The organism is Cupriavidus sp. SW-Y-13, assembly GCF_009793345.1.
GTDB lineage: Bacteria > Pseudomonadota > Gammaproteobacteria > Burkholderiales > Burkholderiaceae > Cupriavidus.
Map to the genome: position 1 here is coordinate 2,300,340 of NZ_WHLX01000002.1, position 115,343 is coordinate 2,415,682.

Here is a 115,343-nt window from a genome sequence, read left to right on the forward strand (position 1 = left end):
GCTTCGGCCTTGTATCCGAACTGTCACAAAAGATGACAGAAATGACATCTGTCAATGCCCCTCGGGGGGGGGGGCGACGCAAGACCTGCACGCGACACTCCCACGCCGCCTGCCATTGGCCCTCGAGCCGATGACAGAAACGCGCGCGCCAGCAGAAGAAAAGGGGCCAGGGGGCGGTCACCCGGCGCGCGCCACGCAAATCCAACTTTAGAAGAGACAACAGGGATGAAATCGAAGCTTCTTTTGACGGGCCTGATAGCCGCTGTGCTGTCGGCCTGCGGCGGTGGTGGGGATGGTGGGTCGACAACGGGTGCGGCAACGGGCGGAACTGGTGGCAATGGTGGCACGGTGCAAACGACGAAAATTACTGGTACCGCTGCCATTGGGGCCGCTATTCCGAACGCGTTGGTCGAGGTCAAGTGCAAGGCCGGCAGTGCCAAAGCCACGACCAACATCAACGGATTCTTCACTGCCGATATTGCTAACCTGCAGACGCCTTGCGTACTGAGTGCCCCGGCGCCGGACGGCACGACGCTGCACTCCTTGGTGGAGACGGGAGCATCTGGCAGCATTCTGACGGCCAATATTTCACCGCTGACCGAACTGGTCCTGGCCGCGCTGGCGCAAGGTGAAACCACGAAGTTTTTCCAGCAATTCGATGCCAATGCGCAGTTGCGGCTGAGCCCGGCGCAACTGACTGCCGCAATCGCCGCAATTCGTCAGGTCTTCGATCAAAGGATTGATTTGACGGGCATTGACCCGGTGAAGGGCCAACTGCTGGCTGCTATAGGTGGCGTCGGCGGCAATGCGATGGATAAGATGCTTGACCAACTGGCGGCACTGCTGACCGCAGCCAACATCAAGTTGGCGGATCTTAGCGGTGCTATGGCTGCCAACGCGGGAGCGGCGGCAATCCAGACCGTACTCAAGCCGGCATCCGCAACCTGCAACGGTCTGCGCCACGGTGTGTACTTTCTTGCCGGTCAAGGCGGTTCGGGCTATGCCAACTTTGATTCCACGGGGAACACCTACGCGCAACTGGACGGCCAGGCAGACTGGTTGGCACTGCCGACATGACGCCCATTTCTGGCGACCCTTGCTCGTTCGTGACATCTGTGGGGGGTGGCAAGATTATTCTAGTCTCCAGGTCCGGTGTAGCGCTCGTCTACGACACGCCTACCTTGACGAGCCTTCCCACGCTGATGGTGCCACGGCAGGAATTGGCGCTGGCCGATCTAACCGGCGATTGGAATGCGCTGGGCTTCGAACGCGACGATGCCACGGTTCCCTTTGTACCCACCCGAATCAAGTTCACGCTCGGCGCTGATGGCAAGTTCCAGGCCGGTGCCGACTGCACGGGCGTAGACAACTGCGAAGCGTGGCAGCCCAACGAACTGCCGGTTCTGACCGTCAACCCGCGGGGCGGCTTCACGCTGACGGATTCGAACGGTACATCAGCGCTGGTGGCATTCAAGGATATCGACGGAACTGTCATGGCCGTGATCACGCACGGCAATGGCCTGATTGTCGCTACCAAGCAGGTGGTACGGCCATTGCCAGCAGTGGGAAAGAAGAACGCCTTCTGGGATATTGCGGTCTTCGGCGCACTGAACTATGTGTACGCCAAGGACGAGACCGAGATCAAGTCCGTTGACAATTCGACCAACATCTACACGCGCGAGCGGGCCAGTGATAAGCGAATTGACACGTATGTACAGAATCAGCCAAACGCTGGCCTCCGCTATCGTCCCAAGGACAGCGGGAGCAATGCTCGCGAGGCTGTTTCTATGGTCGTGGGCAACACCGGGTTGAGTTTTCTGATCAGCCTCGATCAGACCTCGCTGTTCTATGACATCGCGGTCGATCGCCCATGAGCCCGTAACAGACGGCGTATGCCGCCTCGCCAAAGAAAAAGCCTGCTGAAAAGCAGGCTTTTTCTTCTCTGATGACCAGGAACTAATTTCGTCATCCGACGATTTCTGATAAGTACTCTCGCTGCCCGTTCTCCAATCACCCCCTCAAAACCCCACCCGCATCCCCGGCTCCATCACCACTACCGCCGTGCCTGACGCCGTCCCCAGCGCAGCCTTCAACTCGTCCGGCGTCCCTTTCAGCATCGGCGACGTCCCGTAGTGCATCGGAATCGCATACTTCGGTTTGACGAAGTCGCGGATGGCGATGGCGGCGTCTTGTGGTCCCATCGTGAAATGGCCGCCGATGGGGATCAGGACGAGGTCGGGCTTGTAGCGGTCGCCGATGAGCTTCATGTCACCGAACAGGCCGGTGTCGCCCATGTGCCAGACCTTGAAGCCGTTTTCCATCTCGATGATGTAGCCGACGGGTTCGCCGCCGTAGTGGGCTTCATCCTTTCCCGTGGCCGGGTTCTTGTAGATCAGTTCCGAAGAGTGTTCGGCGTGGACGGCCGTAATCTTGGGGCCGGTGGGGCCAAAGGGCGTGACCGTGCCGCTCTTGCCAAAGCGTTGCGACAGGTTGGCGGGCACCAGTCCAAGTTGCACGAGTTGATTTCCCATGCCGCCGCCGGTGTAGATCGGCGCGTTGTTGAGTTTGGCGAGTTCGGGGGCGTCGCCCAGATGATCGCCGTGGGCGTGGGTGACAAGGATCAGATCGACCTTGCCGAGTGCCGCCAGTTGCTTGAAGCCCGCTGGCGTCTTGGGATTGCTGGTCAGCCACGGGTCGATGACGATGACCTTGCCACCGGGGGTGGTGATCCGCATGGCGGCCTGGCCGAGCCAGAGGACGTCGGTCTTGCCGGCGGTGGCCGGTGCCGAGGCGGCGGTCGGCTGGACTGGAACGGGCGCGTTGCCAACGTTCGAGGCGCAGGCGCCGAGGGTTGCAGCGGAGCAGGCGAGCAGCAGTGCGGAAAGGCGGCGTGTGGTCATGGTCGTCCCGGATGGAGATTGTCTCGACATTGGCTTTCGCACCGCTCCGGCGGACATCGCACTGCAACTGCTGAAGCGTTGCGAGAGCGAGTATTTGCACGGCCGGCGCCGCTGTCAATCCGCATCGCCCCATGCAAGGCGCCGGGTGATTTGTAACGCAGGATTTATCGTGTGGCGTGGAAATCGCGGCGCGGCATCGCAAATCAGCCACTTTCAGAGCTTTGATGACCGGGAGCAGGTCCCGCGCATTTACATCTGCTCACCAGTGCGTAACCCACTGTAATGGATCGACGTCCATGATGGAGTCCGTAAAAGGGGGCCAAGGTTGGCCCGCCAAGGAGCCTGTCATGCGCAAGTCGATTCGTTACGCCGGTATTGCTGTCCTGAGTGCCACCATGCTCGTCGCCGGGACGGCTTCGGCGCGCGATCGTTATCACCACGGCGGTGGCGGCGGATCTGCCGGTGCCGCGATTGCCGTGGCCGCAGTGGCTGGCCTGGCGCTGGGCGCGCTGGTGGCAAGCAGCCAACCGGTGATGGCCGCACCCGCGCCGGTCTATGCGCCGCCGCAGCCGGTCTACGCGCCGCAACCCGTGGCCTACGCCGCGCCGGCAGTACCGCCGGGATACTGCTACGACAACTATCAGGGCGCCTATGTGCCGTGCGGCCGTCCGGCGCCGGTCCGGTACGCGCCGCAGCCTTACTACGGCTATTGAGCTGAGGTGGAGGGGGTGGCGCGAGTCTCCACCTCGATCCCCCAATCCCCATGCTCGTACCAGTCATCACCCAGTAATTCCGCGGGATGCTGGGTGCGGCTCGATCCGTTGCCGCAGCCCATGGCGTTGACGGCGCAGTACTTGTCGCAGCCCCAGCAGATGCGCTCGGGGTGCTTGGGGTGGAGGGGGAATGGTTTGCGCATGGAGTGCGTGGGCGCCGCGGATGGCGCACCACGCGTTCGATAGTAGTCCTTCGGGGTCCGCATTTTTGGCGAAAAGCCGATGCTGTTTGCGTTCGGTCAAACGCAAGTTCGCAGTGTGGAAGTGCGCGACCTTCTGGTCATCCCACCCTGCGTCGCATCACCAGATGCAGCCCCGCTGCAGCCAGTGCCATGCCGGCCCATGCCATCGGCGGCAGTGCCTCGTCGAGTAGCACGAACGCAATGACGGCCGTGGTGGGCGGCACGAGAAAGAACAAGGCCGAGACGCGCGAGGCTTCTCCGTGGCGGACCATCGCCAATAGCAGTGATATCGCCACGAGCGAGTTGCCGAATACGAGGTAGGCCAGCGAGCCGAACAGGCCGGGAGTCCATTCGATGTGCATCGGCTCCAGCCACCACGCGAGCGGTGCGGTCACTGCCAGGGCGACGGCGCATTGCACGGTGTTGGCCAGGACCGGATGGACTGACGTGCCGAAGCGTTTCTCGTAGAGCGTGCCGCCTGTCATGGCAAGTAGCGCGAGGATCGCGAACATCAGCGCCAGCAGCGAGCCGACCTCGACAGAAGAACGCGACCCGATAACGATGGCGGCGCCCGATACACCGAGCGCCAGCCCGATCCAGTGGACGCGATCCACGCGCTCGCCCGCTACCGCTGGCGCCAGCAGTCCGATCAATATCGGCTGCTGTGACGTAACCAGTGCCACCGCGCCTGCGGTCATCCCAAGCTTGAGACTCAGATACGTGAATGCGAAGTAGCCGGCCTGAATCAGCAGGCCGATCACGCCCAGGTGCAGCCACGGCGCCGCACCGGGTGGCAGTCGCGGGCGCAGCAGCAGACAGGGCAGGATGAGCAGTCCGGTCACGCATGCGTAGCGCAGGGCGAGGAATGTCAGCGGATCGGCGTATTGCAGGCCGAGCTTGAGAAAGACGAAGCCCGAGGACCAGAGCAGCAGGAACAGCGCGGGGGCGATACGCAGCCACAAGGGCGTTGCCGATGTCTGTGCTGTCTGCTCGGGCATGGGATGGGTAGGCGGGGCGGAAACAGTCGAACCATAGCACTGCATGCCGCGCCCGTCCCCCGGGTCTTTCATCAGGCATCCATGCCGGGCACCAGCAGCAGTTTGCCCGTCGTGGCACGGCTTTCCATATCGGCGTGAGCGCGCGCCGCCTTGTCAAGCGGATAGCGCTGGCCGATGGTGGGGCGCACCTTGCCGTCGAGAATCCACTGGAACAACTGGGCGGCGTGCCTGCGCAACCGTTCGGGCGTCCGCACATGGTCGGCAAAGACCGCATAGCCGATCTTGATGCTGCGGGGCAGGGCCATGATGTCGATGGCGCCCGGCCCGCCGAGAATCGGACCATACCAGCACAACGTGCCAGCCACCTTCAATGCATCGATCGAGCCCTGGAAGGTGGCCGGCCCCGAGCCGTCATACACCACGTCCACGCCCTCCCCGCCCGACAACTGGATCGCTTCCCCGGCAAACCGGCCTGTGGCATCGACGATGATGTGATCGGCCCCCGCCGCCCATGCCACGGCCGCCTTGCTCTCGGAGGAGACGCGGCCAATGACGCGGCCGCCGCGGAGCTTGACGATCTGGGTCAGGAGCAGGCCAACGCCTCCGGCCGCCGCGTGGATCAATGCGGTATCGCCGGGTCGCACGGGATAGAACTCGGTCGCGAAATGGCTGGCGGTCAGCCCTTGCATCATGATCGAGGCAGCGGTCTCGTCGTCGATGCCGTCCGGCACGGGCACCAGCGACGTGGCGGGCACCACGACCTGTTCCGCATAGCTGCCCGGCGCGTAGGCCCAGGCCACGCGCTGCCCGGGATGGAAGTCAGTCACCCCTTCACCGACTTCCAGAACCTCGCCGGCTCCCTCGACACCGGGCACGCGGGGATAGGGAATCTCGTTCCAGAACTGCCCGCGCCGCACGCCCATGTCCATGAAGTTCACCCCGGCTGCGGCTACCTTCACCCGGACTTCGCCCTTGCCGGCTGTTGGCGCCTTCCACTCGACTGCCTCCAGGACTTCCGGACCGCCCGCTGTTGCCATGATCACCGCTTTCATCTCAATGCTCCTTAATGGAACGATCGTTCCAAAATTGGTAAAAAAATTATCGCAGCGCGCGCAATGCCAACTGGCTCAGGCCCTGCAGTTCCGCAAGGTCCGCACCGCCGCGTGCCGATAGCCGCAGCGCGGAGACACTGGCCAGCAGGAATGCGGCCAGCAGTTTGGCGTCGGCCTCGTTGAGCACGTCGCCATCGCGCTGTGCTTCTGCAATCCGGGCGATCAGCGGCACGGACAGCACGTGACCGAGTTCCGCGCGGATGGCGTTCAATTGCTGCTGGCTATCGCCGAACTCGCTCACGGACCCCACGCCCAGGCACGGTGTATGGGCACTTTGCACGACACGCGCCATCATCCGGTGAATGCCGTCGATGGCACGCGGCCCGCCCTGCAGCGCCGCAATATGCACCTGGATTTCGGTCTCGCCATAGCGGCGCAATGCCGCGCAGTAGAGCTGCCACTTGTCCACGAACGTGTCGTAGAGGCTTTGGCGGCCGATCTTCATCGCGCTGGTGAGCATGGTCGTGGATGTGCCCGCATATCCGTGCTCGCAGAAGACGCCGATCGCCGCGTCGAGGGCTTCGCCCTGGTCGAATTCTTTTGGTCTGGCCATGGACCGCATTCTAGGAATATTGGAATGAGCAGTCAAGAATTAATTTTTGCGTCGGGGATTCAGCTTGCGAAACGCGGCAGCGTGATGGTGGCGCGTGTCCCGCCCTGGGGCCGGTGCGTCAGGACGAGTTCGCCATGGTGGGCTTCGACGATGGACCGGCTGATGGCGAGTCCCATCCCCATGCCTTCAGGTTTGGTCGTGAACAGCGGTTCGAACAGGCGGCCGGCCAGTTCCGGATCGAAGCCTTCACCACGGTCGTCGATATGCAGGCGCAACTGGTCCGGTGCGGCTTCGCATGACAGCACCAGCTGGCGCTCGCCTTCCGGCACTGCCTGCATGGCCTCGGCGCCGTTCATCAGCAGGTTGATGAGTGCCTGCTGCAGCAGCACGCGCTCGCCCTGCACGGACGTCGATGACAGTTGCCCCTCCACGCGGAAGTCTATCTTCATCGCCTCCAGCGTGGATGTCACCATGTCCGCCACTTCCATCACGGCTTTGTCGGCGTCGAAAATGGCGACATTGGGCGTGTCCTGCCGCGCCTTGGCGCGCAAACCGTCGATGATGGCGCGGGCGCGCGTGGCGCATGCCGAGATATGCGCCAGCGTCTGGCGGGCGCGTTCGATGTCTGGCGCGCTGCGGTCCAGCCAACGCAGTCCGGCGCGTGCGGAGGAGTCCAACGCCGTCACCGGCTGTACCACCTCGTGGACGATGGACGCGATCATCTCGCCGTAGACCTGGAACCGGCTCGCGCGTGCCAGCTCGGAGAGGGTATTGCGCATTTTCTCTTCGGCATGGGTCAGCAATGCCACCTGTTCGGACAGCGCATCATGCAGGCGGGCGTTCTCCAGTGCGAATCCGGCTTGCAGCGCAATGATTTCGACCACGGCGCTGCGCGCCGATGTGAACATGCCGAAGAGGTGGCGGTGCTCCAGGTACAGCGCACCGACAAGCATGCCGTTGCAGCGCATCGGTACGCAGATCACGGAACGTGGCCGATAGCGCTGAACGTATTCATCGTCGCGCCAACTGGCGGCAGAGCAGGCGTCATCGAGCACCAGTCCGTTGCGCAGGCGAATGGCGGTGGCGAGGATCGACACCGGAAGCCGATCGCCTTTCAGCACTGCCGAAGGGGTGTGCGGGTCCGCGAAACGGGCGCGTCCGTTCGATGCCGTGGCGCTCGCCGCAGACTCCCAACTACCGTCGCGGATGGCAGCCACGCATCCGAAGGTGGCGCCAGTGCTTTGCAGGGCGGCCCGCAGCAAGGTCTCGACCCGCTGCCCCGGCGACACTTCGGCAGCCAGTGTCTGGGAGATGTGGCGCAGCGTCTGAACGTCAGGCGCGTGCTGCATCATCGCCGACCACCCGGCCTGCCGGTCTGCGGCGGTCTCGTGCAGGTCCGCGTCCATCGGCCAGACCGATGGCGTGAGGAAGGTGCAGCGGTAGTAGTCGAGTTCGTTGGTCATGTTCTTGCCGTCCTGCATCAACTTCATGTAGTGAACGCTCCATAAATGAACCTTAGCACAACATTTTCTGGAATGACAGACGGTGTGGGTCGCGGAACGGCGTACTGGAGGCGGGTTCGGCGTCGATCTAATGCCGCAATCTATTGAATTTAAAGAGATTTATTTCTTTCTGTTGAAACTCGTCCGGGCGCCTTGTATCATCGCTCACTCATGTAGTGTTCCCTGTACGAAATGCAGGGAAACGCCAGCGGATGACTCCGCTGCCATAGGAGCGATATGACTCAAGCAGTAAAAAAGGCTGTGCGTGGCACCGGTGTCCGGGAGGCTGCGGCGCAGACCACCCGCGACAACATCCTGCGCGCCGCTACCAAGGTGTTTGCGCGCTATGGCTATGAGGGCGGCAGCGTGGAGAAGATCTCGAAGCTGGCGAAGTCCTATGACCGGATGATTTACTACTACTACGGCAGCAAGGAAGCGCTGTTCGTGGCGGTGCTCGAAGGTATCTACCGGCGGATGGACGAGGCCGAGTCGAAGGTGGCGCCGGACCCGTCAGACCCCGTGGAGGCGCTCAAGACCATCATCCGCTTCAAGCTGGACTACTACCGGCGCAACCCCGATTTCGTCAACCTGCTCAACACCGAGAACCTGCACAAGGGCCGGCATGTGTCCAGGCTGGAGCGCAAGGGCGATTACTCGACGCTGGCCGTGGACATCATCGGCGGGATTCTCGCCAGCGGCGCGGATCAAGGCATATTCCGCCGGGACCTGAATGCGCGCGATGTTTTCCTGTTGATTGCCTCGACGGCGTATTTCTATACTTCGAACCGCTACACGCTGACGGTCTTTCTCGGCGTTGAGCTGGACACCCCAGAGGCCGTGCAGCACTGGGAGTCCTTTGTCATAGATAGCGTGCTGCGCGTGGTGAGAGTGGAGGCTGCCACCAGTGAGCTGCCCGCTACCCCCGACAAGCCGCCCCGACGCCGACAGCAGGACGCCAGCCTCTCGTCATGAACTACCTTCGCGCCCGATCCCTCGATGCAGCAGTGGCCCAACTTGCGGCGCGCCCGGCGCGTGTCGTGTGCGGCGCAACCGACTGCCTTGCGGACCCGGCACTCGCGCCGGGGAGTGTCGAGTGGATCGACATCGCGGGCATCGACGCCTTGCGGGGCCTGACATGCCGCGATGGCGTGGCGCGCATCGGCGCGGCCAGCACCTGGCAGACCATCGCGCAAACCGCCTGGATGCCCGTGGCGCTGCGCGATGCCGCGGCCGGCGTGGGCTCGCGGCAGATTCGCGTGCAGGGTACGCTGGGCGGGAACCTGTGCCATGCCTCGCCGCTGGCGGATGGTGTGCCGCCGCTGCTCGTGCTGGATGCCGAAGTGGAACTGGCGAGCGTGCGCGGTTTGCGTCGCTTGCCGTTGCGGGAATTCCTGCTCGGTCGCCGGCGCACGGCGCTTGCGTCCGATGAACTGCTGGTCGATATCGTGTTCGATCTGCCGGGTGCGCGTGACCGCACGGCCTTCGTGAAATGCACCAATCGCGACGGCATGGCGCTGGCCGTGGTGTCGGCCGCGGTGCATCTGCGCATGGGGCAGGGCACCACGCTCGAATCGGCTGCGGTCTGCGTGGGCGGTGCGTCGGATGTTCCTCTGCGCCTGCATGGGTTGGAATTGGCACTGATGGGGCGACACAGCCACGAACTTGCTGGCATCATCGGGGGCGCCGCGCTGGCCGAGTTGTCCCCCATTGATGATGTCCGCGCGACGGCAGCCCATCGCTTGGACCTCTCCCGGCTTGCGATCCAGCGGGCTGTCCGGTTCTGCCTGGAGGAATTCGCCGATGACGCCCCCGCCTACTGAGTCCTCAACCTGCGCCGATGACGTAGCGGAAACGCGCGGCCATTCCATGTCGGCGGACGCTGCATGGTTCGACCTCAACGGCGCGCGTGTGCCGTTGCCTGCAGACCAGTCGCGGCGCCTGCTCGACCATCTGCGCACGGACTTGCGGCAGTTCGGCACGAAGGAAGGGTGCCGCCAGGGCGATTGCGGAAGCTGCACGGTGCTGATCGATGGCGAGGCGCGATATGCCTGCCTCGTGCCGATGGGCCAGGTTGCCGGACGCCGCGTCGTGACGGTCGAAGGTGTGGCCGAGAGCACGCAGAGCGGCGCGCGCCTGCAGCAGGCATTCCTCGCGCACCAGGCCGTGCAATGTGGCTTCTGCACGCCGGGCATGCTGCTGGCCTCGGCTGCCGCCGTCGACGCGGGGCGGGTCACGGATCGCGCCAGTGCACGGTCGGCCATCGACGGGGTGCTGTGCCGCTGCACGGGTTACCAGAAGATCGTCGATGCCGTGGCTGAAGTCGGTTGCGGCGCCCCCGCGCGCCCCTGCACGGCACCACCCGCCACGGGACCGGTCGTCGGCATACCGATCACGCGACTCGATGGTCCGGAGAAGATCGACGGACGCCAACCGTTTGGCGCCGATGCGCACCCGGCGGATAGCCTCGTGCTGCGCGCCGTGCGTAGTCCCCATCATCGCGCACGCTTTGCCTTCGGCGATCTGCACGCATTTGTTGCCGCGCACCCGGGCGTGGTGCGCGTACTGACTCATGCCGATGTGCCGGGCATGAACCTGCACGGCGTAGCCGGGCCGTATGCCGATCAACCCGTCCTGCCAGTCTCCGAGACGCGCCACTACCTGGAAGCGATTGCGCTGGTGGCAGGCGAGCGTGACGCGATGGAAGCGCTCGACCTCCATGGCTTCCCCGTGACATGGGAGGCATTGCCACCCGTGCTCACCGTCGGCGATGCCATCCGCGACGACAGCACGCCACTGCATGCGAATCGTCCCGGCAATCTGCTGATCGAAGGGGTGGTGCGTCGGGGCGATGTGGAGACGGCGCTGAAGGATGCTCCGTACGTGGTGAGCGCCACGTTCGAATCGAGTTTTGTCGAACACGCGTACCTGGAACCGGAAGCAGGCTGGGCGCGCAGGGTGGGCGATGTCGTGGAGATCCACTCGTCCACGCAGGCGCCGCATCCGCATCGCGCCGATCTCGCGCGCATCCTTGGCGTGGCACCCGAACAGGTAAGGGTGGTCGCCACGGCGGTGGGTGGCGGGTTTGGCGGCAAGCTGGACATGACCGTGCAGCCGTGGCTGGCCATCGCGGCGTGGCATCTGGATCGGCCCGTATCGATGGTGTTTTCGCGCGAAGAGTCGATGGCGACATCGACCAAGCGCCATCCCGCCAGCATCGTTTCGTCGATGGCCGCCGATGCGGACGGCCGGATCGGCGCGGTATCGTTCGAAGGCGAATACAACACAGGCGCCTTCGCATCGTGGGGCACCGCCGTGGCGAATCGCGTGCCCGTGCATGCCGGTGGTCCCTATGTCGTGCCGCATTACTCGGCGCGTGCGCGTGCGATTCACACGCACATCACGCCGGCCGGCGCGTTCCGGGGTTTTGGCGTGCCGCAGACCACGATGTCGCAGGAGCAACTGATCGACGAACTGGCGCGCCGCGTTGGCATCGATGCGCTCGAATTCCGCGTGAGAAACGCGATGCACCCAGGGGATTCGCTGCCGACCGGGCAGGTACTCGACAAGAGCGTGGGCCTCATCGCCTGCCTCGATGCGCTGCGTCCCGTGTGGCACGAAGCGCAGGCCCGCGTGGCCACGCTCAACGCGTCGTCGCCCGCCACCATCCGCCATGGTGTGGGCCTGGCCGCGTTCTTCTACGGCTGCGGCAATACCGCACTGCCGAATCCCTCGACGGTTCGCTTCGGTGTGCGTCCCGACGGCGTCGTCGTGCTCCACCAGGGTGCGGTCGATGCGGGACAGGGCGCCAATACCGTGATTCCGCAGATCGCCGCCGATGCGTTGGGCGTGCCGGTGGGCACGCTGCACATCGTCGGACCCGATACGCATGTCACGCCCGACTGCGGGCGCACCTCGGCCTCGCGGCAAACGTTCGTGACGGGCCGCGCGGCCTATCTCGCGGGAACCACACTGCGCCGCCGCTTGCTCGAGCTGGCGAACGCACCGGCAGAGGCGATCATCGCGGTGGATCGGCAAGGCATTCATGTCGATGAGCGTGTGCTCGATCTCAGTGCCTTGCCTGTCGATGTACATGGCTATGTCGTTGCTGCCGAAGAGAGCTTCGACCCGCCCGTGACCACGCTCGATACGGATGGACAGGGCCGCCCTTATGCAACGTACGCATTTGGCGCGCAGATCGCCGAGGTGGTGGTCGATTGCGAGAGCGGCCGTGTCCGCGTGCTGAAGGTCGTTGCCGCGCATGACGTCGGTCGCATGGTGAATCCGACGCTGCTCGAAGGGCAGGTAGAAGGGGCCGTGGCGCAGGGCGTTGGCCTGGCGTTGATGGAGAAATATCATCCGGGCCGCCACAACAACCTGCATGACTATCTGATTCCCACGGTGCGCGACATGCCCGAGGTCCGCGCGATCTTCGTGGAGGCGCCGACCGACCTCGGCCCGTATGGCGCCAAGGGCATCGGCGAACCGGCGCTGGTACCCACGGCGGCGGCCATCCTGAACGGCATTTTCGACGCGACTGGCGCGCGCATACGCCAGGCACCCGCCACGCCGGATGTGGTACGCAGGGCGCTGGCGGCCCTCACCGATACGGCAGGCGGATCGCAGTAGGACAGCGTTTCACCGAAGGTAAAAGAAAAATGACAACAAAAGCAGGCAGGGAAGACGTGGCGTGGGGGAGTTTGCGCCCGTCGTGGTACGCAGAACTCGGCCCGGCGGGGCAGCGGACCTTCAAGGCATCGTTTGCCGGCTGGGCCACGGACGCGTTCGATTTCATGGTGTTCAGCTTCGTGCTGGCATCGCTGATCGATCTGTGGAGCCTCGATCGCGCACAGGCCGGGCTGCTTGGCACCGTCACGCTGATTGCCTCGGCAATTGGCGGATGGGTGGCAGGCATGCTGGCCGACCGCTACGGTCGCGTGAAGGTGTTGCAGGGCACGATCCTGTGGTTCTCGGTGTGCACGCTGGGCATCGGCTTTGCGCAGAACTTCGAGCAGGTGTTCGTATTGCGCGCGCTGCAGGGGCTGGGCTTCGGCGGCGAGTGGGCCGTGGGCGCCGTGCTGATCGGCGAGATCGTCGCACCCAAGCATCGCGGCAAGGTGGTGGGATTCGTGCAGAGCGGCTGGGCAGTGGGTTGGGGCGCGGCGGCGATCCTGTACAGCATCGCGTACTCGGTGCTGCCTGAATCGATAGCGTGGCGCAGCCTGTTCTGGGTGGGCATCCTGCCCGCGCTGCTGGTGATCTACGTGCGCAACAACGTGCCGGAGCCCGAGGTCTTCAAGAGAGCCGACACCGCGCGCAAGCAGGGCAAGTCGACCTCGATCTGGGTCATCTTCTCGCCTGCGCTGCTGCGTACGACGATTCCCGCCGCATTGCTCTGCACCGGTATCCAGGGCGGCTTCTACGCGATGTCCACTTGGCTGCCCACCTACCTGAAGCTGGAGCGCAACCTGTCCGTGCTCGATACGGGCGGCTACCTGATGGTGATCATCGTCGGGTCGTTCTGTGGCTACATGGTGGGTGCGTTCCTGGCCGACTACTGGGGACGGCGGCGCAACTTCATCCTGTTCTCGGCGCTGTCGCTGGTTTCGGTGTCGATGTACCTGACACTGCCGCTGACCAACAGCGAGATGCTCTGGCTCGGGTTTCCGCTGGGCTTTGCCTCGTGCGGCATTTTCAGTGGACTGGGGGCTTACCTGACCGAGTTGTATCCGTCGGACGTGCGCGCCAACGGCCAGAGCTTCACCTACAACTTTGGCCGGGGCATCGGCGCGCTGTTTCCCGGACTGGTCGGTTTGCTCAGCCATTCCAGCAGCCTTGCCACCGCCATTGCCACATTCTCCGGTGCCGCGTATGGCGTGGTGCTCCTGATGGTTCTGATGCTGCCTGAGACCAAGGGCCGCTCGCTTGACAACGTGGAGGTGCCGCAATGACTGCCTCGATGACTCCCCCGATGATTGCTTCCGAACAACGTACCGTCCATATCGTGGACGACGACGACCTGGTGCGTGAGGCGCTCGCCAGCCTGCTGGAATCCCTCGACCTGAACGTCCGCGCGTTTGCATCGATTGCAGAATTCCTGGAATGCCCGCCGGTGGATGGTCCCTGCTGCCTGGTGCTCGATGTGCGCCTGCGCGGGCAAAGCGGCCTGGCGTTCCAGCGATCCATCGTGGACAAGGGCCAACCGCATATGCCGATCATCTTCATGAGCGGCCACGCCGATATTCCGATGACCGTGAGGGCGATGAAGGCCGGTGCGGTCGACTTCCTGGCCAAGCCGTTCCGCGAGCAGGACATGATCGACGCGGTGATCGCAGCGCTGGAGCATGACGCCAGGCGCCTGGAGAACGAGCAGTCGCTGCGCGGCCTGCGCTCGAACTGGGAAACGCTGACCGTACGGGAGCGTGAGGTACTGCGCCACCTGGCCTCCGGTCTGGTGAACAAGCAGATTGCCGCGGCGATGGGCGTGGCCGAAATCACGGCCAAGATTCATCGCGGTAGTGCGATGCGCAAGATGAACGCCCGCACCGTGGTGGAAGTGGTCTACAAGCTGCAGGCGCTGGGAGGCATCGCCGCGTAACCATTGCAGCGTCATCCGTGGACGCCCTGATTACCGCTGCCGCACGTGCCCTGGCGGCAGGCGATCCGCTGGGCGCCCTGAACCGCGTGGCCCTGCGCGATGATCCGCCCGCGCTGGCACTTCGCGGTATCGCCATGGCCCAGCTTGGCGATTTGCCGCGTGCCCGCGCACTGGTGCGCGCCGCGGCGCGGGGCTTTGGGCCGAGGGAAGCCGTGGCTCGTGCCCGCTGCGCAGTGGCCGAGGCCGAGATCGCACTGGTCTCCCGCGACCTTGGATGGCCCGAACGCTCTCTCGATGCAGCGCGAATGGTGCTCCAGACCCATGGCGACCTCGCCAATGCCGCGCATGCGCAGTACCTGATCGCGCGGCACCAGTTGCTCGTCGGGCAGATCGTTGCCGCCGAATCGACGATTGCCGATATCGATCCTGCCCAGCTTCCATCGCCCCTGCGCGCAGCGCATGAACTTGTCGTGGCCGGGATTGCAGTGCGGCGCCTGCATGGCGCGGCAGCGCAGGCGGCCATGACTCGTGCTGCCGAAGCCGCAGCGCAGGCCGGTATTCCTGCGCTGCGGGCTGAGGTGGAACATGCGGCGCTGGCCTTGCGGACTCCGGTGGCGCGTCTGCTGGTGGAAGGTGCCTCGCAGCCGATGATGCTGCAAGACGTGGAGCAACTGTTCGCATCCGATGTGCTGGTGATTGACGCCTGCCGCATGAGCGTGCGCCAGCGTGAGACCGTGGTGCAGTTGGCGCGGCGCCCCGTGCTGTTCTCGCTGGCGCGCGCACTGGCCGAGCCGTGGCCGGACAATGCGCCGCGCGATACGTTGATCGCTCAGGCTTTCCGGACTCGTCATGCCGATGAGACGCATCGCGCCCGGCTACGTGTGGAGATCGGTCGATTGCGCGCGGTCCTCGCATCGTTGGCCGATATCAGCGCCACGCCGCGTGGGTTTGCACTGATGCCGCGTGACACAACGCGCGTGGCTGTGCTGACGCATCCGGTAGAGGAACCCTATGTTTTCTCCCCTCTCCCACTGCGCGGGAGAGGGGAGCGCATAGCGGGTGGCGTTGGCCTTTACGACGCGCGCGGTGTGCTCCCTGCGGCGGTGCTGGCCTGCCTTTCCGATGGCGAGTCATGGTCCAGTTCCGCCCTCGCCCTGGCCCTCGGCACAAGCCAGCGCGCGGTTCAGCGCGCACTCGAAACATTGGCCGAGGCAGGCAAGGTCGAACCCGTGGGGCGTGGCCGCGCGCGGCGCTGGATGACGCCGGTGCCACCCGGTTTCGCGACGGCGTTGTTACTCCCTGTGCCGCTGCCGGGCGCGTAGCATGGTTTGCACACCCCACACGGCAACAAGCCGAAGGAGACCACCATGAAGCGATCCAATGCCGAAATCCTGCGGGAATACGGCCCCTTCCCGGGCCACGACACCGTGCATGGCCTGACCTACGATGGCCGGCAGGTCTGGTTCGCCGTGGGCGACAAGCTGCTCGCGCTCGATCCGGCCAGCGGCAAGACCGGGCGTGCCATCGACGTGCAGGCCGATGCCGGCACCGCGTTCGATGGGCGCTTCCTGTACCAGATTGCCGAGCGTCATATCCAGAAGATCGATCCGGCAACCGGCAAGGTGGTGTCCACCATCCCGGCGCCTGGCAATGGCAATGATTCGGGCCTGACCTGGGCGGAGGGTTCGCTCTGGGTGGGCCAGTACCGGGCGCGCCAGATCGTCCAGGTCGATCCGGAAACGGGCAACGTGCTGCGTACCATCGAATCGAACCGCTTCGTCACGGGTGTGACGTGGGTCGATGGGCAACTGTGGCACGGCACCTGGGAGGGCGAGCAGAGCGATCTGCGCGGCCTGGACCCGAAGACGGGCAAGGTGCTGGAGACCATCGACATGCCGCAGGGCGTGGGCGTATCGGGACTCGAATACGATGGACGCGACCGCTTTTACTGTGGCGGCGGTGAAAGCGGCAAGGTTCGCGCGGTCAAGCGCTCGGCTGGATGATGGCGCTCAGGTCTGAATGAATCCGTTCGGTGCCGGCGCGGCGGTCCGTGGCAGCTCGCCAACCATCTCCAATACCGTGGATTCAATCATGTAAGACATGGCCGAGAGCGCGAGATCGTTGGCTTCCTCACCGAACGGTTCCTCGATCTCCGCGCTCAATGCTTCCAGCGCAAAGAAGGTATAGGCGATGAAGCAGACGATGACCGGCGTCATCAGCCCGATGCTGTCGAGCAGTCCGAACGGCAGCAGCGTGCAGTACAGATAGATGCAGCGGTGGATGATCACCGAGTAGGTGAACGGGATGGGTGTGCCGGCCAGCCGCTCGCAGCCGCCCAGCGCAGTGCTCAACTGGCTCAGCGATGTTTCCATCGGCAGCGCCAGCGATGGGGCCAGTTGCCCGCGACGGATCTGCTCGCCCACCCATTCGCCGGCCATCAGCAGCGCGATAGCGGGCTTATATTTCGCGGCCTGCAGACGCGCTGCGCTGGTCTCATCGAGGAACTTGCCGATATCGGCGGCGGCATCGGTGCCACGCAGTTGATGGCGCAGCGCATGGACAAACGCGCAGAGCCGATAGGCGAGGACTTGTGCCGCCGCACGGTCGCCGACGAGCGTCAGCGCCTGCCGCGTCAGCGAGCGCGATTCGTTGAGCACGCTGCCCCACAGCGTGCGGCCTTCCCAGAAGCGGGCGTAGCTCGTGCTGTTGCGAAAGCCCAGGAAGATTGCCAGCGTCAGGCCGATCAGCGAGAACGGTACGAAGTTCAGGGATACCTTCCAGTCACCGATCCGACCATGCGCCAGCGTGATCAGCGCGGCGAACAGCGTGACGCCGACCAGCTGCGAGGTGATCCGTGGCAGGACCGAACCTCGCAGCACAAACAGCATGCGGAGCCAGTGAAGCGGCGGGCGAACGATCATCGTGTGGGGGCGAGCTTTTTTGCGGAACGCCTATGTTCGCACGTTCGCCCTTTCGATGGGTTGAGGCCCTGATGCCTCCGCTCAGCGGTCGCTGCGGATCGGGCCGTACTCCACCGGCACCCAGGCGTAGCCGTTGTGCTCGCGCCGCACATGGCCCAGACCCGGGAAGGGCAGGTGCGCACCGCCCACCCAAAGCTGATTCTTGGCCGCATCCGCCATCATGCGTTTGCGCGTTTGCACGGCCTGATGGCTGTCCACGTCGAATTCGATGGCGATGTTCGGGCGACGGAACTGCGTGGCATGGCTGTGCACGATATCGCCCCACAGCAGCAGGCTTTCCTTGCCCGAGGTGAACAGGTAGCCGGTATGGCCCGGCGTATGGCCGCGCGCGACAACGGGGCGCACGCCCGGCACCGGCTGCTCGCCTGCGGCGGCATCGAAGGTCTTGAAGTGCTGCGCGGCGATGTACGGGGCAATCGCCTTCTGGGCCATCTCGAAGAACGGCTTGCCGCCCTCGGGCGCGGCGGCCGTGTTGGATTCGCTGAGCCAGTAGTCGGCATCGGCCTTGTCGGCGCGTACCGTGGCGTTCGGGAACACCATCTTGCCGTCGGCCGTGGTCAGGCCGCAGGCATGGTCGCCGTGCATGTGGGTCAGCAACACCGTATCGACCTGTTCCGGCGTGTAGCCAGCGGCGCGCAGATTGTTCAGGATGCCGCCCAACGTGGGGCCGAAGCAGGCCGCCGCGCCGGTATCCACCAGCACAAGGTGCGTGCCGGTGTTGACGAGGTAGGCGTTGACGGCGGTCTGCACGCCGGGCGTCGATTTCACGAACATGCGCGCCAGCAGGCTTTGCACTTCACGCGCGCTGGTGTACTTCAGCAGCTTGGTGTCGATGTCGATGTAGCCATCGTAGAGCGCCGTGACTTCCAGCTGGCCCACCATCATGCGGTAGTAGCCGGGAACCTGTGTCTTGAGCTGCGCGGGCGGCGCCGCGTGGGCCACGCCGGTGGTCAGTGGCAGGGTGGCGGCCCCCATGGCAACGGTAGCTGCGGTCAGGAACATGGCGGACAGGCGCCGTGGCAAGCTCGACTTTATCGACATCATTGGTGACTACCCCCTGGATTCTTGGTGATGTTTCATGGTTCGCACGGTAAATGCGCGAAACGTCACCCTACGCTCGTTGGCGTCAGCGAACAAGTTGGGCCTTGGCATGACAGGGACATACACAGGGCGGACGGTCGTTGCAGGCATCACCGGGTGGATTTTGTAAAAAACGCACGCCGTGATGCGGAGCGCCACGGAATTACCAAGGCTGGCGCCGTGGCATCGATATTGCCTGCGGGGTAAAAGTCCGCCGCCTACGCTGCATCGCGCGGAACCATTCGAACGATTACGAAGGAGTCCCCATGTCTGATAACCAACCGTTCCTGACCGACATCAAGACGCTGCGCGAGCGCGCCCGCAAGCACATCGACGACGGCGCGGTGACCGCCGGGTACGACGCCGACCGTGCCACGGTAATCAAGCTGCTGAATGACGCACTGGCCACGGAAATCGTTTGCGTGCTGCGGTATCGCCGGCACTACTTCATGGCGAAGGGTCCGAACTCCAAGGGTGTGGCCGACGAGTTCCTGGCGCACTCCAACGAGGAGCAGGGCCATGCCGACCAGATTTCCGAACGCATCGTGCAACTCGGCGGCGAGCCGGACCTGTCTCCTGACAGCCTGGTCTCCCGCAGCCACGCGGAGTATGTGGAGGGGTCCTCGCTCTCCGACATGATCAAGGAAAACCTCATCGCCGAACGCATCGCGATCGACACCTATCGCGAGATCGTGCATTACATCGGGGAAAAAGACCCGACGTCACGCCGGCTGATGGAAAGCATCCTGGCCGTTGAGGAAGAACACGCGGATGAAATGCTGGACTTGCTGGCGGCGAACCCGGATGAGAAGTCGCACTAAAGTTTGAATCACTGATTGTTTTCTCCCCTCTCCCTCCGGGAGAGGGGCGGGGGAGAGGGCAAGCGGTGCAAATTACGATGTAATCGGCAAGCAGGACCTCCAGCCCTCTCCCCTAACCCCTCTCCCAGAGGGAGAGGGGAACACGTCATCGATATTCGACCGCTCACTTCACCGCCACCGCCTCCGGAAACACAAACTTCCCGTTCAATACTTCCTTCTTCGGCTGGTACAGCCGCACTGTGTAGTTCCATCCTTCCATGATGGGCAGGCAGTTGAACGTCTGCGCATCGCAGTTGCCGAACTGGATCTTGATGCTGCCATCGGTCTCGCGCCGGGCCGTCACATTGTTCAACGTATAGGCATTGGCTTCGTTCTTCTCGAAGTAGCCCTTTGCGTTGTAGACGCTGACCGACCAGAAGCCGTCCACGGGCACTTGACCCACTTTCAGCCGGTACACGGTCTTGCCGTCGTTCTGCTTGGGCGTGACGTTGAGGTACTGGGCATCGCGATCCGGATTGCCGCCCCAGCCTGCGGCCGTACCGATGATGTGCTTCAGCGAATCGACTTCGCCCTTCTTGCCGAAGGACTGGTGGAAGTCAGGCATCACCGAGGCCAGCACCAGTAGCGCATCGCGGATCTTCTTCTGGCCTGCGGGGTCCCAGTTGGGCAGATCGAGCTTGCCGGGCGATGCCTGGCTGACCTGGATGGCATCCTGCAATGCATGCACGCGCTTGGCGTCTGCGGGATCGTCGGGATCGATCAGCGTGCGGATGCCAACCACCGCGTAACGCGTGCCCACGTTCGCGCGGGTCAGCACACGCTTGCCGGCACCGTAGTACACCGCCTGGGTGTAGTGATCCTCGTTGATGACCTGCATCGAGAAGAACCGCTTGCCCGGATCAGGCATCGTGATGGTCACGGGGCCGGCATCGAGGTCGAACACACCGGACGAGTAGAGCGTGTCGCGGTTGAGTCGGACCACGGTCTGGTGGTCGATCGACGCGGGCTCGCGACGATGCAGGAGTTTGCCAACGCCCCCTTGCTTCGCCAGTCCGGCGAAATACATGTCCGATTCGGCGCGCACGAAGTTGTCGAGCGTGACCGGCACGGTGGCAGGTGCAGGTGCTTGCTGGGCATGCGCCACGCCTGTCGCGGCAAGCGCGGCTGCGACGATGAATGGGCTAACGATTTTCGCGATCTGTGTGGATTTCACTGGCTCACCTCTCCTCGGGATGGAAGACTCCATGGCCGGGGCAGTATGCCGTACGCCTTCACACACGCGAACGCGCGACGAAAGGTGTCAGATCGCGCCTTGAAATAATTGAATGCGATGTCCGGATTCGACTCGAAACCGTCGATTCTGGACGATCAGAAACGTCTTACCGCACTGCCGTGCCGGGCTTGCAGTCCCTGACGTAGCCGGTCACGCGGCCCTGGCTCAGCAGCGGCCGGAAATCGCCGGCGGTGCTGATTTCCACGTTCGTACCCTGCTGTGCGGCGCGCAGGCGGATCAGGTAGGAATAGCCTGCATCGGCGCGGCTGCCATAGCCCACGCGGACATCGACCTTGCCGGGTTCGGGATAGGCCATGACGTTGGCATCGTCACCAAGCTTGCGCTTCAGGCAGAGCACCAGATCGCCCACGCTGGCATCCGAGTGCAGGTCCTTGCCGTCCTGGGCTTCCAGATACTCCACGTTTGTCCCGCTGGCGCAGGCGCCCAGCAAGGGGGGGATGATCGCTGCAAGCAGCATGGCACGAATCCGGGTCATCGATGCTCCTGTTCCTGAAAAGGCATGAGCCGCGATGCTGCCACGGGCGGGCGCGGCGGTCAAAGACCCGCCGCGCCGCTCAACCGAACGTGAACGCGTAAGCCTGCGCGCCCGGGTCCAGGAAACGGATTTCGAAGGTGTGCTCGCCCACTTCGCCCGCTTGCCGCACCAGTTGATAGAGCCGGGTCTGCGTGATGGCACCGTTGCCGTTGGCGTCGATATCGGCGCCGTGGCTCGCGCCGGGCGGCTTGCCGTCGATGGTTACCAGGAACCGCACGGCACGGCCATCGGGGGCCGGCCCCAGCACCAGATGAAGATCGCGCGCCTGGAAGCGGTAGCGGATGCTGCCATCGGCGCGCTCGAGCGCGGCGTGGTCCGGACGCACGGTCCACTGGCCGTTCAGTCCCCACTGGTTCAGGCGCAGGTCGCCCACGGTGTAGTTGCGCGGGGCATCCTGGCGGATGCCGCCCGGCGATGCGAAGTTCGTCGCCTGCTCATAGCCCACGTAGGTTTCGCCGGAACGCAGATCCTTGAGATCGGGGGCGGCCTGCGCACCGGGCGCGTCGGGCGTCACCAGGTCACGCGAGGCGGACGGCTGGCCGGCCTCGGCGAGCAGAGTCTGGATGACGCGCTCCGACTTGCCATAATCCCCCTCGCCAAACTGGTGATGACGGATATTGCCCTGTGCGTCGACGAAATACGCAGCCGGCCAGTAGTTGTTGCCCCAGGCGCGCCAGATGTGGTAATCGCTGTCCACCGCCACCGGGAACTTGATCTTGAAATCGGCAATGGCGCGGCGCACGTTTTCGGGATTCTTCTCGAAAGCGAACTCGGGCGTATGCACGCCGACGACCGTCAGGTTCGGATACTTCTCGGCCCAGGCGCGCAGGTACGGCAGCGTGCGGATGCAGTTGATGCACGAGTACGTCCAGAAATAGACCAGCGTGACCTTGCCCTGCAACTGCTCGCGCGTGAGCGGTGGCGAGTTGAACCACTGCACGGCGCCGTCGAACGATTGCATCTTTCCCTCGATGGGCAGGCGGCTGCCAAAGCCGGGGCTGGTGTCGTTGGCGGCCAGCAGCATGCCGGAGTCGGCGGGCACGCTGGCCTGGGCCGATGCCTGGCGGCCGGCGTGGAACTTGTCGATCAGCGTCTGTTCGAGTCCGGCCGTACTGCCCGTGGAGAGACGCGCCAGCAGGCCCGTATCGGCGCCAAAGGCGATGGCGGTCACACCGGCCAGCACACCGACGCCCAGCCCCCGGCGCAGCCATTCGCCAGTGCCCATCGAGCGCTTCATGGCCGCGAACAGGCGTCCGCCGAGACCGAGTGCCGCCGCCAGCGAGGTGGCCGCACCCGCCGCGTAGGCCACGAGCAGCAGCGAGCTTTGCACGCTGGCGCCTTGCAGGGCCGCCGTGGTCAGCACGATGCCGAGGATCGGGCCGGCGCAGGGCGCCCAGAGCATGCCCGTGGCCACGCCGAGCAGCAGCGATGCCCAGGGCGAGGGGCCACCGTCGGCGTGAACCCCCTGCCTGTTCGTCAGCCGGTTGCCTAGGGCCACCACGGGCCGAGCCAGCCATCCGGCCAGTTGCGGCACCAGCAGCGACACCCCGAACACGGCCAGCAGCGCCAGCGCGGCATAACGGCCGTACTGGTTGGCTTCCACGGCCCAGGCACCGCCGATCGAGGCCAGCGTGGCCACCCCGGCGAAGGTCAGCGCCATGCCGGCCAGCATCGGCAGCCGTCCGCGCAGGAACGGCTGGGTGCCCCGGCTCAGCACGAACGGCAGCACGGGCAGGATGCATGGGCTCAGGATGGTCAGTGCGCCACCCAGGTAGGCAAGGATCAGCAGGGTCATGGTCGTGTCTCTCTCGGTGGTCTTCTTCGGGTCTGCAGGGCAGGCCAAACGCTGGCATGCCGCCATGAGACGCCTGCCATCTTCCGCAGATGTGTCGTGGAAGCGCCGAGTTGTACCGGATTGTGGGACCCGCGCTGCCAGATACACTGCGATACACGTTGCCTGCGCACCCCCCATACAATGGCGGCCAGCAAGGCAGATCGCCCCCCAGTTCCAGAAAGAAAAAGGTGAATACGCATGGAAACGCACGTGGACCACATCCTGATCGTCGATGACGACCGCGAGATCCGGGAGCTGGTCTCCACCTACCTGACCAAGAATGGCCTGCGCGTGACCATGGCGCCCGATGGCCGCCACATGCGCCAGTTCCTGGATGCCAACGCGGTGGACCTGATCGTGCTGGACGTGATGCTGCCCGGCGATGACGGCCTGGTGCTGTGCCGCGAGCTGCGTGCTGGCAAGCACAAGACCACGCCCATCCTGATGCTGACCGCGCGAGACGACGAGACCGACCGCATCATCGGCCTGGAAATGGGGGCCGACGACTACCTGACCAAGCCCTTTGCCGCGCGCGAATTGCTGGCGCGCATCAAGGCCGTGCTGCGCCGCACACGGATGCTGCCGCCCAACCTGCAGATCACCGAGGCGGGCCAGATCCTGGCGTTCGGTGACTGGCAGCTCGACACCACCGCACGGCACCTGATCGACCAGGAGGGCACCATCGTGGCCCTGAGCGGCGCGGAATACCGGCTGCTGCGCGTCTTCGTGGATCATCCGCAGCGCGTGCTGAACCGTGATCAGTTACTGAACCTGACGCAGGGGCGTGAAGCGGAAATGTTCGAACGGTCGATCGACCTGCTGGTCAGCCGCCTGCGCCAGCGGCTCAATGACGATGCGCGCGAGCCCGCCTACATCAAGACCGTGCGCAGCGAAGGCTATGTGTTCTCGATGCCGGTGGAGATCCGGGAGGCCCGTCAGTGAACATCCGCCACTGGCTGTGGCCGCGTTCCCTGGTATCGCGGCTGTTCCTGATCCTGCTGGGTGGCCTGATCGTTGCCCATCTGCTGTCGTTCGCGCTGCTGTTTTCCGAGCGGTACCTGTCGGCGCGGCAAGTGATGCTCGGCACGCTGGAAACCGACGTGGCCACGTCCGTGGCGATTCTTGACCGCCTGCCAGCGGCGGAGCGGCCCCAGTGGTTGCCGCGCCTGAATCGCGGCAACTACCAGTACATCCTGGGGCCGGGTTTGCCGGGCACGCCCGAGATGACGCAGCGCGGACGGGACATCGCCGAGCGCATCATGGACGCCAGCGGCGGACGGTTTCCGGTGTCCGTGGAAGAAATTCCCGGCGATGGCAAGCGGCTGCAGGCGCACCTGACACTGAGCGACGGCAGCCCGCTGACCATCGACGTGCATCCGCGCATGACGCCTGTGGCGCAGTGGCTGCCGTACACGTTTGTGCTGCAGTTGCTGCTGCTGGTGCTGTGCTGCTGGTTCGCGGTGAGGCTGGCCATTCGTCCGTTGGTGGCGCTGGCCGATGCAGCCGACGCGCTCGATCCGAATACCAAATCGACACCGCTCGACGAATCCGGCCCCACCGAACTGGCCCGCGCCGCGCGTGCCTTCAACGCCATGCGCGACCGCATCGCCAAGTTCGTGGAAGAGCGCGTGCAGATCCTGGCGGCGATTTCCCATGATCTCCAGACGCCCATCACGCGCATGAAGTTGCGCGCCGAGATGGCCGAAGATACCGAGGAAAAGCGCAAGATGGTCAGCGATCTGGCCGAGATCCAGACGCTGGTGCAGGAAGGGCTCGCCTATGCCCGCACCACGAGCGGCGAGGGCGAGAAGCCGTCACGCATCGATCTTGGATCGTTTGTGGAGAGCCTGGTCTATGACTACCAGGACACCGGCAAGGCGGTCAGCATTACCCGGAATGCAGGGGGGGCGCTGACTACGCGGCCCCATGCGCTGCGTCGGATTCTGACCAATCTGGTGGATAACGCGCTGAAATTCGGCGGCGCCGCCGAGCTGGATGTGCGCCGCGAAGCCAATACCGTGATCATTGAAGTGCTCGATCGCGGTCCCGGTATTCCTGAAGACAAGCTCGATGCGGTGCTGCAGCCATTTGTGCGCCTGGAAGGCTCGCGCAGCCGGGAGACGGGCGGCAGTGGGCTGGGTCTGGCGATTGCCCACCAGTTGGCGTTGGCTGTGGGCGGATCGCTGAAACTGCGGAATCGTGAGGGCGGGGGGCTGGCCGCGGAGATTCGGCTGGGGTGATCCTCTCCAATCTGACTGTTTGTTCCCCTCTCCCGCTGCGCGGGAGAGGGGCCAGGGGTGAGGGCAGGGCTTTACGCCACTAGCCACGCTCGTCAAGCACGACACGCTGGCCCTCACCCCCAACCCTTCTCTCGCCTTGCGGGAGAGGGGAGCAAGACCCCCGCCCCCCCCCCTCTTTGTACCCCTTTGTATCAACCCGCCGTACCGATACGCGCCCTGACATAAACGGGGCCAGATCGCTACGGGCGTGATACGTCGGACGCCTTAAATACGTCTCGTGGCCGGATGCAACGCAACGAAGCGAATCCCGGTCCCGGCACCTGCCGATGCAAGTTCTCATCGAAATCGACTTTAAGGAATCCGATCATGTCCAAGACCCTCACCGCCCGCCTCGTCCTCGCCGTCGCCCTTGCCGCCGCTGCTGCTGGCGCCCAGGCATCCGTCCAGAGCCCCCGCGACCCGTACACCGACGGCGCACGCTCGGTCCAGCAAGCCCGTGACGTCTACAGCGAAGGCGCCCGTTCGGTACAGGAGCCGCGTAGCCCGTACACCGATGGTGCCCGCACCGTGGCAGCCATCAACACGCCGGCCGACCCGTTCACCCAGGGTGCCCGCTCCGTGCAGGAACCGCGCAGCCCGTACTACGACGGCGCCCGCAACGTTGACCCGTACTACGACGGTGCCCGCACCGTAGCCGGTCTCGACCGCGTCGGTGTCTCGGCCGATCCGGCGCGCAGCGTCGATCCGTACACCGATGGCGCGCTCGCCTGAGCCTTGCCGAATTCACCGAACTTCCAGCACAACCACCAAAAAGGAGAAACCACCATGATCCGCATCGAAAAAGTCCTCTACACCGGCCGCGTCCACACCACCTCGGGTGGCCGTGATGGCAAGGCGTTCAGCGATGACGGCAAGCTCGATATCGCGCTGTCGTCGCCGGGCAGCCGGGGTATGGGCACGAACCCCGAGCAACTGCTGGCTGCCGGCTGGTCGGCCTGCTTCATCGGGGCGCTGAACAAGGCTGCGGTCAAGCATGAAGTGAAGCTGCCGGCGGACCTGTCCGTCGACGCCGAGATCGACCTCGGCATGACGGCCGACGCCTACCTGCTACAGGCCCGCCTGCGCGTGAACCTGCCGGGCGTGGCGTCCGACGTGGCGCAGAAGCTGGTGGAAACGGCACACGGCACCTGCCCGTACTCCAAGGCGCTCACCGGCAATATCCATATCGAATTCGAGATCGCCTGATCTCGCGATTCGCCCGCTGGCAGGCCAATGCATGGCATGCCGGCGGGCATCTTCACGAAAGGCCCCATCATGCGCCGTACCCTTGTTCCCGCCCTGTTTGCAGCCGTCTGCATTGCCATCCTCTACAACTTCGCTGCAGGTGCCTTTGCATCGAGCCCGCGCACCGGCGATCAGGGTCCGGCCCCTGCATTCACGAACATCACGCATTGGCTCAACTCGCCGCCGCTGACGATGGAAGGACTCAAGGGCAAGGTGGTGCTTGTGGATTTCTGGACATACGCCTGCGGCAACTGCGTGAACACGCTGCCGCATGTGAAGCAGTGGTATGACAAATACAAGGACCAGGGGCTGGTGGTCGTGGGTGTCCACACGCCGGAATTCCCGTTCGAGAAATCGACGGCCAATGTGGAGCAGGCGCTGAAGGAGTACGGCATCAAGTACCCCGTGGCGCAAGACAATGACTACGGCACGTGGGCGGCGTATCACAACCAGTACTGGCCTGCGCTCTACCTCGTGGACGCGAATGGCCGCATCGTCTACCAGCACTATGGCGAAGGACGCTACGACGAGACCGAGGCAGCCATCAAGAAGCTGCTGGCCGAGCGCAAGGTCAGCCAGGCCAGCCGCGTCATGGCTGCGGCGCCTACCCCCGTACAGTAAGCCGGAGACAGCGGCGGTCTAGCCGCCGTTGCCTAGCAGCACGATGGTCAGCAGCACCGTTGCATCGGTAATCGCCTTGAGGTCGTGCCTGACGTTGCCGGCGAGATAGATCAGATCGCCCTGATGCAGCCGCTGCGAATTGCCATCGAGTTCGACTTCCACCTCGCCCTCGATGCACTGGATGGTGAGCGGGCCGGCCACGGCATGCGGCGGCAACTGTTTGCCCGCGAGCATCACGAGCCGGCACACTTCCATGTGCGGTGCCTTGAACAACGCGGTGGTGGGGGTGTTCTTGAGATTCGCGCCCAGCGGCAATACGCTGGCGGTCTGGCCGGAAGCAAGGTGGGGAATCGACATGGCTCTTCGCTCGCTGGTGGAGGATTGGCTGATAAAACAGCTGCGCCTTCGCTGCGCGGTTGCGTTCAGTCTAAAAGCAAACCACCCTCCCCATGCAAGCGCTGTGTGGCAAAACCCGCGTAAACACCGATCCGCTCGCATGACACATCGCAGACCAGGCTTTTCCAGGCCCGGCCCGCGATGTGTTCACCGCTCAGGCCAGCGCGCCGTCCGTGTAGACATCGAACTGACGCGATGGCTCCGAAGAAACGCCCCGGCGATCGAGACCCGACAGCGAACGGTCCGAGTCGCGGTCGCGCGTGGTGGCTGGTGTCACGTCGCGTGCGCCTTCGCTGAACGTATCGAAGCGGCCGCTGCGCGCGCCGTCGCTGTAGACGTCGCGGGTTTCCGCGCGGAAGCTGTAGCCGTACTTGTCGCCGGCGTGCGTGCTGTCGCGCGGTCCCGATGCCTGGGCGGCGCCTGCGATCAGTGCGGTGGCGAGGGTGATGGTGGTGAGAACAAACGTGGTGAATCTGCGTTGCATGACAGGACTCCGATGGACAGTAGCAAGGAAAAACACAGAACGCGTAGGGGGCGTTCCCTTGCCATATCGCAGAAGTCGTACCAGTTGGCGTGCGGGCCACAAAGTGATGCCGATGGCGCGTCCCCGGCCAGTGTCGGGACTGAAAACGGCTGGACGTGTTGGCCTGTCGCCGACATGCGATCAACACGGTGTCATCGCGGTGCCGACACCGGGATCGATCGGTGTCCAGCGCGCGCATCGATTTGCCAGCACGCTGCCGTAAAGCGCACGTCGTTCCCATCGACGAAGGGTTCGAACGCCGCGCGAACGGTCTCGATCACCCGCGTCCGCGTGGCGGCATCGGCGGATAGCAGGCGTTGCCCGACACTCCCCAGCCAGCCGATGTAGTCGATCAGTTGCCCTTCCGTCAGCGTGCACGCGACATCGATCGGCGCGATGTCGATGTCCTGCCAGCCCGCTTCGGCAAGGATCGTGGCCACGCGCTGCGCGTTGGCGAAACCGAACTGCCCGGGCGCATCGGGTGCCCGGGGCGGCACGGGCGGCAGTAGTGGCTCTGCGGTGCGCTCGGCGATGGTCATGAATGGATTCTCGGCGGGGCTGCGCCATGCAACGGCGCGCAGCACGCCATCCGTGCGCACGGCGCGCCGCAGGTTGGCGAATGCCGCAACGGGATCGTCGAAGAACATCACGCCGAAGCGCGACACGATCACGTCGAAGCCTGCCGCATCGAAGGGGTATGTCTGCGCATCCGCCCGCAAGAATCGGGCGTGGATGCCTTCGCGCTCCGCGCGGGTGCGCGCCAGATCGAGCATCGGCGTGGAAAGGTCGGCCCCTGTGCAATGCCCGGCGCCGCCCATCTTGCGCGCCGCAGCAAGGGTCACGGCACCCGTGCCGCAGCCGATATCGAGCACCCGCTGCGCGGTGCCGGCGGCTACCGGCGCAAGCAGGACAGGCTCGAATCCCGCGAACATGCGGTCCAGCGTCGCCTGGTTCCTGACCCAGGCGTGGCCGCCGGTACCGTTCCAGAGCGTGTCCTGATCGATGTTCGCGCGAGGCTGATTGTCCATGATGTGCGTTCCTTGTGAACTGGCGGAAAGCTACACTGTGCGCGTTCAAGTCAGCTTGAGGTCAAGGGGGGGACAGCGGCACATGCAGCTCGATATCGGCGAGGTAGCGCGGCAATCCGGCGTGCCGGCCTCCACATTACGCTTCTATGAGGAAAAGGGACTGATCGCGCCCTCGGGACGCAGGGGGTTGCGCCGGCAATTCCATGCCGACGTGCTCGAACGGCTGGCGCTGATCGCGCTTGGGCAAGCCTGCGGCTTCTCGCTCGACGAGATCGCCGGCATGCTGGCCAGCCACGGACAGGTGGAGATAGACCGGACGCTGCTTGCCGGCAAGGCCGACGAACTCGACCGTACGATCCGCAGGCTTGTGGTGCTACGCGACGGATTGCGGCACGCCGCGGCATGTCCTGCGCCGAGTCATATGGAATGTCCGACATTCCGCCGCATCGTGCATGCCGCAGCGTCCGGCGCCATCGTGGAACGGCGTGGAACGCGGAAACTGACGGCCAGCGGTTGATCCACCGCGGCTTCGTCGCTACTCCTGTATGCGTCGCGCGATGGATCGTTCGAACCAGTCGTCGAGCATCGCTTTTTCGTAGCGCAGCGGATCACTGTAGCCGTAGGTATTGATGCCCCAGTGGAAGTTCATGTTGTTGATGCGCTCCTGCTGGTCGACGATGGTCTGGTCGCCATGTCTGAGCGCATAGTGCAGCGTCATGCGCGGCCACGTGGCATCGCGGATCACGCGCACCTGGCTGGCGGTGCGCCACTCGATATAGCCCGCGAGATCGATATCGAGCACATCGATCGACAGCGAGTAGCCGGACGGCAAGCCGCGATCTGCCAGCTTCTGCAGGTGCTGGCGAATTGCGTCGAGCACTTGCGGGTCGCTGCCGTAGCCATAGCGCCGCGAGGCGTCCTGATAGGTGTCGGGTTTGACGAAGGTGACGGACAACACGTCACGAGAGGGCTCGGCCGCCAGGGCCGGGCCCATCGTGGCCAGCAAGGCCACGACACACATGGATAAGCGATACATGGCACTACGTCCTTCACGGGACGCACGGCTCCCAGCGGAAGCCGTGCGCTGCTATCAGCTTAGACCATGCGAGGCGGGCGCAGCAGGCTTCAGAACGACGCCGTCATCAGGCCGTAGAGTGTACGCACGCCGTTGACGTAGTTGCCCATCCGGAGATTCTCGTTCGCCGCATGCTGGTTGTTATCGGCATTGACCAGCGGAATGATCACGAACGGCACGTTGAGCACATCCACGATTTCAGCGGTCGGCACGGTACCACCCATCATGCGGATGCGGACAGGCTCGGGGTTGGTGCCGAACGTGCCGGTGATGCTCTGGTACGCCCATTTCGCGACACCGGAATCCATCGGCGAGCCGGCAGCGTTCGCACCTTCGCTCTGATACGAGAAGCTGGCGAGCTTGTCATAGCGCGCACGGTCCTCGTCGGTCGGCGTGCCTTTGACGAGGTGATAACCCTGCTTGACGATGTATTGCTCGATCAGCTTGCCGAGGTATGCCGCGTCGGAGTCCGGCGTGGTGCGCAGGTCCAGTTCGGCCTCGGCCTTGTCCGGCACGATATTGGCAACCTTGTCACCCACGGCGGCAGATGCCATGCCTCGCACGTTCAGCGACGGGTACTGCAGCGCCTCCTGGTAATTGGCGCCGACCTTCTCGGCCTTCGCAATACCGATACGCGTTTTCAGCGCTTTCTCGTCATCGGGCACCGCCGCCATGACCTTGCGCTCCGCAGGGCCGAGGCGGACCTTGGCGTAGTAGCCGGGGATGGTCACGCGACCGCTCTCATCCTTCATCGAACCGAGCAGGCTCGCCAGCCGAAAAGCAGGGTTCGGCGCGTAGTTGCCATAGTGGCCGCTGTGCAATGGCGCCTTCGGACCATACACGGTGATCTTCGCCTTGGCCGCACCACGGTTCCCGAAAATCAGCGTCGGGCGATTGGTGGCATGCATCGGACCATCGTGGATGATCATGCCGTCGCAGGCCAGCAGGTCGCGATGGGCCTGCATTACCTTGCCGATGGAGGGCGAGCCCTTTTCTTCCTCGCTATCGAGAATCACCTTGATGTTCACGCCGGGCTGCGTACCCGCCGCCTTCATCGCATCGATGGCCGCCAGCAACATCATGATCGGTCCCTTGTCATCGGACGAGGAACGACCGAACACGCGCCACTCTGGGTCCAGCGTACCCGTGAGCAGGTTGTTCATGTCGATCTCTTCCCACTCGCCGTTGGCGCCCTTCTTCTTCAGCACTGGCGTCCACGGACTCTTCTGTGCCCACTGCGCGGGGATGACCGGCTGACCGTCCAGATGCATGTAGAACAGCACGGTCTTGCGCGATGCCTGCTTGCCCGGATACTCGGCGAACAACATCGGCTTGCCTTCGTTGTCCAACGCCTGCGTGGTGAAGCCACGCTTCTTGAACGCCTGATCGAGCCATGCCACGTTGCGCTGGATATCCGCAGGCACCACCGAGTCATTCGGAATGCCCAGCAGATCCAGATACTCGCGATAGCTCGCCTGCGATTGCTGCTGCGCCGCTTCGGGGGCGAGGGTGGCAGCGTGGGCTGCGCCGGTCAGCGTGATTGCAATGGTGGCAGTCGCGCACAACGTCAGGCAGGTGGCGAGGGGCTTTCTCATTCTTGTCCTCATCGTTTTGGTCTTGTTGCGTGGAAATTCAATCTGCGGTGGCACCGGAACGCTTCACCACGGTGGCCCATTTACGGATCTCGCTCTCGACGAATTTGCCGGTCTCGGCCGGCGTCATCGGCATTGGCTCGGAGCCACGATCGGTGATGAACTTCGCAAGCTCGGGCGACTGGAGCGCCTTCACGGTTTCCCGGTTGAGCAGCGCGACCGTGTTCGCGGGGGTATCCGCCGGCGCCATCAGGATCGCCCATCCCAATGCCTCGAAGCCCGGCACGCCTTCTTCACGTACCGTCGGCACGCTCTGCAACTGCGGCACGCGCTTCGCCGTGGTCACCGCGAGCGGTATCGCCTTGTTCGACTGGATGAGCGGCATGGCGGCGGTGACGGAATCGACCATCAGCGGAATCTGGTTGCCGAGGAAATCCGCTTGCGCGGGGCCACTGCCCTTGTACGGGATGTGAACCATGAAGATGCCCGCCTGCGCCTTCAGCATTTCAGCGGAGAGGTGCTGCGTGCCGCCAATGCCGGCGCTCGCATAGCTGATCTTGCCCGGCGACGCCTTGGCCTTGGCAATCAGTTCATGCAGCGACTTGTATCCGGACTGCGGCGTGGCCAGGAATACCAGCGGCACCGAGAACACACCGGAGACCGGCGCGAAATCGTGCAGCGGGTCGTAGTTGATCTTCTTGTAGAGCGTCTGGTTGATCGCCATCGCACTGCCGGCCATGACCAGCGTGTAGCCATCGGCCGGTGCCTTCGCCGCGATTTCCATGCCGATGTTGCTGCCTGCACCGGCACGGTTCTCGACAACGATGGATTGTCCAAGCTGCTTGCCGAGTTTCTCCGCCAGCGCGCGGGCAAAGATGTCAGTCGCTTGTCCAGGCGGGAAGGGAACGATCAGCTTGATGGGACGGTCGGGGTACGCGGCTTGCACGGTGCCGGCAGCAGCCAGCAGCAATGCAGCGAGAGTCTTGCGCAGGGGCATCAACAATGTCTCCAATCTGAATCCGGCACCTGTCTGGTCGAGGTGCTCGAGGTTGATTCTACGTGCGTAGGGCGTGAACGGAAATGGGCTGGGACGACCTTCGCAAAATCCGTGCGATCCCACGGATTTTGTATCCAACGGGCAAATAGAGAGGAAAATCCGTGCGATTCCACGGATTTTTATTTTGGAGAGCCCACCATGACCCAAACCGAACACTTTCTGCGGCAGGCCATCGCGCTTGCCCAGGCCAACATGGAACAGGGCGGACGACCGTTCGGTGCCGTGATCGTGCGCGATGGCAAGGTGGTGGCTACCGGGGTCAACGAGATCCTGGCGACCAACGATCCCACTTCGCACGCCGAACTCAATGCCATCCGGGCCGCCAGCCAGGCGCTGGGCAGTGCCAGCCTTGCAGGATGCGCGGTGTACGCCAGTGGCAACCCTTGCCCGATGTGCATGGCGGCGATGCGCATGGCAGGAGTGGTCGAAGTGGCGTACGCCTATTCGAATGACGATGGCGAGCCGTTTGGTCTGTCCACGGCGGCCATCTATGCGGACCTTGCGAAACCGTTCGCGGAACAGTCGATGCGGATTGCGTATGTGCCGGTCAGGCTGGCGGGCCAGCCTGACCTGTATGCCGCATGGCAGCGCAAGCAAGAAATCAATCGAGCGTGATCTTGCCCGCCTTGACGATCTGCGCGTAGCGCGTGGTATCGCGCTCGATCAGCTTGCGGAACTCGTCGGGCGTGCTGCCCACGGGAATGAAGCCAAGTTCCGTCAGCTTCTTTGCCACGTCGGCACTGCGTGTGGCGGCGGCGATTTCCTTGGCCATGCGATCGACGATGGGCTGAGGGGTGCCGGCGGGTGCCATCAGGCCGGTCCACGAACTCATGACGAAGCCTGGAAAGCCGGCTTCTTCCATCGTCGGGATGTTGGGCTCACCTGGCCAGCGCTTGGCCGAGGCCACGGCCAGTGCGTTGATCTTGCCGGACTTCACGTGCGGCATCGGCACGAGCAGCGGATCGAACGCGACGGATACCTCGCCGGACACCAGCGCGGGCAGGATCGGTGCGCTGCCGTTGTACGGCACATGCGTCATCTTGACCTTCGACTCCATCGACAGGCGCTCGCCGGTCAGGTGGGCCGAACTGCCTACGCCGCTGGAGCCAAACGTCAGGGTGTCGGGATGCTTCCTGCCATAGTCCACCAGTTCACCCACGGTCTTCACAGGCAGCTTCTTGCTGGCGAAGAGGAACAGCGGCAGCTCGGCCATTTCGGCAACAGGCGCGAGATCCGACGGCTTGTAGCTCAGCTTGGAATAGAGCGACATGTTGGCGCTATACGCCGCCAGCACCGATACGAAGGTGTAGCCATCGGGCGCCGAGCGCGCAGCCACGCCAACGCCCAGCGTGCTGTTGGCACCGGGTTTGTTCTCGATGATGATGGGCTGGCCCAGGCTTTGCGATACGCGCTCGAACACCACGCGCGACACGGTATCGGTGGAACCACCCGGCGTGTACGGCACGATGACCTTGATCGGCTTGGCGGGCCACGCTTCGGCGGCCACTGCCTGCGGGCCGAACACGGCCACTGCTGCGAAAACGGAAGCGATGGCCACGGCCATCCCGCGCGCGCGACGCACGGTACTACGCTTGCTACTGCTCACTGCATCTCCTTCCACTGATCATTCTTCAGCCCGCTTGTTGTTGGGGCTCCTGGGCCGATGGCATCGGCCTAAGCGATTATCGGTGAGGAGATTTGCCGTCGTAGTCGGGGTCAGCCCCCGGTCAGTCGATGCAATGTGCGATAGCCGCACCGTCTGGCGCGGAACGGCAGCACGATGACAGTGCGGTACTGCAGGGCAGGACAATGGCGCCGCTAACGCATCAATCGCTATGCCGCCACGCCCTCGATATCGCTGCCTGACGACGCACCCGATACCGCAACAAGCCGCGCGCCTTTCTCGCGCGCTACAAACACGGCTTCGGTCTTGTTGCTCGCTGCAAGCCTGCGATAGATCTGCAGCGTGTGGCTTTTCACGGTAGGCACCGAGATATGCAGCCGCCGGCTGATGAGCTTGATCGACAGCCCCTTCGACAACAGCACCAGCACATCGTATTGCCGCTGGGTCAGATTGAGCAGGCGCGCCTCGGTAACGCATTCGGATACGCCAACCAGCATGGACCGGTCGATCGGCGTGGCAAACGGCGTGGCAAACAGGCTGGGATCGATGACGATAGGTTCGGCAGCTGCGGAGCCGCCCGCGTGATCATCGGAAAAGCTGGCGGCATGCCCGGCCCGTCCATTCGCTGCTCCATCGATCAGCAACACCGCACCGGATGCGGAGATGTCGTGACAGTTTGCCGATCCCGCCGCGCGCAGCGATGCGATCAGCGTGCGCACCGTGTGTTCGATGGCCTCTGGCGAGGCATGCTCGGGCAGCCACGAGAGCAGCGGGGGCACCTCGCGCGGCGGCATCCATTGCACTTCGCCCGCTGGCCCCATGTAGAGTACGCATCGCACGGCGGATGCCGAGCTGAGTAGCTCCAGCATGGCGGGGCTGTAACCCTGTGGCAGTTCCCCGACGATCAGCAGTTCGATGGACCGCAGTGAACTCGCGCCGCCCAATTGCGGCGAGACCACGCTCGATGCTTCGATATCGACGATCCTGTGCAAGACCCGTTGAATTCCGATCCCGACCAGTGGCCGAGCCTCCAAGACGGCAGCCCTCATGGCAGCGCTCCCCAGTTTCTACTTCTTATGTTGTTGTTTCATGTGTCCGTCATCAGACAAGGGGCAAGAAGCGTTCCATGGGTGCGTGGGCCGCAAAGGCTGATGGGACCGTGCTTTTTGGCAGGTAGACGCGTTACGCGTTACGTAACGGCCAACCGGCGCCGGCACGGTCCGATTCATGGTCAGGGGGTAATCGCCACCTTCAGCACGCCATCGCGTTGATGGGAGAACAGGTCGTAGGCCGTCTCGATCTCGGCCAGCCGGAATCGATGGGTCACCATCGGGGAGAGATCGATCCGTTCGGTTTCGATGACGTTCATGAGACGCCGCATGCGCTCCTTGCCGCCGGGACACAGCGAGGTCACGATGCGGTGATCGCCCAGCCCGGCGGAGAAGGCATCGAGCGGAATGCGCAGGTCGCTGGAATACACGCCGAGGCTCGACAGCGTACCGCCGGGCTTGAGCACGCGCAGTGCGGACTCGAAAGTGGATTGCGTACCCAGTGCCTCGATCGATGCGTCCACACCACGTCCACCGGTGAGCCGCAGGATTTCCTGGACGACATCGACCTCGCGATAATTCAGCGTCACATCGGCACCCATCTGGCGGGCGATGGTCAGACGGTCACCGATGCCATCGACGGCGATGATCATCGATGCACCGCGTAGCCGCGCGCCAGCCGTGGCGCACAGGCCGATCGGTCCCTGCGCGAAAACGGCCACGATATCGCCAATCTTGATGTTGGCGTGTTCTGCGCCGGAGAAGCCCGTGGACATGATGTCGGGACACATCAGCACTTGTTCGTCGCTGAGGCCGTCTGGAATGGGCGCGAGGTTGGCCTGCGCATCGGGCACCAGTACGTACTCTGCCTGCGTGCCGTCGATGGTGTTGCCAAAGCGCCAGCCGCCCATCGGCTTGTAGCCGTGCGCATGGCCCTGGCCGTCCTGCGACGAACAGCCGTCCTGGCAAGCGTAGGAATAGAAGCTCGGACAGATGGCACCGGCAATCACGCGCTGCCCTTCGCGATATCCCTGCACACCGCTGCCGAGTTTTTCAATGATGCCAACGGGTTCGTGGCCGATGGTCAGGCCCGGTTGCACCGGATACTCGCCCTTGAGAATGTGGACGTCGGTGCCGCAAATCGTGGTAGTGGTGATGCGGATCAGCGCATCGGTGGGACCCACCGCGGGAATGGGCTTCTCGCGTAACGCGATCTTGCCGGGTTCCACAAAAACGGCCGCTTGCATGACTGCCATGGCGCCTCCTTCAGACTTCAGACGGATGAAGAAACAGGCCCCGACGCGCAGCGAGGCGTCGGGGACTCAGCCAGTCTAGGTCAGCGGTCCATGAGCGTTTTGATGGCTGTCAACGTCAGAAGACACACCATCAGAATCCGTCCCACAACGCTACGGCAGCAGGGCCGTCAGCGCATGTGCTGCATCGCGGCGCAGGCGTTCGATGTCGAGGCCGACCACTGCGCCGTCCTGCACGACGTGGCGCCCGCGCACGAAGACATCGCGCACCGGCGTGGGCTCGCCTGCCGCCACGGGCGCCGTGGCGATATCGTGGAAGCCGGCAAAGCGCAGGCCGCTGACATCGTAGATCGCCAGGTCCGCCGATTGTCCGGGCGCCAGCGTGCCGACGCCGGGCAGCCCCAACACCTGCGCGCCGCCCGCCGTGCCCCAGTGAATGACCTCTTCGACGCGCGTCTGTTTTGCACCGCCCAACGCACGATGCACGAGCCACGCGAAGTTGGCTTCATGCACCATGCTGCCCGATTCGTTCGAGGCCACGCCATCGACGCCGATGGACATCGGCACGCCGGCTTCCACCATGGCACGCACCGGTGCGATACCGCTACCGAGCCGCGCGTTGCTGACCGGGCAGTGCGCCATGCCCGTGCCGGTCTGGCCGAGCATGCGGATCTCGGCGGGCGTCACCGCAACAAGGTGCGCGAACCACACATCGGGACCGAGCCAGTCATGATCGGCCACGAACTGTACGGGCGTGCAGCGGAAATTTTCCGCGCAGAACTTCACGTAGTTGTCCGTCTCGGACAGATGCGAATGCAGGCGCAACTGCATGCCGCGCGCGAACGATGCCACCTCGCGCAGCAACGAGGGCGGCAGCGAGAACGTGGGCGTGGTCGGCGCCACTACCACGCGGCGCAGCGCATCGGCGCTGGCATCGTGATAGCGCGACTTGAGCCGCTCGATATCGCCGAGCATTTCATCGAGCGTTTCCGGCACCAGCGCCGTGGCACGCATGCCAGGATGACTGGACTTCGATTGCACGTTGCCACCGCGGCACAGCACCATGCGCATGCCCAGCTCGTCGGCCACATCGAACAGCACATCGCCGGTCTCGGCACCGTGACCGTGGTGATACAGGTAATGATGATCCGCGCATGTCGTCGTGCCCGACAGCAGCAGCTCCGCCATGCCGAGCCGTACCGCCGTGCGGAAGATATCTGGCGTAAAACGGTCGAGGCGCGGATACGGCACGCTCGCGAGCCACTCCTGCAGATCGGCATTCATGCCAGCGGGCACGGCCTTGAGCAGGTTCTGGAACAGGTGATGATGCGTGTTGACCCAGCCAGGGTAGACCACGCAGCCATCGGCATGGATCACGGTCTCGTCGCCTTGCGGTGCGAGATGGGCGGCGAGTTCGGCAATGCGTCCGTCACGAATGCGGATATCGACGGCACCGGCGCGTGCGGCATCGCCGGCACGACCCGTCATCACAGCGGCGGCACCGCGAATCAGCAGGTTGGATGATGTCGTCATGGTTCAGATCTCCCGCACGGGTTCGGCCGACACGGCGTGATGGTCTTCTTCTTCGCGTTTGGGAATACCGTTGAGGACCAGGTTCAGGACGACGGAGACCACACAGGCGATGATCACGCTGCTATGCACAAACGGTTGCAGCGCGGCCGGCAGCTTCGCCAGCAGGTTCGGCATGATGACGGGCATCAGCGCACAGGCCAGCGTCAGCGCTACCACGCTCATATTGGCGGGCTTGTTCTCGTAGTCCACCTGACCGAGCGTGCGGATGCCGGCTGCCACGACCACGCCGAACATCACCAGCGTGGCGCCGCCCAATGCTGCGGCAGGAATCGACGAGAACAGCGCGCCGATCTTCGGCACCAAGGCCACGGCGCACAGCATGAGCCCGCATGTGGCAACTACCCAGCGGCTGCGCACGCCGGTCACGATCACCAGTCCCACGTTCTCCATGAACGCGATGAACGGAAACGCCGCGAACATGCCGCCGATGGCGCTGGCCAGTCCGTTGGCACGCAGGCCGTTGGTGGCTTCCGCTTCGCTGACCGGGCGCTTGACGATATCGCCGATGGCGACGAACAGGCCCATCGATTCCACCATCTGCACGACCATCACGATCACCATGGTGGCGATGGCGCCCGCATTGAACGTGGGCAGGCCAAACGCGAAAGGCGTGACCATGGTGAACCAAGGTGCGCGCGCCACTTCGTCGAAATTGCCCATGCCGAGCATCCACGCCGCCGCGCCGCCTATTGCCAATCCCACCAGGACGGCCAAACTGCGCAGCAGGTGTCCGCCATGGCTGTTGAAGAAGAGGATCAGCGCCACGGTGCCGAGCGTCACGATCAGGAACAGCGGCGAACCAAAGTCTTTCACGCCGTGTCCGCCGCCGGCCCACTGGTAGGCCACGGGAAACAGCGATAGTCCCACCGAAGTGATGATGCAGCCGCTGACCACGGGCGGAAAGAATCGCTTGAGTCGTCCGATGACCGGCGCCAGCAGCATCGTCACGATCCCGGCACCGATCACGGCACCGCAGACACCGGTGAAACCGAGCGACGGATCGCTGCCGATGGCGATGACCGGCCCGACCGATCCAAACGCTACGCCCTGCATCAGCGGCAGGCGCACGCCGAACTTCCAGAAGCCAACGGTCTGCAGCAGCGTGGCAATGCCGGAGGTGAACAGTGCGGTACTGATCAGCAATGTGGTCTCGGCAGGCGTCATCTTGAGCGCGCCGGCCACGATCATCGGCACGGCAATCGCGCCGAGATAGCTGACGAGCATGTGCTGGAAGCCGAGCGAGACCATGGCCCGTGCGGGCAGGATCTGGTCGACGGGGTGGACGGGGGTGGTCATGGCGGCTCTCCTGCCAGTTGTCGTGGGGTGTGCAGACAAAGTAGCGGGGCCGGCGTGGCGCGTGTAGCAACATTGCGCAAGCGGGCGCATGGAAGCGAAGGCGCGCGGGTTTTCCACAGCTTGCACGGAAACTGCATGGCTCCCAGGATGAACCCGTTCCCGCCCCAAGCTCAAGCGCGCTGCACCATGACGCCTCATGCTGCACCAGGATTGAACACCGCCCGCCACGCCCGCGCGCTCGACCACGTGCAGGCGCTGTCCGCGCGCGTGTTCGGCCCCACACGGCTGCGCACCGAAAACGACTTCCCCGATGTACGGCTGCAGGTCTGCCGCATCGGCCCGCTTACGCTCGCCACCACGCGCTACGACCACGCCATGGAGGTGGAGCCGCAGCCGGGCAAGGACGAGTATGTGATCCAGACCGTGCTCTCGGGCCGCTGCCGCGTGGAGATGGATGGCGCGATGGTGGAGATGACACCGGGCGACACGTGGGTGTTCTCGCCATCGCTGGCCGTGCGGCTGCATCTGGATGCGGACTGCGAACGCTTCAGCGTGGTAGTGCGACGGCAGACGCTGGAGGAAGCCTTCCGTGCGAGCTTTCACTTCGATGCCCCGGCACCGCTGGTCTTTCCTTTGCAACCGGTGTCGGACACGCAGTTGTCCGCCCGCTGGCACGCGATGATGACGTGGCTGCGCGCCGAGGCCGCGATGCGCGTGGATCGTCCAGGCCCGCCAGCCGCCGATGTGGCCATCGGACAGATTGTGCTGTCCAGTTTGTTGATCGACCATTTCGGCAAGGACGGCAGCCTGTTGCCACGCGGATACCTGCCGACGCTGCCGGGCTATGTGCGCTGCGCGATCCGCTATCTGCGTGAAAACCTCGATAAACCCGTGACGTTGCAGGCGTTGGCCGAACATTGCGGCGTCTGCGAACGCACGTTGCAGCTTGGCTTCCGCAAGAGCAAGGACGTCACGCCGATGGAATACCTGCGCCTGCTGCGTCTGCAGGGCGCCCGCACGGCGCTGCAACGCGCCATGCCGACACCAGGCGTGGTGGCGACGATTGCAGCGCGACATGGCTTCACGCATTTGAGTCTGTTCTCGAAGGAGTATCGGAAGGCGTTCGGGGAATTGCCTTCGGCAACGTTGCGGGGACGCGGCGTTTGAATTGCCGTGGGTGTGCTCCCCTCTCCCGCGAGCGGGAGAGGGGCGGGGGAGAGGGCCAGCGACGCAAATTGCGACGTGGTTGGCAAGCAGAGCCTCCGGCCCTCTCCCCCAGCCCCTCTCCCATTGCATGGGAGAGGGGAGCAAACCAACAGCGGTCGATATGCCCTGCCAAACAAAAAAAGCGCAGCCACACAAAACGTGGCTGCGCCAAGCACCCATCGGTATCGCGATGGGTTCCCAGAGCCTGCGTTACGCCGCTACCTGCGCCGGTTGGCAGACGCGCAGCAGCGTTTGCAGCCGGGCGCGATCCAGGTTGCGGCCGATGAAGACGAACTTGCTTTCGCGTGGCTGATTGCCCCACGCATCCGCCGGGTGAAAATCCATCAGCCGGTGCACGGCCTGCAGCACGTGGCGCTGTTCATCGTCCTGCACGGCGACGATGCCCTTCATGCGGAACACATCGTCACCTTGTGCAGCCAGCAGCGCGCGCAACGCGTGTTCCAGCCGCTGGCGGTCAAACGGCACATCGAAGACCAGCGACACCGATGACACCGACGGATCATGCCGGTGCGCATGCTCGTCATCGTCATGCGCGTGATCGCACAGTTCATCGCAGACGTGATCGGCATCGTGGTCATGGCCGTGATGATGGTCATGCGTGTCATCAGGCAGTTGTGCCAGGCCCGGAGTGAAGCCGCCGATACCAAGAATGCGCGACAGATCCACCTGCGCATAGTTGGAGCGCACGATCTGCGCGCCTTCGTTCAGATGATGCAACCGTGTGGTCAGCGCATCGAGCCGTGCATCGGACACCAGGTCGCACTTGTTCAGGATGATGCGATCCGCCGCGACGATCTGGTCCACCGCCTGGTTGTCGAAACCCGACAGCTTCGGATCGTCGAGATGGTCTTCGATATGCACCGCATCCACCAGCGTCAGGATGCCGTCGAGCGTGACCTGCTTTGCCACGTCGTTATCCATGAAGAACGTGGCGGCAACCGGTGTCGGGTCGGCCAGTCCGCTGGTTTCCACCAGGATATGGTCGAAGCGCTCGGGCCGTTCCAGCAGCGTCTGCAGGATGCGCACGAGGTCCGTGCGCACATCCACCACGCAGCAGATACACCCATTGGTCATCTGGTAGATCTCTTCGTCGGATGTCATGACGAGATCCGAATCGACATCGACTTCACCGAATTCGTTCTCGATCACGGCGATGCGGTGCCCATGCTTCTCCGTGAGGATGTGGTTCAGCAGCGTGGTCTTGCCGGCGCCGAGGAAGCCGGTCAGGATCGTGACGGGAACAGGCGGCAGGGCTTTATGGTGGTGGGTCATGTCGTCTCCGGGATAAGTTCTTCGTTGGTATGGGGTGCGAGCGCGGCACGCATGCCGGCCCATCGTGAAACAAGGCCCGCGTGATCGATGCCGAACAGGTCGAGCACACGGCCCACGGTGTGGTTGACGATGTCGTCAACGTGCTGGGGATGCGTATAGAACGCGGGCACCGGTGGCATGACGATGGCGCCCATCTCGGTCACGGTGGTCATGTTGCGCAGATGTACGAGGTGCAACGGTGTCTCGCGCGCCAGCAGCACGAGCTTGCGGCGCTCCTTGAGCATGACGTCGGCGGTGCGTGCGATCAGGTTGTCTGCGAGGCCCGTCGCCACGGCGGCGAGCGTGCGCATCGAACACGGCGCAATCACCATGCCGTCGCAGCGAAACGATCCGCTGGCCACGCTGGCGCCGATATCGCGCACGTTGTGGACGACACCGGCGATTCGTTCGACATCCGCGCGTTGCATCCCGAGTTCGTGATGCAAGGTCAGTAGTCCTGACGATGAACAGATCAGGTGCGTCTCGCAGTCATCGTTCATCGCCAGCGCCTGCAACAATCGCACGCCATACACCGCGCCGCTCGCGCCGGTGATTGCGACGACGACCCGGCGCGCGGTGCTCATGCTGCAACCTCCGCCGCACGTTTCGCAGCCAGCGCCTGCAATACCTGCTCGGGCTTGATCGGGTAGTGGCGGAAGCGCACGCCAATCGCATCGAACACGGCATTGGCGATGGCCGGTCCAATGGCGACAATCGGATCTTCGCCCACGCCCTTCGCGCCGAACGGGCCGCCCGGATCGGGCGCGGCTTCGAGCAGGACAGTGCGAATCTCGGGCATGTCCATCGCCAGCGGCATCTTGTAGTCGACAAAGTTGGCGTTGAGCGAGCGGCCCGTCTGCATGTCGATCTGATAGTCCTCGTACAGCGTATGGCCAATGCCCTGTTGAATGCCGCCTTCGATCTGTCCTGCTGCGGCTACCGGATGGATGACCTTGCCAATGTCGTGCACGGGCACCACCTGCTTCACGGTGATGAAGCCCGTCTCGGTATCGACTTCGACCTCGGCGAAATGCGCCGCGAACGAATATGACTTGGTTGGGTGATACGTGGCGGTGCCGACAAACTGCGCAGCAGGCAGTCCCTTGCGTGGCATCACGGCCTCGCGCACGGTCAGCGTCGGACCCTCGCGGCCGACCACCGAAATCAACCCGTTGTCGATAACAAGCTGCGATGGCTCCGCCTCCATCTGCTTTGCTGCACGCGCCAGCAACTGCGTCTTGATTTCCGTGGCAGCCATCTGCGCCGCGCGGCCCACCATATAGGTGGTGTGGCTCGCGAATGCGCCGATGTCCCAGGGCACCACGTCGGTATCGCCGTGCACCACGCTGACGGTATCAAAAGGAATCGCCAGTTCCTCTGCCACGATCTGTGCGAGCGCGGTATGCGCGCCCGTGCCAAGCCCGGCAGCACCGGTCAGCAGCACCACGGTGCCATCCTCGTTCATCTTGACGATGGCGTTGCCCTGCTCCTTGATGCCGGGATACGCGCTGCTGCCGTGCATTTCGCAGCCGATCCCCCATCCGCGCCGGATCACGCCTTGTTGCTGAAGTGTGCGCGCGCGAGCCGCCTTCCAGTCGACCACCTCCATCCCTTTCTCGATGCACGCTTCGAGACCGTGTCCGATCAACGGATGATTCGACGGTGCGATATCGCCTTCCCGCACGGCATTCTTGAGCTTGAGTTCGGCGGGATCGATGCCGAGACGTTCGGCGGCCTCGTCCATCTGGATGTCGAGCGCGTAGTAGGTCTGCACCACGCCATAGCCGCGAAAGGCGCCGGCAATCGGGCTGTTGGTATAGACGCAGCGTCCTTCCAGCCGGACGTTCTCGCACCGATAGAGCGACACCATCGCCGCCGTGCCTACGTTCGTCACGCCGGGGCCATGCGAACCGTAGGCGCCGGAATTGAACACCACCTTGGCTTCGCGCGCGGTGATCGTGCCATCGTTGCGAAAGCCCTGGCGCAGCCAGATCTTTGCGGGATGACGCGTGCGTCCGCCCGTGAAGGTTTCTTCACGCGTGTATTCCATGCGCACGGGGCGGTGCGTCTCGCGCGCCAGCAGCGCGCAGAGGAACTCGCTCTGAAACAGATCCTGCTTCGCGCCGAAGCCGCCGCCCATGTGATCGACCAGTACGCGCACCTTGTGCAGCGGCAGGCCCAGCACTTCGGCCATGATGCCGCGCACCATGAAGGCGGTTTGCGTGGAAATCCACACGGTCAGGTTGCCATTGCCATCCCAGCGGCACGTCAGCACGTTGGGTTCCATATACGCAGGCGTGGGCCGGCCCCCTTCGTATTCGCCTTCGAGGATGAAGTCGGCTTCAGCAAAACCGCGCTCCACGTCGCCACGTTCGATGCGTACCGGCGGCAGCACGAGGTTGCCACCGGGTTCGCGGTCGTGGATCAACGTCGCACCGGGCGCGGCAGCGTCTTCCACCGTGAATGCTGCGGGCAGCGGTTCGTACTCGACTTCGATCAGTTCCACGGCACGCGCCGCAATCTCTTCGCTGATGGCCGCAACGGCCGCCACGCCTTCACCCCAGTAACGCACCTTGTCGTCGAGGATGTACTGATCGCATGTCACCGATGCCGAGCGCGGGTGTGGAGAGCCGGCATGCAGCACGCGCGGCACGTTCTCGTGCGTGAGGACGGCCTTGACGCCGGGCAGCGCCAATGCAGCCGAGGTGTCGATGCGAACGATGCGTGCGTGCGCTACGTTGCTACGCTTCATCTTCGCGTGCAGCAGGCCAGCCATCGGCATATCGGCCACGTACTTCGCGTTGCCGGTGACCTTGTCGAGCAGGTCCGTGCGTTTGACGCTATGTCCGATCACGGCATGAGTCATCGCGTCACCTCCGTCATGGGCAAACCTGCCATGTCTGCGGCGGCGCGCTCGATGGCTTCGATGATCTTGGTGTAACCGGTGCAGCGGCAGATGTTGCCGGCGATGGCAAAGCGAATTTCGTCGCGCGTCGGTTGCGGGTTGGCATCGAGCAACGCCTTGGCCGCCACGACGAAGCCGGGTGTGCAGAATCCGCACTGTGCAGCGCCGCAGCGCATGAACTGCTCCTGCACGGGATGCACGGTGTCGGGACTTGCCTGAACCCCTTCGATCGTGGTCAGGCTGCAACCGTGGGCTTCCGGCGCGAGCATCAGGCAACTGTTCATCGGCGTGCCGTTGACGAGGATCGTGCAGGAGCCGCATTCGCCCACATCGCAACCTTTCTTGGTGCCAGTGAGTCCGGCGTCGTCGCGCAATGCATCGAGCAACGTGCTGTGAGGTTCCACGGCGATTTCCATCGGCTCGCCGTTGATTTCGAGTGCAATCAATTTGCGCATCAGAGCATCTCCAGGGCCTGGGCGATGGCGCGGCGCGTCAGCACGCCCACCATCTCGCGGCGGTATTCGGCGCTTGCGCGCACATCGGTAATCGGACGGGCATCCTCCATCGCAGCGTGTGCAGCTTGCAGAATCAGGGCATCGCTCAGCGAATGTCCGCGCAACACGCCTTCCGCCTTTGTCGCGCGGAGCGGCTTGGGTCCCACCGCTGCGAGCACGATGCCAACATCGGTGCAGTGGCCGCGCTCGACGGTGATCGACACCGCCACACCCACAGTCGCCAGTTCCATCTGCACGCGACGTCCGTGCTTGAGATAAGCCTTGCCCGTATGCGGCGCCGGTGCGGGGATCGTGATACGCGAGACCAGTTCATCCACGCCGAGTGCGGTCTTTCCGGGTCCCGTAACGAACGCCTCGACGGGCATTGACCGAGAGCCATGCAAGCCGTAGAGATGCACCTCGGCGCGGTCGGCGATCAACGGGGCGAGGGAATCGGCGGAAGGCGACGCACGGCAAACGTTGCCGACGACGGTGGCGCGATTGCGCACCTGGATCGATGCGAAGTCCGTCACGGCGCGCGCCAGGCCCGCATAGTGGCGGCGCACGGCGTAGCTGGTTTCCACTTCGCGCGTGGTCACCAGTGCGCCAATGCGCAATCCTTCGGCGGGATCGAAGGACAGCACATCCATGCCCGGAATCTTCTTGATGTTGATGACGTGTGCGGGCTGGCGATGCGACTCCTTGATCTGCACGAGCAGGTCGGTGCCGCCGGCCAGTACGCTGGCGCGGCCACCGCAGCGCTGCAGCAGCGCAGAGGCTTCGGCCAGCGTGGCGGGTTCGAGGTATTCAAACGCTCTCATCTTCACTCCTGTGGAATGCCGTTGGCCCGTGCGCGAGTGGCGATGCCAGGAACGCTTGGCCGTCCCTGGATGATGGTTGGTGGACTCCCATCGGTAAATGCCCGGAATCGGATTTATTGATCGTGTTACCCTCTGAATCGACTGCCATCGCCAATACAACAGAGCAACAGAGCAGGGGAGACATGCCCGCAAACCTGAACGTTTCGCTGCGCCAGCTACGCGCTTTCATCGCCGTGGCCGAAGAACTTCACTTCACGCGCGCCGCCGAAAAACTGAACTTGTCGCAATCGTCGATCAGTGCATTGATCCACGAACTCGAAACACATCTGGGTCTGAAGCTGTTCGATCGCCATACACGGCTCATGCAGATCACGCAGGCCGGCGCGGAACTGCTGCCCATGGTGCGCAAGGCCGTTGCCGATATCGACAGCGTGCTCGACAGTTCCGTCGAACTGCGCACGCTGGGACGCGGACGCGTGTCGATTGCCGCGTCATCGATCCAGGCCGCGCTGATGCTGCCGCGCTTTATCCGCGAGTTCAGCGTGGGACATCCGGGCGTCAAGGTGGAACTGCACGACGTGGCCGAGGATGAAGTGCCGCGCATGGTCAGCGCGGGCGCGGTGGATTGCGGCATCGGCACGATTCCCGAGGGTCAGCCCGATCTCCTTGCGCACCGACTCTCGTCCGACGCATTCGTCATCGTGATGCCGCCGAGCCATCCGCTCGCGCGCCGCCGCGAATTGAAATGGGAAGACGTGGCGAAGCTGCCCGTGATTGGTCCCCATCGCGGCAACCCGATTCGCGATTGCCTCGACGCCGCGCTCGCCACGCACAACATCACGCTATCGCGCGTGCATGAGGTGTCGCTGCCGCTGACGATGGTGGGCATGGTCGATGCGGGACTCGGGATTGCGGTGATGAGTACTGCAGTGACGCGGTTGACGTCGTCGCTTGGACTGGTGACGGTGATGCCGCAAGACCCGGTGATCTCGCGCGAGATTTCATTACTGACGCACGCGGACAGATCGCTGTCTCCGCCGGCGCAGAGCTTCAGGGAGTTGTTGATGCGACATCGGGGGGAGATGGGGAGGTCGTAGTTTCCCGCTCGGTTGCTCCCCTCTCCCGCAAGGCGGGAGAGGGGTCGGGGGAGAGGGCCAGCAGTTCAAACTGCGATATCGGCAAGCAGAACCGCCCGCCCTCTCCCCCGCCCCTCTCCCATTGCATGGGAGAGGGGAGAAAACCGAGAGGGGTTCAACCTCAAGCCATCTTCTTCCCCATCATCTGCGGTGCGCTTTCCCCCCGCACGTTGAACAACAAATTCAACAACACCGCACTCAACGTCCCCAACAGAATCCCGTTCTGGCAGAACTTCGCTGCAAGCTCGGGCAACTGCGCAAAGAACTTGTCCGCCACCAGCGGAATCATGCCGAGTGCGATGCTCACGGCCACGATGTACGCGTTCTTCTTGTTCTCGACAAAGTCCACGTGCCCGAGAATGCGTACCCCCGTGGCAGCCACCATGCCGAACATCACCAGCGCCGCACCGCCGAGCACATAGGTCGGAATAGATGCAGCAAAGAACGCCAGCTTCGGCAGGCAGCCCAGCACCACGAGGATGCCGCCCGCCGCTGCGCAGACCCAGCGGCTGCGTACGCCGGTGACCTGGACAAGTCCCACATTCTGCGCATACGACGTGTACGTGAACGTGTTGAACACCGCGCCCACCAACGCACCCACGCCATCGGCGCGCAGGCCGCGTGCGAGATCGTCGGGCGTGACGGGCCGTTCGACGATCTCTCCGAGCGCCAGGAACTGCCCCACGCCTTCGATCATGATGACCACCATCACCACACAGAGCGTAACGGCCGTCATCAGGTCGAAAGTCGGCCAGCCGAAGTGGAACGGGGTGATCAACGCCACCCAGTCTGCCGCATGCACGCCGGTGAAGCTGACCTTGCCCATTGCCACGGCGATGACGAACCCGACCGTAATGCCGATCAGCACCGCGATATTGCAGAGAAAGCCGCGAAAGAACGCGATCATGCCGAGCACGGTCAGCAGCACGACCGTGGCGATGCCGATATGCAGTGGCAATCCGTATGCGGGATTCGGCACCGGGCCGGTGGGCGTGCTGAGCGTGGGATTGCCACCCGCAGCCCAGTTCACGCCGACGCGCATCAGCGAGATGCCGATGACCAGCACCACCGTGCCGGTCACCACGGGCGGAAACCAGCGGATCATCTTGCTGACATAGGGCGCCGCGATCAGCGTGAAGATGCCTGCGACCATTACCGCACCGAACACGGCTGGCAGGCCGAGCGATGGATTCGATCCTGTGGCGATGATCGGTGCGATGGCTGTGAACGTCACGCCCATCATCACGGGCAGGCGGATGCCGATCTTCCAGACGCCGATGCTCTGGATCATCGTCACCAATCCGCAGCAGAACAGGTCCGCTGCAATCAGGAACGCGATCTGGTCCTTGGGAAGATGCAGTGCGCCGCCGATGATGAGCGGCACGGCGATGGCGCCCGCATACATCACGAGCACATGTTGAAGGCCGAGCGCGGCCAGGCGTAGCGGGGGCAGGACTTCATCGACCGGATGCACCGGAGCGACATTGCGCGAGGTGTGTTGGGGGGTCATGCTGTCTCCTTCGTCTTCCAGGCCGGAACTGCCCCGCATGGTTGGTCGGAGGAGGAGCCACAGTTGCCGCCCCCCGTGGTCTATGCCACGTCTCTCGCCACCTGCGTATTGTCTTTGGGGCAGCATGCCAGCCGCCGGACATGGGGTAAATGGGGCGCAGCGGATGATTCGATCGGGTTAGACGATCAATGCCGCAGGGCGCCGTACTTGTGTACGTTTCCGAACGTCCGGGTCAGTGTTTTCCCGGATCGATACGGGCCAGCGACGCCGCCGCGCGTGCCATGGCGTCCGTGCCGATCTGCGCGCGGATGCCGTCGAAGTTTGGCCCGCGCGTGGCATCGAGTCCCATGCGCGATGTGGTGCCCGCACCCGATGCGGAAGGATCGAGCGCGCTGCCGGGCAGGCCATCGACTACGACTACGTCGAGATGCGGCTGCAGATGTGTGGCCATGGCCCAGAGCACCTGTTCGTCGCGCGTGATATCGACATCCTCGTCCACGGCCACTACGGTCTTCAGGTACGGGTCCCAGCCAAGCAGCCCGAGCATCACCTGCCGGGCTTCGCCGGGCCGCGATTGCCGCAGCGCCACGTAGGCATGGAAGTGCGTGCCCGAACTGGGATAGTGGACGGCGGTCACGGACGGGAAGCGTTCCTTGAGCTTCTCGACCATCTCCGACTCGCGCGGAATGCGGCCGAGATTCAGATGCTCGGCCGAATTGCCACCCACCACATCCACGAGCCACGCATCGCTGCGCCGCATCACGGTTTCCACGCGGAACAGGTTGTTGGTCGAGCGATCCGACGAGTAACCCGTGAACTCGCCGAACGGTCCTTCCTCCACGCGCGCGGTGGGATCGAGCACACCTTCGAGCACGAACTCCGCGTGCGCCGGCACTGCAATGCCGTATCGCGGCGTGCGCACGACGTCGAGCGGTGCACCGAACAGTCCGCCCGCGACGTGGCGCTCGTCTACGCCGTATGGCAGGCGTGCCGCACCGGCGAGCATGAACAGCGGGTGCGCACCGATGACCATCGCTACCGGCAACGGCCGCCCCTGTTCGACAGCACGCTGGAACATGCGCCACAGATGGCCGCGCGAATGCAGGCTCGTCGCAATCTCGTTGGGCGAGTGCAGCATCGAGCGGTGATAGCTTGCATTGCCGAAGCCGAGTTCACGATCTTCGGCAATCAGGATCGCATTGGTGATGTAGGGCCCGCGATCCGATGCGAAATGGCGGATCGTCGGCAGCGTTGTGAGATCGACCTGTTCCTGCACGATGGATGTCACCGCGCCGGATTCGAGGACGCGCGGCGGCATCGCGCGTCGGCTGCGCGCCTGATACTCGGCATGGATTCCCGCAGGCGATACGCCGCCGAGCATGCGACCCACGCGCTCGCGCGATGCGAACAGGTTGGTGACGAGTGGCGCTCCGAGCCCGCTCACCTGATCGCACACGACGATCGGATGACGATCCTGCGCGGCCAGCGCCCACACCAGCGCAGTAGGGTCCTGGTCGGCGCTCACGGGCTCGCGCACGGTCAATACATCGTTGGGGAATGCCGCACGATACGCCGCGAGGAAACTGTGAAAATCCTGCGAGGTGTCTTCGAACACCGGGCCGGAAGAACCGGAAGAAGATGAGGATGTCATGGCATGGCTCCAGAAGGAAAGGCCAATACCGTTGCCGCGCCCTGCGTCGCATGAAGCGGCGCAGGGCGTGACCAGACGGGAGTTACTTATCGATGCATATCAGCGCATGCTTAGCGCATATCAGCGCGTGCTGGCGTAGGTGTCCTTCAGACGTGCCTGGGCTTCTTCCTGCGTCTTCGGCGGTGCGGTGGTTTCGATTCCCACCAGTCGCGCGATGTTGTTGCCCATGTAGTCTTCCAGCCCGTCCTCGTCGAGATCCATGCCCTGCGGCGCGGGGCCACACAGCATCTCCAGCTCGCGCAGCCACATGCCCGGCTCGTTCGGCGGCGTATCCGTGCCGAACACGATCTTGTCGCGCGGCAACTGACGCGCAAACTCGACAATGCGTGACTGGAAGCACCAGCCCGATTCGCAGTACACGTTCGGCGTATCCATCGCCATCCAGAACGCCTCGAACGAATAGTTGCCGCCGGTCTGGATGCCGAAATGCCCGATGATGAAATTGACCATCGGGAACTCGCGGATGACCGGATAGAACATCGTCGGAATCGTGTACGGACCGTCGCCGGTGTGAATCAGCACCACGATGTTGTACTTGGCGCAGACCTTCATCGCCGGGCGCAACCAGTCCAGCGCGCGATCAGGGCGATAGCCGTGCATGTTGGCGTGCAGCTTCAGCATCTTGAAGCCGTACTCCTTGATATGGAACTCCAGTTCCAGCGCGCCTTCTTCCGGACCCCAGCGTGGATTGAACGTGAAGTTGCCGATGAAACGATCCGGGTACTTCTGGCACAGGCTCGCCACGTAGGCCATGTAGTCGCGAATACCTTCGCGGCCGCGGCGATTGCCGTCGCGATAACCCGTGTTGCCGGGCGGCGGCTGGATAAAGCCCATGTCGATGCGGCGCGGCTTGCCGTTGATCATGTAGGGGCCGTCCATCATCTTGAGCATGCGCTCGCCGTTGAAGGGCTCGCCCGTATGCCGCCATGCTTCGTCCACGAGGTTGGTGGGGTGCAGATGGGTGTCGATGATCATGTTCGTGTGCTCCGTCGAAATCTCGTTTTGCGTGGGAACGTCATGCAGCCAGGCGCGCTTTCGCTTCTTCCAGCGTGCGCGGTACGGGCGTCGGCTCAAGGCCGATCATGCGGGCGACGTTGTTGCCGAGGTAGTCCTCGAGCGTGTCCTCATCGAGATTGAGCCCTTGCGGTGGCTCGAAGCAGAGCACTTCCAGCAGGCGCAGCCACATGCCGGGCTCGTTGGGCGGCGTATCGGAACCGAACAGGATCTTGTGTTTCGGCAGCACCTTGGCAAACTCGACGATGCGCGATTGCAGGCACCAGCCGGATTCGCAATAGACGTTGGGCATGTCCATGGCCATCTGGAACGGCTCGAAGCAGTACACGCCACCGGTCTGCACACCGAAGTGAGCCATGATGAAGTTCACGGTCGGGAACTCCTTGATCATCGGCACCCATTCCGTGGGAATGCTGTAGGGTCCGTCGCCGGTGTGGAGCTTGACCATGACGCCGAGTTCGGCGCATTTCTGCAGCGCGGGGCGCAGCCAGTCGAGCGCGCGGTCCGGGCGGTAGGCGTGCATGTTGGCCTGGAACTGGACCATCTTGAAGCCCAGGTGCTTCACGTAGTGCTCGATGGCATTGACGCCGTTCTGCACGCCGCAGCGCGGGTTGTAGACGAAGCAGCCGATGAAACGGTCCGGATATTTCGCCACCATCTCGCGCGTGTAGCCCATGTACGCGTCGATCGATTCGGCGCCGGATTTCTCGCCATCGGTGTACGTGTAGATGGTGTTGCCTTGCGGCGGCTGGATGAACGCCTTGTCGATGCGGCGTGGCTTGCCATTGATCGTGAACGGGCCATCCATCATCTGGATGAGACGCTCGCCGGTGAACGGATCGCCGTCGTGCCGCCAGGCCAGGTCGACCAGGTTGGTCGGATAACAGCTGGTGTCGATGATCATTGAGATCCCCTAACGATGACTCTGGTGAAAGACAGGGAGTCGTGTCAGGGAGGTGGGACCGGCCTGGTCGAACGCGCCACTGACAGGAACTCCGTCAGTGAGCAATCTCCAGATGAACGTCACGGCATTGCGCCGCTGCTGTTCAATCGACCGCTTCTACCCACGCCGTCGTTATATAGCGTGCCGCGCACGGGCGTCAAGCGCGAGATGTGCTGCGCTGCACGAATATCGATAGCCGAAATCATTCGTTAGTGGCGCGCGCGTGGCTTCTTAGCATGGCGGTCTTCCTGTCATCCGGTGCAGAGTGTGCGATGAGAAAAACAGTGGCGTGGGTGGTGCTTGGCGCGTTCGCCGTGGGGGCGGCGGCCACGCTTGCCGTGCGCGCCGTACCGTTGCATGCTTCGGCTCCGCTTGGCACGCCCGGCCAGTGCACGGGCTACAGTGGCGTACCACAGGGTTGGCGCAAGGCGCGCACGGCCGGCATGGCACATGTACGCGGCGGCGAGTACGTACCGGGCACCACGCTCGGCTATCCTGATGAAAGACCAGCGGGCAAAGTCCGCGTGCGCGATTTCTGGATCGACCGCACGGAAGTCACCAACGCGCAGTTCACCGCGTTCGTAAAGACCACGGGTTATGTCACCGATGCGGAGCGCGCGGGTGAAGCCGTGGTCTTTCACAAGCCGAGCGGCGAAGAACTGCAATCGCGCCCCTACGCATGGTGGTCGATGGTGCGCGGCGCGGACTGGCGACATCCTTCGGGCCCGACGTCATCGATCGAGGACAAGGACAATCAGCCGGTCACACTGGTGACGCAGGCTGATGCGCGCGCCTATGCAACGTGGCTCGGTCGTGATCTGCCGACCGAGGATGAATGGGAGTACGCAGCAAAAGCCGGCGAATCCGGGCCTGCGTTGGAAACGATGCCGAACGATGCCAACGGTGTGCCCACTGCAAACTACTGGCAGGGCATTTTTCCGACGCTGAATAGCGCGAAGGATGGCTTCGATGGTTTGGCGCCGGTGGGTTGCTATATGGCCAATGCGTTCGGGCTCTACGACATGATTGCGAATGCGTGGGAATGGACGGGCGATGTTTATACCGGGCCGCGCCAGTCGCACGCGAACGGGGATACGGCGTATGTGGCCGCGCAATCGACGCGCAGGGCTCGCGATACGCGGATGGCAGTGATCAAGGGTGGGTCGTTCCTCTGCGCGCCGGATTTTTGTGTTCGCTATCGCGCATCGGCGAGGGAGCCCGCGGAACGGGATCTGCCGACTTCGCATATTGGATTCAGGACGGTGTTGCGGGGCGGGTGAGTTTTACCTTCGCCCGTCGCTATGCGCTCCCCTACGGTTTGCTCCCCTCTCCCGCCATGCGGGAGAGGGGTTGGGGGAGAGGGCCGGCGGTGCAATCACCAACACGTCTCAATTTGCACTGCAAACCCTCTCCCCCGCCCCTCTCCCACTTCGCGGGAGAGGGGAGAAAGTCAAAATCCGCGTTCCATACTGCCAGGCAACACCCCCTACGCGTTGTCGCCAATAACGCATCTACGCGATTTGCTGCAAAATCGGGAACTTCGCATTCCGCCCCGCCCCCACGGAGCTTCCCGTCATGTCTCGGCTGTCTTCCCTGCGCCCCGTGTTGCCTATTCTCATTGGCGCATCCGTGATGTTGTCCCTCGCCATGGGCCTGCGACAAAGCCTGGGAATCTTCGTGCCGCCGCTGACGCGTGACGTCGGAATCTCGGTGGGTGACTTCACCATTGCCGTAGCGATCCAGAATCTCACATGGGGCATCCTGCAGCCGATTGCCGGTGCGCTGGCGGTGCGCGTCGGGTTTCGTCCGCTGATGGTCGGTGGTTCCGCGTTGTATCTGCTGGGCCTTGTGCTGCTGGCGTCCGCGCATTCGCTGCTGTTCGTGATCATCGGTGCCGGATTGCTGATCGGCACCGCCATGGCAACGACGGGCACAGCCATGGCGATGGCCACAGCGTCGAGCGCCGTATCGCCACAGATGCGCAGCATGGTGCTGGGCTTCGTGTCCGCATCCGGATCATTGGGTGCGATGCTCGCTGCGCCAATCGGCCAGGCGATCACGCAGGACTGGGGCTGGCGCATGGGCGTGGCAGCGTTCGTCGTGCTGGCGCTCGTGATGCTGCCCGCCGCATGGGCAGCGGGTCGTGTCGACAAATCGCGCCCGCCGCTCGATGCCCGACAGGCAGAACAGAGCGGACGCCAGGCGCTGATGAGCGCGCTGCGCCATCCGCCTTTCCTCGTCATGGCGTTCGCCTACACGGTCTGCGGCATGCAACTGGTGTTCCTGACCACGCACCTGCCTGCCTATCTCGATATCTGCGGCATGGACCCCATGCTCTCCGCGCAGGCGCTGGGCCTGATCGGCGGGTTCAATGTACTGGGCAGCCTGTTCTTCGGATGGGCCGGCGGACGCGTGAACAAGCTGCTGCTGCTCGGCTGCATCTACATGCTCCGGTCGGTCGGATTCATCTGGTTCTTCCATACCCTGCCGACGCCCGGCAGCACGATGGTCTTCGCGTCGGTAATGGGATTTCTCTGGCTTGGTGTGTCGCCGCTGGTGCAAGGGTGGATCGCCCAGACCTTCGGGCTGCGGTGGCAGGCGATGATCGCCGGGGTGGCATTCTTCAGCCATCAGCTTGGCAGCTTTATCGGCGCTTTTGGCGGCGGATGGCTGTACGACCTGATGTCGAACTATTCGATGGCATGGAAGATCGGCGCCGGTCTGGGGCTGACCGTGGGTGCGATCCAGATCGGCTTTGCGCTGCGCTCGCGCACGCAGGCGCCGCGACTGGCTGTGTAGCCCTTGAGGCGCGCGGTTGTCGCCATATCGTAATGCGGCGGGTATCCGGATTGCGGTATCCTTGCGCCGACCCTCTTCTCAAACCTCCAGCTGGATGCGTCGATTTTTTCTGATTTGTCTGTTGCTCGTTTTGCCGTTCCAGTTTTCCTGGGCGGCAGCGGCTCGCTATTGCCAGCACGAATCGGCAGTGGCGTCGTGGCATCTCGGACATCACGATCATCGTCATCAGGCCGCGCAGGGGGATTCGGAGAAGGAAAAGGCCGGGGTTGCCGATACTGACTGTGGCGTCTGCCACATCGTTTCGGTCCCGCTGGCCTTTGGCACGTTCGTGGATAGCGGAGATGCGCGGTTCCAGGACGTGAGCATTCCCCCGCACGTCTGGCCCTTCTCTTCGCGCGGCCCCACCGCGCCGGATCGTCCGCAGTGGCTTCGTCTCGTTTAACGGCGAGACGCACCCTTCACAATTCCGAGTCGTTTCGCCGAATTTCCCAGTCATTTTTCCTGGTGCAATTCGATGCGAAGAATCCTCACGCCGCTTGGGCTGGCGGCCGTATTTCATAGCCCGTTTCTGATCTCGATGCCTGCGATGGCGCAGGCGCCCGCGAACGTATCCGTCGCCTCCCCCGTGGAAGGTGCCGGACCGCTCGGCCTCGATGCCGCGCTCTCGCTGGCGGCGGCCAGCAACTTTACGCTGTCGGCGGCCGGCAAGGAGCTGGACTCCACCGAGGGCGGCATCATGCAGGCCCGTACGATTCCGAATCCGGAAATCTCGGCAAGCATGGAAGACACGCGCAAGTCGACGCGCAGCACTACCGCGCAGGCCAATATCCCCATTGAACTGGGTGGCAAGCGCTCCGCGCGCATCGGCGCGGCAGAACGCGCACGCGAGGTAGCGCAGGCCAGTCTGGCGAGTGTCCGCGCCGATATCCGCGCGCAGGTTATCGAATCGTTCTTCTCGGTATTGATTGCGCAGGAGCGCGTGAAGCTCGCCAACGGATCGGCAGATATCGCGCGGCGCGGCGCGCAGGCGGCGGCGCGGCGTGTGGCGGCTGGCAAGATTTCACCGGTCGACGAGACCAAGGCGCGCGTGGAGCAGGCCAATGCCGAGTTGGAACTGGCCGAAGCCACCGCGAGCCTGATGTCGGCGCGTCAGTCGCTGTCGGCACTTTGGGGCAACACGGCGCCGCAATTCTCCGAAGCACAGGGCGATCTGGATGCGTTGCCATCCCGGCCCGCACCGGCCGCCTTGCAGAAGGCGCTCGACGACTCGCCGCTCGTGGTGATGAGCCGCGCGGAACTGGATCGGCGCGAGGCGGTGGTGGGCGTGGAACGTAGCCGCCAGTATCCCGACCTCACGCTGAGCCTCGGCGCCAAGCGCGACAACGATGCCAACCGCAATATGGCGGTCATCGGCGTGGCGATTCCCTTGCCGCTATTCGACCGCAACCAGGGCAACCTGTATCAGGCGATCCGTCAGGCGGACAAGGCGCAGGACGAGTATCTCGCCAATCGCATCGCGCTATCGCGCACGTTGCTGCAGGCGTCGAACCAGCTTTCCGTGTCGCGGGATTCGGCGCGGACGCTCAAGGACACCGTACTGCCCGCTGCCGAGCAGGCGTTCCACGCGGCGACCATCGGTTTCGATGCAGGCAAGTTCAGCTATCTGGATGTGCTCGACGCGCAGCGCACCCTGTTCCAGGCTCGCATCCGCTATCTCGGCGTGCTGGGCCAGACCTACCAGTCCGCGACGACGATCGATCGCATCCTCGGACACTAACGCGGCGTACGTTCAGACGGAATTCATCATGGCAATCACGAAGAAGCAAAAGACCGCCATCGCGGCAATCATCCTGGTAGGGGCGCTCGCCACTGGCGCTGCGCTGTTCACGAACATCGGCGGCAGTAGCGGCGGGCACGACGACGAGCATGCGCACGAGAAGGAGCATGCACACGAGAAAGAGCATGCGCATGACGAGAAGGAGCACGCGCACGACGAGAAGCACGACGACAAGGCGCAGCACGGCAAGGAAGAGAAGGGACACAAGGATCACGGCGAACGCAAGGAAGTCGCTGAGACACCGGGCAAGATCGCGCTGACTGCCGAGCAGGTAGCCAAGGCAGGCATCGTCGTGACGGCGGCAGGCCCGGCGCAGGTGTCATCGGGCGTGGAATTTCCCGGCGAAATCCGCTTCAACGAGGATCGCACTGCGCACGTTGTGCCCCGGCTCGCAGGGGTAGTCGAAAGCGTACCCGCGAACATCGGGCAGCAGGTAAAGAAAGGACAGGTGCTTGCCGTGCTCGCCAGCACCACGCTGTCCGATCAGCGCAGCGAGCTGCTGGCGGCGCAGCGGCGCCTGGAACTGGCACGCACCACGCATGATCGGGAAAAGAAGCTCTGGGAAGGGAAGATTTCCGCGGAGCAGGATTACCTCGTGGCGCGCAACGCGCTGCAGGAGGCGCAGATCGCGGTGCAGAACGCGCAGCAGAAACTGACGGCGGTGGGCGCATCGACCAGTTCGTCGGCACTGAATCGCTATGAACTGCGCGCGCCGTTCGACGGCATGATCGTGGAGAAGCACATCTCGCTGGGCGAGGCCGTGGCGGATAACACGAACGTCTTCACGCTGTCGGATCTCTCGGCGGTATGGGCGGAGTTCGTGGTGTCGGCGCAGGATCTCGACCGGGTGCGGCTTGGCGCGAAGGTCGAGGTTCGTTCGACCGCGTTCGATGGCAAGGCCGAGGGCACGGTGTCGTATGTGGGCTCGCTGCTCGGTGAACAGACGCGCACCGCCAAGGCGCGCGTGACGCTCACCAATCCGCAAATGGCATGGCGTCCGGGCTTGTTCGTCACGGTCCGCGTGATCGGTGCCGCCGTGGACGTGCCCGTTGCCGTACCGGCCGATGCCATACAGGAAGTGGAAGGGAAGACCGTGGTGTTCCTCTCGGCGCCGGACGGATTCACGATGCGCGCCGTGAAGGTCGGACGCACCAACGGCAAGATCGTCGAAATCGTGGAAGGACTCGATGCCGGCGCACGCATCGCCACGGCCAACAGCTTCGTGCTGAAGGCCGAACTCGGCAAGTCCAGCGCCGAGCATAGCCACTGAACCGGGAGCACGCCATGTTCGAACGTCTGATCCGGTTCGCCATCGAGCAGCGATGGCTGGTGTTGCTGGCCGTGCTTGCCATGGCCGCGCTCGGTGTCTACAACTATTCACGCTTGCCCATCGATGCGGTGCCCGACATCACCAATGTGCAGGTGCAGATCAACACCTCGGCCCCTGGATATTCCCCGCTGGAGACCGAGCAGCGCGTGACGTATCCGCTCGAAACCGTGATGGCCGGCCTGCCAGGGTTGCAGCAGACGCGTTCGCTGTCGCGCTACGGGCTGTCGCAGATCACGGTGATCTTCAAGGATGGCTCGGATGTCCACTTCGCGCGGCAGTTGGTCAACCAGCGGCTGCAGGAGGCAAAGGGCAACCTGCCACCGGGCGTGGTGCCGGCGATGGGCCCCATCTCCACGGGCCTTGGGGAAATCTATCTGTGGACTGTGGAAGCCGATGAAGGCGCGCGCAAGGCGGACGGCACGCGCTACACGCTCGCCGATCTGCGCGAGCTGCAGGACTGGGTGGTGCGGCCGCAATTGCGTACCGTGCCGGGTGTTACCGAAATCAACACGATTGGCGGCTTCGACAAGCAGTACCTCGTGGCCCCAAGCCTTGAGCGTCTGGCGTCGTATGGGCTGACGCTCGGCGATGTGGTGACCGCGCTGGAGCGCAACAACGACAACGTTGGTGCGGGCTATATCGAGCGACGGGGCGAGCAGTATCTGGTGCGTGCGCCGGGCCAGGTGAAATCGGAAGACGATATCCGCAACGTGATCGTCGGCACGGCACAGGGCCAGCCGATCCGCATCCGCGATATCGGCAACGTCGAAATCGGCCGCGAACTGCGTACGGGCGCGGCCACCGACAACGGCAGGGAAGTGGTGCTCGGTACGGTGTTCATGCTGATCGGCGAGAACAGCCGCGCAGTGTCGCGGGCGGTGGACGAGCGCGTGGCATCCATCAACCGCACGATGCCGGACGGTGTGCAGATCGTGACGGTGTATGACCGCACCAAGCTGGTGGACAAGGCCATTGCCACGGTCAAGAACAACCTGCTCGAAGGCGCGGTGCTGGTCATCGTGATCCTGTTCCTGTTCCTCGGCAATGTGCGCGCGGCGCTGATTACGGCGCTCGTCATTCCGCTGTCGATGCTGTTCACGTTCACGGGCATGGTGCACTACCGCATCAGTGCGAACCTGATGAGTCTTGGCGCGCTCGATTTCGGGATCATCGTGGATGGCGCGGTCGTGATCGTGGAAAACTGCGTGCGGCGGCTCGCGCACGCACAAGGGGTGCAAGGCAGGCCGCTCACACGGTCCGAGCGATTCGAGGAAGTGTTCGCCGCTGCGCGCGAGGCGCGTCGTCCGCTGCTGTACGGTCAGTTGATCATCATGATCGTCTACCTGCCGATCTTCGCGCTGACGGGCGTGGAAGGAAAGATGTTCCATCCGATGGCCTTCACGGTGGTGCTGGCGCTGCTCGGCGCGATGATTCTCTCGGTCACGTTCGTGCCGGCTGCGGTGGCGCTGTTCATCGGCAATCGCGTGGCGGAGAAAGAGAACCGGCTCATGCTGTGGGCGAAGGCGCGCTATGCACCGCTGCTGGAGCGCTCGCTGGCGAATGCGCCGGTGGTACTGACGCTCGCCGGTGTATCGGTGGTGTTCTGTCTGGCAATTGCCACGCGGCTCGGCAGCGAGTTCATTCCCAACCTCAATGAAGGCGACATGGCGATTCAGGCGCTGCGCATTCCGGCCACGAGCCTGACGCAATCGGTCGAGATGCAGAAGACCATCGAAACCACGCTGAAAGCGAAATTCCCGGAGATCGAACGCATCTTTGCACGCACGGGTACGGCGGAAATTGCGTCGGACCCGATGCCGCCGAATATCTCTGACGGCTACGTCATGCTCAAGCCAGAGAAGGACTGGCCGAAGCCAAAGAAGACACACGCCGAACTGCTGGCGGCCATCCGCGAGGAAGCGGGCAAGATTCCCGGCAATGCGTACGAGTTCTCGCAGCCGATCCAGCTTCGCTTCAACGAGTTGCTCTCGGGCGTGCGTTCCGATGTGGCTGTGAAGATCTTCGGCGACGACAACGAGGTGCTCGACGAGACCGCGAAGAAGGTGGCGACGGTGCTGCAAGGTATAGCAGGCGCACAGGAGGTCAAGGTGGAGCAAACCACCGGGCTGCCGATGTTGACCGTGAACATCGACCGCGACAAGGCCGCGCGCTACGGCTTGAACATGAGCGATGTGCAGGACGCCGTGGCAGTCGGCATCGGCGGACGCGAAGCGGGTCTGTTCTTCCAGGGGGATCGACGCTTCAATATCGTCGTGCGATTGCCGGAGGCAGTACGTGCCGACATCGAAGCGCTGCGCAGGTTGCCGATCCCGCTGCCGAAGGGTAGCGCAGCCGATGCACGCACCACGTTTATTCCGCTGAGCGAGATTGCGACGCTCGACATGGCGCCAGGCCCCAACCAGATTTCGCGCGAGGACGGCAAGCGCCGGATCGTGGTCAGTGCAAACGTGCGCGGCCGGGATATCGGCTCGTTCGTGCCGGAAGCAGAGAGCGCGATCCAGAGTCAGGTCAAGCTGCCAGCCGGGTACTGGACCACGTGGGGCGGCACTTTCGAGCAACTGCAGTCTGCGAAACAGCGTCTGCAGGTGGTGGTGCCCGTGGCGCTGCTGCTGGTGTTTATCCTGCTGTTCGCGATGTTCAACAACCTCAAGGATGGCCTGCTCGTGTTCACGGGTATTCCGTTCGCGTTGACGGGCGGCATTCTTGCGCTGTGGCTGCGCGGCATTCCGTTGTCGATCTCGGCGGCGGTGGGCTTTATCGCGCTATGCGGGGTTGCCGTGCTGAACGGACTGGTGATGTTGTCGTTCATCCGCTCGTTGCGTGAGGATGGACACAGTCTCGACGATGCGGTGCGTACCGGCGCGCTGACGCGACTGCGCCCTGTGCTGATGACCGCGCTCGTGGCATCGCTGGGATTTGTGCCGATGGCGATTGCCACGGGAACCGGGGCCGAGGTGCAACGTCCGTTGGCGACCGTAGTGATCGGCGGCATCCTGTCCTCAACCGCGCTGACGTTGCTGGTGCTGCCAGTGCTATATCGACTGGTTCATCGAAAGGAAGCCGGCAGCACCGCTATCGCACAGGCTGCCCCATCGGTGCCGGAAACCGCGTGAGCGGGCGCGATCAACCGACCCGGATCGCGCGGCCGATGTAGAGAATGGGTCCGGTGGGTCGTCCGGTCGGTGATCCGGCGGGCGGCTCCAGCGTGATCTCGAACAACTGGTTTGGCTGCAGTGGCGGCAACTTGTTGATCGGGATCTCCAGCCGCTGGCCGGGACGTACAAGTCCCAGCGATACCGGCCCCGCCCAATCATCGGCCTTGGTCCAGAACTGCAGGCTGCGCCCACTCGGCGCGGCTTGCGATGACAGTGAAACCAGCGACAACGTGCGGTCGGACGACGCCTGGATCAGCCAGCCCGGCGTCTTGTCGCGCGGCTCGGCGAGCACCACGACATAGCGCGGACCCGCAGGCGCCAGGACTTGCGAGCCCAGCAAGACGCCCAACACCACCGCAAACGCGGATGCCCCAAGCGCGAGACCGCGCCACACGGCCAGTGTGCTCCACCAGTTTTCTGTCTTGTCTTTTTTGATCGAGCGAAGTCCGACGCTGGCCGCGATGCGATGCCACAGCGCAGCGGAAGGCTGCACCGGCTCGGCAAGTGCGGTAAGCGGATGCATGCGGCTTTCCCATTCGCGCACCCTTGCGGCGAATCCGGCATCGGAGCGCATGCGCTGTTCCACGTCCTCGCGTTGCGATTGGGAGAGTGTGCCGATTACGTACTCGGCGGCAAGCTGATCCAGCGCATCGTCTGGCTCTCGGTCGTCGGGACCGGGGGTGCCGGCACTCATTGCATGCACTCCTTTAGCGCGCGCAGGCCGCGTCGAATCCACGCCTTGACGCTGCCAAGCGGCGCGCCCAGGCGGGTGGCAACTTCCGCATGCGAGCAACCATCGAGATAGGCCAGCAGGATGCTCTCGCGCTTTGGTGGGTCGAGCTGGGTCAGGCAATCACCGAGACGACCCGCCAGCACGCGCTGCTCCGCCGCATCGATCTCGTCGCCGTACGCTGCCAGTGCTGCCTCGGCATCGAGCGCCTCTGCGGTGTCCTCATCGACCGTTACGGTGCGCAAGCGACTGCGCACCACGTTCAGGGCCTCGTGCCGTACGATCGAGAACAGCCACCCGCGCGCCTCGCCCCGGTTGCCGTCGAAGCTGCCGGCGGCGTTCCAGATTTTCAGGAAGGCATCGTGCAGGACATCCTCGGCCGTCTGCCGATCCCTGACGATGCGCAACGCCACGCCCAGCAGATAGGGCGAGGCGTGATCGTAGAGGCGGCGCAGCGCCCCCGCATCACGCTTCGCGCAACCGGCAAGGGCGCCCGCGTAATCGAACAAATCCTGAATGCGAGGCGCAGCGGTGTCCAAATTGGCGTCCTGGGTCTGCCCCTTTGTCACGAGGCGATGGGCGCATCATAGCCGCCCAACGCACGTTTCAGGCGCCCGGCCGATTTCAGGACGCTTTCCAGAACAGATAGTCGGCCTGATAACCCACGGTCTGCTTCGCCCCGACATTGGCGCTGGAGCACGGCATGCTCGGCGCCACCCCACCCTTTGTGGCCACGCGCTGGATGAACGTGACGCCCATCATGCTGCCCGCGCCCATCGCCGGATTGGCCTTGACCAGTTGATGCGGAATGTTTCCGTCACCGCCCGGCGCCGTAGCCACCTGCGTAGCAGTGACCTTCGACCCATCGCTCGATTCCCACGTAGCCGGCGGCCCGTAGTACTTGCCAACCGTCGCGCCACTACGATCCTTCAGCACGGCAGTGGGACCGACGAAAACCCATTCGTGTTCGGCCTGGGTGTTGGCTTTCACACGGCACTCATAGAGCAACTGACCGCTGCCAACGGTCTGCATGGCCATTTTGTTACCGGCCGGTACACGGATGGCTTCCGCGACAGGTGCGGGCGGCGTCATCGACATATTGCCGCTGTTGGCGGCGCAGGCGGAAAGGAGAACTGCGGCGGCGGCGGGGAAAAATACGCTGCGAATCATGGTGGACTCCCGGTAGGGTGACGAGCATCGAAAGGATGCAAACTTCGGGGTTTGCATAGGCTCTACACGGGAGGGGGTGGTTTGGATGCAGGGGGAGGGGAAACCCTTAGGGCATTCGCGAGCAGATGATCTGCAAATCCCCTTTCTCGATCCCGGCGAACTCGATCTCGGGCGGGAACTTAGGCTCCACGCAGAGCAGCATGGCAATCCAGTGTAGTGCGGCACGCGCGAGATCAATCGGTGCAAGGCAAGGCAGCAAGATCCACCACAATGGACCGCCATGCAACAGCCGCTCGGGGTATAGGTAGAAGATTTCCAGAAGCGACATATGTGGCCACACGCCTTTCCATAATCGCAGTCGAGGTGTCGGCACCGTGTCGGGTCCCTCCTCCATATAGCGGCGGATGTATTCCCACCAGGCGCGGCCACGCGCAGCGTTGCCTGCGGCACGGCCCACGAAAATCAGGCCACGCGCTTGCGCGGCTTCCATGTCGACCCAGCCCATGACCAGCCGACCGCTGCTTTTCTCTGGTTCGTGGTCATCCAACGTCGCGATGACATCGTCCCAGTCGTAGGTGTTGATGCCACCGGCATGAGGGGGCTGATGGACATACACCTTTCGAGTGACGCGATGAAAGCGGATGAGCGTGCGGCGGGTGGTGAAGTAGTCTTTGCGGAGTAGGGGAAGAACGATACATTTGGAAAACCATAAAAGACCGCATAGCGTCAGCGACACAACCGTGACGAATAGGATGAGACCTTCCCACCTTGCTGCATCTTCTGGCATAGACAAGCGTTGAAGAACTTTTGTGATCGAGAGAACTAGCGCATAGATGCAAGCGCCGATCATTGCAAACGGGATGACACACACCGCGAAGCCAAACATCCCACGTTGCGCCTCGAACTGCCCGCACACTTCCAGATAGGTATCGTTCTTCTTGAATACCGACGCATTGGCAATCGGACGCGCTGCAGCACGCTCCTCATGTGGCATCGCTCCGGTATCCAGGCTGGTATCGACGTCGGGGGCTTCCTTCAAGCCGATCGCAATGATTTCCTCGACCAGCATCACTGACGCCCTACGACATCGACTGACACGGTTTGTCCCGCTTGGTCGATCTCGGGCGGGAACTTTGGCTCCACGCAGAGCAACATGGCCAGCCAGTGCAGTGCGGCACGCGCGAGATCAATCGGTGCAAGGCAAGGCAGCAAGATCCACCACAATGGACCGCCATGCAACAGCCGCTCGGGGTATAGGTAGAAGATTTCCAGAAGCGACATATGTGGCCACACGCCTTTCCATAATCGCAGTCGAGGTGTCGGCACCGTGTCGGGTCCCTCCTCCATATAGCGGCGGATGTATTCCCACCAGGCGCGGCCACGCGCAGCGTTGCCTGCGGCACGGCCCACGAAAATCAGGCCACGCGCTTGCGCGGCTTCCATGTCGACCCAGCCCATGACCAGCCGACCGCTGCTTTTCTCTGGTTCGTGGTCATCCAGCGTCGCGATGACATCGTCCCAGTCGTAGGTGTTGATGCCACCGGCATGAGGGGGCTGATGGACATACACCTTTCGAGTGACGCGATGAAAGCGGATGAGCGTGCGGCGGGTGGTGAAGTAGTCTTTGCGGAGTAGGGGGAGGGCGACGAGTTTGAAAAGCCATACGAGCCCCCACAGAGCCAAGGACGTAAATACGAGGAGAGAGCTCGAACCGTCGTCGTGAATGGATTGTCCACTGACAGACAGACGATGAATAACATCGGCACTTGTGATAAACCAGAAATACAGGAAATTGCTAATAAGCCATATCGGGATCGCACACACCGCGAAACCAAACATCCCACGTTGCGCCTCGAACTGCCCGCACACTTCCAGATAGGTATCGTTCTTCTTGAATACCGACGCATTGGCAATCGGACGCGCTGCAGCACGCTCCTCATGTGGCATCGCTCCGATATCCAGACTGGTATCGACATCGGGGGCTTCCTTCAAGCCGATCGCAATGATTTCCTCGACCAGCATCACTGACGCCCTACGACATCGACTGACACGGTTTGTCCCGCTTGCTCGATCTCGGGCGGGAACTTTGGCTCCACGCAGAGCAGCATGGCAATCCAGTGTAGTGCGGCACGCGCGAGATCAATCGGTGCAAGGCAAGGCAGCAAGATCCACCACAATGGACCGCCATGCAACAGCCGCTCGGGATATAGGTAGAAGATTTCCAGAAGCGACATATGTGGCCACACGCCTTTCCATAGTCGCAGTCGAGGTGTCGGCACCGTGTCGGGTCCTTCCTCCATATAGCGGCGGATGTATTCCCACCAGGCGCGGCCACGCGCAGCGTTGCCTGCGGCACGGCCCACGAAAATCAGGCCACGCGCTTGCGCGGCTTCCATGTCGACCCAGCCCATGATCAGCCGACCGCTGCTTTTCTCTGGCTCGTGGTCGTCCAGCGTCGCGATGACATCGTCCCAGTCGTAGGTGTTGATGCCACCGGCATGAGGGGGCTGATGGACATACACCTTTCGAGTGACGCGATGAAAGCGGATGAGCGTGCGACGGGTGGTGAAGTAGTCTTTGCGGAGCAGGGGGAGGGCAAGCCGTTTGACCGCCCATACCACTGCGCTGAGCAGAAAAATCATGAGAACTAGAACGAACAAGGTCGCTCCTCGACTGGCGACGACATCTCCCGATTCCGTAACTCCTTTTACAAGGCTTACCGCTAGGATGCGTACCCCATCGCTCAAAAAGCCGATCACTCCAAGCGGAATAACAGAAACCGCGAAACCAAACATCCCACGTTGCGCCTCGAACTGCCCGCACACTTCCAGATAGGTATCGTTCTTCTTGAATACCGACGCATTGGCAATCGGACGCGCTGCAGCACGCTCCTCATGTGGCATCGCTCCGGTATCCAGGCTGGTATCGACGTCGGGGGCTTCCTTCAAGCCGATCGCAATGATTTCCTCGACCAGCATCACTGACCTCCTGGCGCGGCGTGCGGCATTAAAGGTCTGCCGATCCGTTCCCCCTTTCTGTTGTGAGGGATCAGCGCCTGTATCGCGCTCTGAAACTCATAGTCTTCCTGGTCCCAACTTTCGTAAGGCTTGCCAGCGCTCTTGTCATGAACCATGGTTCCCAAGAGACCTCGATAAGTCTCGATTGGCTTGCGAAGATTGCATCGCGTCAGCCACACCTGCATCGGATCGTCTCGTACTCTCATGAGCATCAAGTCGCTCAATTGATATCCGATTAGCAGCCAACCAAAGAAGCCAGACAGAGCTTCGGCTGCGGTACGTAGCGCCACACCGGCAAGGACGCGATGTGCTATTGGCCGTAGGGAATGTGCGGTGATTTTCTGGCCCCACCCGTCAACGACATTTCCAAGCAACTTTGGCCCCAAAATCTTGCCCACCCTTTGTAACAAAGGTCCGCTGTATAGCACTCCAACATATATCGAACCGAGTGCTGCAGCGCCGTTCAGGAAGCTCTTAACGAACAATGCGGTAGCCGCGAACTCTCTACCATCAAGGAGAGCCGCTGTCGCATCCTCAAACGCCTCCACCGCCATCAGCCCCGCCGCCATCCCCCCGAGCATCCCGTTGGTCAGCGACAGATGCTGGATCCACGCCGAGCCGTTGCGCACCACCTTCATCAGATTCGCGCTCGTGATGGCAACCGCTGCGGAAGTTGCAGCCATGGCGGCGTACAACTCCCGGCGCTCGCGTGTATTTAGACCCTTGCCCGACGCGGCGCGCAACTTGTTGCCGAGGTTCCAGAGTTCGATCAACGCCAGCACTGCCCCAAGGCGTGCTGCCCCGAGGTTGGTGTTCTTCGGATCAAGATTCGCTGCCTTGAGCTTCTGATGCATACGATTCGCTTCGTCGTAGTGGACGCCTGGATTGGAACCGTAGCTGGCATTGAACACACCAATCACCATATCCGTCATTCCCTGCATGAATGCGTGGGCGCCGCCGCGCAGGTACAGCAGGAACGCGTAGAACTTGGTGATGGCACCATTGAGTGGTTGGATGGCGGCCTGGCCGATGGTGCAACAGAGCTGGGCGCCAGCGACGAACTTGGCCGCTACACCGCCCATACCCGGTGGAAGCCTGCCGCGATCCGCCAACGCGGCAATGCTCCCGGCCTTGTCGAACGTCCCCACAATATTCGCTACCATCGTTTGCAGGTGAGCGGTGTCGATATCGGACTTTCCCTGCAGACTCTTCGCGATTCGCCTGAAGTCCTCCGTGGCAGCCTGCTGGTTGAACAGGAGTTGACGATTGATCAGATTGCCGCGCCTGATCTCCATATCCGTGGCCCACGCTCGCAGCAGCGCCTGCCCGCCCTTGGATATCCCCATGCCATAAGTACACAGCGACACCTGATACGCGAACAGCACGCCGCCATTCACATCGTTCTTGCCATACCAATCCAGGGCGTCAAGCAGCGCGGAGCTGGTTATCCACGATTTCAGGTCAGTAAAGCGCTTTTCCGCATCCGCGAACTTCGAGCCGAGCTGATTGTTGAACTGTGAGATCAATCTGGTACGCGCCGCTTCGTCATAGCGGGACTCGTAGCGCGCCCAGTCATCCTTTCGCGCGTTCTGTTCCCAGGCTTGCGGATTCTTCTTCCACTGCAGATAGGCGGGGTTGGGGGCCACCGTGGCAGTGATCGGGTCATAATCGGCGCTGCCGGGAGGCACCACCCGTTGGGTGAGGATATGGTTCTTGAATCCTTCGATACGAAACGAAGTCTGCAATGCCCATTCCTGCGGTTTGATAACCGCTTCGATGTCTTCCTCGACCGCGCGCATCGAGCGGTTCAATTCCTGCGCGATGCCGACGGGGTCCCACAGCACCACGGCCGGTGACTTTGTTTCTTCCAGCCTTTTGATCAGGTTCGTGAGGCGCTGGCCGTGTGCGTCGAAGTCAGGCGCGTCCACCCCAGGTCCACCCATCAGGGGATAGAGCTGGCGATTGATCTGAACCTGTCCTTTTCGTCGCAGCGTGTTTGCCGCGATGTCGCCAGCGTCGACTTCATTCAGCTTGAACTCGGCCACCCATTGCGTCAGTTCGCTTGCCCGCAGCGTGTGAACCTGCCCGTTCCATCCCTTCGGGGACAGGGTCTGCATGCCGAGCCGGTCCCTGGCGCGCTGTTCGAGCATGGCCGCCGGCACGATATCGGGCGAGAACAGCATGTGGATGGCCGAGACTTCCTCGATCCGGTCAATCGAGACCAGAGAGGCGCCAACACCATCGGTGGCCAGATCGCACGTGAATGGCACCTGCGCCGGCGATGGAAAGCCGATCGGGAACTGCGCCAGCATGCCGCCGGGGGTGACGGCGTAGCCCTGCCATTGCGGACCACGCTTTCGTTCGACCAGCACGTACAGGTAGCCCTCACGCAGCAGGCGTACGGCGTAGCGCGACTCGCCCACGGTCTTGTCCGTGACATTTGCGCCCAGTGTCGACGCCAGGTCAGGCCATTGGCCGGCCGGAGCATTGCACACCACGGCATAGCGCAGTGGCAGGAATGTGTACCCCTTGGGCTTGCAGAATCGGCAATGCTTCCTGCCGCCCATCTGACCTGGCAACACCGATTCTTCCATGAGTTCGGAGATATTTTCGGGCGTGCTCATGTTTATGGCACCGGACGACCAAAGCGCTGGGCGATGTCTTGCCAGACATCGTTCGATAACGACTTCAGTGCTTCCAACAACGTGGTTTTCTGGCTGTTGCAATCCGCTATTGCCGCTATCACCTCGGGATGCTGATCGAAGTCCCTTGAGAACAGAAAGGCGAACAAGGCAAACGTGATGGCATCTTCCAGGGAAGTCAGCCCATGTCGGGCCGCGCGGACGAGCAATACGTCCACGTCTGCCTGCTTGTCCGCAGGCAGTGGTACGCCCTTGTGTTTCTCGATAATGTCGATCGTCCGATTGAGTGCACCGATGCGATCGATTGACGCCCATTGCTCTGCCGTTGCGGATATGGATGCCGAGACGCCATGACGCGGTGGCTGGGTCTGCAAGTTTGCAAACGTTCCGGCGCGATCCATGGCAAACCAGTATTCGACGGGGCCAAGCAACTTTGACCGTTGGCCGGCGTCAAGGATCACGTTCAAGCGGGGCAACACACGCGGATCGTAGTAGCGGAGGCATACCGGCTCCCGTCTCGCGTTACGCTGCTGCATGGCGGTAACGAGATGGGATGACAGGTCCAATGGCGTGACGCGAGAAAAAAGCCATCCGCAAATCGCAGTGTTGGGGATGGCAATGTCTTGCGGGTCGTCGACGGCGCCGGCGCATATCAGGGAGTCCTCCAGCACGTCGTCCCGCGATGCGTCGAGCAAGAACAATCGAGGACTTGTCAGCGCACTGTCGCGAGCCGGTCGGTAGGGGAGTATCCACTGCTTATCGGAGGGAACACGCTCGGCCCAGTACGCAAGAGGCGTGCTTCCAGCCAGCGGATCTACGACAAGATAGACGTGCCCGAAGTCTTCCAGGTCACGCAGGCTGCGGAATGTTCCGAGTACGTTGGAGGCGAGGTTCATCGTATTCATTGTTTGACCTCCTCGGCGCTGCCTTGCGCAAGAGGGCCATGGCCTGAAGTGCCGCACGCCCTTCCAAAGCGGTAGCCAGCGCCAGATGACACCGCCCAGTGCGGGGTCGCAGGTGGTGTCGTTATCCCGCCAGTTCCGCGCGCAACCTGTTCCTTCGCCATGTTCCGAGACCTCCGTTCGTCGGATGAGTATTCGGCGTCAAACCTGTTCCAGTGACGCCCATCCCACCACTCGCGGGGTCGCACCTTACGCCGAATTCCATGTGCTGAGAACGGTCCATTTGCCGTGTTAGCAGCCGCTGATCAAGGAAACTGCAAAATCAATTTTTGGCGATGACCTGTTTGCAGAAAACGTGGCTCCCCTAGCCCGGTTTAGCCCCCCTGCCTACCATCCACAGGTCTATTCAATCTTCTGACTGGTACCCGGCGTGTGATTCGTTGTCTACCCTGTGGGTCTCGTCAGGGGGATCGAGAACAAGGAGCGCGCCGTGAAGACCATTGCCGGGCCGTTGGCCGCCTGCATGCTTGTCTTGGGTTGCAGCACATCGACGCCGAAGCCGGGGCCGATGCCCGATACGCAGAGTGGCAAGCCCAAGCGGGCCGCGCAGGGTTGGGTGGGAGCGCATCGGGACTGGATGTCCGACAAGGAACTGGCGGCGATCTTGTCGCAGGCCGAGTATCGCCAGGTGCGGGAATTGCTGGCATCGCCGCAGTGTGTCGAACCGGCGCCGAGGTCTGCCGGCAAAGGGGCCAGTGCGTCGGGGGCCTTTCTCGCTTCGGCATCGCGCGATGTCATCGACATGACAGCCGCGCGCAGCGGGTCGGCATCCGCACCTGCACAGCGCGAGGGGCTGGATGCTAGCAGCGTCGATGTGGGATTCTCCGCCGCAGGATTCCGGGGGATACGTTGCGTGGTCTTCGCGCGGTATGCCGTCGGTGATGCGCCGTCGCGTCCCGGACTGCTGGCCGTGCTCGGTATCGAGCAACGGTTCGATGAAGGCAAGTTCACCGATTACTTCCGCTTCCGGCCACTCTACGTACGCGCTGGCAATACGATTGCGCGGACTGCGGGTGCCGATCCGAAAATCACGGTGTCCTTCGCGCTCGTGGCGCGCCAACTCGTGGTGAGCAGCGCGGGCGCGGCGACGTTTGCCGAACTCGGCGCCGCCACGGTGTCTGTGCCACGCGTGGCTGTGGCTGGCGACGCTGCGGCATGTGGCGCGACGCCGTGCTTTGGCATGTCGGCACCCATTCCCGTGCCGGTGGCGCGTGGCACTGTGGTACTTGCGATCGGTGTCAGCGAAGCGGGCGATACCGGCGCGGATATCGATCAGTCCGCTGCGGAGCAGGCGGCGGTCAGGGCTGCGCTTGGTCCGGCCATGCCGGTGTTGCCGGGACGCAAGCCGGTGAAATGATGCGCGAAGCGGCGTCGCATTGGGGGAATCGGGACGATTGAGGGCTTGCAGGAAGCTGATGGAATTTGAGCGGCTTGGCCCTCTCCCCCGGCCCCTCTCCCGCAATGCGGGAGAGGGGAGAAAACCAACAGCACCGTCTAACCCCGGATCTTCCCGAAGCCACCTTCGGCCCAGCGCGCCGCGCTGTCGCGGGTCAACTTGAAATCTGGCCGGACGGTTGTCGTGCCGAGCGTATCGCCGAAGCGGTTGGTGGCCGTCAGTGTGCCGAACGGTTCGAATTCATCGGGGGTGATAACGAGCCGCACTTCCAGGGTGTCGGATTCGTGTTCGATCGTCACCTGTTTGTTGAGCTGGCCGTGCAGTTGCTGTTCGTGGCGGCGAATCACTTCGCTCGCCGTCTTGACCAGTGTCTGGTGCGCGGTGGCGTCGAGTGGCTTGGGGTCCACCTTGTTGCGGCCCATCGTCCACGGCCCGACGAGCGCGGGTTCGGCGCTGCCATCACGGATCATCTCGACGGCCCAGCCGTCGCCATCTTCGTTCTTGATGACCCGTGCGGTCCATCCCTTGTCGCGCCAGAGCCGGGGTTCGTGGATGCGGGAGGCGTCGTCCTCCGCGGCCATCGTGTCACTGTGATCCATTGAGCTTGCCACCTGTCCATGCCGATGCATTCTGCGAGGCGACGAATTTTAACGCAGACCGCTGCCGACCTCATCCGCCTCAGCCCGATTCGCGCAGGAGCAGCGCCACGCTCCGCTCTGCCAGCGCAGCGATAGTGCGCGAGGGGTTGAGCCCGAGCGGGCGCGGTACGATGGCGCCATCCATGACGTAGAGGCCGGCGTAGCCGAATACACGGCCCTGTGCATCCACCACGCCGTCGCCGATATGGTTTCCCATATTGCAGCCGCCCAGCGGATGCGGCGTGATGAGGTTATGCAGCAGCCGCCAGGTGGGCGGCACCCAGGGATCGCCGCCCGTGGCGTGCGACAGGCGGGTATGGGCTGCAATCATCGATTCGATGACGGCCACCGAGGCGCGGTATGACCACTGCATGTCGAGCGTGTGGCGCCATGGCGCATACCACTTGCGGCACAGCCGCAGTTGACCATCGCCAGGGTCAACGGCCTGGCCGAACCACGGCATCATGTGTTCGAGCGGATCGCCATCGTCAATCAGTCCGCCGATCTCCTTCCACAACATGCGTAGCTTTCCACGCGGCAAACGTCGCAGCCGGCGACGAATGTAGTTGCCGGCGAGATTCGGAATGCCGCCGTCTTCCACGAATAGCGACTGGCCACCGGGACCACTGCGGTCGAGCAGGTCGATCACGGCAGAGATGGTGACGCCATGGGCGGGCGACACCATCCGCTGGTCGTAGAACGCCGGTGTCACGAAATCACCGTTGTGCGCCCAGCCGTGGCCAAGGCGCCGGGAGAGCGCGGGCAGCGTGCGATGCTCGTCCCGGCAACGCAGCAGCAGTTCTGTGCTGCCGATGGAGCCAGCGGCGAGAATGACGCGCGTGGCAGTGGCCTCGCCCGGTTCCCGGCGTTCGCGGTCCACGTCGATCCTGTCGAAGCGTACGCGCCAGCCTTGCGCCATCGGCTCGATCCGGGTGACTACATGCAGCGGCCGGATTTCCGCGCCGTGGTCCACCGCCACCGCCAGGTAGTTGAGATCGAGCGTGTTCTTGGCCGAGACCTGGCACCCCACGTCGCAGTTGCCGCAATGCACGCATGTTCCTTGCCATCGGCCATGCCGGTTCAGGAATCGTTCGGAATGACGATCACTGCGCGCATCGTGCAAATCGGCGCGCCAGTGCGGAGAGAACGTGACGGCCAGCGGCAGCTTGCGAAAACGTTCGCTCCAGCCGCAGGCCTCGGCACCTTCGCGCAGCAGCAACGCGCGCTCGCTGAGCTGATCGTCGGGAACGGTTGCGACATCGAGCATCGCGCCCACGGTGTCGTAGTAGTCCTTGAGCGATGCGTAAGTGATATCTACGGGCCAGCCTTGCGCGAAGGTGTCCGGGGACGCCTCCACCGAAACGTTCGCGTAGATCAGCGACCCGCCACCGACCCCAGCGCCGGCAATCACCCACACGTCGTCGAACGCGCGGATATCGGCCCATCCGTTGAATCGGTGCGGCCGTCGCTGGCTCCACAACCACGGGTCGTGTTCGTCGCGCGGATAGGTAGCAGGCGTCCACGCCCTGCCGCGTTCGAGCACCAATACCTTGCGCCCGGCCAGCGCCAATCGACAGGCGGACACCGCGCCCCCGAAGCCGCTGCCAATGACGATCGCATCGTAGGCGCCGGCATTCATGGCGATGTCCGTTGTGGATGCCGATGCACGACGATGGGTGCCTCGATGCGCTGTATCGCCATCGGCGGTGGCGTCTCACCACTGGCGGGAACGAAGCGCGGACCCCGCGCGTCGGGATTCGCACGCAGTCGCCACGTGTGGCCAAATTTCCGCAATGCCTGCACACCTTGGCCGAGCGACCAGCGACGGCAAACCGATTCGAGCTTGAGCGGATGAATGGTCAGCGTGTCCGCATCGAAGCGCATCCGAAGCAGGCACTTGTAGTCGTCGATGCCCTGCGATGAAAACACTTCCTCCATGTGCAGACCCCAGAGCCGATTGGCCAGCACCATCCAGATGCCGAACAGCAGGCCGCCCAACAGGCCACCCACGAACAGGATCTCGATCAGCAGCAACGGCACCAGTCGCCAGTCGGCGGCATGGATGCCGAAGTGATGCACGTTGATGCGCGTGAACACCCACAGCAGCGCGAAGGCGAGTGCGACATGCAGCAAACCGTGCAAGGCACCGGCGAGTCCGTCCAGCGAAAAGAGCCCCTTCGGGCCCCGCGTCGCCAGGGCGGCAAAGAACGCGACGATGGCGAGGATGAACAGCACCGATGACGGACTGCGTGCCAGCGCCCGCAGCAACAATCGCCAGACATCGGGAGTCTGCGCGAAGCCGACCTCCACCTGCGAGAGTGCCGCCATCAGTCCGCCGCTACCGATCATCGAGCCTGCCGGGGGCGTGGCGCTGTGCAGTATCCAGTCGAGCAGGAAATACAGCAGCGCCACCAGTGCGCAGAAGCTGGCGTTGCGCGCGGGCAGTTGCCACGCACGATCGCGCAGACGACGTGAGGTGGCCTTGTCCGGATAGACCGAATCGGCGAGTCGATAGTGCTGACGCGTGGCGCCGATGGAAATCGGGGAAGGCGTCTCCGGCAACTGATGCGTGCCATGCAGGAACGCGCCACCCCCGCCACAGGTAAAACGTTCGGGGCCATCGGTGCCGGTGCGCGGCGTGTAGCGCGCGTAGTGATGCATGTCACCGGCAAGAACCACAGCCAGATGGTCACCGAGCAAGAGCTCGATGCGGCTCAGGCTCCGGAAGCGGGGCGTGCGGGTTTCCATGGTCGGCAGTGTGCGACGTTGCGAACGTGCGACGCGCTGCATCTCGTCGATCCAGCTCGGCTCGGGCGTGCATAGCACCACGCGGTCGCCAGGGGCAAGCTTTGCATGCATCCCCCTGAAATACTCGTACTGCTGCCGGTCGATTTCGGATTCGAGTTGCAGGTCCAGGCCCCAGATCCACCATCCATGCGGCAATTGCAGGACGTAGTAGCTCGTCCGCTGGGCCGTGCGCCATCCGCCGATGGGTTCCCCGATGCAGAACAACTGGGCAAAGCCGCGCAGGCCGTCATACCAGTCATGGTTGCCAGGCGTGGCCACCATCAACGGCGCATCGGGTACGACGATGGGGATTTCGCTGTTGGCCGTGGCGTCCGCTGGGACGGGCGCGGGAAACGCGGCGCGGAACGGATCGAGAAAGCGGGTGCGATAGCCGCTGTTGGCCGGCGTGGGATAGACCTGATCGCCGCCAAGCAGCAGCACCCCGGCGCGTGGCAGGGCCTGGTTCTCGCCTTGCAGATGCACGGGTTGGCTCACGCACAGCGCCATCGAATAGGTAGAGTGCCAGCCGTCGCCGGTATCCGCGAGATAGTCGACCCAGGTGGCGCCATCGCTGCCCGCGCTAACTTGCATGGGTGGGTTCGACACGGCGGGATTGAGCGCGGCCTGCACGGCGCGCGCATCGGCAAAGGCGCCAATGATTTGCGCCACGGCCACGCGGACCGCCGTCATGAGCAACTGAAGTGGACTCAGCCAGTTGACCATGGGCTCGTGCGTGTAAAGCTCGATGCGGCCCGTGACGGAAGATGCCGTATCCGCTGGCACCGCCGGCGTCGGGTCGTGCGGCGTTGCTTCAGGCATGAAATGGCGCCTCGCGATCATCGATAACATCACCTAATATAGGTGATCGAAAGACACGATCATTCCGATTTGCAAATCGGAGACACATAGGCAGGGTTCCGGGGACTTTGGGGGTCAAACGCGGGGGAGGCTGAGAACTTCATGCTCAGTCGTAGAACCTTTCTGATCGGCGGCGCGGGGGCTGCTGCCGCAGGCACGCTGGCGGTGGGCTGGGCGTTGTTTCGTCCCGACCATCGGCTGGAAAGCCGCACCGCGTCCGCTGGATCGTCCGATACGCAGATACCGCTGAACGGCTGGGTCATCATCGGCACGGATAACCGCGTAACGGTGGTGATGAGCAAGGCCGAGATGGGGCAGGGCATCCACACTGGTGCGGCCATGCTGCTGGCCGAGGAACTCGATGCGGACTGGACCCAGGTACGCGTGGTGCAATCCCCCATCGACCGCATCTATATCAACCGCGAAAACATCGTCAACGGACTGCCCTATCGCGATGACGATCCGCGCGAGCATGTGGAGTTCATTCGCGACTTCGCGCGTCGTACCACGCGTTACTTTGGCTCGATGGTGACCGGTGGGTCCACCAGCATCCAGGACCTGTGGATGCCGATGCGCGAAGCCGGGGCATCGGCCCGCGCGATGCTTTGCACGGCGGCGGCGAACCTGTGGGGCGTGCCGGTGGAAGCATGCGTAGCCAAGGCCGGTGTCGTGTCGCACGCCGCGTCGAAACGATCCGCCACGTTCGGTCAGCTTGTGCCGTTGGCACGCGATTTGTCACAGCCGTATTCGCCCACGCTCAAGACGCCGGCAGCCTACGTGTTGATCGGCAAGAGTCCGAAGCGGATCGAAGGCCAGGCCAAGCTCGATGGCAGCCTGCGTTTCGGTATCGACATCGGTCCTGCCGATCTGCCGAGAAAGACGGAAGGGGGCCAACCCGTCGACTTGCTCTATGCCAGCGTGTTGATGTGTCCGACGCTAGGCGGTGGCCCCAAGTCACGCGATGTGTCGATCAAGGATGTGAAGGGCGTGCATGGCTGCTTTGTGGTCGATGGCTACAACGGTGGCACGGCCGGTGTGGCCGTGATTGCGGATAACCCATTCATCGCCATGCGCGCACTATGCAATCTGCCAGTGGAATGGGACCACGGCGAGGCGGCGAAACTCAACACTGCCGACATCATGCAGACGCTGGAGCGCGCCATCGACGACACATCGCGCGTGACTTACTACGAGGCGGGCGATGCGGATGCAGCACTGAAACGCGGCAAGGTGCTGCAGATGCGCTATACCGTGCCCTACCTCGCGCATGGTGCATTGGAGCCGATCAACTGCACGGCGCTGGTGGACGGTGGGCATGCCACGGTGTGGGTCTCCACGCAGGTGCCACAGGCCGCGCGCAAGGCGGTGGCGGATGCCTTGGGAATCGGCGTGAACGACGTGACCGTGCATCAGGCGTATCTCGGCGGGGCCTTCGGCCGGCGCCTTGAAGTCGACTACGTGGCGCAGGCCGCCGTCATTGCCGCGCAGATGAAAGGCCGTGCCGTGCAGACGATATGGTCGCGGCCACAGGACATGACGCACGATTTCTATCGCCCTGCGTGCGTGGCGAAGTTCAGCGGATCGCTCGATGCCGAGGGCAACCTTGCGGCATGGCATGCGGTGTCGGCCAGCCAGTCCGTGACCGAACAGGTGCTGCCGCGTACGTACGGCGTACCGGAATTCCTTGCACGCCATATGCCCGATGGCACGATGGCCGAAGGCGGCTTTGACATCCCGTACGAATGCCCGAACGTGAGCGTCGCGCACACGCGTGTGGATCTGCCGATTCCCGTGGGCTACTGGCGCTCGGTCGGACATTCGCACCAGGCGTTTTTCGTGGAAGGCTTTCTCGACGAGATGGCGGCGGCAGCAGGCAAGGACCCGATCGATTTTCGCTTGGCGCTGCTCGGCAAGCCTGAACATCGGCGGCATGCGGCGGTGTTGCGCGCGCTGATCGATTTCGCGGGCTGGCGACAACCGCGCAAGTGGAAGGATCGATCCGGCACGGAGTTCGCGCGCGGCATGGCGATGCATGTGTCGTTCGACAGCATCGTGGCGCAGGTGGCGGAGGTACGCCGCGAGACGGCCAGCGAGGGGAGCGCCGGATTTCGTGTGACGCGCGTGTTCTGCGTGGTGGACTGCGGGCTGGCGATTCATCCGGACATGGTGGTGCAGCAGATGGAGAGTGGCATCGTCTTCGGACTCTCGGCGGCGCTGCAGCAGGCGGTGACGATTCGCAACGGACAGGTGGAGCAGCACTATTTCAGCGAGGTGCCGTTGATCGATATCGAGACATGTCCGGAGATCCGCACGCGCGTCATGACCGGCACTGGCAACCTGCCGCATGGTGTGGGTGAAGCCGGGACGCCTCCTATCGCCCCGGCTGTCGCAAACGCGGTCGCGCTGCTGACCAGCAAACGTCCATACAGTCTGCCGTTGACGGCACCGCCGGCATTACCGGAAGCCGAGCGCACGCAGGAAGGAGACAGGTGGTGCCAATGGTGCAAGTCACTCTGAACGGCAAGACCGTCACGGTCAACTCGGCACCCGATACGCCGCTGCTGTGGGTGTTGCGCTGCGAACTGGGTCTGACGGGTACGAAGTTTGGATGCGGCGTGGGCATCTGCGGCGCGTGTACCGTGCTGGTGGGCAAGGAACCCAAGCCGGCATGCCGCGAACTGGTCAAGGGCATCAACAATGCGCGCGTGACGACGATCGAAGGACTCGACGGCCCCGTCGCCGATGCGTTGCGCAAGGCATGGATCGCATGCGATGTGGTGCAGTGCGGCTACTGTCAGAGTGCGCAGTTGATTGCGGCAGCGGCGTTGCTGACGCGGCGGCGCGCACCGAGCGACGCCGACATCAATGCTGCGATGAAGGACATTGCGTGCCGCTGCGGCACGTTCCCGCGCATCCGGCGCGCGATCCATATGGCGGCCAGTGCGCTGCGATGAATGTGAACGGAGACAACGAATGAGAAAACTGATCGCTTCCACCTTCGTATCGCTCGACGGCGTCATGCAGGCGCCGGGCGGTCCCGAGGAAGATCCCACCGGCGGATTCGCGCATGGCGGCTGGACCTTTCCGTACTGGGACGAGGTGATGGGGCGCTCGATGAAGGGCCTCGACGGCAAGGACCGTGAGCTGGTGCTGGGACGCCGCACCTACGAGATCTTCGACGGCTACTGGCCTTATCAGCCCGCAGATAGCGAGATCGCGCAAACGCTCAATGCGGCGAGAAAGCACGTGGCATCGCGCACGTTGAAACAGGTCACGTGGAATAACTCGACGCTGCTGGGCGACGACGTGCCCAAGGCGGTGGCCGCGCTGAAGGCGCAGGCGGGACAGGACCTGCAGATCATCGGCAGCGGCAACCTGATTCAGACACTGCAGAACGCGGGACTGATCGACGAATACAACGTGTGGACGTTTCCTGTCGTGCTCGGTCGCGGCAAGCGGTTGTTCGAATCTGGCGCGAGACCGGAGGAACTGAAGCTGGTCGACTCGTTGCACTCCACGACGGGGGTGGTGCTGAGTACCTACGTGCCCGCGGGCGAAGTACGGGTAGGCACGTTCGAGACGATCGAACCGAGCGAGAAGGAACAGGCGCGACGGAAGCGGATGGCGGGTGGGGCGAATTGGTAGAGCAAGCGAGCTCGCAGCATATGACTGACCCCTGGATTTTCTCCCCTCTCCCGCGCGCGGGAGAGGGGCGGGGGAGAGGGCAGGGTGGTGCAAAATGCGAGGTGGTCGGCAAGCAGAGCCGCTGGCCCTCTCCCCCAACCCCTCTCCCACTTCGCGGGAGAGGGGAGAAAACCGGCGGGAGAGAGAGAGCGAACCCGCTACAGCGCTTACAGCGCCATATCCGGCACCTTCTTCACCACGCCCGGCGTCGTTGTGGGGGCGGTGGACGGGACGAAGCCGTCGAGGCTGGGCGGGGCGATGGCCAGTTGCAGGGTTTCGGCGGTGGTGGCCCATTCCGTTGCCAGAAGCTGCGGGTTCTCATTGAGCGTCTTGCCGTAGCTGGGCACGATCTCGCGGATTTTTTGCTGCCATGCCGGCGTCTTCATCTGGTCTGCGAAGACGCGTTCCAGCAGCGACAGCATGATCGCCGGCGATGTGGAGCCGCCCGGCGAAGCACCCAGCAGTGCGGAGACGGAGCCGTCCGCAGACACGACTACTTCGGTACCGAGCTTGAGCACGCCACCCTTCTCGTGGTCATTCTTGATGATCTGCACGCGCTGGCCGGCTTCCCACAGGCGCCAGTCAGCGTCTTTCGCCTCGGGCATGTAGTGGCGGAGTGCCGCCATCTTTTCGTCCCGCGACAAGGCCAACTGCTCCGCCAGATACTTCACCAGCGCGAATTCGTGCGCGCCGACCTGCAGTTGCGGCACGATGTTCGACGGCGTGGTGGCCTTGACCAGATCGAAGTACGAGCCATTCTTGAGGTACTTGCTCGACCATGTGGCGAACGGTCCGAACAGGATGACCTTCTTGCCGTCGAGGACACGCGTGTCGAGGTGAGGCACCGACATCGGGGGCGAGCCGGTATCCGCCAGGCCGTAGACCTTGGCCAGATGGCGCGCGGCGATCTCGGGCTTGTCGCAGACCAGGAACTCGCCGCCGACCGGGAAGCCGCCGTATTGCTTCGCCTCGGGAATGCCGGACAGTTGCAACAGCGGCAGAGCTGCGCCACCCGCGCCGATAAATACTTTCGCGGCATCGACCGTCTGGATTTTCGTGCCGTCCCGGGTATCGAACGCGGACACACGCCATGTGCCATCTTCGTTGCGCGTGATCGACCGCACTTCATAGCCGGTGGAGACCTTCACGCCGGCCTTGGCGGCGAGGTGCGTGTAACGCAGCCTTCGCCGATTCTGGGGGAAAACCCCGATAGGCAAGTGTGAAAAAATGGGGTTTCGAACGATTGACACATTGCCTGAGGCATGCCAACGGGGTAAGCCTCGCCAGACGCCATGGATCAAACGAGATCGGCGTAAAGTCGGTCAAGCGCCACAAGTATTCGCAGAAAATCGTAGTTTTCCCGGGGTGACGGGGCGCACGCTGGTATCGTATCGGCCTTGAAAAAAATTCCACTCCTCCTCGGCACACGATCCCAATGAAAAAAATCGCTGCACTCCTGATGATTGCCGGTCTCGTCACGCTCGCCGCTTGCGGCAAGAAAGAGGCTGATACCACTGCCCAACCGGCTGCTGCCGCTGCCACCACCGTGGTGGTGGGTCTCGACGATAACTTCCCGCCGATGGGCTTCCGCAACGAGAAGAACGAACTGGTCGGCTTCGACATCGACATGGCGAAGGAAGCGAGCAACCGCCTGGGCCTGAAGGTGGAGTTCAAGCCCATCGACTGGAGCGCCAAGGAAGCCGAACTGAACGGCAAGCGCGTGGACGTGCTGTGGAACGGCCTGACGATCACGGACGAGCGCAAGAAGAACATCGGCTTCACCGCGCCGTACATGACCAATCACCAGATCATCATGGTCACGGCCAACTCGCCGATCAAGACCAAGGCAGAACTGGCCGGCAAGATCGTAGGTGCGCAGGACGGCAGCAGCGCCGTGGACGCCATCAAGAAGGACGAAAAGACGGCGGCGAGCCTGAAGGACGTGAAGACGTTTGGCGACAACGTCACCGCGCTCATGGACCTGTCGACCGGCCGCCTCGACGCCGTCGTCGTGGATGAGGTCGTGGGCCGCTATCTGGCCAGCAAGCGCCCCAACGAGTACCGCGTGCTGGACGAGAACTTCGGCACGGAAGACTATGGCGTGGGCGTGCGCAAGGATGACGCGGAGCTGCTCGAGAAGCTGAACAAGACGCTGGCGGCGATGAAGCAGGATGGCACGGCTGCGAAGATCTCGGCGCAGTGGTTCGGCGCGGATATCACGAAGTAAACAAGAAGTCAGCAAGTAAGCAGAAAAAACCCAGCCAGCGCGCCGGAGGCGTGCTGGCATTTTCGTTTCCGCATGGACTACGTTCTTACACTGCTGCCCCCGATGATGGAGGGGGCCAAGCTCACGCTGGGCTTGTTCGCCATTACCCTGGCGCTGGCCGTGCCATTGGGACTGGCGCTGGCGCTGATGCGCATCTCGGCCTGGCGGCCGCTGAGCCAGCTGGTCAACGGCTATATCTGGCTGATGCGCGGCACGCCGCTCATGCTCCAGATGCTGTTCATCTACTACGCGTTGCCCTTCGTGCCCTACGTCGGCATCAAGCTGCCCGACTTCCCGGCTGCCGTGGTGGCGTTCGCGCTGAACTACGCGGCGTACTTCGCGGAGATCTTCCGTGCAGGTATCCAGTCCGTGGAGCGCGGTCAGTACGAGGCCAGCAAGGCATTGGGCCTGAGCTATGTGCAGACCATGCGCCGCGTGGTGCTGCCGCAGATGATCGGTCGTGTCCTGCCGCCGGTCAGCAACGAGACCATTACGCTGGTCAAGGACACCTCGCTGATCTACGTGCTGGCGCTCAACGACATCCTGCGTACCGCGCGCGGTATCGTCCAGCGCGATTTCACCACCTCGCCGTTTCTGGTCGCTGCGGCGTTCTACCTCGTCATGACGCTGATCCTGACGTGGTTCTTCCAGAGACTCGAGAAGCGCTATGCAAAATTCGACCAGTAAGCCGATGATCGTTGCCAGCGACATCCACAAATCGTTCGGCACGCTGCAGGTGCTCAAGGGCGTCTCGCTCTCGCTGAACAAGGGCGACGTGACCGCCGTGATCGGTCCGTCCGGCTCGGGCAAGAGCACGTTGCTGCGCTGCCTGAATCATCTGGAAGTGGTCGATAGCGGCGAGATTCGCGTGGCGGGCGAGTTGCTGGTGTCCACGGTGGAAGGCCGCGCGAAGTATCCCGATGCGGCCACCGTGCGGCGCGTCTGCGCGAAGATGGGCATGGTGTTCCAGTCGTTCAATCTGTTTCCGCACCTGACCGTGCTGGAAAACCTGATCGAAGCGCCAATCACGGTCAAGCGCATGCCGCGCGACCAGGCCATCACCATCGCCGAATCGCTACTGCACAAGGTGGGTCTGTCCGACAAGCGCGACAACTATCCGTCGCGGCTCTCGGGCGGGCAGAAGCAGCGTGTGGCCATCGCACGCGCGCTGGCGATGGAGCCGGACATCATGCTGTTCGATGAACCGACTTCCGCGCTGGACCCTGAACTCACCGGCGAAGTGCTGCGCACCATGCGCCAGCTTGCCGACGAGCACATGACGATGCTCGTGGTCACGCACGAAATGGGCTTTGCCCGTGACGTGGCGAACCACGTGGTCTTCATGGATGGCGGCAAGGTCGTGGAGGAAGGCGCGCCCGAGCAACTGTTCGGTGCGCCCGTGCATGCGCGTACGCGGGATTTCCTGGCGCGCGCTTACTGATGCGGGGAGAGCGGGGCGCTGTCAGGCGCTTCCGCTAGAATGGGCCGCCATTCCGGCCCGACACTCATCTCGCCCGCTCCCATGCTCGTCGCGCAACTCAAGTCGTTCTTCATGGTCGCCCGCATGGGCAGCATCACGCTGGCCGCCAAGCAGTTGGGTCTGTCCCAGCCGACCGTGACCTCGCAGATCAAGGCGCTGGAAGAGGCGTACAACATCGAACTGTTCTACCGGGGCGGCCGTCGCCTTGCGCTGTCCGATGCAGGCGTGCGGCTGATGCCGCTGGTGGATGAACTGGTCCGCCAGGAAACCGAGATCGAGTTCTTCCTGCGCAATTCCGGCGGCACGGCCACCGGGCATTTGCGCATTGGCGCCACCGGGCCGTACTACATCCTCGACATCATCGATCGTTTCTGCAGCGATCATCCCGGCATCGACGTCAGCATCGAGGCGGGCAACTCGGCGCAGATGCTCGAAGCGTTGCAGGAATATCGCGTGGACGTGGCGTCGTCGTCGCATCGCGTGGATGATGCGCGCTTCCTGCGGATCGAACTGGCGCGCGATCCGCTGGTGCTGGTGGTGCATCGCAGCCATCCGCTGGCCGCCCGCAACAGTGTGCCGGTGAAGATGCTGGCGCAATGCCGGCTACTGGTACGCGAGGCGGGATCGACAACGCGTGCGATGACCGAGACGATGATGGCTCAGGCGGGTGTCACGCCAGCGTCCACGGTGGAGATTGGCAGCCGCGAATCCATACGCGAGGCCATCACGCGCAACCTGGGTGTGAGCGTGATTGCGCGGCAGGAAGTGCCGAGCCATCCGGACCTGCGCATGCTGACGTTCGACGATGCTCAGCCTGAACTGAGCGAATACCTGTACTGCCTGCACGACCGCAGCGAGGCGCGGCTGATTGCGGCTTTCCTGGGGCTCGTGCACCCGGTTGCGTAAGCCGGACCCACCACTCCAATACAAAAACCGGGAATGGAGGCATTGGCGCATTTGGGCTAACTGCCACGATGGCTACATGCCGGCTGACTACATTGGGGGCTGTTATCTCAACCGCCCCCGCCGATGTTCCAGCCAACCTTCCACCCGAACCAGAGCAACGCCAGACCGTTTCTCTCCGTGCGGCAAGTCACGCGCCGCTTTGGTGCGTTCACGGCACTCGAAGGCGTGTCGCTGGATGTGGCGCAGGGCGAATTCGTCTGCCTGCTGGGCCCGTCCGGCTGTGGCAAGACCACGCTGCTGCGCATCATCGCCGGGCTCGAAGCGCAGGATGCCGGAAGCATCGTGGCCGGTGGCCGCGATATCTCCAGCCTGCCGCCAGGCGAGCGTGACTACGGCATCGTCTTTCAGTCCTATGCGCTGTTTCCCAACCTGACGGTTGCGCAGAACGTGGCCTATGGCCTCGGTGATGTGCGCGGCAGCCGTGCGCGGGAGCGGGTGTCCGAGATGCTGGCGTTGGTCGGTCTCTCGGGCAGCGAGGCCAGGTATCCCTCGCAACTGTCGGGCGGCCAGCAGCAGCGCGTGGCACTGGCGCGCGCGCTGGCGCCCGCACCGTCGCTGCTGCTGCTCGACGAACCGATGTCGGCGCTGGATGCGCAGGTGCGTGAACACTTGCGCATCGAACTGCGCCGCCTGCAGCGCAAGCTGAATGTGACCACGGTGATGGTCACGCACGATCAGGACGAGGCGATGGCCATGGCCGATCGCATCGCCGTGATGTCGAACGGTCGCATCGAGCAGACCGGCACACCCGCCGACATCTATGCACAACCGGCCACGGCATTCGTCGCCGGGTTTGTCGGTCAGGCCAACTGGCTGCCGTTGTCGCGCAGTGCGGAAGGTATGCCGATGCTGGCCGGCAAGGCGTTGTCGATTGACGGGAATGCCGATGCCGATGTCGCCAACGGAGCGCCCCGCCTGTTCTGCCGTCCCGAAGCCGTGACACTGCACGCCGCTGAAGATGCACCCAATCGCCATCTCGCCCGCGTGGTCGAACACATCTATCTGGGCAGCCGCACGCGCCTGACGCTGGCTATCGACGGCTTGCCCGACGCGCCGCTGGTGGCCGAAGTCCCGTCGCATGCACTGCGCGCGGACGTTGGCGACAGCAAGCTGTGGATCGCGCTGGCGCGCGACGGCCTGCGGGTCTACGCGTGAGGATGCGATGCCGATGATCCAACGCGAAGCCCACGTCATGGCCATCACGCCCGCCGCATCCACGCCGCGCACAAAGTTCTGGCGCACCGATGCGCCGATGCTCGCGAGTATGAAGCTCGTATGGCTGTTGCTGCTGACGCTCGGCCTGTTGTTGCCGGTGGCGATGATGCTGCTGCAGGCCACCGGCCTGGTTGCCGGCGCGCATGGCACCGATCAGCACGGCCTGGCATTGGTCGCCCATGTCGTACAGGCTCCGAATTTCCTGGCGATGGTGGGTCGCACGTTGGCCGTGTCCGGCACTGTTGCCGCCATCGTCGTGCCGCTGGCCTTCGCCTTCGCCTACGCGGTGCAACGCACGCGCATGCCGCTGCGCGGCACGATGCGCACCTTGGCCATGCTGCCGCTGTTTGCGCCGTCGCTGCTGCCGGGTATCGCACTCGTCTATCTGTTCGGCAATCAGGGCTTGTTCAAGGCATGGATGCCCGGCGCGAGCATCTACGGCTTCTGGGGCATCGTGCTGGGCGAGTCGTTCTACACGTTCCCCTACGCGCTGATGCTGATGCTCGCTACGCTGACGCTGGCCGATGGGCGACTCTACGATGCAGCGCGCGCAATGGGTGCTACGCAGTGGCGCACGTTCTGCACGGTCACGCTGCCCGGTGCACGCTATGGATTGTTCGGCGCGTTCGCACTGGTCTTCACGCTCGTCGCCACGGACTTCGGCGTCCCCACCGTGGTGGGCGGCAGTTATCAGGTGCTGGCCGTGGAAGCGTACAAGGCCGTGGTGGGCCAGCAGCAATTCGCGCGCGGTGCAGTGATCGGTCTGATGCTGTTGCTGCCTGCGCTGCTGACGTTCGGTGTCGAGCGCATCGTGCAGCGCCGCCAGCATGCCGCGCTGGCGAGCCGCGCGCAGCCGTATCAGCCGCAACCGGATCGCTTGCGCGATGGACTCTATCTGCTGCTGACCACGCTCGTGATCGGCTGGATTCTGCTGATGCTCGCCACGGCGGTGGGCGCATCGCTCGTAAAGCTGTGGCCGTACAACCTCGACCTGTCGCTGCGCAACTACGACTTCGACAATATGGATGGTGGCGGCTGGCTGGCGTATCGCAACAGCCTGAAGCTCGCCACGCTGACCATGATGTTCGGCACCGCATTGATCTTCACCGGTGCATGGCTGGTGGAGAAGACGCGCATGGCCACATGGCTGCATCCGGTGATCCGCTTTGCCGTGCTGCTGCCGATGGCGGTGCCCGGTCTTGTGTTGGGTCTCGGCTACGTCTTCTTCTTCAACCATCCGGACAATCCGCTGAATGGCCTGTACGGCAGCATGACGCTGATGGTGCTCTGCACGATCATGCATTGCGCCACCACGGCACACCTCACGTCGGTGGCGTCGCTCGGTCAGCTCGATCCGGTCTTTGAATCGGTATCGGCCTCGCTCAAGGTCTCGGCGCTGCGCACCTACTGCCGCGTGACGTTGCCGATGTGCCTGCCCGTCGTGCTGTCCTGCGCACGCTTTCTGTTTGTCTCGGCGATGACCACGGTATCCGCCGTGATCTTCCTGTACAGCCCTGACACCGTGCTGGCTTCGGTAGCTGTGCTGAACATGGATGACGCCGGCGACATCGGTCCCGCTGCGGCCATGTCCACGCTGATTCTCGTCACATCCATCGTCGTATCGCTGTTGCTGGAGTTCGCCATGCGCGGCGTCATGCGGCGCACGCAAGCCTGGCGCACGGCCTCCCGTTGAACTCGTTGAAAGGAAACATGAACATGGGTGATATCTCCCCGATCAAGACTCGCCCGGCGGGCAACCCTGCACCGCTGCGCCTGGAAGCCGCCGTGCTGGACTGGGCCGGTACGGTCGTCGATTTCGGGTCGTTCGCACCGACGCAGATCTTCGTGGAAGCCTTCGCGGAGTTCGGTGTGGCCATTACGCTCGACGAAGCGCGTGGTCCGATGGGCCTGGGCAAGTGGGACCACATCCGCACGCTGTGCAACGACAGTGCGATTGCCACGCGTTTCTCGCTGGCGCACGGTCACATGCCCACCGATGAAGACGTGACCGCCATCTACAACCGCTTCATGCCGCTGCAGATCGCCAAGGTTGGCACGCACTCGGCCATGATCCCCGGCGCGCTGGAGACCATTGCCGCGCTGCGCGAGGCCGGCATGAAGATCGGTTCGTGCTCGGGCTATCCGCGCGTGGTGATGGATCGCGTAGTGGCACTCGCTGCCGAAGCCGGTTACCAGCCTGACTGCGTAGTGGCCTGCGATGACGTGCCGCGTGCGCGTCCGTACCCCGCGCAGGCACTACGCAATGTGGTGGATCTCGGTATCGGCGATGTGGCCGCCTGCGTGAAGGTGGACGACACCGTGCCCGGTATCGAAGAAGGCCATCGCGCCGGCATGTGGACCGTGGCGTTGCTGATGTCGGGCAACACGCTGGGCCTGCCGTACGAAGACTATGCGGCGCTGTCCGATGACGAGCGTGCCCATCATCGCGAAGCCATTTCGGCGGGCTTTGCTGCATGCCGCCCGCACTACGAGATCGACACGATTGCCGACCTGCCGGTTGTCGTCGCGGATATCAACCGTCGCATGGCGAGCGGCGAACGCCCGCAATGCGTCTGAATCGCTTGATCGTTGCACCCCTAACCACTGAAACGAGAAAACCATGACTGCACGTCTTTCCCTGTTGGCCGTCGCCGCTGCGATGGTGCTCAGCACGTCGGCGTATGCCGCCACGACCCTGACCGTCTACACCGCGCTCGAAGCAGACCAGGTGGCTGCGTACAAGGCAGCGTTCGAGAAGGCGAATCCCGATATCGAAATCAAGTGGGTGCGTGACTCCACCGGTGTGGTCACGGCCAAGCTGCTGGCGGAGAAGAACAACCCGCGCGCCGATGTGATCTGGGGTCTCGCCGCATCGAGCCTGGCGATTCTCGACAAGGAAGGCATGCTGACGCCGTACGCACCGGCCGACCTGTCGAAGATCGACGCACGCTACCGCAGCAGCGCCAACCCGCCGGCATGGGTGGGCATGGATGTGTGGGGCGCGGCCATCTGCTTCAACACCGTGGAAGCGCAAAAGCAGAACCTGCCGAAGCCCACGTCGTGGGCAGACCTGACCAAGCCGGTGTACGCGGGCAAGATCGTGATGCCGAATCCGGCCTCGTCGGGCACGGGCTATCTCGACGTCAGCGCGTGGCTGCAGATGATGGGCGAGCAGAAGGGCTGGGCCTACATGGATGCGCTGCACCAGAACATCGGCCAGTACACGCATTCGGGTTCCAAGCCGTGCAAGATGGCTGCATCGGGCGAATTCCCGATCGGTATCGCGTTCGAATATCGCGCCGTGAAGACGAAGAAGGATGGTGCGCCGATCGACATCGTGCTGCCGGCGGAAGGTCTGGGCTGGGACGTCGAGGCCACCGCGATCATGAAGGGCACGAAGAACGTGGAGGCCGCGAAGAAGCTTGCCGATTTCTCGGCAAGCCCCGCTGCCATGGCGCTGTACGAGAAGAACTTTGCCGTGGTGGCGAGCCCGGGTTTCTCCAAGCCGGATGCACTGCTGCCGGCCGATTACGAGAAGCGCCTGATCAAGAACGATTTCGCATGGGCCAGCGCGAATCGTGATCGCATCCTCGTCGAGTGGTCCAAGCGTTATGACGGCAAGTCGGAGAAGAAGTAAGTGATGGAAGCACCCGCATTTCAAGGGGGCCTGGATGCCAGCACCGACGTGGCAATTGTCGGCGCAGGCATCCTCGGTCTGGCGCACGCAGCGGCCGCCGTCAAGCGCGGCCTGCGCGTGACGGTGTTCGAGCGCAGCGAAGTGGCAGTAGGCGCCTCGATCCGCAATTTCGGGCAGATGCTGGTGACCGGCCAGCCGCCCGGCATCATGCTGGATCTGGCACGCGAAAGCCGTGCGCTGTATTTGGGATGGGCCGAGCGCGCGGGTATCTCGGCACGTGCCAATGGCGCGCTGCTGTTCTCGCGTGACCGCACGGAAGACGCCGTGCTCGAAGAGTTCATGGATACGCGCGCGCCGGCTTTCCGCTACAACGTGAAGCTGCTGCGCGGTGCCGATCTGGCCGGCCTCTATGACGGCCGCTTCGCCATGCATCGGTCGGCGCTGCAGGGCTTCGACGATCTGCAGTTGTACTCGCGCGAAGCCGTTCCCGCGCTGGCCGTGTGGCTCGCCACGCAGGGCGTGCGCTTCCATTTCGGCACGCTGGTGCGAGGCGTGGACCATGGTCGGCTCGATACCACGGCGGGCGTCTGCAACGCGCAGCGCGTGATCGTGTGTAGCGGTCACGACTACCAGACGCTGTGCGCCGAACAGTTGCGCGCGCTGGAGCCGCAGGTGTGTCGCCTGCAGATGCTGCGCGTGACGCCGGAAGATGGCTTCCATCTGCAGCACGCGGTGCTCACGGGTTTGTCGTGCACGCACTACGGCGCGTTTGCCGATCTGCAGACGGCACGGGCACTCGCCACGCAGATCGAGCAACAGCGTCCCGAGCTGCAACGCCACGGCATCCACCTGCTGGTCAGCCCGACGCCCTATGGTGACTGGATCATCGGCGACTCGCACGACTACAGCCAGGATGCGCGTCCGTTCAATGCGGAATCCGTGGACAGCATCATGCTGGATCTGGCACGCGATACGCTGCGCAGCAAGCTGCGCGTGGTGGAGCGCTGGCAGGGTGTGTACGGTGCCAAGCGTCACACGCCGGGCAGCGGCGCGTTTTCGATCACGCGTATAGACGACCGCACCACGGTGGCGCTGATGCATAGCGGGGTCGGCATGAGCGTGGGTCCGGCCCTCGCGCATCGGCATGTGGAAGCACTGGTGGACGGTACGGCGCTGCCGCAGTGGACCGCACCCGCATCGTTGCCTGCCACGGCCATCGCCTGATCGATCGGAGTGCGCCGTCGTGGCGCATCGTGCCGCATTGCGGTGCAAGGTGTCGCCAGATTCTTGGCACGGAACCTGCGTGGATACAGCGCGGAGAGTAGAAGCGTTCAGCGGCAGTTCTGCCGCCCGGAAATTGCTCGCCACGTGTATCCACGCCTGTTTCCGGAGTGCTTTCCATGCGACGCCGTACCTTCCTGCGCGCCACTGGCGCCACCGCGTTTTCTTCCCTGCTGGCCGCACCGGCTTTCGTCCGTGCCTCGGGTTCGCTGCAGAAATTCAAATTCAATCTCGGCTGGAAAGTGGAAGCGTCTGGCGCCGGCTTCCTGTTGGCGCTGCAGCGCGGCTACTACAAGGATGCCGGCCTCGATGTGGTGATCGATACCGGCAACGGCTCGGCCTCGGCCATCAGCCTGGTAGCGGGCGGTGCCTATGATTGCGCATCCGCAGACCTGGCGGCGATGATTGAATTCAACGCGGCCAATCCCACTGCTGCACTCAAGGCCGTGGCGATCCAGTACGACCTGAATCCCAATGCGGTGATCGTTCGCAAGGGCGGCGGCATCGTCAAGCCTGGCGACCTCGCGGGCAAGACCATCCTCGGTCAGCCTTTCAATGCTTCGCGCAAGCTGTTTCCCGTATTCGCCAAGGCGCAGGGTTTCGATCCGGCAACGGTCAAGTGGGAGAACGCCACGCCCGATATTGGCGATACGCGCTTTGCGAAAGGCGATTTCGATGCGGCTGCGTATTTCTATTTCACCGGCCTGCTGAACCTGAAAGCGCGCGGACTCGGGCCGGAGAAGCTGACTGTGTTCCGCTTCTCGGACTACGGCATGAAATCGTATGGCAACGGACTCGTGGCCAATCGAAAGAGCATGGCCGAACAGCCGGAGGCGATGAAGGCCTTCGTCAAGGCATCCACGCGCGGATGGATCGAGGCGATGGCGGACCCGAAGGCGGGCGCTGCCGCCGTGAAGGCACGCGAGCCATTGGCCGATCAGACGCTGGAATTCGAGCGCCTGAAACTGATCGTCGATGGATCGATGCGCACGCCCGATACGCAACGCGATGGCTGGGGCGCGGCCACGCAGGCGCGTCTGCAGGCGACCGTCGACGAGACGGTAGGCGCGTTCGGCATCAAGCAGCCGATGACCGCTGCAGATATCTGGACGGATCAGTTCCTGCCTGCGGCAGCGGATCGGAAGCTCAAGGCGTAAGGGGGGCCTGCATCATGTCGATTCCCATGATCGATCTTGCGGATGCCTTGACGCCCGGTGCGCCGCGCAGCGCCGAGGTGGCGCAGGCTTTTCGTGCCGCCGCGATGTCATCGGGCTTCTTCTACATTCGCCATCACGGCGTGCCACGCCAACTGGTAGCGGAGCAGTTCGCGCTGGCCAAGGCGTTGCTGGATCTGCCGGATGCCACGCGTCATGCGCTCGCCATGGGCAATTCGCCGACGATGCGCGGCTTCGAGAACCTTGGCGATCAACGGCTCGATGCCGCAGCGCGGCCCGACCTCAAGGAGAGCTTTTACTGCGGGATGGCGTATCCCGATGACCATCCCTATGTGGTGGCGGGCTACCAGACCTATGGTCACAATCAGTGGCCCGTGGAACTGCCGCAGGCGCCCGCGCAGTGCCAAACCTATATCGACGCGATGCTGACGCTTTCACGCCGGCTCATGCAGTTGATGGCGCTGTCGCTGGACCTGCCTGAGGACTACTTCGATCACACGAGCAACAGCCCGATGGTGACGCTGCGCATGATCCGGTATCCGGCGCATCCGGCCGATGCCGATGATCGAACGTTCGGCGCCGGTGCGCATACGGACTGGGGCGCCGTGACGATCCTTGCGCAGGACCAGCACGGTGGTCTCGAAGTGCAGATGCCGGATGGACAGTGGGTGGCCGCCACGCCGATGGCAGACTGCTTCGTGGTCAACCTGGGCGATATGGTGCCGCGCTGGACCAACGGTCACTATCACTCGAATCCGCATCGCGTGCGCAACGTGCATTCCGATGGCTTGCCGCGCTACTCGATTCCGTTCTTCTACGAACCCGACTATCTGGCACGCATCGAACCCGTTCCGGGTACCGTTGCGGAAGGCGAGACTCCGCGCTATGCACCGTGCACGGCAGGCGAGCATCTGACAGAGATGTATCGAAAGACCTATGTGCCGGAGGCCGTGGCATGAAGCTCTGGTTCAACCTGCTCTGCCGGGACATTGACGCACAACTGGCGTTCTATCAGCGCGTACTTGACCTGCCGGAAGCGGCGGCGAGCCGCTCGCCGATCTACTGCGCGCTCGAAACCCCGGACTTCCAGTTCGGTTTCAACGCAGAGCCGGCGTACGAGTCGCTGGGGCTTGCGGATCGGAAACCCATCGATGGTACGAACGCGCCCACGATCGCCTATGCCACGTTCATGGTGGAAGCATTGGCACGTGTCGATGCCGCAGCGGCGTTGATGACGAGCCTCGGCGGGACCATCGTCAAGGCTCCGTTCAAGACGTACTACGGGCAGTGGCAGACCGTGCTCGCAGATCCGGAGGGGAATGTGTTTCGGGTAGCGGCGGTCATCGCGTGAATGGCTGCGCGGCGCGCGGAGTCCAGTCGATTGTGAGAGGGGAGTTCACCGAGAGGTCAGGTCAATCCAAAAAAAAGGGCGACGCCTCACGGCATCGCCCACTGACCCCCCGGTCTTCCCGTCCTGCGGGCTGTTGGCCCGCTTGTGGTTATTTCGTGCTTACAACGCTCCCGCCAGCCTGAACTGGCCCACCGCGCGGTGCAGCGCATCGGCCTGGTCTTCCAGCGATGCGGCTGCGGCAGTGGCTTCCTCCACCAGCGCGGCGTTCTGCTGCGCCATCTGGTCCATCTGCGATACCGCCTGATTGACCTGCTCGATGCCGCCGCTCTGTTCTTCAGTGGCGGCGCGCATTTCGCCCATCAGGTCTGTCACGCGTTTGACTGCACTGACGATTTCTTCCATCGCGCGGCCTGCGCCTTCCACCAGTACGGCGCCGTCTTCCACGCGCTGCGCGGAGTTGTCGATCAGCGACTTGATTTCCTTGGCGGCCGTGGCGCTGCGTTGCGCCAGGCTACGCACCTCGCCGGCCACTACCGCGAAGCCGCGACCTTGTTCACCGGCACGCGCGGCTTCCACCGCAGCATTCAGCGCCAGGATGTTGGTCTGGAACGCGATGCCTTCGATCACCGCAATAATGTCGACCACCTTGCCGGAGGCCGCCTTGATCTCGCCCATGGTGCCCACCACCTGATGCACGATCTCGCCGCCGCGCGTGGCGATGTCCGAGGCGCCTTCGGCCAATCGTGCCGCCTGGCGTGCATTCTCGGCGCTCTGGCGCACGGTGCCGGTCAGTTCTTCCATGCTCGCGGCGGTTTGCTCCAGCGAGGCGGCTTGTTCCTCGCTGCGACGCGAGAGATCGACGTTGCCCGCCGAGATCTGGCGTGCCGCGCCTGCGATGGAATCGGCGGAACCGCGAATCTGGCCGATGGCACCAGTCAGCCGTGCCTGCATCTGCTGCATGTTGAACAGCACGCTGTCACGATCATTCGGTGCCACCTGCACAGGCGTGGCGAGATCGCCTTCGGCAATGCTTGCGGCGATGCGCGAGGTCACGGCCGGATCGCCGCCGAGCTGCTTCTGCAAGCCCACGGCAATGCGCACCATCACTACGCTCATCAACGCACCCACGGCCAGCAACCAGCCGAGCGCCTTCCAGAGCGACGTGCGGAATTCGGCGTTGATGTCGTCGAGATAGAGGCCGGCGATGAAGTCCCAGTCCCACGGCTTGAAGTTCAGCACGTAGCTCAGCTTGGGCTGCGGGGCTTCGGCACCGGGTTTCGGCCACAGGTATTCGATAAAGCCGCGGCCTTGCGTCTTGCCGATCTGGGCGATATCGCGGAACAGGTAGACGCCGTTGGGGTCCTTCATGTCCGACATGTTCTTGCCATTGAGTTCGGACTTGATGGCGTGCATCAGCACCACGGCATCCGAGCGCATCAGCGTGAAATAACCATCGGCTCCAAAGCGCATCGCACGCACGCGGTCGAGCGCCTGCTTCTGGGCGTCTTCGGTGCTCATCTTGCCGGCACGGGCCATCGCCTCGTATTCGGCAACTACTGAATTAGCAGTGTCGGTGACCTGTTCGAGCGCCACCTTGCGATCCGCCAGACGCATCTCGCGCATCTGCCAGACGTTCCACAACGTGATGGCCAACAGGCACACCCAGCTCAGCACCAGGGGCAGCATGAGCTTCTTTTTCAGACTCAGGTTTTGCAGCATCCGTCTCCTCCGTTTCTCGTGATCGATGTCGGGACGATTCGCACGTCGTCCTCCATGAGCGGCGCTAACGGCGGCCCGGACACCAAACTTGATCGAGGATTACTACCAATTGGGTAATAGTGGCGGACGTGCCACTCCGCAGCGCGATGCAACGGAGATTTGTGGCAGTTCGTGGCAGCGTAACGCGCCGTAACGAAACGGCGGGCGTCGAAATGCCGCACGGCGTTGCTCTCCAAAATGAGAACCATTATCATCGGTCGGTTTGGGCGGGCATTGTGATGCCATCGCCAGTTGGCCGGTATCTCCTGCTTATCCTCCTTCATCACCGCATGACCGATTCCACGCCAGTCACCGGCCAGCAGCGCCGTGCGTTCTGGCTCAAGCATCTTCACCAGTGGCACTGGATCAGCTCCGCGATCTGCCTGATCGGGATGCTGCTGTTTGCCATCACCGGATTCACGCTGAACCACGCCGGACAGATCGAAGCGCGTCCGAAGGTGGTGACGCACTCCGGCACGGCCCCGCGCGCAGTGCTCGACGCGCTCAAGCTTGCCGCGCCTGCGGAAGCCGCCACGAAGAACATCAAGGGCGAAGTGCCACGCGTGCTGGCTGACTGGCTGGGCAAGCAGATGGATGTGGAAGCAGCGGGGCGCGAGGCCGAATGGTCCGCCGACGAAATCTATATCGCGCTGCCGCGCCCCGGCGGCGATGCATGGGTCAGCGTCGAACTCGATTCGGGCGACGTGCAATTCGAGACCACATCACGCGGCTGGGTCTCGTACCTGAACGATTTGCACAAGGGTCGCAACACCGGGCGCGCATGGAGCCTGTTTATCGATGTGTTCGCCTTCGCTTGCCTGATTTTCAGTATCACGGGGCTGGTCCTGCTCAAGCTTCACGCGGGCGGACGCATGGCCACGTGGCCATTGGTGGGCGCGGGGCTGGTGGTGCCCCTGCTGCTGGCCATCCTGTTCATCCATTGAAACCATTCCATCGAGAGAGGTAGTTCCGAGATGCGCCGACTTCTGTCCGTCACCATGACCGGCCTCGTAGCCGCGCCACTGGCACCCGCCATGGCCGCCAGCCTGAGCGTCAAGGTGGAGATTCCCCGCCTGAACGTGGCCGAATACCACCGTCCCTATGTGGCGATGTGGGTGGAGCGCGCCGATCAGAGCCACGTCACGACGCTGTCCGTGATGTACGACGCGAAGAACAAGGAAGGCGAAGGTACCAAGTGGCTCAAGGACATGCGCCAGTGGTGGCGCAAGGCGGGCCGCGACATGCAGATGCCGGCCGATGGTGTCTCGGGCGCCACGCGCGCACCGGGCGAACACACGATGACGTTCACCGAAGGCAAGGCGCCACTCGGCAAGCTGCCGGCGGGCGAATACCAGATCGTGGTGGAAGCCGCGCGTGAAGTGGGTGGACGTGAACTGGTGCGCGTGCCGTTCGTGTGGCCGCCGAAAGCCGCGCAGTCCACCAATGCAAAGGGCGAGCACGAACTCGGCGGCGTGACCGTCGACGTGAAACCCTGATGCCATCCCGAACTGAATGCGAATTGATCCTGACCGGAGCCTGACGATGACCAAGCCTGTCCGCAACCGAATCTCCATCCGACTCGCCGTATTGGCCCTTGCCGCGCTCGCACCGCTGGCCGCGCATGCGCATCGGCAGTGGCTGCTGCCCTCGGCCACGGTGCTGTCCGAGAAGGACGCATGGGTGACGGTGGACGCCGCCGTGTCCAATGACCTGTTCTATTTCGAGCATGTGCCGATGCGGCTCGACAACCTCGCCATCACCGGCCCGGACGGCAAGCCCGTGCAGGCCGAGAACGCCTCGACGGGCAAGTATCGCAGCACGTTCGATGTGCATCTGACCCAGCCCGGCACGTATCGTCTCGCCGTGGTGAACCAGGGCGTGTTTGCAAGCTGGAAAGAGAATGGCCAGACCAAGCGCTGGCGCGGTGCCGCCAATGCGTTGGCCGCCAACGTGCCGGCCAATGCGCAGGATCTGCAGGTGAGCGAACAGGCGGGCCGCGTGGAGTCGTACGTGACCAACGGCCGTCCGAGCAAGCAAGTGCTGACCACGACGGGCAAGGGTCTGGAACTGGCGCCGATCACGCATCCGAATGATTTGATCGTTGGCGAAGCGGCCAGCTTCCGCCTGCTGCTCGATGGCAAGCCGTTTGCGAACCAGAAGGTAGCGGTGGTGCCGGGTGGCATCCGCTATCGCGATCGCCTGAACGAGATCGAGGCAACCACGGACGCCGACGGCAAGTTCAGCGTGAAGTATCCGGCGGCTGGTATGTACTGGATGGAAGCCGAAATCCGCGACGACAAGACGTCGATCAAGGAAGCCAAGGCACGCCGCGCCAGCTATGCGGTGACGGTGGAAGTGCTGCCGCAATAAGCGACGACTACCGAAGCCGATGCATCGCGTGCTGATCCCCGTGGCGCTCGCTGCGCCGCCGCCGTCTGTCCCGCAAGGACAGGTGCGACAGTGGCATGGCGAGACCATGGGTACCACGTGGACGGTCAGCGCCGTGCTGCCTGCGAATCGTCATGGCGATGAAATTGATGCAGGCATTCGCGCGGTGCTCGACAACGTCATCGCCGAAATGAGCAACTGGTCCGAGACATCGGACCTGAGCCGATTCAATCGCGCGGATGGCGATAGCTGGGTGACGCTGCCGCAAAACGCTTTCATCGTGTTGCAGGCGGCCTTGCAGGTGGCGCGCGATAGCGGCGGTGCTTTCGATCCCACGGCAGGACCGCTGGTGAATCTCTGGGGCTTCGGTCCTGCGGGGAAACGTACCGTCGCCCCATCATCCGACGATGTGGCGCGCGTGTGCCAGCATTGCGGTTGGCAGCGGCTGCATGCCGATGACGTGGATGCATCGCAACGCCGCGTGAGACAGCCGGGCGGACTCTCGCTGGATGTCTGCGCGATTGCCAAGGGTTTCGGTGTCGATGCGGTATCGCGCTATCTCGATGGTTGCGGCGTTGCGCATCATCTCGTCGAGATCGGCGGCGAACTGCGCGGACAGGGACTCAAGCCCGATGGCATGCCGTGGTGGGTGGAACTCGAATCGCCGGTGGCCGATGCCGATGCCGCGCAGCGCACGCTGATCGCGTTGCTGGGTTTGTCGGTGGCAACGTCCGGCGACTATCGCCGCTACTTCGAAGCCGATGGCCGTCGCTATGCGCACACCATCGATCCCCGCACTGGCTATCCGACCGCGCATGCATTGGCGTCGGTCACGGTGATTCATCGCGAATGCATGATGGCCGATGCGTTGTCGACGGCGTTGATGGTGCTCGGCCCGCACGCCGGGCTGGCTTTCGCCCAACGTCATACGCTGGCCGCGCGCCTGCTGGTGCGTACACCCGATGGTTTCGATGAACTGACCACGCCGGCTTTTGCCGCGATGCTTTCATGATGCGCAAGGTCTGCTGGATCGTCTTTCTCGCTGGCGTGGCACTGGCCATGCTCGCACATGGTCGCGTGCCGATGGCTGCAGGTGTTGTCATCGCGTATGCAGGATTCTGCGCGGCGATCGTGATGACGCATCGCCGCCGTCGCGCCGCGCGCATGGCCTCGGTGACATCGACATCGGATAGCAATGTGCGACCCACGCTCGTTGCCTATGCCAGCCAGACCGGGTTTGCCGAACAACTGGCCGAGCAGACCGCGCGTGCGCTGCAGGGTGCGGGCATGCCGGTGCAATTGCTGTCGTTCACCGATCTCGACGGATCGCACCTTGCTGCGTGCGATCGGGCGCTGTTCCTGGTCAGCACCACGGGCGAGGGCGACGCGCCTGATAGCGCATCGGGTTTCGCAAGACGATTGCTATCTGGCACTACGCCCGACGCATTGAAACAACTTCGCTATGGCGTGCTTGCACTGGGCGATAGCAGCTATGCAGGCTTTTGCGCGTTCGGCCATGCCTTGTCGGGATGGCTGCAACGCCATCACGCGCAACCATTGTTCGATATGGTCGAAGTGGACAACGGCGATGCCGGAGCGTTGCGCCACTGGCAGAACCATCTGTCTGCACTGAGCGGCGGCGCCGAGATCGCGGATTGGGAACGTCCGCGCTATGGCCGCTGGCAACTGGTGGAGCGACAGTTGCTGAATCCCGGCAGTCTGGGCGCGCCGGCATTCCATCTGGCGCTGGTGCCCGAAGCTTCCGGGTCACTGGACTGGCAGGCGGGCGATATCGCCGAGGTAGGACCATGCCTGCCGCCCGATGTCGTAGCGCGGCTGCTTGCGCATCTCTCGCTCGACGGCACACAGCTTGTGCGTTGCGACAGCCGCCCGATGCCGCTGGCTGCGGCGTTGGCCACGCGTTTGCCGTTGCCCGATACGCATCTCGATGCATTGGCCGGATTGAATTCCCAGCAATTGATCGATGCGCTGCCACCGCTGCCGCATCGCGAATACTCGATTGCTTCGCTTCCGTCCGATGGCCGGCTTGAGTTGCTCGTCAGGCAGACGTTTCATGCGGACGGCAAGCTGGGTTTGGCGTCAGGGTGGCTCACCGAACATGCGCAGGTTGGCGGTCATCTCGCGTTGCGTGTGCGGACCAACCGCAGTTTCCATGCACCGACCGATGGTCGCCCGCTGATCCTGATCGGCAACGGCACGGGACTCGCGGGCCTGCGCGCAATACTCAAGGCACGGGCTGTACAAGGGCATCATCGCAACTGGCTGCTGTTCGGCGAGCGTTCGGCCGCGCATGACGATTTCCATGGGGCAGAACTGCATGCGTGGATCAAGCAGGGTGTCCTCGCGCGCATGGACCGCGCTTGGTCGCGCGATGGTGGTGCGCCGCATTATGTGCAGGACGCCGTGCAGGCCAATGCGGCGATGATCGCGCAATGGGTGGAGCAGGGCGCGGCGATTTATGTGTGCGGGAGTCTGCAAGGCATGGCGGGTGGGGTGCATGCGGTGCTGACACAGATCCTTGGAGAGGAGCGGTTGCAGGGGATGGTGGAGGCTGGGGGGTATCGGCGGGATGTGTATTAGCCCGACTCTCAACCGCTAACTGTTTGCTCCCCTCTCCCGCCGTGCGGGAGAGGGGCGGGGGAGAGGGCCAGCAATGCGTTGCCACAAGTCGGCAAGCAGAGCCTCCAGCCCTCTCCCCCACCCCTCTCCCACTTTGTATAGCCCGGACACATAGGTAACACCTGTTCGGAGACATGGGTAACACATCTAGACTGGCTGGCAGTGTCTTTTGGGAGACCTGCCATGCCGTGGAAGGAAGTGTCACTCATGGATCAACGCAGGGAATTAATGGTGCTGGCCAGCCAGCCGGGAGCGAATCGTCGCGAGTTGGCCAGGCGCTACGGCATCTCGCCCAAGACGCTGTACAAGTGGCTGCAGCGGTATGACGGGCAAGGCCCGGATGGGCTCGCCGACCAGAGCCGTCGGCCGGAACTGAGTCCCGCCAGGACCGACGAGGACATCGAGCAGCGGATCGTTGTGCTGCGCGACGAGAACCCCTATTGGGGCGCTCGCAAGCTGGCGCGATTGCTGCGCAACGAGGGCACGGCCTGGGTGCCGGCGCCCAGTACCGTTCACGAGATTTTGCGTCGCCACGGCCGACTGGGCGAAGGCATGGCCGCTGCGCAGGCGCCGTTCCGGCGCTTCGAGCATGCGCAGCCCAACGACCTGTGGCAGATGGACTTCAAAGGCCATGTGCCCAACCGCCACGGGCACTGCCATCCGCTGACGGTACTCGATGACCATTCACGCTTTAGCCTGTGCCTGGCTGCGTGTGACGATGAGCGCGGCGAAACGGTCCAGCCAAGACTGATCGCGACGTTCCAGCGCTATGGGTTGCCACAGCGCATGACCATGGACAACGGACCGCCCTGGGGCGGAGGTGCGGACGGCTTGGGCTATACGGCGCTGACGGTGTGGCTGATGCGCTTGGGCATCGCCGTCAGTCATTCGCGCCCATATCATCCTCAGACACAGGGCAAGGACGAGCGCTTTCATCGCACGCTCAAGGTCGAGCTATTGCAGGACCGCTGCTTTGTCGATAACGCGCAAGCCCAGCGTGCATTTGATCACTATCGCGAACGCTACAACGGCCAGCGCCCGCACGAGGCGCTGAAGATGGAGGTGCCGCTCGAGCACTACCGTGCCAGCACCATCGCCTATCCCAAATCGCTGCCGGAAGTGGAGTACCTGTCGACGGACCTGGTCTATAAAGTGGGCAGCAACGCGCGGATAGAAGTGCGGAGACGACGCGTGAAGATTGGCAAGGCTTTCATCGGACAGCGCATCGCGCTACGCCCAAAGAAGGAGGACGGCTGCTTCGGCATCTGGTTCAGCCGGTTTGAGATAGGGGAACTCGACCTGCGCGTACTGTGATACGCGCAGATCACGTGTTACCCATGTCTCCGAACACCTGTTACCCATGTCTCCGGTCTGTACACCACTTCATGGGAGAGGGGAGCGCATAGCAAACGGTGTCGGCAATATGCCGCACCGCCACATGCCCCCACCCCCAACATTCGGCTATCCTCGCAACTCAGTTCCAGACGAGGAAAAACAGCAATGAAAGCCGCCCGTCCCATGCATACCTTCGCCCGCGCCGCCCTGGTTGCGTGCCTTGCCACTGCCCCTTTCGCGGCCAACGCCGCCGGTCCCGATAAATTCACCGTAGCCGGATTGGAGAAGCCCGCCACGGTGCTCGTGGATCGCTGGGGGGTGCCGCATATCTACGCCAACACGCTGTATGACGCCTTCTACGTGCAGGGCTTCATGGCGGCGCGCGATCGGCTCTGGCAGATCGATCTGTGGCGCAAGCGGGGGCTCGGCGAGATGGCCAAGGACTTCGGGCCGGCCTATGTCGAAGGTGATCGCATGGCGCGCGCAGTGCTGTTTCGCGGGGACATGTATCGCGAGTGGCTGGCGTATGGCTCCGACGCGAAGCGCGTGGCCGAGGCATTTGTCGCGGGTGTGAACGCCTATGTGGCGCAGGTCGAGGCACGCCCCGAGTTGCTGCCGCCCGAGTTCAAGGCGCTCAACTACAAGCCGTCGCGCTGGCGTGCCGAGGATATCGTGCGCATCCGCCATCACGGCCTGACGCTCAATTTCACAGGCGAGATCGATCGCGCGCAGCTCTTCTGCTACGCGAAGCCGAATGCGGTGCGTGCCGACTGGGTGCGCCGCGAACTGGATCCGCCCGTCGAGCCGAAGGTGCCGGAGGGACTCGACACCTGCAACATTCCCGTGGCCGAATTGCGCAAGGCGTATGACCTCGCCACTGCCGCGCCGCGCTTCCCCAAGGAGTGGTGGTCGCAGCCTGTGGCCAAGGCCGAGAACATTCCGGTGAATGCGTTGTACGCCACGCTCGATGCATCGAGCGACACCGCACGCAGCCTGGGTTCGAACAACTGGGTGATTTCGGGTAGCCGCACCACCACTGGTCGGCCGATTCTCGCCAACGATCCGCACCGCGCGCATGGCGCGCCGAGCCTGCGCTACATCAGCCATCTGAATGCGCCGGGTCTATCCGTGATCGGCGCGGGCGAGCCGTTCCTGCCCGGCATCTCGATTGGTCACAATGGCACCATCGCCTTTGGCCTGACGCGGTTCTACATGGACCAGGAAGATCTCTATATCTACGAGACCAATCCTGCGCAGCCGCACGAGTATCGCTACAAAGGCCGCTGGGAGCCGATGGAAACCGTCACCGAGCAGATTGCCGTGAAGGGTGAGGCCACGCCGCGCAAGGTGTCGATCGACTACACGCGCCACGGGCCGGTGCTCTACGCCGATGGCAAGACCAATCGCGCGTACGCCCTGCGCGCGGCGTGGCTTGACCTCGGCATGGCGCCGTACTTCGGTTCGATGGATTACATGCGCGCGCAAAGCTGGGACCAGTTCCGCGCGGCGATGAATCGCTGGGGTGCACCGGGCGAGAACCAGGTCTATGCAGACCGCTCCGGCAATATCGGCTGGATTCCGGGCGGCCTCACGGTCAATCGTCCGAACTGGGACGGCCTGATGCCGGTGCCCGGCGATGGCCGCTACGAGTGGGCGGGCTATCGCAACATGGACGAGCTGCCGTGGGCGTTCAACCCTGCGCCGGGTTATGTAGTGACGGCCAACGAGAACAATATCCCGGCCAACCATCCTGCCGCGAAGATCGGCGTGGGCTACGAGTGGAGCGACAGCTCGCGCGCGCGCCGATTGAAGTCGGTGGTCGCCGCCAATCCGCGCAGTTCGCTGGAAGACTCGATGGCGTGGCAGAACGATACGGTATCGCTGCCCGCGCAACGTGTGGTGGCACTGCTCAAGCCGTTGAACAGCAGCGATGCGCAGGTGCAACGCGGTCTCGATCTGCTGCGCAATTGGGATGGCAACGAACGCGCGGACAGCGCGGCCGCGGCGTTGTTCGAGGTCTGGTTCAGCAAGCACTTGCGAACTGCCGTGGTGCGTGCGGCGTTGCCGCCGGAAGCGGCGCGCCTCGTTGGTGCAGGCGACGCCAGCCGCGTGATCGCGGTGCTGGAGCGCCCCGACACGTGGATGACAGTGGAGAAACGTAACGAGGTGATGACGTCTACGCTGAAAGTGGCGATGGGCGATATCGAGAAGAAACTCGGCACCGATACGAAGACGTGGCAGTGGGGCAAGCTGCACACCGCCGTGTTCAACCATCCGCTCAATGCCATCCTCGACCAGAATGCGCGCGCGCAGTATGACGTGAACGCGGGCCCGATTGGCGGATCGTCATTTACGCCGATGAACACGAGCTATCGCAACAGCGATTTCCAGTTGACGGCTGGCGCATCGTTCCGCATGGTGCTCGATGTGGGCAACTGGGATGCGTCACGCGCAATCAACACGCCGGGGCAGTCGGGCAATCCGGCGAGCCCTCACTATCGGGATCTCGCACCGCTTTGGGCCAAGGGGGAATATTTCCCGCTGGTTTATACAAGGAAGGCGGTGGAGAAGGAGAGCAAGGAGCGGGTGGAGTTGGTGCCGCAGTAACGTCCAAATCCACTCTTGGTGTTCTCCCCTCTCCCGCATGGCGGGAGAGGGGCGGGGGAGAGGGCCGGCAGTTCAAATTGCCACCAGTCGGCAAGCAGAACCTCAAGCCCTCTCCCCCAACCCCTCTCCCGCGCGCGGGAGAGGGGAGCAAACCATGCGGGAGAGGGGAGCAAGACAGGGAGCGGGAGATATAAAAACCTACAACGCCATCTCCAACACCCTCGCCACATGCACCGCCTCCCTTCCGGCCCCATCATGAATCTGATGGCGGCAGCTCGTGCCATCCGCCACTACCAGCGTCTGCGCATCTGCTTTCCGCACCGCAGGCAACAACGACAGTTCGCCCATCCGCATCGACACCTCATGATGCTCGGCTTCGTAGCCGAAGCTGCCTGCCATGCCGCAGCAAGACGATTCGATCAGCGAGGTCTTGAGGTCCGGAATCCAGCCGAGCACCTGTTCCACCGGACGTACCGCATCGAACGCCTTCTGGTGGCAATGACCGTGCAGCAGCGCCTGCGCATGGCCGATAGGTTTCAGCGTTGGCTCGAAGCGTCCCGCTGCGCGTTCGCGGACCAGGAATTCCTCGAAGAGGAACGCGTTGTCCGCAAGCTGCCGCGCGGCGTCTCCGTAGCCGTATTGCAGGAACTCGTCGCGCATCGACAGCAGGCATGAGGGCTCCAGTCCCACCACCGCTACGCCGCGCGAGACGAACGGCAGCAGCGCATCGAGCGCGCGTTTTGCCTCGGTCTTCGCTTCATCGACAAGCCCTGCGGCCAGGAACGTGCGGCCACAGCAGAGCGGTCGCTCGCCCGGTACACCGGAGAGGTGCACGGTGTAGCCCGCAGCTTCCAGCACGCGCTGCGCGGCGCGGGCGTTCTCGGGTTCCATGTGGTTGTTGAAGGTGTCGACGAACAGCACCACTTCCTTGCCGCCGGTAGTGGGCGCCACATAGTTCTCGCCCAGAAAAGCCGATTGCCAGCGCGGCAGCGAACGTTTGGCCGAGATGCCGAGTACGCGTTCGCCAAGTTGTGCGAGACCCGGCACGCTATCGCGCAGATTGAACAGCCACGGCATGCGGCTGGCGGCTCCCGCATAGCGCGGCAGGAACGCGACGAGCCGATCACGCATGCGCAGTTTGCCCGCGCGTGCGTTGGCGGCGCGCACTTCGATCTTCATCTTCGCCATGTCGATGCCGGTGGGGCAATCGCGCTTGCAGCCCTTGCACGATACGCACAGATCCATCGTCTCTTTCACGGCGGGGTCGAGCAGTCCTTCATTGCCCAACTGGCCCGACAGCGCAAGTCGCAGCGTGTTGGCACGGCCGCGCGTCAGGTGCTGTTCGTCGCGCGTGACGCGATAGCTTGGGCACATCGTGCCGGCGTCGAACTTGCGGCAGTGGCCGTTGTTGTTGCACATCTCCACCGCAGCGGCCAGTCCGAGTGCAGGGTCGCGACCTGTGCCCGGTGCGCTTTCTTCCTCGGTAACGGGATCGCGCGTCACGTTCCACGCCGACCAGTCGAGCGCAGGCGTTAGCGGTGTCACCGTATAGCTTGGCGGAAAGCGGAACAGCGCGGTCTCGTCCATCTTCGGCGTGCGCACGATCTTGCCCGGATTGCAGCGATTGTCGGGATCGAACAGCGCCTTCACTTCGGCAAATGCATTGGCGAGCGATGGCCCGAACTGCCACGCCACCCATTCGCCACGGCACAGTCCATCGCCATGCTCGCCCGAGTACGCGCCCTTGTACTCGCGCACCATTGCTGCGGCTTCCTCGGCAATGGCGCGCATCTTGCCCGCGCCGTCGCGCCGCATGTCGAGGATGGGGCGCACGTGCAGTGTGCCCACGCTCGCATGCGCGTACCACGTGCCACGCGTCCCGTGCTTGTGGAATACCTCGGTCAGGCGCGACGTGTACTCGGCCAGATGTTCGAGCGGCACCGCGCAATCTTCGATAAAGGACACCGGCTTGCCGTCGCCCTTCATGCTCATCATGATGTTCAGGCCGGACTTGCGCACTTCCCACAGCGCCTTCTGCGGACCGGCATCAGGCATCTCCACCACAGAGCCGGGCAGGCCGAGATCGGCCATCAACTCAACCAGTTGCTGCAAGCCGCGCAGCGTGGCGTCGCGGTCCTCGCCGGCAAACTCGACGAGCAGGATCGCATCGGGTTCGCCAACCAGTGCGCGGTCGATGACGGGACGGAAGGCCGGATTGTTGCGCGCGAGATCGATCATCGTGCGGTCCACCAGTTCCACGGCCGCGGGCTTGAGCGCGACGATATGGCGCGTCATGTCCATCGACTGGTAGAACGTGGGGAAATTCACCACGCCAAGCGTCTTGTGCGTGGGCAGCGGTGCAAGCTGCAGCGTGATCTGGCGGAAGTAGGCCAGCGTGCCTTCTGAACCGACCAGCAGGTGCGCAAGATTGACGCTGCCGTCAGTGGTGTAGGGACGTTCGTTCTGCGGCGCAAACAGGTCGAGGTTGTAGCCACCTACGCGTCGCAGCACCTTGGGGTACATCTGCGCGATGGCTTCGCGCTCGCGTTCGGCGATGCGCCGCACGCCATCGGCAATCGCACGATGCGGAGCGGTGTCCGCTGGCCAGTTCGCATCGAAGCGCACTTCCTCGCCGCTGGCGAGAATCGCATCGATGCCCAGCACGTTGTGCACCATGTTGCCGTACTGGATGGAGCGCGATCCGCACGAGTTGTTGCCGGTCATGCCACCGATCGTGCATTGCGCGGCGGTGGAGACATCCACCGGAAACCACAGCCCATGCGGCTTGAGCCACGCGTTCAGGTGATCGAGCACGATGCCGGGCTGCACGGTGACCGTGCGCGCCACGGGATCGAACTCCACAACCTGATTCAGGAACTTGCTGTTGTCGATGACCAGTGCTTCGCCAATGGTCTGGCCGCACTGGCTGGTGCCGCCGCCGCGTGGCAGCAGGGGTGCCTTGAAGTCGCGTGCGATATCGAGTGCGAGTCTTGCATCGGCTTCATCGTGCGGCACCACCACGCCAATCGGCATGATCTGGTAGATCGACGCATCGGTGGCATAGCGGCCACGGCTCGCGCGATCGAACAGCACCTCGCCGCGCATCTCGGCGGCAAGGCGGCGATACAGCGGCGATTGCAGATCGGGCGCGGACGCTGCGCCGGGCATGAAGCGAAGCGGTTGCACGCCGGGTGGCGTGGGGGTAACGGGCAGTGCCATGGGCAGGGATGTCTCCGGGTTGCGAGTACTCGGACACGTCGCCATGGCGTTGCACGCGCGGCTGCGCGTGACGCGTTCAGGCGGCGGCGTCCTGTACGCGTTCTAGTTCGGCAATCAGTGCGTCGTGCTTGTGCTGCAAATGCGCGCGCAAGATCTCGCGCAGCGCGCCGCCGTCCCGCTTCGACAACGCATCGAGCATGGCCCCGTGCTCCTGCACGGCCAGGTCCCATTTGTCGTGATCGAAGTTCGAGCGGAAGCGCAGCGCCTGGATACGCAGGTTGATGCGGCGATAAGTCTCCTCCAGGATCGGATTACGTGCGGCAGCGTTGATGGCGTCGTGGATGCGACGGTTCAGCGCGTAGTAATTGGGCAGGTCGCGGCGCGCATGGCACGCGAGCATTTCGTAGTGCAGAGCGCGGATCTCGTTGAGTTCGGCTTCGGTGATGCGCTGACAGGCGAGGTCGCCGGACATCGCCTCCAGCGCGCCCATCATTTCGAACAGGTGATTGATGGTCTCCTGCGACAGCACCACCACCTCGGCACCACGGTTCGGCAGCAGCGTCACCAGCCCGTCGGCAGCCAGTACCTTGAACGCTTCGCGCAACGGCGTACGCGAGACCTGCAGCAGATCGCACAGCACGCGTTCGTTCAGGCGGGTGCCGGGCGCGAGATCGCCTTCCATGATCATGGTGCGCAGGCGCTGGGCCACGGCCACATGCAGGATCTGGCGGTCAACGGCTTGGGAGGATGCGGTCGGTAGCGTGCTCATCAGGGATCGCTTGGCTTGACAGTATTGTATTCAAAAACTACTCTGGGGCAAGCACGAACCGCGTTCCGGTGTCGTTGACGCCTCCGGAAGCCGCGCAAAGGCTGGCTCGAATCCCTTGCAATCGTTGATTTATAAGGGATTTGTGTGGAATCGGCGGGATTTGCCCCGGGCAACATTATCCCGCATGCCAGACCTGCAGTGCGCATCTGTTTTTTGAATACAAAATTCAAACATAAGGATACGAGGCGACATGATCCGACTGAATTCCCATCCCAGCGGCCGGCACTTCCTGCAGATTCCCGGACCGACCAATGTGCCGGATCGCGTGCTGCGCGCGATGGACTATCCGACCATCGATCACCGTGGCCCCGAATTCCAGCAACTCGGCAAGAAGGTGCTGGCCGATATCCGCAAGGTGTTCCAGACCGCACAGCCCGTGGTGATCTATCCCGCGTCCGGCACGGGCGCGTGGGAGGCGGCGCTGGTCAATACGTTGTCAGCGGGCGACAAGGTGCTGATGTTCGAGACCGGCCACTTCGCATCGCTGTGGAAGAAGATGGCCGACAAGCTCGGCCTGAATCCCGAGTTCATCGTGGGCGACTGGCGCCATGGCGTGGATGCTGCTGCCATCGGCGCGCGACTGGCCGAGGATCGCAACCACGAGATCAAGGCCGTCTGCGTGGTGCACAACGAAACGTCCACGGGCGTGACATCGGATATCGCCGCAGTGCGTCGCGCGATTGACGGCGCCAAGCATCCGGCGCTGCTGCTGGTCGATACGATTTCTTCGCTGGGTTCCGTGGACTACCGCCACGACGAGTGGGGCGTGGACGTGACCGTATCGGGTTCGCAGAAGGGACTGATGCTGCCACCAGGTATCTCGTTTAACGCCGTCAGCCAGAAGGCCATCGCCGCATCGGCCAACGCGAAGTTGCCGAAGGCGTTCTGGGGCTGGGACGAAATCATCGAATCGAACAAGAACGGTTTCTGGCCGTACACCCCGGCGACGAACCTGCTCTATGGCTTGTCGGAGGCGTGCGACATGCTGTTCGAGGAAGGACTGCCGAACGTGTTCGCGCGTCATCATCGTCACGCCGCGGCCACGCGCGCATGCGTGACGGCATGGGGTCTGGAAATCCTTTGCCAGAACCCTGCGGAATACAGCCCCGCGCTGACCGCCGTGGTCATGCCTGAAGGGCACAACGCCGATGCCTTCCGGAAGATCGTGCTGGAGAACTTCAACATGTCGCTGGGACAAGGGCTGTCGAAGCTGTCGGGCAAGGTCTTCCGCATCGGCCATCTCGGCGACTTCAACGACCTGACGCTGATGGGCACGCTGGCCGGCGTGGAGATGGGACTTGGGTTGGCAGGCGTACCGCACAAGGCGGGTGGTGTGCTGGCCGCGATGGAGAGTTTGAAGAAAGCAGCGGTTGAGCCGGCGTTGCGGGCGGCTTGATTGGTTTAAACCCCTCTCGGTGTTCTCCCCTCTCCCGCAAGCGGGAGAGGGGCGGGGGAGAGGGCAAGTGGCTCAAATCGAGACAGGTCGGCAAGCAGAACCGCATGGCCCTCTCCCCCAACCCCTCTCCCGTTCCACGGGAGAGGGGAGCAAGACAAGCGGTAAAACAAGAAGCAAAAAAACCCGAGGCCGCCCCTCAGAGGCGTCCCGTCATCACCCTAGGAGACAGATCATGACGTTGCGTTATGCCGCACGCGCGCTAGCGTGTGCTTCGCTGTTTGGTGTGACCTGGGCCGCTCCGGCCTTTGCGTGGGAACCGACCAAGCCGGTCGAGCTTGTGGTGCCGTTCAGTGCGGGCGGGGCGTCTGACCAGATGGCGCGCTCCATCCAGGGCATCATCGCCAAGCACAAGCTGATGGGCCAGCCGATGATCGTGGTGAACAAGGCGGGCGCCAGCGGTGCGGAAGGCTTGATGGATGCGAAGGCCGCGAAGGGCGATCCGCACAAGCTATTGGTGACATCGTCGGCGCTATACACGGTGCCGATGATCAGCCAGTTGCCGTTCAACTGGCGCGACCTGACACCGGTGGCCATGGTGGCGCAGGACGAGTTCGTGCTGTGGACCAACGCCGAAGCCCCGTACAAGACGCCATCCGACTACCTCGCCGACGTGAAGAAGACGCCGTCCAAGTTCAAGATGGGCGGCACGAGTTCCAAGCGCGAAGACCAGATCATCACCGCGCAGACCGAACGCAAAGCTGGTGTGCGCTTTATCTACATCCCGTACAAGGGCGGCGGTGAGGCGGCCACGCAATTGTCGGGCAAGCATATCGATTCCAACGTCAACAATCCTTCCGAATCCATCGGGCAATGGCGTGCCGGCGAACATCGCGCACTGTGCGTCTTTGCACCGGAGCGCATGCACTACTCGGCCAAGATCACCGGCACGCAAAGCTGGGGCGACATCCCCACCTGCAAGGAGCAGGGCCTCGATGTGCAATACCAGATGCTGCGCGTGTTCATGCTGCCCGGTGGCGTGACGCCGGACCAGCAGAAGTTCTACGTGGATCTGATGCAGAAGGTAGTGGCCACGCCCGAGTGGAAGGAATACCTGGAGAAAAACGCGCTCAAGAACGATTTCCTCACCGGACCCAAGCTGACGGAGTTCCTGACTGCCGATGAAGCGCGGCACAAGGACATCATTAAGGAAGCTGGGTTCGTGGCGGCGGCGAAGTAGGGCCTCGACTCTCACCGATTGTTGTCTCCCCTCTCCCGCATGGCGGGAGAGGGGCGGGGGGTGAGGGCCAGCGGTACAAATTGCCAATAGTCGGCAAGCAGAACCTCCAGCCCTCTCCCCCAACCCCTCTCCCGCACAGCGGGAGAGGGGAGCAAACCAACAGAGAGGAAATCCCCATGAACAACGAAACACACGACGCCGCGCCGGCCGCGATATCGGTGCGGGCGGCGGAGATCGCCGTGGCGCTGCTGATTGCGATCGGCGCGGTAGTGGTGATGGTGAGCAATTACCAGATCGGTGCCGGCTGGGCGCCGGATGGTCCGGAGGCCGGTTACTTTCCGATGCGCATCGGCGCGTTGATCTTTATCGCGTGCCTGGTGGTGCTGTGGCAGGCGCGGCGAATGGATAGTGAGGCAGTGTTCGTCACGGTGCCGCAGCTGAAACAGGTTGCGGTGATTCTCGTGCCGCTCACGGCTTACATCGGGCTGATTGCGTGGCTCGGCATCTACGTGGCCTCGACCATCTTCATTGCGGGCTTCATGCGCGTGATCGGCAAGTTCGCGTGGTGGCGCGCGGTGCTGACGGGCGTGGCGATCAATGCGGTGCTGTTCTGGGTCTTCGAGCTGCAATTCCGCGTGCCGCTGCCGAAGGGTCCGCTCGAAGCGGCGCTCGGCTTCTAAGGGGCGACCATGGAAGAACTCAATTCGCTGATGGGCGGCTTTGCCGTCGCGATGTCGTGGCACAACGTCGGGCTCATGCTTGTGGGCATCCTGCTCGGCATCGTGGTGGGCGTGCTGCCGGGTCTGGGTGGACCGAATGGCGTGGCCATCCTGCTGCCGCTGACATTCTCGATGGAACCCACATCGGCCGTGATCATGTTGTCGTGCATCTACTGGGGCGCGTTGTTCGGCGGCGCCATCACGTCGATCCTGTTCAATATCCCCGGCGAGGCCTGGTCGGTGGCCACCACATTCGATGGCTATCCCATGGCGCAGCAGGGCGAGGCGGGACGCGCACTGACGTCGGCATTCACGGGATCGTTCCTCGGGGCGCTGGCCGGTGTGTTGCTGATCACGTTCCTGGCGCCGATGGTGGCGAAGTTCGCATTGCGTTTCGGGCCACCGGAATTCTTTGCGGTGTACTTCCTGACGTTCTGCAGCTTCATCGGCATGGGCAAGGAACCCAAGGCGAAGATCGTGATCGCGATGTGCATCGGCTTTGCACTCGCGGCGGTGGGCATGGACACGGTATCGGGCACGCTGCGCATGACATTCGGCTCCACCGAAATGCTGCGCGGCTTCGACTTCCTCGTCGTCGTGATTGGCCTGTTCGGTATCAGCGAAATCCTCATGACGATGGAAGAGGGCATCGCCTTCCGTGGCAAGCGCGCCAACATCGATCTCAAGGTGGTGCTCAAGACGTGGGCCGAATTGCCGCGCTACTGGATGACGCTGATTCGTTCGTCGGTCATCGGCTGCTGGCTCGGCGTGACGCCGGGCGGTGCCACGGCGGCATCGTTCATGGGCTACGGCGTGGCCAAGCGCTTCTCGCGCCAGAAGGACACGTTCGGCAAGGGCAATGTCGAGGGGGTGATCGCACCGGAATGCGCCGCGCATGCGGCGGGCACGAGTGCGCTGCTGCCGATGCTGGCGCTGGGCATCCCAGGTTCCGCCACGGCGGCCGTGCTGCTTGGCGGTCTGATGATCTGGGGTCTGCAGCCGGGGCCGCTGCTGTTCACCGAGCAGAAGACGTTCGTATGGGGCCTGATCGCCAGCATGTACCTGGGCAATATCGCAGGGTTGATCGTGGTGCTGTCCACGGTACCGCTGTTCGCCGCGATCCTGCGCATCCCGTTTGCGATCATCGCGCCGCTGATCCTGGTGGTCTGTGCGATTGGCGCATTCACTGTGCATAACGCGATGTTCGACGTCTGGCTGATGCTGATCTTCGGCGTGATCGGCTATGTGCTGAAGAAGCTCGACTATCCGCTGGCACCGCTGGTGCTGGCGCTGGTGCTCGGTGATCGCGCCGAGGATGCGTTCCGCCAGACCATGCTGATGTCGCAGGGCGAAATGAATGTGTTCTGGTCGAATGGACTGGTGGGCACGATCATGGCGCTGGCCGTGGTGATCCTGGTATGGCCCGTGCTGGGCGGACTCAGGGAGAAGACGCGGCGGCGAATGGTGTCGGCGCACGAAGGCGCCGGAGAATGACCTGAATGAAAAACGGCCCGCGCAAGCGGGCCGTACTGCTTCTGCCGTACCCGTGGATCAGCCCACGTAGAAGAAGATGCTGATGAACTGGCAGATGCTGCCACCGAGCACGAACAGATGCCAGATGCCGTGGAAGTGCTTCACCTTTTCGTCGAACAGAAAGAAGCCGATACCGGCCGTGTAGACCGCGCCGCCTGCCACAAGCCAATACAGCCCCGCGGGCTGCAATGCCGCCGTCAGCGGCTGGAAGGCAATCACCACCAGCCAGCCCATGATCACGTAGATCGACAGCGACAGAATCCGTGTGCGATGGCCGATCCACAGTTCCTGGATGATGCCGATGGCGGCGAGTCCCCAGTTGATGCCGAACAGCGCCCAGCCCCATGGGCCGCGCAGCGTGACGAGTGCGAAGGGTGTGTAGCTGCCCGCGATCAGCAGGTAGATGGCGCAGTAGTCGAGGCGCCGGAGAACGTCCTTGGCCGGTCCGCGCACGCTGTGATAGACGGTGGAGATGGTGTAGAGCAACACCAGCGTGGTGCCATAGACCACGGAACTGACCACCTTCCAGGCGTCGTGGTAGAGCGCCGAGTAAGTGACCAGCACCGCCATGCCAGCCGCGGCCAGCACTGCGCCCGCGAGGTGGCTATACCCATTGAACCGTTCGCCGCGATACATCCTGATGGCTCCAAGTTGCGAGGTGAATCAGGCGCATATTTTGGCATGGATCGCGAAGTTGGGTGATTTTGCCGGCAGAAGCAGGGTCATTTCATCATCTGGAAAGGGTTTGGCATGGACGCCCTTGCGCCCCTGGGGCTGCAGTATCGCTACCGTGGCTGCCGGATGTTCATTCGCAATGCATCTGCATTCAAACGATCGATTCGTATCGCTCTGGTCACATCATTGACATATCAAGCGACGAGACTGCCGGTCTCGCATCGGATATCCCCCGGGCGAGGGGTGCCCCCCGTCAATCAAGACATTTGGAAAGACAAACGCGGCCGAGAACGCGCCCGGGCACCTGGATTGTTGTTGCTCGGCCCGTCTTTCGACTCCTCGACCTCGACACATGACAACCACAACTCCCGTTCATTCGCGCGTGATCAGGCCGGTGCTGGGTGCCGGCCTGCTGTCCCTGGCCCTGCTGCTGAGCGCCTGCGGCGGCGACGACAACAACAACCCGACGCCCCCGGCCACTGGCGGCGGCAATGGTGGCAATGGCGGTAACGGTGGCACTACGCCCACGGCCTGCACCACGGCCCACTGCGCGCCCGCGCCCTGAAGGCAAGTTACGTCCCGCCCCCCCTGAAAACGGTCAGTCCCAAACAACTACCCATTCCCCGGACCCGGCATGACTTTCAACCCATCCAAGCGCAAGTTCCTGCGCAACACGGTCGGCACCGCTGCGGCCGCCGCCACGCTGGCATCGTTCCCGCCGAGCATCCGCCGCGCGCTGGCGATCGAGGCCAACAACGCCACTGGCACCATCAACGACGTGAAGCACGTCGTGTTGCTGATGCTGGAGAACCGCTCGTTCGACAGCTATTTCGGCACGTTCAAGGGTGTGCGCGGCTATGGCGACCGCTTCGCGATTCCGCTGGCCAACGGTCAGAACGCGTTCTTCCAGACCGACGCCACCAACAACACGCTCACGCCATACCGCCTCGATGCCAAGCTGGGCAACGCGCAGCGCGCCGGCAGCACGCCGCATACGTGGCCCAATGGTCAGGCAGCGTGGGATCATGGCCGCATGAACCGCTGGCCGGTGGCCAAGAACCGGTTGTCGATGTCGTACTACGAGACGGCCGAAGTACCGTTCCAGCGTGCGCTGGCCGATGCGTTCACGCTGTGCGACGCCTACCACTGCTCGATGCACACGGGCACGATCCCGAACCGCCTGTACTACTGGACCGGCACCAACGGCCCGAGTGGCAGCGGTGTCTCGGCCATGGTCAACGAGTTCAATGGCGGCAATGACGTGGGACCGTCCACGGCCGGCTGGGACTGGAAGACGTATGCGGATCGTCTCGTCGATGCCAACGTGAGCTGGAAGGTCTACCAGAGCCTGGCGGACAACTACGGCTGCAACGAGATGATGGGCTTCAAGCACTGGCGCGCAGCCATGGAATCGATGCCTGCGGGACGACGCCCCGTGGCGCTTCCCGCTGTGTCGCCTGCCTACGATCCGGCCATCGACGATGCATTGAGCCCGCTGGCCAAGGGCTTCGGCAACACCATGCCCGATGGGCTGCTGCAAAGCTTCCGCGACGATATCGCCAACGGCACGCTGCCCGAAATTTCGTGGATCATCCCGCCGTCGCTCTATAGCGAGCACCCGGGACCGTCGAGCCCCGCACAAGGCGGCTGGTATGTACAACAAGTGCTGGACGCGCTGACGGCCAACCCCGAGGTCTTCAGCAAGACCGTACTGCTGATCAACTACGACGAGAACGACGGCTTCTTC

General features: G+C 63.5%; 102 protein-coding genes (1 of these 102 only partly in view). 55 read left to right on the forward strand and 47 right to left on the reverse strand.

All coding sequences use genetic code 11. From position 1 onward, the window contains the following. Positions 1-225: 225 nt before the first annotated feature. Together GA566_RS33375 and GA566_RS33380 are read left to right on the forward strand one after the other, a co-directional pair. The gene (locus tag GA566_RS33375) at positions 226-1,077 is read left to right on the forward strand and encodes a hypothetical protein (protein ID WP_237380661.1); all 852 of its coding nucleotides are present in this window, start codon (positions 226-228) and stop codon (positions 1,075-1,077) included. Continuing rightward, positions 1,074-1,874 (forward strand): hypothetical protein, encoded by an 801-nt coding sequence (locus GA566_RS33380; protein ID WP_237380663.1) that lies wholly within the window; start codon positions 1,074-1,076, stop codon positions 1,872-1,874. Before GA566_RS33375 ends, GA566_RS33380 begins: the two co-directional genes overlap by 4 nt. Positions 1,875-2,018: 144 nt before the next feature. Here GA566_RS33380 and GA566_RS25795 read toward each other — a convergent pair whose 3' ends face one another. Then, entirely contained in the window at positions 2,019-2,900 is an 882-nt protein-coding gene (locus GA566_RS25795) for a metal-dependent hydrolase (RefSeq protein WP_160474411.1), read from the reverse strand. A 347-nt stretch (positions 2,901-3,247) separates the two neighbouring features. Here GA566_RS25795 and GA566_RS25800 point away from each other — a divergent pair, with 347 nt between their 5' ends. Continuing rightward, entirely contained in the window at positions 3,248-3,613 is a 366-nt protein-coding gene (locus GA566_RS25800; protein ID WP_137927012.1) for a mechanosensitive ion channel protein MscS, read from the forward strand. Here GA566_RS25800 and GA566_RS25805 read toward each other — a convergent pair. The 5 genes from GA566_RS25805 to GA566_RS25825 all read right to left on the reverse strand — a co-directional run bounded on the left by GA566_RS25805 (position 3,607) and on the right by GA566_RS25825 (position 8,008). Beyond that, positions 3,607-3,816, reverse strand: a complete 210-nt coding sequence (locus tag GA566_RS25805; protein WP_137927027.1) for a DUF3079 domain-containing protein — start codon at positions 3,814-3,816, stop codon at positions 3,607-3,609. The two genes, GA566_RS25800 and GA566_RS25805, sit on opposite strands and share 7 nt — an antisense overlap. Before the next feature lie 137 nt (positions 3,817-3,953). Then, entirely contained in the window at positions 3,954-4,853 is a 900-nt protein-coding gene (locus tag GA566_RS25810) for a DMT family transporter (protein ID WP_160474759.1), read from the reverse strand. Positions 4,854-4,924: 71 nt separating this feature from the next. After that, the gene (locus GA566_RS25815) at positions 4,925-5,905 is read right to left on the reverse strand and encodes a quinone oxidoreductase (RefSeq protein ID WP_137927010.1); all 981 of its coding nucleotides are present in this window, start codon (positions 5,903-5,905) and stop codon (positions 4,925-4,927) included. Positions 5,906-5,951: 46 nt separating this feature from the next. Beyond that, positions 5,952-6,518, reverse strand: a complete 567-nt coding sequence (locus GA566_RS25820; protein WP_160474412.1) for a TetR/AcrR family transcriptional regulator — start codon at positions 6,516-6,518, stop codon at positions 5,952-5,954. Positions 6,519-6,577: 59 nt separating this feature from the next. After that, positions 6,578-8,008, reverse strand: a complete 1,431-nt coding sequence (locus GA566_RS25825; RefSeq protein ID WP_160474413.1) for a sensor histidine kinase — start codon at positions 8,006-8,008, stop codon at positions 6,578-6,580. Between the two features lie 249 nt (positions 8,009-8,257). Here GA566_RS25825 and GA566_RS25830 point away from each other — a divergent pair, with 249 nt between their 5' ends. The 7 genes from GA566_RS25830 to GA566_RS25860 are packed head-to-tail and all read left to right on the forward strand — an operon-like array spanning position 8,258 to position 16,618. Further along, a complete protein-coding gene (locus GA566_RS25830) occupies positions 8,258-8,992 on the forward strand; it encodes a TetR family transcriptional regulator (protein WP_137927007.1) in 735 nt (244 codons plus the stop codon). Further along, the gene (locus GA566_RS25835; RefSeq protein ID WP_160474414.1) at positions 8,989-9,840 is read left to right on the forward strand and encodes a xanthine dehydrogenase family protein subunit M; all 852 of its coding nucleotides are present in this window, start codon (positions 8,989-8,991) and stop codon (positions 9,838-9,840) included. The genes GA566_RS25830 and GA566_RS25835 overlap by 4 nt, the downstream gene beginning before the upstream one ends. After that, a complete protein-coding gene (locus tag GA566_RS25840; protein WP_160474415.1) occupies positions 9,821-12,646 on the forward strand; it encodes a molybdopterin cofactor-binding domain-containing protein in 2,826 nt (941 codons plus the stop codon). The genes GA566_RS25835 and GA566_RS25840 overlap by 20 nt, the downstream gene beginning before the upstream one ends. 29 nt (positions 12,647-12,675) lie before the next feature. Next, the gene (locus tag GA566_RS25845; protein WP_160474416.1) at positions 12,676-13,968 is read left to right on the forward strand and encodes an MFS transporter; all 1,293 of its coding nucleotides are present in this window, start codon (positions 12,676-12,678) and stop codon (positions 13,966-13,968) included. After that, positions 13,965-14,615 (forward strand): response regulator transcription factor, encoded by a 651-nt coding sequence (locus tag GA566_RS25850; protein WP_137927003.1) that lies wholly within the window; start codon positions 13,965-13,967, stop codon positions 14,613-14,615. The genes GA566_RS25845 and GA566_RS25850 overlap by 4 nt, the downstream gene beginning before the upstream one ends. A 17-nt stretch (positions 14,616-14,632) precedes the next feature. Beyond that, positions 14,633-15,937, forward strand: coding sequence for a helix-turn-helix transcriptional regulator (locus GA566_RS25855; RefSeq protein ID WP_160474417.1), 1,305 nt, complete (start codon positions 14,633-14,635; stop codon positions 15,935-15,937). Positions 15,938-15,982: 45 nt separating this feature from the next. Then, on the forward strand, positions 15,983-16,618 hold the full coding sequence (locus GA566_RS25860; protein WP_160474418.1) for a glutamine cyclotransferase: 636 nt from the start codon (positions 15,983-15,985) through the stop codon (positions 16,616-16,618). Between the two features lie 6 nt (positions 16,619-16,624). Here GA566_RS25860 and GA566_RS25865 read toward each other — a convergent pair whose 3' ends face one another. Continuing rightward, positions 16,625-17,536 carry a bestrophin family protein gene (locus tag GA566_RS25865; protein WP_160474419.1) on the reverse strand — a complete coding sequence of 304 codons (912 nt, stop codon included), beginning with the start codon at positions 17,534-17,536 and terminating at the stop codon, positions 16,625-16,627. Between the two features lie 81 nt (positions 17,537-17,617). Next, positions 17,618-18,598, reverse strand: a complete 981-nt coding sequence (locus GA566_RS25870) for an MBL fold metallo-hydrolase (RefSeq protein WP_370459372.1) — start codon at positions 18,596-18,598, stop codon at positions 17,618-17,620. Between the two features lie 344 nt (positions 18,599-18,942). On the opposite strand from GA566_RS25870, the gene GA566_RS25875 reads away from it, so the two are divergent. Then, positions 18,943-19,497, forward strand: coding sequence for a bacterioferritin (locus GA566_RS25875; protein WP_160474420.1), 555 nt, complete (start codon positions 18,943-18,945; stop codon positions 19,495-19,497). A gap of 163 nt (positions 19,498-19,660) precedes the next feature. Here GA566_RS25875 and GA566_RS25880 read toward each other — a convergent pair whose 3' ends face one another. From GA566_RS25880 to GA566_RS25890, 3 genes are all read right to left on the reverse strand, one after another. After that, positions 19,661-20,710 carry a DUF1254 domain-containing protein gene (locus GA566_RS25880; RefSeq protein ID WP_249359568.1) on the reverse strand — a complete coding sequence of 350 codons (1,050 nt, stop codon included), beginning with the start codon at positions 20,708-20,710 and terminating at the stop codon, positions 19,661-19,663. Positions 20,711-20,876: 166 nt separating this feature from the next. Then, positions 20,877-21,266: a hypothetical protein gene (locus GA566_RS25885; protein ID WP_137926997.1), complete on the reverse strand. Its 390-nt coding sequence runs from the start codon at positions 21,264-21,266 to the stop codon at positions 20,877-20,879. A gap of 79 nt (positions 21,267-21,345) precedes the next feature. Next, positions 21,346-23,121, reverse strand: a complete 1,776-nt coding sequence (locus GA566_RS25890; protein ID WP_160474421.1) for a cytochrome c biogenesis protein DipZ — start codon at positions 23,119-23,121, stop codon at positions 21,346-21,348. A 237-nt stretch (positions 23,122-23,358) separates the two neighbouring features. Here GA566_RS25890 and GA566_RS25895 point away from each other — a divergent pair, with 237 nt between their 5' ends. The 5 genes from GA566_RS25895 to GA566_RS25915 all read left to right on the forward strand — a co-directional run bounded on the left by GA566_RS25895 (position 23,359) and on the right by GA566_RS25915 (position 27,305). After that, positions 23,359-24,102, forward strand: a complete 744-nt coding sequence (locus tag GA566_RS25895; RefSeq protein WP_137926995.1) for a response regulator — start codon at positions 23,359-23,361, stop codon at positions 24,100-24,102. Beyond that, positions 24,099-25,400 (forward strand): ATP-binding protein, encoded by a 1,302-nt coding sequence (locus GA566_RS25900; RefSeq protein WP_160474422.1) that lies wholly within the window; start codon positions 24,099-24,101, stop codon positions 25,398-25,400. Before GA566_RS25895 ends, GA566_RS25900 begins: the two co-directional genes overlap by 4 nt. A 366-nt stretch (positions 25,401-25,766) precedes the next feature. Beyond that, positions 25,767-26,171, forward strand: coding sequence for a hydroxyquinol 1,2-dioxygenase (locus tag GA566_RS25905; protein ID WP_137928292.1), 405 nt, complete (start codon positions 25,767-25,769; stop codon positions 26,169-26,171). Positions 26,172-26,225: 54 nt separating this feature from the next. Next, positions 26,226-26,645 carry an organic hydroperoxide resistance protein gene (locus GA566_RS25910; protein WP_137928293.1) on the forward strand — a complete coding sequence of 140 codons (420 nt, stop codon included), beginning with the start codon at positions 26,226-26,228 and terminating at the stop codon, positions 26,643-26,645. A 69-nt stretch (positions 26,646-26,714) separates the two neighbouring features. Next, positions 26,715-27,305: a thioredoxin family protein gene (locus tag GA566_RS25915; RefSeq protein ID WP_137928294.1), complete on the forward strand. Its 591-nt coding sequence runs from the start codon at positions 26,715-26,717 to the stop codon at positions 27,303-27,305. Between the two features lie 18 nt (positions 27,306-27,323). On the opposite strand, the gene GA566_RS25920 is transcribed toward GA566_RS25915, so the two are convergent. From GA566_RS25920 to GA566_RS25930, 3 genes are all read right to left on the reverse strand, one after another. After that, entirely contained in the window at positions 27,324-27,662 is a 339-nt protein-coding gene (locus GA566_RS25920) for a cupin domain-containing protein (RefSeq protein WP_137928295.1), read from the reverse strand. A 193-nt stretch (positions 27,663-27,855) separates the two neighbouring features. Beyond that, positions 27,856-28,185: a hypothetical protein gene (locus tag GA566_RS25925; protein ID WP_160474423.1), complete on the reverse strand. Its 330-nt coding sequence runs from the start codon at positions 28,183-28,185 to the stop codon at positions 27,856-27,858. Positions 28,186-28,376: 191 nt separating this feature from the next. Further along, positions 28,377-29,252 carry a class I SAM-dependent methyltransferase gene (locus tag GA566_RS25930; protein WP_160474424.1) on the reverse strand — a complete coding sequence of 292 codons (876 nt, stop codon included), beginning with the start codon at positions 29,250-29,252 and terminating at the stop codon, positions 28,377-28,379. Between the two features lie 82 nt (positions 29,253-29,334). On the opposite strand from GA566_RS25930, the gene GA566_RS25935 reads away from it, so the two are divergent. Next, positions 29,335-29,769 (forward strand): helix-turn-helix domain-containing protein, encoded by a 435-nt coding sequence (locus GA566_RS25935; protein ID WP_137928298.1) that lies wholly within the window; start codon positions 29,335-29,337, stop codon positions 29,767-29,769. An 18-nt stretch (positions 29,770-29,787) separates the two neighbouring features. Here GA566_RS25935 and GA566_RS25940 read toward each other — a convergent pair whose 3' ends face one another. The 3 genes from GA566_RS25940 to GA566_RS25950 form a co-directional block, all read right to left on the reverse strand. Next, positions 29,788-30,288: a DUF3016 domain-containing protein gene (locus GA566_RS25940; RefSeq protein ID WP_137928299.1), complete on the reverse strand. Its 501-nt coding sequence runs from the start codon at positions 30,286-30,288 to the stop codon at positions 29,788-29,790. 89 nt (positions 30,289-30,377) lie between these two features. Continuing rightward, a complete protein-coding gene (locus tag GA566_RS25945) occupies positions 30,378-31,922 on the reverse strand; it encodes a M20/M25/M40 family metallo-hydrolase (protein WP_237380665.1) in 1,545 nt (514 codons plus the stop codon). A 37-nt stretch (positions 31,923-31,959) separates the two neighbouring features. Further along, on the reverse strand, positions 31,960-32,916 hold the full coding sequence (locus GA566_RS25950; RefSeq protein WP_160474426.1) for a tripartite tricarboxylate transporter substrate binding protein: 957 nt from the start codon (positions 32,914-32,916) through the stop codon (positions 31,960-31,962). A 198-nt stretch (positions 32,917-33,114) separates the two neighbouring features. Between GA566_RS25950 and GA566_RS25955 the strand changes: the two genes are divergently transcribed. Continuing rightward, on the forward strand, positions 33,115-33,591 hold the full coding sequence (locus tag GA566_RS25955; RefSeq protein ID WP_160474427.1) for a nucleoside deaminase: 477 nt from the start codon (positions 33,115-33,117) through the stop codon (positions 33,589-33,591). On the opposite strand, the gene GA566_RS25960 is transcribed toward GA566_RS25955, so the two are convergent. The 5 genes from GA566_RS25960 to GA566_RS25980 form a co-directional block, all read right to left on the reverse strand. Beyond that, positions 33,578-34,540, reverse strand: coding sequence for a tripartite tricarboxylate transporter substrate binding protein (locus GA566_RS25960; protein WP_137928306.1), 963 nt, complete (start codon positions 34,538-34,540; stop codon positions 33,578-33,580). The two genes, GA566_RS25955 and GA566_RS25960, sit on opposite strands and share 14 nt — an antisense overlap. A gap of 269 nt (positions 34,541-34,809) precedes the next feature. After that, on the reverse strand, positions 34,810-35,592 hold the full coding sequence (locus GA566_RS33385) for a LuxR C-terminal-related transcriptional regulator (RefSeq protein WP_237380668.1): 783 nt from the start codon (positions 35,590-35,592) through the stop codon (positions 34,810-34,812). Positions 35,593-35,831: 239 nt separating this feature from the next. Further along, positions 35,832-36,905: an NAD(P)-dependent alcohol dehydrogenase gene (locus tag GA566_RS25970; RefSeq protein WP_160474428.1), complete on the reverse strand. Its 1,074-nt coding sequence runs from the start codon at positions 36,903-36,905 to the stop codon at positions 35,832-35,834. A 150-nt stretch (positions 36,906-37,055) separates the two neighbouring features. After that, positions 37,056-38,435 (reverse strand): amidohydrolase family protein, encoded by a 1,380-nt coding sequence (locus GA566_RS25975; RefSeq protein ID WP_160474429.1) that lies wholly within the window; start codon positions 38,433-38,435, stop codon positions 37,056-37,058. Between the two features lie 3 nt (positions 38,436-38,438). Next, positions 38,439-39,791 carry a nucleobase:cation symporter-2 family protein gene (locus GA566_RS25980; RefSeq protein ID WP_160474430.1) on the reverse strand — a complete coding sequence of 451 codons (1,353 nt, stop codon included), beginning with the start codon at positions 39,789-39,791 and terminating at the stop codon, positions 38,439-38,441. Between the two features lie 135 nt (positions 39,792-39,926). On the opposite strand from GA566_RS25980, the gene GA566_RS25985 reads away from it, so the two are divergent. Further along, positions 39,927-40,958, forward strand: coding sequence for an AraC family transcriptional regulator (locus tag GA566_RS25985; RefSeq protein ID WP_237380670.1), 1,032 nt, complete (start codon positions 39,927-39,929; stop codon positions 40,956-40,958). A gap of 249 nt (positions 40,959-41,207) precedes the next feature. Here GA566_RS25985 and GA566_RS25990 read toward each other — a convergent pair whose 3' ends face one another. The 5 genes from GA566_RS25990 to GA566_RS26010 are packed head-to-tail and all read right to left on the reverse strand — an operon-like array spanning position 41,208 to position 46,549. Continuing rightward, positions 41,208-42,290: a GTP-binding protein gene (locus GA566_RS25990; RefSeq protein ID WP_160474431.1), complete on the reverse strand. Its 1,083-nt coding sequence runs from the start codon at positions 42,288-42,290 to the stop codon at positions 41,208-41,210. Beyond that, positions 42,287-42,913 carry a UbiX family flavin prenyltransferase gene (locus GA566_RS25995; RefSeq protein WP_160474432.1) on the reverse strand — a complete coding sequence of 209 codons (627 nt, stop codon included), beginning with the start codon at positions 42,911-42,913 and terminating at the stop codon, positions 42,287-42,289. The genes GA566_RS25990 and GA566_RS25995 overlap by 4 nt, the downstream gene beginning before the upstream one ends. Next, positions 42,910-45,195 (reverse strand): xanthine dehydrogenase family protein molybdopterin-binding subunit, encoded by a 2,286-nt coding sequence (locus GA566_RS26000; protein WP_160474433.1) that lies wholly within the window; start codon positions 45,193-45,195, stop codon positions 42,910-42,912. Before GA566_RS26000 ends, GA566_RS25995 begins: the two co-directional genes overlap by 4 nt. Continuing rightward, complete coding sequence (locus GA566_RS26005; RefSeq protein WP_160474434.1) at positions 45,192-45,689, reverse strand: (2Fe-2S)-binding protein; 498 nt, start codon at positions 45,687-45,689, stop codon at positions 45,192-45,194. Before GA566_RS26005 ends, GA566_RS26000 begins: the two co-directional genes overlap by 4 nt. Continuing rightward, a complete protein-coding gene (locus GA566_RS26010; protein WP_160474435.1) occupies positions 45,689-46,549 on the reverse strand; it encodes a xanthine dehydrogenase family protein subunit M in 861 nt (286 codons plus the stop codon). Before GA566_RS26010 ends, GA566_RS26005 begins: the two co-directional genes overlap by 1 nt. 182 nt (positions 46,550-46,731) lie before the next feature. Between GA566_RS26010 and GA566_RS26015 the strand changes: the two genes are divergently transcribed. Next, positions 46,732-47,646, forward strand: a complete 915-nt coding sequence (locus GA566_RS26015; RefSeq protein ID WP_160474436.1) for a LysR family transcriptional regulator — start codon at positions 46,732-46,734, stop codon at positions 47,644-47,646. 160 nt (positions 47,647-47,806) lie between these two features. Here GA566_RS26015 and GA566_RS26020 read toward each other — a convergent pair whose 3' ends face one another. The 4 genes from GA566_RS26020 to GA566_RS26035 form a co-directional block, all read right to left on the reverse strand. After that, positions 47,807-49,195 carry a nucleobase:cation symporter-2 family protein gene (locus tag GA566_RS26020; protein ID WP_160474437.1) on the reverse strand — a complete coding sequence of 463 codons (1,389 nt, stop codon included), beginning with the start codon at positions 49,193-49,195 and terminating at the stop codon, positions 47,807-47,809. Positions 49,196-49,427: 232 nt separating this feature from the next. After that, a complete protein-coding gene (locus tag GA566_RS26025; protein WP_160474438.1) occupies positions 49,428-50,846 on the reverse strand; it encodes a UbiD family decarboxylase in 1,419 nt (472 codons plus the stop codon). A 120-nt stretch (positions 50,847-50,966) separates the two neighbouring features. After that, positions 50,967-51,881, reverse strand: coding sequence for an amidohydrolase family protein (locus GA566_RS26030; protein ID WP_160474762.1), 915 nt, complete (start codon positions 51,879-51,881; stop codon positions 50,967-50,969). A gap of 40 nt (positions 51,882-51,921) precedes the next feature. Next, positions 51,922-52,824 (reverse strand): amidohydrolase family protein, encoded by a 903-nt coding sequence (locus GA566_RS26035; RefSeq protein WP_137927339.1) that lies wholly within the window; start codon positions 52,822-52,824, stop codon positions 51,922-51,924. Positions 52,825-53,135: 311 nt separating this feature from the next. Here GA566_RS26035 and GA566_RS26040 point away from each other — a divergent pair, with 311 nt between their 5' ends. The 6 genes from GA566_RS26040 to GA566_RS26065 all read left to right on the forward strand — a co-directional run bounded on the left by GA566_RS26040 (position 53,136) and on the right by GA566_RS26065 (position 61,963). Beyond that, entirely contained in the window at positions 53,136-54,143 is a 1,008-nt protein-coding gene (locus tag GA566_RS26040; protein ID WP_160474439.1) for a formylglycine-generating enzyme family protein, read from the forward strand. A 295-nt stretch (positions 54,144-54,438) separates the two neighbouring features. Beyond that, positions 54,439-55,662: an MFS transporter gene (locus GA566_RS26045; protein ID WP_160474440.1), complete on the forward strand. Its 1,224-nt coding sequence runs from the start codon at positions 54,439-54,441 to the stop codon at positions 55,660-55,662. A 94-nt stretch (positions 55,663-55,756) separates the two neighbouring features. Continuing rightward, the gene (czcI, locus tag GA566_RS33630) at positions 55,757-56,104 is read left to right on the forward strand and encodes a cation efflux protein, CzcI family (protein WP_137927342.1); all 348 of its coding nucleotides are present in this window, start codon (positions 55,757-55,759) and stop codon (positions 56,102-56,104) included. 135 nt (positions 56,105-56,239) lie between these two features. Continuing rightward, positions 56,240-57,439, forward strand: a complete 1,200-nt coding sequence (locus GA566_RS26055; RefSeq protein ID WP_370459373.1) for a TolC family protein — start codon at positions 56,240-56,242, stop codon at positions 57,437-57,439. 28 nt (positions 57,440-57,467) lie between these two features. Further along, positions 57,468-58,769 carry an efflux RND transporter periplasmic adaptor subunit gene (locus GA566_RS26060; RefSeq protein ID WP_160474442.1) on the forward strand — a complete coding sequence of 434 codons (1,302 nt, stop codon included), beginning with the start codon at positions 57,468-57,470 and terminating at the stop codon, positions 58,767-58,769. 14 nt (positions 58,770-58,783) lie between these two features. Then, positions 58,784-61,963, forward strand: a complete 3,180-nt coding sequence (locus GA566_RS26065) for a CusA/CzcA family heavy metal efflux RND transporter (protein ID WP_160474443.1) — start codon at positions 58,784-58,786, stop codon at positions 61,961-61,963. Between the two features lie 10 nt (positions 61,964-61,973). On the opposite strand, the gene GA566_RS26070 is transcribed toward GA566_RS26065, so the two are convergent. The 8 genes from GA566_RS26070 to GA566_RS26105 form a co-directional block, all read right to left on the reverse strand. After that, complete coding sequence (locus GA566_RS26070) at positions 61,974-62,699, reverse strand: anti-sigma factor domain-containing protein (protein ID WP_160474444.1); 726 nt, start codon at positions 62,697-62,699, stop codon at positions 61,974-61,976. Beyond that, positions 62,696-63,274 (reverse strand): sigma-70 family RNA polymerase sigma factor, encoded by a 579-nt coding sequence (locus GA566_RS26075; protein ID WP_137927347.1) that lies wholly within the window; start codon positions 63,272-63,274, stop codon positions 62,696-62,698. Before GA566_RS26075 ends, GA566_RS26070 begins: the two co-directional genes overlap by 4 nt. An 85-nt stretch (positions 63,275-63,359) precedes the next feature. After that, positions 63,360-63,905, reverse strand: a complete 546-nt coding sequence (locus GA566_RS26080) for a DUF3455 domain-containing protein (RefSeq protein WP_160474445.1) — start codon at positions 63,903-63,905, stop codon at positions 63,360-63,362. Between the two features lie 106 nt (positions 63,906-64,011). Continuing rightward, on the reverse strand, positions 64,012-64,974 hold the full coding sequence (locus GA566_RS26085; protein ID WP_160474446.1) for a DUF6708 domain-containing protein: 963 nt from the start codon (positions 64,972-64,974) through the stop codon (positions 64,012-64,014). Further along, complete coding sequence (locus GA566_RS26090; RefSeq protein WP_160474447.1) at positions 64,974-65,927, reverse strand: DUF6708 domain-containing protein; 954 nt, start codon at positions 65,925-65,927, stop codon at positions 64,974-64,976. The genes GA566_RS26085 and GA566_RS26090 overlap by 1 nt, the downstream gene beginning before the upstream one ends. Beyond that, on the reverse strand, positions 65,927-66,883 hold the full coding sequence (locus GA566_RS26095; protein WP_160474448.1) for a DUF6708 domain-containing protein: 957 nt from the start codon (positions 66,881-66,883) through the stop codon (positions 65,927-65,929). Before GA566_RS26095 ends, GA566_RS26090 begins: the two co-directional genes overlap by 1 nt. After that, positions 66,883-69,546 (reverse strand): T6SS effector BTH_I2691 family protein, encoded by a 2,664-nt coding sequence (locus tag GA566_RS26100; protein ID WP_160474449.1) that lies wholly within the window; start codon positions 69,544-69,546, stop codon positions 66,883-66,885. The genes GA566_RS26095 and GA566_RS26100 overlap by 1 nt, the downstream gene beginning before the upstream one ends. A 2-nt stretch (positions 69,547-69,548) precedes the next feature. Then, a complete protein-coding gene (locus GA566_RS26105) occupies positions 69,549-70,469 on the reverse strand; it encodes a DUF4123 domain-containing protein (RefSeq protein ID WP_160474450.1) in 921 nt (306 codons plus the stop codon). Between the two features lie 487 nt (positions 70,470-70,956). Here GA566_RS26105 and GA566_RS26110 point away from each other — a divergent pair, with 487 nt between their 5' ends. Next, positions 70,957-71,883, forward strand: a complete 927-nt coding sequence (locus GA566_RS26110; protein ID WP_160474451.1) for a hypothetical protein — start codon at positions 70,957-70,959, stop codon at positions 71,881-71,883. 137 nt (positions 71,884-72,020) lie between these two features. Here GA566_RS26110 and GA566_RS26115 read toward each other — a convergent pair whose 3' ends face one another. From GA566_RS26115 to GA566_RS26125, 3 genes are all read right to left on the reverse strand, one after another. Continuing rightward, positions 72,021-72,521: a hypothetical protein gene (locus GA566_RS26115; RefSeq protein WP_137927353.1), complete on the reverse strand. Its 501-nt coding sequence runs from the start codon at positions 72,519-72,521 to the stop codon at positions 72,021-72,023. A gap of 79 nt (positions 72,522-72,600) precedes the next feature. Continuing rightward, complete coding sequence (locus GA566_RS26120; protein ID WP_160474452.1) at positions 72,601-74,199, reverse strand: GMC family oxidoreductase; 1,599 nt, start codon at positions 74,197-74,199, stop codon at positions 72,601-72,603. After that, positions 74,196-76,166: a preprotein translocase subunit YajC gene (locus tag GA566_RS26125; RefSeq protein ID WP_160474453.1), complete on the reverse strand. Its 1,971-nt coding sequence runs from the start codon at positions 76,164-76,166 to the stop codon at positions 74,196-74,198. Before GA566_RS26125 ends, GA566_RS26120 begins: the two co-directional genes overlap by 4 nt. Before the next feature lie 141 nt (positions 76,167-76,307). On the opposite strand from GA566_RS26125, the gene GA566_RS26130 reads away from it, so the two are divergent. From GA566_RS26130 to GA566_RS26140, 3 genes are read left to right on the forward strand one after another with little or no spacing between them, the layout of a single operon-like run. Beyond that, positions 76,308-78,722 carry a molybdopterin cofactor-binding domain-containing protein gene (locus tag GA566_RS26130; protein WP_160474454.1) on the forward strand — a complete coding sequence of 805 codons (2,415 nt, stop codon included), beginning with the start codon at positions 76,308-76,310 and terminating at the stop codon, positions 78,720-78,722. Then, positions 78,704-79,159: a (2Fe-2S)-binding protein gene (locus GA566_RS26135; RefSeq protein WP_137927357.1), complete on the forward strand. Its 456-nt coding sequence runs from the start codon at positions 78,704-78,706 to the stop codon at positions 79,157-79,159. The genes GA566_RS26130 and GA566_RS26135 overlap by 19 nt, the downstream gene beginning before the upstream one ends. A gap of 19 nt (positions 79,160-79,178) precedes the next feature. Then, positions 79,179-79,850 (forward strand): dihydrofolate reductase family protein, encoded by a 672-nt coding sequence (locus GA566_RS26140; RefSeq protein ID WP_160474455.1) that lies wholly within the window; start codon positions 79,179-79,181, stop codon positions 79,848-79,850. Positions 79,851-80,056: 206 nt separating this feature from the next. Here GA566_RS26140 and GA566_RS26145 read toward each other — a convergent pair whose 3' ends face one another. Beyond that, positions 80,057-81,139, reverse strand: coding sequence for a malate:quinone oxidoreductase (locus GA566_RS26145; protein ID WP_370459354.1), 1,083 nt, complete (start codon positions 81,137-81,139; stop codon positions 80,057-80,059). A gap of 185 nt (positions 81,140-81,324) precedes the next feature. On the opposite strand from GA566_RS26145, the gene GA566_RS26150 reads away from it, so the two are divergent. From GA566_RS26150 to GA566_RS26205, 12 genes are all read left to right on the forward strand, one after another. Continuing rightward, a complete protein-coding gene (locus tag GA566_RS26150) occupies positions 81,325-82,116 on the forward strand; it encodes an amino acid ABC transporter substrate-binding protein (RefSeq protein WP_160474456.1) in 792 nt (263 codons plus the stop codon). Positions 82,117-82,188: 72 nt separating this feature from the next. Further along, entirely contained in the window at positions 82,189-82,842 is a 654-nt protein-coding gene (locus tag GA566_RS26155; RefSeq protein WP_137928139.1) for an amino acid ABC transporter permease, read from the forward strand. 4 nt (positions 82,843-82,846) lie between these two features. After that, positions 82,847-83,596 (forward strand): amino acid ABC transporter ATP-binding protein, encoded by a 750-nt coding sequence (locus tag GA566_RS26160; RefSeq protein ID WP_160474763.1) that lies wholly within the window; start codon positions 82,847-82,849, stop codon positions 83,594-83,596. An 81-nt stretch (positions 83,597-83,677) separates the two neighbouring features. Then, a complete protein-coding gene (locus tag GA566_RS26165; RefSeq protein WP_160474764.1) occupies positions 83,678-84,541 on the forward strand; it encodes a LysR family transcriptional regulator in 864 nt (287 codons plus the stop codon). A gap of 123 nt (positions 84,542-84,664) precedes the next feature. Further along, positions 84,665-85,756 carry a putative 2-aminoethylphosphonate ABC transporter ATP-binding protein gene (locus GA566_RS26170; RefSeq protein ID WP_160474457.1) on the forward strand — a complete coding sequence of 364 codons (1,092 nt, stop codon included), beginning with the start codon at positions 84,665-84,667 and terminating at the stop codon, positions 85,754-85,756. A gap of 7 nt (positions 85,757-85,763) precedes the next feature. Beyond that, positions 85,764-87,509: a putative 2-aminoethylphosphonate ABC transporter permease subunit gene (locus tag GA566_RS26175; protein ID WP_160474458.1), complete on the forward strand. Its 1,746-nt coding sequence runs from the start codon at positions 85,764-85,766 to the stop codon at positions 87,507-87,509. 23 nt (positions 87,510-87,532) lie between these two features. Further along, positions 87,533-88,393 (forward strand): phosphonoacetaldehyde hydrolase, encoded by an 861-nt coding sequence (phnX, locus tag GA566_RS26180; protein ID WP_160474459.1) that lies wholly within the window; start codon positions 87,533-87,535, stop codon positions 88,391-88,393. 43 nt (positions 88,394-88,436) lie between these two features. Continuing rightward, a complete protein-coding gene (locus GA566_RS26185; RefSeq protein ID WP_160474460.1) occupies positions 88,437-89,453 on the forward strand; it encodes a putative 2-aminoethylphosphonate ABC transporter substrate-binding protein in 1,017 nt (338 codons plus the stop codon). Positions 89,454-89,456: 3 nt separating this feature from the next. After that, complete coding sequence (locus GA566_RS26190) at positions 89,457-90,677, forward strand: TIGR03364 family FAD-dependent oxidoreductase (RefSeq protein WP_171020520.1); 1,221 nt, start codon at positions 89,457-89,459, stop codon at positions 90,675-90,677. Between the two features lie 176 nt (positions 90,678-90,853). Next, a complete protein-coding gene (locus GA566_RS26195; protein WP_137928133.1) occupies positions 90,854-91,891 on the forward strand; it encodes an ABC transporter substrate-binding protein in 1,038 nt (345 codons plus the stop codon). A gap of 14 nt (positions 91,892-91,905) precedes the next feature. After that, positions 91,906-92,868 (forward strand): isopenicillin N synthase family oxygenase, encoded by a 963-nt coding sequence (locus GA566_RS26200; protein ID WP_160474461.1) that lies wholly within the window; start codon positions 91,906-91,908, stop codon positions 92,866-92,868. Continuing rightward, positions 92,865-93,260 (forward strand): VOC family protein, encoded by a 396-nt coding sequence (locus tag GA566_RS26205; RefSeq protein ID WP_160474462.1) that lies wholly within the window; start codon positions 92,865-92,867, stop codon positions 93,258-93,260. The genes GA566_RS26200 and GA566_RS26205 overlap by 4 nt, the downstream gene beginning before the upstream one ends. Positions 93,261-93,419: 159 nt before the next feature. On the opposite strand, the gene GA566_RS26210 is transcribed toward GA566_RS26205, so the two are convergent. After that, positions 93,420-94,979, reverse strand: a complete 1,560-nt coding sequence (locus GA566_RS26210; protein ID WP_160474463.1) for a methyl-accepting chemotaxis protein — start codon at positions 94,977-94,979, stop codon at positions 93,420-93,422. A gap of 329 nt (positions 94,980-95,308) precedes the next feature. Here GA566_RS26210 and GA566_RS26215 point away from each other — a divergent pair, with 329 nt between their 5' ends. The 7 genes from GA566_RS26215 (at position 95,309) to GA566_RS26245 (ending at position 103,988) form a co-directional block, all read left to right on the forward strand. Further along, on the forward strand, positions 95,309-95,962 hold the full coding sequence (locus GA566_RS26215) for a PepSY-associated TM helix domain-containing protein (protein WP_137928129.1): 654 nt from the start codon (positions 95,309-95,311) through the stop codon (positions 95,960-95,962). A 30-nt stretch (positions 95,963-95,992) separates the two neighbouring features. Further along, entirely contained in the window at positions 95,993-96,514 is a 522-nt protein-coding gene (locus GA566_RS26220; protein WP_160474464.1) for a DUF2271 domain-containing protein, read from the forward strand. A 46-nt stretch (positions 96,515-96,560) separates the two neighbouring features. Next, positions 96,561-97,388: a DUF4198 domain-containing protein gene (locus tag GA566_RS26225; RefSeq protein ID WP_160474465.1), complete on the forward strand. Its 828-nt coding sequence runs from the start codon at positions 96,561-96,563 to the stop codon at positions 97,386-97,388. Positions 97,389-97,407: 19 nt separating this feature from the next. After that, positions 97,408-98,418 (forward strand): FAD:protein FMN transferase, encoded by a 1,011-nt coding sequence (locus GA566_RS26230; protein WP_160474466.1) that lies wholly within the window; start codon positions 97,408-97,410, stop codon positions 98,416-98,418. Further along, entirely contained in the window at positions 98,415-100,007 is a 1,593-nt protein-coding gene (locus GA566_RS26235; protein WP_160474467.1) for a sulfite reductase flavoprotein subunit alpha, read from the forward strand. Before GA566_RS26230 ends, GA566_RS26235 begins: the two co-directional genes overlap by 4 nt. A gap of 222 nt (positions 100,008-100,229) precedes the next feature. Continuing rightward, on the forward strand, positions 100,230-101,360 hold the full coding sequence (locus GA566_RS26240) for an IS481 family transposase (protein ID WP_137928650.1): 1,131 nt from the start codon (positions 100,230-100,232) through the stop codon (positions 101,358-101,360). A gap of 186 nt (positions 101,361-101,546) precedes the next feature. Further along, positions 101,547-103,988 (forward strand): penicillin acylase family protein, encoded by a 2,442-nt coding sequence (locus tag GA566_RS26245; protein ID WP_160474468.1) that lies wholly within the window; start codon positions 101,547-101,549, stop codon positions 103,986-103,988. 198 nt (positions 103,989-104,186) lie between these two features. Here the strand turns inward: GA566_RS26245 and GA566_RS26250 are convergent, their stop codons facing one another. Together GA566_RS26250 and GA566_RS26255 are read right to left on the reverse strand one after the other, a co-directional pair. Next, positions 104,187-107,207 (reverse strand): FAD-binding and (Fe-S)-binding domain-containing protein, encoded by a 3,021-nt coding sequence (locus GA566_RS26250; RefSeq protein WP_160474469.1) that lies wholly within the window; start codon positions 107,205-107,207, stop codon positions 104,187-104,189. 76 nt (positions 107,208-107,283) lie between these two features. Further along, a complete protein-coding gene (locus tag GA566_RS26255; protein ID WP_137927300.1) occupies positions 107,284-107,976 on the reverse strand; it encodes a GntR family transcriptional regulator in 693 nt (230 codons plus the stop codon). 250 nt (positions 107,977-108,226) lie between these two features. On the opposite strand from GA566_RS26255, the gene GA566_RS26260 reads away from it, so the two are divergent. The 4 genes from GA566_RS26260 (at position 108,227) to GA566_RS26275 (ending at position 112,882) form a co-directional block, all read left to right on the forward strand. Beyond that, positions 108,227-109,432 (forward strand): alanine--glyoxylate aminotransferase family protein, encoded by a 1,206-nt coding sequence (locus tag GA566_RS26260; protein ID WP_137927299.1) that lies wholly within the window; start codon positions 108,227-108,229, stop codon positions 109,430-109,432. A 232-nt stretch (positions 109,433-109,664) separates the two neighbouring features. Beyond that, a complete protein-coding gene (locus GA566_RS26265; RefSeq protein WP_160474470.1) occupies positions 109,665-110,669 on the forward strand; it encodes a tripartite tricarboxylate transporter substrate binding protein in 1,005 nt (334 codons plus the stop codon). 176 nt (positions 110,670-110,845) lie between these two features. Next, positions 110,846-111,349 carry a tripartite tricarboxylate transporter TctB family protein gene (locus GA566_RS26270; RefSeq protein WP_160474471.1) on the forward strand — a complete coding sequence of 168 codons (504 nt, stop codon included), beginning with the start codon at positions 110,846-110,848 and terminating at the stop codon, positions 111,347-111,349. A 9-nt stretch (positions 111,350-111,358) separates the two neighbouring features. Then, complete coding sequence (locus GA566_RS26275) at positions 111,359-112,882, forward strand: tripartite tricarboxylate transporter permease (RefSeq protein ID WP_160474472.1); 1,524 nt, start codon at positions 111,359-111,361, stop codon at positions 112,880-112,882. Between the two features lie 57 nt (positions 112,883-112,939). On the opposite strand, the gene GA566_RS26280 is transcribed toward GA566_RS26275, so the two are convergent. Then, the gene (locus tag GA566_RS26280) at positions 112,940-113,557 is read right to left on the reverse strand and encodes a hemolysin III family protein (RefSeq protein WP_137927295.1); all 618 of its coding nucleotides are present in this window, start codon (positions 113,555-113,557) and stop codon (positions 112,940-112,942) included. A 391-nt stretch (positions 113,558-113,948) separates the two neighbouring features. Between GA566_RS26280 and GA566_RS33010 the strand changes: the two genes are divergently transcribed. Both GA566_RS33010 and GA566_RS26285 read left to right on the forward strand, forming a co-directional pair. Then, positions 113,949-114,161: a hypothetical protein gene (locus GA566_RS33010; protein WP_202126969.1), complete on the forward strand. Its 213-nt coding sequence runs from the start codon at positions 113,949-113,951 to the stop codon at positions 114,159-114,161. Positions 114,162-114,230: 69 nt separating this feature from the next. Continuing rightward, positions 114,231-115,343 carry the 5' portion of a phosphocholine-specific phospholipase C gene (locus tag GA566_RS26285; protein WP_160474473.1) on the forward strand. The gene runs 1,083 nt beyond the window's last position, so only the first 1,113 of its 2,196 coding nucleotides appear in the window; the start codon lies at positions 114,231-114,233; the stop codon falls past the right edge of the window.

Excerpts from the sequence above, each read along its gene's own strand:
- GA566_RS33375 (WP_237380661.1), top strand. The coding sequence starts at position 226 with ATGAAATCGAAGCTTCTTTTGACGGGCCTGATAGCCGCTGTGCTGTCG.
- GA566_RS33380 (WP_237380663.1), top strand. The coding sequence starts at position 1,074 with ATGACGCCCATTTCTGGCGACCCTTGCTCGTTCGTGACATCTGTGGGG.
- GA566_RS25795 (WP_160474411.1), bottom strand. The coding sequence starts at position 2,900 with ATGACCACACGCCGCCTTTCCGCACTGCTGCTCGCCTGCTCCGCTGCA.
- GA566_RS25800 (WP_137927012.1), top strand. The coding sequence starts at position 3,248 with ATGCGCAAGTCGATTCGTTACGCCGGTATTGCTGTCCTGAGTGCCACC.
- GA566_RS25805 (WP_137927027.1), bottom strand. The coding sequence starts at position 3,816 with ATGCGCAAACCATTCCCCCTCCACCCCAAGCACCCCGAGCGCATCTGC.
- GA566_RS25810 (WP_160474759.1), bottom strand. The coding sequence starts at position 4,853 with ATGCCCGAGCAGACAGCACAGACATCGGCAACGCCCTTGTGGCTGCGT.
- GA566_RS25815 (WP_137927010.1), bottom strand. The coding sequence starts at position 5,905 with ATGAAAGCGGTGATCATGGCAACAGCGGGCGGTCCGGAAGTCCTGGAG.
- GA566_RS25820 (WP_160474412.1), bottom strand. The coding sequence starts at position 6,518 with ATGGCCAGACCAAAAGAATTCGACCAGGGCGAAGCCCTCGACGCGGCG.
- GA566_RS25825 (WP_160474413.1), bottom strand. The coding sequence starts at position 8,008 with ATGAAGTTGATGCAGGACGGCAAGAACATGACCAACGAACTCGACTAC.
- GA566_RS25830 (WP_137927007.1), top strand. The coding sequence starts at position 8,258 with ATGACTCAAGCAGTAAAAAAGGCTGTGCGTGGCACCGGTGTCCGGGAG.
- GA566_RS25835 (WP_160474414.1), top strand. The coding sequence starts at position 8,989 with ATGAACTACCTTCGCGCCCGATCCCTCGATGCAGCAGTGGCCCAACTT.
- GA566_RS25840 (WP_160474415.1), top strand. The coding sequence starts at position 9,821 with ATGACGCCCCCGCCTACTGAGTCCTCAACCTGCGCCGATGACGTAGCG.
- GA566_RS25845 (WP_160474416.1), top strand. The coding sequence starts at position 12,676 with ATGACAACAAAAGCAGGCAGGGAAGACGTGGCGTGGGGGAGTTTGCGC.
- GA566_RS25850 (WP_137927003.1), top strand. The coding sequence starts at position 13,965 with ATGACTGCCTCGATGACTCCCCCGATGATTGCTTCCGAACAACGTACC.
- GA566_RS25860 (WP_160474418.1), top strand. The coding sequence starts at position 15,983 with ATGAAGCGATCCAATGCCGAAATCCTGCGGGAATACGGCCCCTTCCCG.
- GA566_RS25865 (WP_160474419.1), bottom strand. The coding sequence starts at position 17,536 with ATGATCGTTCGCCCGCCGCTTCACTGGCTCCGCATGCTGTTTGTGCTG.
- GA566_RS25870 (WP_370459372.1), bottom strand. The coding sequence starts at position 18,598 with ATGTTCCTGACCGCAGCTACCGTTGCCATGGGGGCCGCCACCCTGCCA.
- GA566_RS25875 (WP_160474420.1), top strand. The coding sequence starts at position 18,943 with ATGTCTGATAACCAACCGTTCCTGACCGACATCAAGACGCTGCGCGAG.
- GA566_RS25885 (WP_137926997.1), bottom strand. The coding sequence starts at position 21,266 with ATGACCCGGATTCGTGCCATGCTGCTTGCAGCGATCATCCCCCCCTTG.
- GA566_RS25890 (WP_160474421.1), bottom strand. The coding sequence starts at position 23,121 with ATGACCCTGCTGATCCTTGCCTACCTGGGTGGCGCACTGACCATCCTG.
- GA566_RS25895 (WP_137926995.1), top strand. The coding sequence starts at position 23,359 with ATGGAAACGCACGTGGACCACATCCTGATCGTCGATGACGACCGCGAG.
- GA566_RS25905 (WP_137928292.1), top strand. The coding sequence starts at position 25,767 with ATGTCCAAGACCCTCACCGCCCGCCTCGTCCTCGCCGTCGCCCTTGCC.
- GA566_RS25910 (WP_137928293.1), top strand. The coding sequence starts at position 26,226 with ATGATCCGCATCGAAAAAGTCCTCTACACCGGCCGCGTCCACACCACC.
- GA566_RS25915 (WP_137928294.1), top strand. The coding sequence starts at position 26,715 with ATGCGCCGTACCCTTGTTCCCGCCCTGTTTGCAGCCGTCTGCATTGCC.
- GA566_RS25920 (WP_137928295.1), bottom strand. The coding sequence starts at position 27,662 with ATGTCGATTCCCCACCTTGCTTCCGGCCAGACCGCCAGCGTATTGCCG.
- GA566_RS25925 (WP_160474423.1), bottom strand. The coding sequence starts at position 28,185 with ATGCAACGCAGATTCACCACGTTTGTTCTCACCACCATCACCCTCGCC.
- GA566_RS25930 (WP_160474424.1), bottom strand. The coding sequence starts at position 29,252 with ATGGACAATCAGCCTCGCGCGAACATCGATCAGGACACGCTCTGGAAC.
- GA566_RS25935 (WP_137928298.1), top strand. The coding sequence starts at position 29,335 with ATGCAGCTCGATATCGGCGAGGTAGCGCGGCAATCCGGCGTGCCGGCC.
- GA566_RS25940 (WP_137928299.1), bottom strand. The coding sequence starts at position 30,288 with ATGTATCGCTTATCCATGTGTGTCGTGGCCTTGCTGGCCACGATGGGC.
- GA566_RS25945 (WP_237380665.1), bottom strand. The coding sequence starts at position 31,922 with ATGAGAAAGCCCCTCGCCACCTGCCTGACGTTGTGCGCGACTGCCACC.
- GA566_RS25950 (WP_160474426.1), bottom strand. The coding sequence starts at position 32,916 with ATGCCCCTGCGCAAGACTCTCGCTGCATTGCTGCTGGCTGCTGCCGGC.
- GA566_RS25955 (WP_160474427.1), top strand. The coding sequence starts at position 33,115 with ATGACCCAAACCGAACACTTTCTGCGGCAGGCCATCGCGCTTGCCCAG.
- GA566_RS25960 (WP_137928306.1), bottom strand. The coding sequence starts at position 34,540 with ATGGCCGTGGCCATCGCTTCCGTTTTCGCAGCAGTGGCCGTGTTCGGC.
- GA566_RS25970 (WP_160474428.1), bottom strand. The coding sequence starts at position 36,905 with ATGGCAGTCATGCAAGCGGCCGTTTTTGTGGAACCCGGCAAGATCGCG.
- GA566_RS25975 (WP_160474429.1), bottom strand. The coding sequence starts at position 38,435 with ATGACGACATCATCCAACCTGCTGATTCGCGGTGCCGCCGCTGTGATG.
- GA566_RS25980 (WP_160474430.1), bottom strand. The coding sequence starts at position 39,791 with ATGACCACCCCCGTCCACCCCGTCGACCAGATCCTGCCCGCACGGGCC.
- GA566_RS25985 (WP_237380670.1), top strand. The coding sequence starts at position 39,927 with ATGGCTCCCAGGATGAACCCGTTCCCGCCCCAAGCTCAAGCGCGCTGC.
- GA566_RS25990 (WP_160474431.1), bottom strand. The coding sequence starts at position 42,290 with ATGACCCACCACCATAAAGCCCTGCCGCCTGTTCCCGTCACGATCCTG.
- GA566_RS25995 (WP_160474432.1), bottom strand. The coding sequence starts at position 42,913 with ATGAGCACCGCGCGCCGGGTCGTCGTCGCAATCACCGGCGCGAGCGGC.
- GA566_RS26000 (WP_160474433.1), bottom strand. The coding sequence starts at position 45,195 with ATGACTCATGCCGTGATCGGACATAGCGTCAAACGCACGGACCTGCTC.
- GA566_RS26005 (WP_160474434.1), bottom strand. The coding sequence starts at position 45,689 with ATGCGCAAATTGATTGCACTCGAAATCAACGGCGAGCCGATGGAAATC.
- GA566_RS26010 (WP_160474435.1), bottom strand. The coding sequence starts at position 46,549 with ATGAGAGCGTTTGAATACCTCGAACCCGCCACGCTGGCCGAAGCCTCT.
- GA566_RS26015 (WP_160474436.1), top strand. The coding sequence starts at position 46,732 with ATGCCCGCAAACCTGAACGTTTCGCTGCGCCAGCTACGCGCTTTCATC.
- GA566_RS26020 (WP_160474437.1), bottom strand. The coding sequence starts at position 49,195 with ATGACCCCCCAACACACCTCGCGCAATGTCGCTCCGGTGCATCCGGTC.
- GA566_RS26025 (WP_160474438.1), bottom strand. The coding sequence starts at position 50,846 with ATGACATCCTCATCTTCTTCCGGTTCTTCCGGCCCGGTGTTCGAAGAC.
- GA566_RS26030 (WP_160474762.1), bottom strand. The coding sequence starts at position 51,881 with ATGATCATCGACACCCATCTGCACCCCACCAACCTCGTGGACGAAGCA.
- GA566_RS26035 (WP_137927339.1), bottom strand. The coding sequence starts at position 52,824 with ATGATCATCGACACCAGCTGTTATCCGACCAACCTGGTCGACCTGGCC.
- GA566_RS26040 (WP_160474439.1), top strand. The coding sequence starts at position 53,136 with ATGAGAAAAACAGTGGCGTGGGTGGTGCTTGGCGCGTTCGCCGTGGGG.
- GA566_RS26045 (WP_160474440.1), top strand. The coding sequence starts at position 54,439 with ATGTCTCGGCTGTCTTCCCTGCGCCCCGTGTTGCCTATTCTCATTGGC.
- czcI (WP_137927342.1), top strand. The coding sequence starts at position 55,757 with ATGCGTCGATTTTTTCTGATTTGTCTGTTGCTCGTTTTGCCGTTCCAG.
- GA566_RS26055 (WP_370459373.1), top strand. The coding sequence starts at position 56,240 with ATGCCTGCGATGGCGCAGGCGCCCGCGAACGTATCCGTCGCCTCCCCC.
- GA566_RS26060 (WP_160474442.1), top strand. The coding sequence starts at position 57,468 with ATGGCAATCACGAAGAAGCAAAAGACCGCCATCGCGGCAATCATCCTG.
- GA566_RS26065 (WP_160474443.1), top strand. The coding sequence starts at position 58,784 with ATGTTCGAACGTCTGATCCGGTTCGCCATCGAGCAGCGATGGCTGGTG.
- GA566_RS26070 (WP_160474444.1), bottom strand. The coding sequence starts at position 62,699 with ATGAGTGCCGGCACCCCCGGTCCCGACGACCGAGAGCCAGACGATGCG.
- GA566_RS26080 (WP_160474445.1), bottom strand. The coding sequence starts at position 63,905 with ATGATTCGCAGCGTATTTTTCCCCGCCGCCGCCGCAGTTCTCCTTTCC.
- GA566_RS26085 (WP_160474446.1), bottom strand. The coding sequence starts at position 64,974 with ATGCTGGTCGAGGAAATCATTGCGATCGGCTTGAAGGAAGCCCCCGAC.
- GA566_RS26090 (WP_160474447.1), bottom strand. The coding sequence starts at position 65,927 with ATGCTGGTCGAGGAAATCATTGCGATCGGCTTGAAGGAAGCCCCCGAT.
- GA566_RS26095 (WP_160474448.1), bottom strand. The coding sequence starts at position 66,883 with ATGCTGGTCGAGGAAATCATTGCGATCGGCTTGAAGGAAGCCCCCGAC.
- GA566_RS26100 (WP_160474449.1), bottom strand. The coding sequence starts at position 69,546 with ATGAGCACGCCCGAAAATATCTCCGAACTCATGGAAGAATCGGTGTTG.
- GA566_RS26105 (WP_160474450.1), bottom strand. The coding sequence starts at position 70,469 with ATGAATACGATGAACCTCGCCTCCAACGTACTCGGAACATTCCGCAGC.
- GA566_RS26115 (WP_137927353.1), bottom strand. The coding sequence starts at position 72,521 with ATGGATCACAGTGACACGATGGCCGCGGAGGACGACGCCTCCCGCATC.
- GA566_RS26120 (WP_160474452.1), bottom strand. The coding sequence starts at position 74,199 with ATGAATGCCGGCGCCTACGATGCGATCGTCATTGGCAGCGGCTTCGGG.
- GA566_RS26125 (WP_160474453.1), bottom strand. The coding sequence starts at position 76,166 with ATGCCTGAAGCAACGCCGCACGACCCGACGCCGGCGGTGCCAGCGGAT.
- GA566_RS26130 (WP_160474454.1), top strand. The coding sequence starts at position 76,308 with ATGCTCAGTCGTAGAACCTTTCTGATCGGCGGCGCGGGGGCTGCTGCC.
- GA566_RS26135 (WP_137927357.1), top strand. The coding sequence starts at position 78,704 with ATGGTGCAAGTCACTCTGAACGGCAAGACCGTCACGGTCAACTCGGCA.
- GA566_RS26140 (WP_160474455.1), top strand. The coding sequence starts at position 79,179 with ATGAGAAAACTGATCGCTTCCACCTTCGTATCGCTCGACGGCGTCATG.
- GA566_RS26150 (WP_160474456.1), top strand. The coding sequence starts at position 81,325 with ATGAAAAAAATCGCTGCACTCCTGATGATTGCCGGTCTCGTCACGCTC.
- GA566_RS26155 (WP_137928139.1), top strand. The coding sequence starts at position 82,189 with ATGGACTACGTTCTTACACTGCTGCCCCCGATGATGGAGGGGGCCAAG.
- GA566_RS26160 (WP_160474763.1), top strand. The coding sequence starts at position 82,847 with ATGATCGTTGCCAGCGACATCCACAAATCGTTCGGCACGCTGCAGGTG.
- GA566_RS26165 (WP_160474764.1), top strand. The coding sequence starts at position 83,678 with ATGCTCGTCGCGCAACTCAAGTCGTTCTTCATGGTCGCCCGCATGGGC.
- GA566_RS26170 (WP_160474457.1), top strand. The coding sequence starts at position 84,665 with ATGTTCCAGCCAACCTTCCACCCGAACCAGAGCAACGCCAGACCGTTT.
- GA566_RS26175 (WP_160474458.1), top strand. The coding sequence starts at position 85,764 with ATGCCGATGATCCAACGCGAAGCCCACGTCATGGCCATCACGCCCGCC.
- phnX (WP_160474459.1), top strand. The coding sequence starts at position 87,533 with ATGGGTGATATCTCCCCGATCAAGACTCGCCCGGCGGGCAACCCTGCA.
- GA566_RS26185 (WP_160474460.1), top strand. The coding sequence starts at position 88,437 with ATGACTGCACGTCTTTCCCTGTTGGCCGTCGCCGCTGCGATGGTGCTC.
- GA566_RS26190 (WP_171020520.1), top strand. The coding sequence starts at position 89,457 with ATGGAAGCACCCGCATTTCAAGGGGGCCTGGATGCCAGCACCGACGTG.
- GA566_RS26195 (WP_137928133.1), top strand. The coding sequence starts at position 90,854 with ATGCGACGCCGTACCTTCCTGCGCGCCACTGGCGCCACCGCGTTTTCT.
- GA566_RS26200 (WP_160474461.1), top strand. The coding sequence starts at position 91,906 with ATGTCGATTCCCATGATCGATCTTGCGGATGCCTTGACGCCCGGTGCG.
- GA566_RS26205 (WP_160474462.1), top strand. The coding sequence starts at position 92,865 with ATGAAGCTCTGGTTCAACCTGCTCTGCCGGGACATTGACGCACAACTG.
- GA566_RS26210 (WP_160474463.1), bottom strand. The coding sequence starts at position 94,979 with ATGCTGCAAAACCTGAGTCTGAAAAAGAAGCTCATGCTGCCCCTGGTG.
- GA566_RS26215 (WP_137928129.1), top strand. The coding sequence starts at position 95,309 with ATGACCGATTCCACGCCAGTCACCGGCCAGCAGCGCCGTGCGTTCTGG.
- GA566_RS26220 (WP_160474464.1), top strand. The coding sequence starts at position 95,993 with ATGCGCCGACTTCTGTCCGTCACCATGACCGGCCTCGTAGCCGCGCCA.
- GA566_RS26225 (WP_160474465.1), top strand. The coding sequence starts at position 96,561 with ATGACCAAGCCTGTCCGCAACCGAATCTCCATCCGACTCGCCGTATTG.
- GA566_RS26230 (WP_160474466.1), top strand. The coding sequence starts at position 97,408 with ATGCATCGCGTGCTGATCCCCGTGGCGCTCGCTGCGCCGCCGCCGTCT.
- GA566_RS26235 (WP_160474467.1), top strand. The coding sequence starts at position 98,415 with ATGATGCGCAAGGTCTGCTGGATCGTCTTTCTCGCTGGCGTGGCACTG.
- GA566_RS26240 (WP_137928650.1), top strand. The coding sequence starts at position 100,230 with ATGCCGTGGAAGGAAGTGTCACTCATGGATCAACGCAGGGAATTAATG.
- GA566_RS26245 (WP_160474468.1), top strand. The coding sequence starts at position 101,547 with ATGAAAGCCGCCCGTCCCATGCATACCTTCGCCCGCGCCGCCCTGGTT.
- GA566_RS26250 (WP_160474469.1), bottom strand. The coding sequence starts at position 107,207 with ATGGCACTGCCCGTTACCCCCACGCCACCCGGCGTGCAACCGCTTCGC.
- GA566_RS26255 (WP_137927300.1), bottom strand. The coding sequence starts at position 107,976 with ATGAGCACGCTACCGACCGCATCCTCCCAAGCCGTTGACCGCCAGATC.
- GA566_RS26260 (WP_137927299.1), top strand. The coding sequence starts at position 108,227 with ATGATCCGACTGAATTCCCATCCCAGCGGCCGGCACTTCCTGCAGATT.
- GA566_RS26265 (WP_160474470.1), top strand. The coding sequence starts at position 109,665 with ATGACGTTGCGTTATGCCGCACGCGCGCTAGCGTGTGCTTCGCTGTTT.
- GA566_RS26270 (WP_160474471.1), top strand. The coding sequence starts at position 110,846 with ATGAACAACGAAACACACGACGCCGCGCCGGCCGCGATATCGGTGCGG.
- GA566_RS26275 (WP_160474472.1), top strand. The coding sequence starts at position 111,359 with ATGGAAGAACTCAATTCGCTGATGGGCGGCTTTGCCGTCGCGATGTCG.
- GA566_RS26280 (WP_137927295.1), bottom strand. The coding sequence starts at position 113,557 with ATGTATCGCGGCGAACGGTTCAATGGGTATAGCCACCTCGCGGGCGCA.
- GA566_RS33010 (WP_202126969.1), top strand. The coding sequence starts at position 113,949 with ATGACAACCACAACTCCCGTTCATTCGCGCGTGATCAGGCCGGTGCTG.